General features: G+C 66.7%; 94 protein-coding genes and 2 tRNA genes (2 of these 96 only partly in view). 53 read left to right on the top strand and 43 right to left on the bottom strand.

Translation table 11 applies throughout. The features are described from left to right. From ACORJG_RS04050 to ACORJG_RS04020, 7 genes are all read left to right on the top strand, one after another. A protein-coding gene (locus ACORJG_RS04050; RefSeq protein ID WP_427791830.1) for a MucR family transcriptional regulator crosses the window boundary here: on the top strand, positions 1 to 133 show its final stretch. Its footprint begins 308 nt before the window's first position; 133 of the gene's 441 nt are visible here — the last part of the coding sequence; the start codon falls outside the window, past its left edge; it ends in the stop codon at positions 131 to 133. A gap of 99 nt (positions 134 to 232) precedes the next feature. Beyond that, entirely contained in the window at positions 233 to 541 is a 309-nt protein-coding gene (locus tag ACORJG_RS04045; protein WP_427791828.1) for a conjugal transfer protein TraD, read from the top strand. Beyond that, positions 528 to 818 (top strand): conjugal transfer protein TraD, encoded by a 291-nt coding sequence (locus ACORJG_RS04040; RefSeq protein WP_427791826.1) that lies wholly within the window; start codon positions 528 to 530, stop codon positions 816 to 818. Before ACORJG_RS04045 ends, ACORJG_RS04040 begins: the two co-directional genes overlap by 14 nt. Continuing rightward, positions 812 to 1,813: a HEPN domain-containing protein gene (locus ACORJG_RS04035; protein WP_427791825.1), complete on the top strand. Its 1,002-nt coding sequence runs from the start codon at positions 812 to 814 to the stop codon at positions 1,811 to 1,813. Before ACORJG_RS04040 ends, ACORJG_RS04035 begins: the two co-directional genes overlap by 7 nt. 199 nt (positions 1,814 to 2,012) lie before the next feature. Next, positions 2,013 to 2,588: an ATP-binding protein gene (locus ACORJG_RS04030; RefSeq protein ID WP_346522180.1), complete on the top strand. Its 576-nt coding sequence runs from the start codon at positions 2,013 to 2,015 to the stop codon at positions 2,586 to 2,588. Then, positions 2,585 to 3,508 (top strand): bis-aminopropyl spermidine synthase family protein, encoded by a 924-nt coding sequence (locus ACORJG_RS04025; RefSeq protein WP_427791823.1) that lies wholly within the window; start codon positions 2,585 to 2,587, stop codon positions 3,506 to 3,508. Before ACORJG_RS04030 ends, ACORJG_RS04025 begins: the two co-directional genes overlap by 4 nt. Next, positions 3,495 to 4,079, top strand: a complete 585-nt coding sequence (locus ACORJG_RS04020; RefSeq protein WP_427791821.1) for a hypothetical protein — start codon at positions 3,495 to 3,497, stop codon at positions 4,077 to 4,079. The genes ACORJG_RS04025 and ACORJG_RS04020 overlap by 14 nt, the downstream gene beginning before the upstream one ends. Positions 4,080 to 4,081: 2 nt before the next feature. On the opposite strand, the gene ACORJG_RS04015 is transcribed toward ACORJG_RS04020, so the two are convergent. The 5 genes from ACORJG_RS04015 to ACORJG_RS03995 form a co-directional block, all read right to left on the bottom strand. After that, positions 4,082 to 4,768, bottom strand: coding sequence for a hypothetical protein (locus ACORJG_RS04015; RefSeq protein WP_427791820.1), 687 nt, complete (start codon positions 4,766 to 4,768; stop codon positions 4,082 to 4,084). Further along, the gene (locus ACORJG_RS04010; protein WP_427792960.1) at positions 4,761 to 5,423 is read right to left on the bottom strand and encodes an ImmA/IrrE family metallo-endopeptidase; all 663 of its coding nucleotides are present in this window, start codon (positions 5,421 to 5,423) and stop codon (positions 4,761 to 4,763) included. Before ACORJG_RS04010 ends, ACORJG_RS04015 begins: the two co-directional genes overlap by 8 nt. 377 nt (positions 5,424 to 5,800) lie before the next feature. After that, the gene (locus tag ACORJG_RS04005) at positions 5,801 to 6,571 is read right to left on the bottom strand and encodes a hypothetical protein (protein ID WP_427791818.1); all 771 of its coding nucleotides are present in this window, start codon (positions 6,569 to 6,571) and stop codon (positions 5,801 to 5,803) included. A 322-nt stretch (positions 6,572 to 6,893) separates the two neighbouring features. Beyond that, on the bottom strand, positions 6,894 to 8,090 hold the full coding sequence (locus ACORJG_RS04000) for a tyrosine-type recombinase/integrase (RefSeq protein WP_354087684.1): 1,197 nt from the start codon (positions 8,088 to 8,090) through the stop codon (positions 6,894 to 6,896). Between the two features lie 289 nt (positions 8,091 to 8,379). Beyond that, the gene (locus tag ACORJG_RS03995; protein WP_427791816.1) at positions 8,380 to 9,672 is read right to left on the bottom strand and encodes a dipeptidase; all 1,293 of its coding nucleotides are present in this window, start codon (positions 9,670 to 9,672) and stop codon (positions 8,380 to 8,382) included. Positions 9,673 to 9,917: 245 nt separating this feature from the next. Between ACORJG_RS03995 and hemF the strand changes: the two genes are divergently transcribed. Beyond that, on the top strand, positions 9,918 to 10,772 hold the full coding sequence (gene hemF, locus ACORJG_RS03990; RefSeq protein ID WP_427792958.1) for an oxygen-dependent coproporphyrinogen oxidase: 855 nt from the start codon (positions 9,918 to 9,920) through the stop codon (positions 10,770 to 10,772). 10 nt (positions 10,773 to 10,782) lie between these two features. On the opposite strand, the gene ACORJG_RS03985 is transcribed toward hemF, so the two are convergent. Together ACORJG_RS03985 and ACORJG_RS03980 are read right to left on the bottom strand one after the other, a co-directional pair. Next, positions 10,783 to 13,293: an ATP-binding protein gene (locus ACORJG_RS03985; RefSeq protein WP_427791814.1), complete on the bottom strand. Its 2,511-nt coding sequence runs from the start codon at positions 13,291 to 13,293 to the stop codon at positions 10,783 to 10,785. Positions 13,294 to 13,340: 47 nt separating this feature from the next. Further along, positions 13,341 to 14,054, bottom strand: coding sequence for a glutamine amidotransferase-related protein (locus tag ACORJG_RS03980; protein WP_427791812.1), 714 nt, complete (start codon positions 14,052 to 14,054; stop codon positions 13,341 to 13,343). A gap of 89 nt (positions 14,055 to 14,143) precedes the next feature. Here ACORJG_RS03980 and ACORJG_RS03975 point away from each other — a divergent pair, with 89 nt between their 5' ends. After that, complete coding sequence (locus ACORJG_RS03975; protein ID WP_427791810.1) at positions 14,144 to 14,479, top strand: antibiotic biosynthesis monooxygenase family protein; 336 nt, start codon at positions 14,144 to 14,146, stop codon at positions 14,477 to 14,479. Here ACORJG_RS03975 and rlmJ read toward each other — a convergent pair. Next, complete coding sequence (gene rlmJ / locus ACORJG_RS03970) at positions 14,476 to 15,297, bottom strand: 23S rRNA (adenine(2030)-N(6))-methyltransferase RlmJ (protein ID WP_427791808.1); 822 nt, start codon at positions 15,295 to 15,297, stop codon at positions 14,476 to 14,478. The two genes, ACORJG_RS03975 and rlmJ, sit on opposite strands and share 4 nt — an antisense overlap. 75 nt (positions 15,298 to 15,372) lie before the next feature. Here rlmJ and ACORJG_RS03965 point away from each other — a divergent pair, with 75 nt between their 5' ends. Further along, the gene (locus tag ACORJG_RS03965; RefSeq protein WP_427791806.1) at positions 15,373 to 15,720 is read left to right on the top strand and encodes a hypothetical protein; all 348 of its coding nucleotides are present in this window, start codon (positions 15,373 to 15,375) and stop codon (positions 15,718 to 15,720) included. 7 nt (positions 15,721 to 15,727) lie between these two features. On the opposite strand, the gene tdh is transcribed toward ACORJG_RS03965, so the two are convergent. Genes tdh through ACORJG_RS03950 form a run of 3 tightly spaced genes read right to left on the bottom strand, consistent with a single transcriptional unit; the run spans position 15,728 to position 19,206 of the window. After that, positions 15,728 to 17,077 (bottom strand): L-threonine 3-dehydrogenase, encoded by a 1,350-nt coding sequence (gene tdh, locus ACORJG_RS03960; RefSeq protein ID WP_427791804.1) that lies wholly within the window; start codon positions 17,075 to 17,077, stop codon positions 15,728 to 15,730. Between the two features lie 11 nt (positions 17,078 to 17,088). Continuing rightward, positions 17,089 to 18,279, bottom strand: coding sequence for a glycine C-acetyltransferase (locus tag ACORJG_RS03955; protein ID WP_427792957.1), 1,191 nt, complete (start codon positions 18,277 to 18,279; stop codon positions 17,089 to 17,091). A gap of 51 nt (positions 18,280 to 18,330) precedes the next feature. Then, a complete protein-coding gene (locus tag ACORJG_RS03950) occupies positions 18,331 to 19,206 on the bottom strand; it encodes a DUF4232 domain-containing protein (RefSeq protein WP_427791803.1) in 876 nt (291 codons plus the stop codon). A 137-nt stretch (positions 19,207 to 19,343) separates the two neighbouring features. Between ACORJG_RS03950 and ACORJG_RS03945 the strand changes: the two genes are divergently transcribed. Further along, positions 19,344 to 21,470 carry a TonB-dependent receptor domain-containing protein gene (locus ACORJG_RS03945; protein ID WP_427791801.1) on the top strand — a complete coding sequence of 709 codons (2,127 nt, stop codon included), beginning with the start codon at positions 19,344 to 19,346 and terminating at the stop codon, positions 21,468 to 21,470. 236 nt (positions 21,471 to 21,706) lie between these two features. Continuing rightward, on the top strand, positions 21,707 to 24,445 hold the full coding sequence (locus tag ACORJG_RS03940; RefSeq protein ID WP_427791799.1) for a TonB-dependent receptor: 2,739 nt from the start codon (positions 21,707 to 21,709) through the stop codon (positions 24,443 to 24,445). 196 nt (positions 24,446 to 24,641) lie between these two features. On the opposite strand, the gene mce is transcribed toward ACORJG_RS03940, so the two are convergent. From mce to ACORJG_RS03915, 5 genes are all read right to left on the bottom strand, one after another. Further along, the gene (gene mce / locus ACORJG_RS03935; protein WP_427791797.1) at positions 24,642 to 25,064 is read right to left on the bottom strand and encodes a methylmalonyl-CoA epimerase; all 423 of its coding nucleotides are present in this window, start codon (positions 25,062 to 25,064) and stop codon (positions 24,642 to 24,644) included. Then, on the bottom strand, positions 25,061 to 27,232 hold the full coding sequence (gene scpA / locus ACORJG_RS03930; protein ID WP_427791795.1) for a methylmalonyl-CoA mutase: 2,172 nt from the start codon (positions 27,230 to 27,232) through the stop codon (positions 25,061 to 25,063). The genes mce and scpA overlap by 4 nt, the downstream gene beginning before the upstream one ends. After that, positions 27,229 to 28,602, bottom strand: coding sequence for a methylmalonyl-CoA mutase family protein (locus ACORJG_RS03925; protein WP_427791793.1), 1,374 nt, complete (start codon positions 28,600 to 28,602; stop codon positions 27,229 to 27,231). The genes scpA and ACORJG_RS03925 overlap by 4 nt, the downstream gene beginning before the upstream one ends. Positions 28,603 to 28,783: 181 nt before the next feature. Beyond that, the gene (locus ACORJG_RS03920) at positions 28,784 to 30,760 is read right to left on the bottom strand and encodes an acetyl-CoA carboxylase biotin carboxylase subunit (protein ID WP_427791791.1); all 1,977 of its coding nucleotides are present in this window, start codon (positions 30,758 to 30,760) and stop codon (positions 28,784 to 28,786) included. A gap of 9 nt (positions 30,761 to 30,769) precedes the next feature. After that, entirely contained in the window at positions 30,770 to 32,305 is a 1,536-nt protein-coding gene (locus ACORJG_RS03915) for an acyl-CoA carboxylase subunit beta (RefSeq protein ID WP_024353138.1), read from the bottom strand. A 155-nt stretch (positions 32,306 to 32,460) separates the two neighbouring features. On the opposite strand from ACORJG_RS03915, the gene ACORJG_RS03910 reads away from it, so the two are divergent. Next, positions 32,461 to 33,873, top strand: coding sequence for a short-chain fatty acyl-CoA regulator family protein (locus ACORJG_RS03910; protein ID WP_427791789.1), 1,413 nt, complete (start codon positions 32,461 to 32,463; stop codon positions 33,871 to 33,873). Positions 33,874 to 34,007: 134 nt separating this feature from the next. On the opposite strand, the gene ACORJG_RS03905 is transcribed toward ACORJG_RS03910, so the two are convergent. Then, complete coding sequence (locus ACORJG_RS03905; protein ID WP_427791787.1) at positions 34,008 to 35,510, bottom strand: CoA-acylating methylmalonate-semialdehyde dehydrogenase; 1,503 nt, start codon at positions 35,508 to 35,510, stop codon at positions 34,008 to 34,010. 104 nt (positions 35,511 to 35,614) lie between these two features. On the opposite strand from ACORJG_RS03905, the gene ACORJG_RS03900 reads away from it, so the two are divergent. The 4 genes from ACORJG_RS03900 (at position 35,615) to ACORJG_RS03885 (ending at position 41,000) form a co-directional block, all read left to right on the top strand. Next, positions 35,615 to 36,511 carry a LysR family transcriptional regulator gene (locus ACORJG_RS03900; RefSeq protein WP_427791785.1) on the top strand — a complete coding sequence of 299 codons (897 nt, stop codon included), beginning with the start codon at positions 35,615 to 35,617 and terminating at the stop codon, positions 36,509 to 36,511. 84 nt (positions 36,512 to 36,595) lie between these two features. Continuing rightward, on the top strand, positions 36,596 to 37,306 hold the full coding sequence (locus tag ACORJG_RS03895) for a response regulator transcription factor (RefSeq protein WP_427791783.1): 711 nt from the start codon (positions 36,596 to 36,598) through the stop codon (positions 37,304 to 37,306). Between the two features lie 20 nt (positions 37,307 to 37,326). Next, entirely contained in the window at positions 37,327 to 38,691 is a 1,365-nt protein-coding gene (locus tag ACORJG_RS03890) for a FecR domain-containing protein (protein WP_427791781.1), read from the top strand. Positions 38,692 to 38,693: 2 nt separating this feature from the next. Beyond that, the gene (locus ACORJG_RS03885; protein ID WP_427791779.1) at positions 38,694 to 41,000 is read left to right on the top strand and encodes a CHASE2 domain-containing protein; all 2,307 of its coding nucleotides are present in this window, start codon (positions 38,694 to 38,696) and stop codon (positions 40,998 to 41,000) included. A 19-nt stretch (positions 41,001 to 41,019) separates the two neighbouring features. On the opposite strand, the gene ACORJG_RS03880 is transcribed toward ACORJG_RS03885, so the two are convergent. The 14 genes from ACORJG_RS03880 to ACORJG_RS03815 all read right to left on the bottom strand — a co-directional run bounded on the left by ACORJG_RS03880 (position 41,020) and on the right by ACORJG_RS03815 (position 56,486). Beyond that, positions 41,020 to 41,418, bottom strand: a complete 399-nt coding sequence (locus ACORJG_RS03880) for a hypothetical protein (protein ID WP_427791777.1) — start codon at positions 41,416 to 41,418, stop codon at positions 41,020 to 41,022. A 208-nt stretch (positions 41,419 to 41,626) separates the two neighbouring features. Further along, entirely contained in the window at positions 41,627 to 42,094 is a 468-nt protein-coding gene (gspM, locus tag ACORJG_RS03875; RefSeq protein WP_427791775.1) for a type II secretion system protein GspM, read from the bottom strand. Next, positions 42,091 to 43,194: a type II secretion system protein GspL gene (gene gspL / locus ACORJG_RS03870; protein WP_427791773.1), complete on the bottom strand. Its 1,104-nt coding sequence runs from the start codon at positions 43,192 to 43,194 to the stop codon at positions 42,091 to 42,093. Before gspL ends, gspM begins: the two co-directional genes overlap by 4 nt. Before the next feature lie 10 nt (positions 43,195 to 43,204). After that, on the bottom strand, positions 43,205 to 44,161 hold the full coding sequence (gene gspK, locus ACORJG_RS03865) for a type II secretion system minor pseudopilin GspK (RefSeq protein WP_427791771.1): 957 nt from the start codon (positions 44,159 to 44,161) through the stop codon (positions 43,205 to 43,207). 26 nt (positions 44,162 to 44,187) lie between these two features. After that, positions 44,188 to 44,820: a type II secretion system minor pseudopilin GspJ gene (gspJ, locus tag ACORJG_RS03860; protein ID WP_427791769.1), complete on the bottom strand. Its 633-nt coding sequence runs from the start codon at positions 44,818 to 44,820 to the stop codon at positions 44,188 to 44,190. Between the two features lie 56 nt (positions 44,821 to 44,876). Next, positions 44,877 to 45,242 carry a type II secretion system minor pseudopilin GspI gene (gspI, locus tag ACORJG_RS03855; protein WP_427791767.1) on the bottom strand — a complete coding sequence of 122 codons (366 nt, stop codon included), beginning with the start codon at positions 45,240 to 45,242 and terminating at the stop codon, positions 44,877 to 44,879. Then, entirely contained in the window at positions 45,235 to 45,714 is a 480-nt protein-coding gene (locus ACORJG_RS03850) for a GspH/FimT family pseudopilin (protein WP_427791765.1), read from the bottom strand. Before ACORJG_RS03850 ends, gspI begins: the two co-directional genes overlap by 8 nt. 31 nt (positions 45,715 to 45,745) lie before the next feature. After that, positions 45,746 to 46,225 (bottom strand): type II secretion system major pseudopilin GspG, encoded by a 480-nt coding sequence (gene gspG, locus ACORJG_RS03845; RefSeq protein ID WP_427792955.1) that lies wholly within the window; start codon positions 46,223 to 46,225, stop codon positions 45,746 to 45,748. Between the two features lie 50 nt (positions 46,226 to 46,275). Then, positions 46,276 to 47,490, bottom strand: coding sequence for a type II secretion system inner membrane protein GspF (gene gspF / locus ACORJG_RS03840; protein ID WP_427791763.1), 1,215 nt, complete (start codon positions 47,488 to 47,490; stop codon positions 46,276 to 46,278). After that, positions 47,490 to 48,983 (bottom strand): type II secretion system ATPase GspE, encoded by a 1,494-nt coding sequence (gene gspE / locus ACORJG_RS03835; protein WP_427791761.1) that lies wholly within the window; start codon positions 48,981 to 48,983, stop codon positions 47,490 to 47,492. The genes gspF and gspE overlap by 1 nt, the downstream gene beginning before the upstream one ends. Beyond that, positions 48,980 to 51,100 carry a type II secretion system secretin GspD gene (gspD, locus tag ACORJG_RS03830; protein ID WP_427791759.1) on the bottom strand — a complete coding sequence of 707 codons (2,121 nt, stop codon included), beginning with the start codon at positions 51,098 to 51,100 and terminating at the stop codon, positions 48,980 to 48,982. Before gspD ends, gspE begins: the two co-directional genes overlap by 4 nt. After that, on the bottom strand, positions 51,097 to 51,936 hold the full coding sequence (locus ACORJG_RS03825; RefSeq protein ID WP_427791757.1) for a type II secretion system protein N: 840 nt from the start codon (positions 51,934 to 51,936) through the stop codon (positions 51,097 to 51,099). Before ACORJG_RS03825 ends, gspD begins: the two co-directional genes overlap by 4 nt. 216 nt (positions 51,937 to 52,152) lie before the next feature. Continuing rightward, entirely contained in the window at positions 52,153 to 54,882 is a 2,730-nt protein-coding gene (locus ACORJG_RS03820; RefSeq protein ID WP_427791755.1) for a TonB-dependent receptor domain-containing protein, read from the bottom strand. 89 nt (positions 54,883 to 54,971) lie between these two features. Continuing rightward, positions 54,972 to 56,486: a hypothetical protein gene (locus ACORJG_RS03815; RefSeq protein WP_427791753.1), complete on the bottom strand. Its 1,515-nt coding sequence runs from the start codon at positions 56,484 to 56,486 to the stop codon at positions 54,972 to 54,974. A gap of 310 nt (positions 56,487 to 56,796) precedes the next feature. Here ACORJG_RS03815 and ACORJG_RS03810 point away from each other — a divergent pair, with 310 nt between their 5' ends. From ACORJG_RS03810 to ACORJG_RS03740, 15 genes are all read left to right on the top strand, one after another. Then, positions 56,797 to 58,221: an amino acid permease gene (locus tag ACORJG_RS03810; protein WP_427791751.1), complete on the top strand. Its 1,425-nt coding sequence runs from the start codon at positions 56,797 to 56,799 to the stop codon at positions 58,219 to 58,221. A 96-nt stretch (positions 58,222 to 58,317) separates the two neighbouring features. After that, positions 58,318 to 58,391: transfer RNA gene (locus tag ACORJG_RS03805), tRNA-Cys, on the top strand. A 211-nt stretch (positions 58,392 to 58,602) separates the two neighbouring features. Beyond that, positions 58,603 to 60,048, top strand: coding sequence for an aldehyde dehydrogenase family protein (locus ACORJG_RS03800; RefSeq protein ID WP_427791749.1), 1,446 nt, complete (start codon positions 58,603 to 58,605; stop codon positions 60,046 to 60,048). Between the two features lie 17 nt (positions 60,049 to 60,065). Then, positions 60,066 to 60,830, top strand: coding sequence for a glucose 1-dehydrogenase (locus tag ACORJG_RS03795; RefSeq protein WP_427791748.1), 765 nt, complete (start codon positions 60,066 to 60,068; stop codon positions 60,828 to 60,830). Then, positions 60,814 to 61,932 (top strand): 3-isopropylmalate dehydrogenase, encoded by a 1,119-nt coding sequence (leuB, locus tag ACORJG_RS03790; RefSeq protein WP_427791747.1) that lies wholly within the window; start codon positions 60,814 to 60,816, stop codon positions 61,930 to 61,932. Before ACORJG_RS03795 ends, leuB begins: the two co-directional genes overlap by 17 nt. A 10-nt stretch (positions 61,933 to 61,942) precedes the next feature. Then, positions 61,943 to 63,229: an acetylornithine deacetylase/succinyl-diaminopimelate desuccinylase family protein gene (locus ACORJG_RS03785; protein ID WP_427791746.1), complete on the top strand. Its 1,287-nt coding sequence runs from the start codon at positions 61,943 to 61,945 to the stop codon at positions 63,227 to 63,229. A gap of 4 nt (positions 63,230 to 63,233) precedes the next feature. Next, on the top strand, positions 63,234 to 63,800 hold the full coding sequence (locus tag ACORJG_RS03780; protein ID WP_087140249.1) for a cupin domain-containing protein: 567 nt from the start codon (positions 63,234 to 63,236) through the stop codon (positions 63,798 to 63,800). A gap of 485 nt (positions 63,801 to 64,285) precedes the next feature. Next, on the top strand, positions 64,286 to 65,617 hold the full coding sequence (locus ACORJG_RS03775; RefSeq protein ID WP_427791744.1) for an aspartate aminotransferase family protein: 1,332 nt from the start codon (positions 64,286 to 64,288) through the stop codon (positions 65,615 to 65,617). A gap of 27 nt (positions 65,618 to 65,644) precedes the next feature. Then, positions 65,645 to 67,888 carry a TonB-dependent receptor gene (locus tag ACORJG_RS03770; protein WP_427791743.1) on the top strand — a complete coding sequence of 748 codons (2,244 nt, stop codon included), beginning with the start codon at positions 65,645 to 65,647 and terminating at the stop codon, positions 67,886 to 67,888. Between the two features lie 66 nt (positions 67,889 to 67,954). After that, positions 67,955 to 69,535 carry an alkaline phosphatase D family protein gene (locus tag ACORJG_RS03765; RefSeq protein ID WP_427791741.1) on the top strand — a complete coding sequence of 527 codons (1,581 nt, stop codon included), beginning with the start codon at positions 67,955 to 67,957 and terminating at the stop codon, positions 69,533 to 69,535. 23 nt (positions 69,536 to 69,558) lie between these two features. Beyond that, positions 69,559 to 70,404: an acid phosphatase gene (locus ACORJG_RS03760; RefSeq protein ID WP_427791739.1), complete on the top strand. Its 846-nt coding sequence runs from the start codon at positions 69,559 to 69,561 to the stop codon at positions 70,402 to 70,404. A gap of 86 nt (positions 70,405 to 70,490) precedes the next feature. Beyond that, positions 70,491 to 73,112 (top strand): ABC transporter substrate-binding protein, encoded by a 2,622-nt coding sequence (locus ACORJG_RS03755; protein WP_427791737.1) that lies wholly within the window; start codon positions 70,491 to 70,493, stop codon positions 73,110 to 73,112. Beyond that, a complete protein-coding gene (locus tag ACORJG_RS03750; protein ID WP_427791735.1) occupies positions 73,109 to 73,963 on the top strand; it encodes an ABC transporter permease in 855 nt (284 codons plus the stop codon). The genes ACORJG_RS03755 and ACORJG_RS03750 overlap by 4 nt, the downstream gene beginning before the upstream one ends. A gap of 2 nt (positions 73,964 to 73,965) precedes the next feature. Continuing rightward, positions 73,966 to 75,582 carry an ABC transporter ATP-binding protein gene (locus ACORJG_RS03745; protein WP_427791733.1) on the top strand — a complete coding sequence of 539 codons (1,617 nt, stop codon included), beginning with the start codon at positions 73,966 to 73,968 and terminating at the stop codon, positions 75,580 to 75,582. After that, positions 75,579 to 76,700: a P1 family peptidase gene (locus tag ACORJG_RS03740; protein WP_427791731.1), complete on the top strand. Its 1,122-nt coding sequence runs from the start codon at positions 75,579 to 75,581 to the stop codon at positions 76,698 to 76,700. The genes ACORJG_RS03745 and ACORJG_RS03740 overlap by 4 nt, the downstream gene beginning before the upstream one ends. A gap of 158 nt (positions 76,701 to 76,858) precedes the next feature. On the opposite strand, the gene ACORJG_RS03735 is transcribed toward ACORJG_RS03740, so the two are convergent. After that, a complete protein-coding gene (locus ACORJG_RS03735) occupies positions 76,859 to 79,324 on the bottom strand; it encodes a zinc-dependent metalloprotease (RefSeq protein ID WP_427791730.1) in 2,466 nt (821 codons plus the stop codon). A gap of 69 nt (positions 79,325 to 79,393) precedes the next feature. Further along, on the bottom strand, positions 79,394 to 81,124 hold the full coding sequence (gene ggt, locus ACORJG_RS03730; RefSeq protein ID WP_427791728.1) for a gamma-glutamyltransferase: 1,731 nt from the start codon (positions 81,122 to 81,124) through the stop codon (positions 79,394 to 79,396). A gap of 378 nt (positions 81,125 to 81,502) precedes the next feature. On the opposite strand from ggt, the gene ACORJG_RS03725 reads away from it, so the two are divergent. Together ACORJG_RS03725 and ACORJG_RS03720 are read left to right on the top strand one after the other, a co-directional pair. Continuing rightward, complete coding sequence (locus tag ACORJG_RS03725) at positions 81,503 to 84,571, top strand: TonB-dependent receptor plug domain-containing protein (protein ID WP_427791726.1); 3,069 nt, start codon at positions 81,503 to 81,505, stop codon at positions 84,569 to 84,571. Positions 84,572 to 84,654: 83 nt separating this feature from the next. Continuing rightward, positions 84,655 to 86,130: an amidohydrolase gene (locus tag ACORJG_RS03720; protein ID WP_427791724.1), complete on the top strand. Its 1,476-nt coding sequence runs from the start codon at positions 84,655 to 84,657 to the stop codon at positions 86,128 to 86,130. Positions 86,131 to 86,282: 152 nt separating this feature from the next. Here ACORJG_RS03720 and ACORJG_RS03715 read toward each other — a convergent pair whose 3' ends face one another. Together ACORJG_RS03715 and ACORJG_RS03710 are read right to left on the bottom strand one after the other, a co-directional pair. Then, on the bottom strand, positions 86,283 to 86,615 hold the full coding sequence (locus tag ACORJG_RS03715) for a chorismate mutase (RefSeq protein WP_427791722.1): 333 nt from the start codon (positions 86,613 to 86,615) through the stop codon (positions 86,283 to 86,285). A 4-nt stretch (positions 86,616 to 86,619) separates the two neighbouring features. Further along, complete coding sequence (locus tag ACORJG_RS03710; protein WP_427791720.1) at positions 86,620 to 87,435, bottom strand: ferredoxin--NADP reductase; 816 nt, start codon at positions 87,433 to 87,435, stop codon at positions 86,620 to 86,622. 287 nt (positions 87,436 to 87,722) lie between these two features. On the opposite strand from ACORJG_RS03710, the gene ACORJG_RS03705 reads away from it, so the two are divergent. Continuing rightward, positions 87,723 to 90,017 carry a S9 family peptidase gene (locus ACORJG_RS03705; RefSeq protein ID WP_427791718.1) on the top strand — a complete coding sequence of 765 codons (2,295 nt, stop codon included), beginning with the start codon at positions 87,723 to 87,725 and terminating at the stop codon, positions 90,015 to 90,017. A gap of 51 nt (positions 90,018 to 90,068) precedes the next feature. Beyond that, on the top strand, positions 90,069 to 90,482 hold the full coding sequence (locus ACORJG_RS03700; RefSeq protein WP_427791716.1) for a low affinity iron permease family protein: 414 nt from the start codon (positions 90,069 to 90,071) through the stop codon (positions 90,480 to 90,482). 89 nt (positions 90,483 to 90,571) lie between these two features. Here the strand turns inward: ACORJG_RS03700 and ACORJG_RS03695 are convergent, their stop codons facing one another. Both ACORJG_RS03695 and ACORJG_RS03690 read right to left on the bottom strand, forming a co-directional pair. After that, positions 90,572 to 90,925: an Hpt domain-containing protein gene (locus ACORJG_RS03695; protein ID WP_427791714.1), complete on the bottom strand. Its 354-nt coding sequence runs from the start codon at positions 90,923 to 90,925 to the stop codon at positions 90,572 to 90,574. Beyond that, positions 90,926 to 92,341: an amino acid permease gene (locus tag ACORJG_RS03690; RefSeq protein ID WP_346532160.1), complete on the bottom strand. Its 1,416-nt coding sequence runs from the start codon at positions 92,339 to 92,341 to the stop codon at positions 90,926 to 90,928. 197 nt (positions 92,342 to 92,538) lie between these two features. On the opposite strand from ACORJG_RS03690, the gene ACORJG_RS03685 reads away from it, so the two are divergent. The 6 genes from ACORJG_RS03685 (at position 92,539) to ACORJG_RS03660 (ending at position 98,042) form a co-directional block, all read left to right on the top strand. Continuing rightward, positions 92,539 to 92,614: transfer RNA gene (locus tag ACORJG_RS03685), tRNA-Lys, on the top strand. A gap of 422 nt (positions 92,615 to 93,036) precedes the next feature. Next, the gene (locus ACORJG_RS03680; RefSeq protein ID WP_427791712.1) at positions 93,037 to 93,972 is read left to right on the top strand and encodes an ABC transporter permease; all 936 of its coding nucleotides are present in this window, start codon (positions 93,037 to 93,039) and stop codon (positions 93,970 to 93,972) included. After that, on the top strand, positions 93,969 to 94,787 hold the full coding sequence (locus ACORJG_RS03675) for an ABC transporter permease (protein WP_427791710.1): 819 nt from the start codon (positions 93,969 to 93,971) through the stop codon (positions 94,785 to 94,787). Before ACORJG_RS03680 ends, ACORJG_RS03675 begins: the two co-directional genes overlap by 4 nt. Then, positions 94,784 to 95,593 (top strand): ABC transporter ATP-binding protein, encoded by an 810-nt coding sequence (locus tag ACORJG_RS03670; protein ID WP_427791708.1) that lies wholly within the window; start codon positions 94,784 to 94,786, stop codon positions 95,591 to 95,593. The genes ACORJG_RS03675 and ACORJG_RS03670 overlap by 4 nt, the downstream gene beginning before the upstream one ends. After that, the gene (locus tag ACORJG_RS03665; RefSeq protein WP_427791706.1) at positions 95,590 to 96,483 is read left to right on the top strand and encodes an ABC transporter ATP-binding protein; all 894 of its coding nucleotides are present in this window, start codon (positions 95,590 to 95,592) and stop codon (positions 96,481 to 96,483) included. Before ACORJG_RS03670 ends, ACORJG_RS03665 begins: the two co-directional genes overlap by 4 nt. Continuing rightward, a complete protein-coding gene (locus ACORJG_RS03660) occupies positions 96,480 to 98,042 on the top strand; it encodes an ABC transporter substrate-binding protein (protein ID WP_427791704.1) in 1,563 nt (520 codons plus the stop codon). Before ACORJG_RS03665 ends, ACORJG_RS03660 begins: the two co-directional genes overlap by 4 nt. Positions 98,043 to 98,117: 75 nt before the next feature. Here ACORJG_RS03660 and ACORJG_RS03655 read toward each other — a convergent pair whose 3' ends face one another. The 5 genes from ACORJG_RS03655 to ACORJG_RS03635 all read right to left on the bottom strand — a co-directional run bounded on the left by ACORJG_RS03655 (position 98,118) and on the right by ACORJG_RS03635 (position 101,459). Next, complete coding sequence (locus ACORJG_RS03655; RefSeq protein WP_427791702.1) at positions 98,118 to 98,657, bottom strand: TetR/AcrR family transcriptional regulator; 540 nt, start codon at positions 98,655 to 98,657, stop codon at positions 98,118 to 98,120. 245 nt (positions 98,658 to 98,902) lie between these two features. After that, positions 98,903 to 99,430 (bottom strand): hypothetical protein, encoded by a 528-nt coding sequence (locus ACORJG_RS03650; protein ID WP_427791700.1) that lies wholly within the window; start codon positions 99,428 to 99,430, stop codon positions 98,903 to 98,905. 35 nt (positions 99,431 to 99,465) lie between these two features. Continuing rightward, positions 99,466 to 100,056: a hypothetical protein gene (locus tag ACORJG_RS03645; protein WP_427791699.1), complete on the bottom strand. Its 591-nt coding sequence runs from the start codon at positions 100,054 to 100,056 to the stop codon at positions 99,466 to 99,468. Positions 100,057 to 100,106: 50 nt separating this feature from the next. Further along, positions 100,107 to 100,610, bottom strand: a complete 504-nt coding sequence (locus tag ACORJG_RS03640) for a hypothetical protein (RefSeq protein WP_427791697.1) — start codon at positions 100,608 to 100,610, stop codon at positions 100,107 to 100,109. A 45-nt stretch (positions 100,611 to 100,655) separates the two neighbouring features. Beyond that, positions 100,656 to 101,459 (bottom strand): hypothetical protein, encoded by an 804-nt coding sequence (locus tag ACORJG_RS03635; protein ID WP_427791696.1) that lies wholly within the window; start codon positions 101,457 to 101,459, stop codon positions 100,656 to 100,658. Between the two features lie 314 nt (positions 101,460 to 101,773). Here ACORJG_RS03635 and ACORJG_RS03630 point away from each other — a divergent pair, with 314 nt between their 5' ends. Genes ACORJG_RS03630 through ACORJG_RS03605 form a run of 6 tightly spaced genes read left to right on the top strand, consistent with a single transcriptional unit; the run spans position 101,774 to position 107,751 of the window. Continuing rightward, positions 101,774 to 102,400 carry a DUF4129 domain-containing protein gene (locus ACORJG_RS03630; protein WP_427791694.1) on the top strand — a complete coding sequence of 209 codons (627 nt, stop codon included), beginning with the start codon at positions 101,774 to 101,776 and terminating at the stop codon, positions 102,398 to 102,400. Next, positions 102,397 to 103,623: a DUF4350 domain-containing protein gene (locus tag ACORJG_RS03625; RefSeq protein WP_427791692.1), complete on the top strand. Its 1,227-nt coding sequence runs from the start codon at positions 102,397 to 102,399 to the stop codon at positions 103,621 to 103,623. Before ACORJG_RS03630 ends, ACORJG_RS03625 begins: the two co-directional genes overlap by 4 nt. After that, entirely contained in the window at positions 103,610 to 104,566 is a 957-nt protein-coding gene (locus ACORJG_RS03620) for an AAA family ATPase (protein WP_427791690.1), read from the top strand. Before ACORJG_RS03625 ends, ACORJG_RS03620 begins: the two co-directional genes overlap by 14 nt. Continuing rightward, a complete protein-coding gene (locus ACORJG_RS03615) occupies positions 104,563 to 105,879 on the top strand; it encodes a DUF58 domain-containing protein (protein WP_427791688.1) in 1,317 nt (438 codons plus the stop codon). The genes ACORJG_RS03620 and ACORJG_RS03615 overlap by 4 nt, the downstream gene beginning before the upstream one ends. Further along, positions 105,876 to 106,880, top strand: coding sequence for a stage II sporulation protein M (locus ACORJG_RS03610; protein WP_427791686.1), 1,005 nt, complete (start codon positions 105,876 to 105,878; stop codon positions 106,878 to 106,880). Before ACORJG_RS03615 ends, ACORJG_RS03610 begins: the two co-directional genes overlap by 4 nt. Next, positions 106,870 to 107,751, top strand: coding sequence for an RDD family protein (locus ACORJG_RS03605; RefSeq protein ID WP_427791684.1), 882 nt, complete (start codon positions 106,870 to 106,872; stop codon positions 107,749 to 107,751). Before ACORJG_RS03610 ends, ACORJG_RS03605 begins: the two co-directional genes overlap by 11 nt. 23 nt (positions 107,752 to 107,774) lie before the next feature. On the opposite strand, the gene ACORJG_RS03600 is transcribed toward ACORJG_RS03605, so the two are convergent. Further along, the gene (locus ACORJG_RS03600; protein ID WP_427791682.1) at positions 107,775 to 108,707 is read right to left on the bottom strand and encodes a hypothetical protein; all 933 of its coding nucleotides are present in this window, start codon (positions 108,705 to 108,707) and stop codon (positions 107,775 to 107,777) included. A gap of 277 nt (positions 108,708 to 108,984) precedes the next feature. On the opposite strand from ACORJG_RS03600, the gene ACORJG_RS03595 reads away from it, so the two are divergent. The 5 genes from ACORJG_RS03595 to ACORJG_RS03575 all read left to right on the top strand — a co-directional run. Then, on the top strand, positions 108,985 to 109,476 hold the full coding sequence (locus tag ACORJG_RS03595; protein WP_427791681.1) for an RNA polymerase sigma factor: 492 nt from the start codon (positions 108,985 to 108,987) through the stop codon (positions 109,474 to 109,476). A 101-nt stretch (positions 109,477 to 109,577) separates the two neighbouring features. Continuing rightward, positions 109,578 to 110,504: a FecR family protein gene (locus ACORJG_RS03590; RefSeq protein WP_427791679.1), complete on the top strand. Its 927-nt coding sequence runs from the start codon at positions 109,578 to 109,580 to the stop codon at positions 110,502 to 110,504. Positions 110,505 to 110,701: 197 nt separating this feature from the next. Continuing rightward, on the top strand, positions 110,702 to 114,205 hold the full coding sequence (locus ACORJG_RS03585) for a TonB-dependent receptor domain-containing protein (RefSeq protein ID WP_427791677.1): 3,504 nt from the start codon (positions 110,702 to 110,704) through the stop codon (positions 114,203 to 114,205). A gap of 10 nt (positions 114,206 to 114,215) precedes the next feature. Continuing rightward, a complete protein-coding gene (locus tag ACORJG_RS03580; RefSeq protein WP_427791675.1) occupies positions 114,216 to 114,818 on the top strand; it encodes a biliverdin-producing heme oxygenase in 603 nt (200 codons plus the stop codon). Further along, positions 114,815 to 115,343, top strand: the 5' portion of a protein-coding gene (locus ACORJG_RS03575) for an energy transducer TonB (RefSeq protein WP_427791673.1). 215 nt of this gene lie beyond the right edge of the window; 529 of the gene's 744 nt are visible here — the first part of the coding sequence; it begins with the start codon at positions 114,815 to 114,817; its stop codon lies off the right edge, out of view. Before ACORJG_RS03580 ends, ACORJG_RS03575 begins: the two co-directional genes overlap by 4 nt.

The following is a 115,343-nucleotide window of genomic DNA, read 5'->3' as shown; positions in this document are numbered from 1 at the left end:
GGGCCTGCCGAAGGACTATCCGATGGTGGCGCCGAACTACGCGGCTGCGCGGTCGGAACTGGCCAAGTCGATGGGCCTCGGCCAGGGCGGTCGCAAGCCCGCCAAGCGCGGCCGCAAACCGGCGACCAAGTAGGCCGCTTACGCCCGCGCACCACCGCAGACTTACGGGGGCGCGCGCAAGGCAGGACCGAAGCATGATGGCGGCTCTTCGAAGGAAGAGAGAGCCGTCATCATGCGAAAGCCCAGGGACATCGACGCCGAACTCGTGGCGCTGGCGGAACGCGCGGCGGCGCTGAAGGCGCGCCGGGTCAGCCAACTCGGCGAACTCGTCATCGCCAGCGGCGCCGACGCCCTGGGCGCCGACATCCTGATGGGCGCACTGAGCGCCGCATCTGCCGAGAAGAACGACCAGACCCGAAGCCAATGGCGTCTGCGGGGCGAGGCCTTCTTTCGTGGCGAACGGACGCGCGCCGCTTCGGCGGGCGCTTCGCGCCACGACCCTAAGGCTGGCTCAGCTTCCAGCCCTGATGCGCCGGACTGAAGCCATGCAGCGGCGAGCCGAACACCAGGAACGTCAAGATGCGCGGCGCGCCCGGACCCGCCACCTGATTGAACTGGGCGGTCTGGTGCAGAAGGCAGGCCTCATTGAACTGACCGGCGACGACCGCAACGCCATCCTCGGCGGCCTGCTTGTCGTCGCCGCCATGCTGCATTCTGATCGGCGCGACGAGGCTATGGCGGTTCTGGCGCACCGGGGACGGCGTGCCTTCAGGGGTGACAAGGAGTCCCCCAGCGGCGATGCTCCAGCCCCATGGTGATCCGTCGCGAATACCACAGAGCCGGCCGCGAGGAGCTTCGCCTTGCGAAGCGCGGCGGTAACGGCAAGACTCGTCGGATGAAGACGAGTCTAGATCATCTGCCGCTCGGCAAGCGCCGCGAACTGGAGCACGTGCTCGGCGTCATCAAGGACGAGTTCCACAAGGCCATCGCCAACCGACGCGCCGAGGGCGTGAAGGACGGCCAGATACTCAAGGTCATCCTCTACGGCTCATACGCGCGGGGTGACTGGGTCGAAGATCCGGTTGGCCGCTACTTCTCCGACTTCGATCTGCTTGTCGTCGTCAGCGATGAGAAGCTGACCGATGTGCTGGAGTTCTGGGAGGGTGCCGAGAAGCGTCTGCGGCGGGACCTCGCCTCGGGCGCCAATCTTCGCACCCCAGCGGACCTGATCATTCATTCACTCGACGACGTGAACGACCAACTGGTGCAGGGCCGGTACTTCTTCGCGGACATCGTGCGCGAGGGCGTGGTGCTGTTCGAGGCGCCGGACCATCCATTTGTTGATCCGCAACCTCTTCCAAGCGATGCGGCGGTGAAAGAGGCCGAGAAATACTACGCCGAGTATATGGGGTCAGCGAGCCGCTTCATCACGCACGCTCGCCTAGACATTGAGAACGAATGGAACAGCCTAGCGGCCTTCCATCTCCATCAGGCTGCGGAGAACTTCTACAACGCCGTCTTGCTCGTCGCGACGCTGTACACGCCGAAGTCCCACAATCTGGTCCGGCTGCGAAATGCAGCCGAGCCAATCGATGCGCGGTTGGCGGAGGTATGGCCGACGGAGACGAAGTTCCAGAAGCGGTGCTTTGAGCTCCTGCGCGCGGCCTATGTAAAGGCGCGGTACTCTGAGCATTATCGGGTGGCTGCCGAGGAGCTTGCCTGGATGCTCGAGCGACTGAAAGTGCTCGAGAACATGGTGGAGACGATCTGCCGCGATCGATTGAATGGCTTGAGCACCGCCAGGAAAGGCTGAAATGCGACAGAAGCTGACATCGGCGAACGGGCTGATGCGCGGCCAGTTTCCGCATGGCGTACCAACCGCGTGATGCTTGTTAAGCCAGATTTTCTTTGTGGTGCCACGCGCCGCAGGCTGGGCGCTCGCGCTTAGCGTGCAAAACGCCTTGACATGTAACGATGTTTGGTAAGACTTCTCCAAAGTACAGGGGGGGAGCGTGCCAAAAGTTATCTATCTCACAGGCGCTCCGGCGTCTGGAAAAAGCTCAACGTCGCGCCTGCTAAACGAGCAACTGCCCTCCCTGCTGATTTGGGAATACGGGAAGCGGCTCACGCAGCATTGCAGGACGAAGTACGGCGCAGCCGATCACGAAGACCTCCGGGCACGTTCCAGCGCCATTGTGACGCCTGAGGATATTGTTGAGGTGGATCGGGCATTGCTGGAGTTCGTATCCACGAACCGCGACTCGCATCCGATCCTTATTGATAGTCACCCGGTAACGAAGGAAGATTTTGGATTCCGGATTACTGCCTTTTCCGCGTCACAGCTGTCCGCACTTGATCCAAGTGAAATTTGGGTCACTTTCGTAAGTCCCGAAGAGACGTGCAATCGTATTGCCGCAGACAATGGGGGACGCCCAGCAGTAACCGAGGAGGAGGCGCGCATGCACACGGGGTTGCAAGCTTCGATAGCTGCAATCTACGGCGTGACTGCTCCTTGTCCCGTCTACCTCTTCGATACTGGTCGAGACCAGCAGGCGCTGGTTAAGCGCCTCGTGGGGCGTTTGTCATGAGCTTTGCCAGCTGGGTATCGCGCTTGAGCCTTATGAAGCGCCAAAAGAGCCGTCCAGTCGTTGGGACGGCTGTTCCACCCTCTGAGCGTCGTCGGATTGATCTGCGTCAGGCCATAAATGCGGTATCGGATGTAGTCCAGAATCGACCGCGCCCATTGAGGGTGTTCGATCAGATCCACATGAAAACCGGAGACATGGTACTTCAAAGCGAGATGATCGCCGATTGGGCCGACGGGAAACGCCTGGCCTTCATCGGCGATGGTGATGCGATTAGCGTTTGCGTGGCCTATTTGAAGGCGCGAGGGGTCCTAAACTTCGGGCCGTCGCACATCACCGTCTTCGACTTCGATGAGCGCACAGTGGAGGCTGTCAAGAATTTCGCTGACCGCGAAGGCATCACCAACCTTGATGCTCAGCTCTACAACGTGCTGGACGCCCTAGAGCCAACAAATCCCTTTGATTGCTTTTACACAAACCCGCCTTGGGGGGCGTCAAACGCGGGCCGGAGCGTCAATGTATTTATCCAACGCGGCATGGAAGTCACGAAGCACGCGGGTGAAGGTGTAATCGTAATCGCCGACGACGACGCGCTGGAGTGGCCAAAACACGTTCTGGCTGGAGTGCAGAGCTTCGCGTCATCGCATGGATTCTACGTCTCTAGGATGCAGAGAAAGCTTCACGAGTATCATCTCGATGATGCACCGGACCTAAAGTCATGCAATCTCTACGTGTCAGCGCTTCCGGGAAATCCGTCTCCAGGCAATAGCCAAGCTATTGTTGATGGCGACCGGCTCGCAAATTTCTACGGACTAGATCAGCCCCCCACCGTTCGTTATGTCCGCGCTAAGAGAAGATTAGATTACGGCGTGGCGCACGAGGATGAATACAGCCTGGAGTACCTCGAAAATGCTCGCAAATGACATCGTCCGCCCCGGTGCTGGGCTCCTCTTCATGAAGATCGGCACTCACGCTAGCGAAGATTTAGACAAAATAATCGCGCGCAAGCGGTCGGAGATTGCTAATACTGGATTTGGTATGTGGGGATATGGTGGGAACACCTGCCACCCAGCATCTATGGTGCAGCCGTTCGCCCGAAGCTTTGCAGAGCGAGGTCAGCCGATTCACTTAGTGATGGAGCAAATGCAGTCCAATCACTTTGGATCTGGCGTTGCTGCGGAGTACTCCGTAGATGGCCAGAGCTGGTCAGAAATACCGGATACTATTGAAGTCCGTGGTTCAAAGTATGCACTTCTAATTGAGGACCTGCATGCAGACAGCATGAACCTACCCTTGGATCAGACTCGCGTGCCTGTCGGCCCTAGTACGGGTCGATTAGGTAGCCTTTACATAAAGGGGCGCGTTGACAAAGCCTGCCTTGAGGTAACGGATGCTCCAGAGCTACCCAATGATCGTGAGCCCAAGATTATAGAGATCGGACTGGTGGCGAAACTGAAAGATCCGTATGCTGTATTCCTTCGTGGGGAGCGATAAATTCATCCCGGTGCGGTCGTGTCGGTCGCATCGCTGATCTTTGGGTACTTAGTGCTGTGGCGCAGAACTCCTGGGGCCTCTCCATCTAGGTGCCGGATGTAGCTGGAAAGCGCTTCGGCCACGTTGAAGTCGACAGAAGAGCATTGGCTACAGCCAAAGCAAATCGTAATTGCCTGATCTACGGATGGTTCTTTGCATACTGCGCCTCGTATCTGATCGAGCGTGCAAGCGGCAATCATCCATCCAAAGAGCTGCTCCAGGCAGGCAACGCGATTGGAAGAAGCTTCGATAGCAACGATAGCCATTGCTTTGATGGCGCGCTTGTCTCCAGTGATAAGGAGTTCGTGCCCACGATGCGCCATTATAGCCAAAAGCTGGCTTTCTCCGCTATCAAGCTCAAGCCCTTGCATGGTTGCTTTCGCTTCCAGTGCAGCCGCCGCCTCCAATTCATTGTCACTCGGTTCTATTAGAGAAATCGAAGACAGGAGGTATTCTACGGCCCGCCTCGCGCGATCCCGATCGACGATCTTAGATGTACGATCAACGCGGTTGCGGATGACATATTTTCCAACCCCAAGCATTGAGGTTGATGACGCACCCGATCTGGTAGTTGCGAAAAACTCATCAACCAATGAGTAGCAAGATATTTTCAATGCCACATCATTATCCAAGAGAACCAAATCAGACATCCGAAATTGCCATGATTTTTCTTAGATAACATTGGGAATCAATGCTCAACTCACCCCATTCGAGTTCAGAGTTTGCTATGCCATTAACCTCCGGCCACGCTGGTATTGACCTCGAGTATATGAAGTTAAGAGCGGAGGTCGCGACGGCCCATAATCCGGTTTGGTATCCGACGCAAAGCGCCATAGTTCCAGGTTCAATGCGGTATTGAGCCGCTGCGCGCATAACGGCATTTGCTAGTGTTGGCGCGTTAAATTCTTTAAGGTTAGTCTTGATCTCGCGGTCCGCTCCCCCCGTCAGCAAGGTAAGGGCGAATTGATCGGCCTCTTTCTCTTGGTCATCGTCGCTGCTAGTCGATGCTGGGTCTTCTACGTCGACTAGAGCGGGCGCCCCCTTAAGATGATCAAGCATCACGTGGCCAAGCTCATGCGCGAGCGTAAATGCGACTGGGGCAGGATACTGGGCGTCGCGGCCGAGCAAAATCGCAAATCTGTCGTCAACGCTGACGACCATCGCGTGCATGGATTTGGCCTCCATAGGGAACACTCGGAGGTATATTACCGGTATACCCAAGGCCCAACACGCAGAGATTAGAGACTCCAAGTCTACGAACGCATTCGATGAAAGTATAGAGTCGCGTAGCTTATCGGCAGACACGTTGCGTATACCCGATCTCGGCGTGGCCCGTAATAGCAATCGACCGATTGATACGCCAAATGATGTTAGCGCAGATTTTTGGTGTTCGCTCGCAGCTGAGAGGTGTTTGAATTTGGCTTCGTCATTCCATATAAATTCAACGCGCTCGCCCAGCAGGGGGCGCGGGTCCAAGCCGAGGCGGCGAGCGAGCGCAAACCGCAACTCCGCGCGGCCAGAAGGCGATTTATCGGCGTCCTCTGTCCACCAAGATGGCCAAGCGGCTTCGATGGCGGCGCGGCTAAAGCCTGCCTTCCGCAGTCGATCTATGAGCTTCGCGTTTTCGTCGGCCACAGCATTCTTGTCCCCCTATGCTAGAATAGCATAGCATGGAGCGGTTGCTACAATAGCCGATCACTTGCTTCGGGCGATGCCTCGCGCTGGCTGTCGCGTCGAATCTTTTTGACAACCCTACACCATTCGGTGGGGTCAACTTCATCGACCGTCCCGAGCATTGAAAGCCTGGTTGAATCAAGGAGATCGGGATCGGTGAGACGGACCCAATAGCTTCCTGTTAGGCAGGCCACCATGTTGGCGGCATAGTCGGACGTTTCCTGCTCGACGGCGACGCGCCGCAACAATGCAGTGACCTGTGAAGCTCCCACACGCCCCCCCGCACTGCTTGCATTGCGGTATGCTTCGGGATCGAATGGTTTGTCGTGCCGAAGTTCCAGCGGCTTATCTGATCGGCATATCAGTGAGTAGTGAGAACGTTTGGGGCCAGTCCCGCTATCCGCCCGGCTCGTAATGAGGGCGTGTGCAGGCAATGGGCGGATCATGCCAAATGCGTCAATATACTGCCGCCAAACAAACGTCCGGGCGGGTGCGATATCGCTCGCTTTAGGCCGCGACTTCATGATCGAGAATATGGCAGGCACCTGCACCGCTGCGCGTGCCAATGCGTTCGTCGCCAGGGCTGGCGGATTTCCGACACCCCAAAAGAAGACGCCGTCGCCAGCCTGCCGCTCAACCTCTTTGCGCTTGATGATCGCGGCAAGTGCCTGCCCTGCTTCTGCCTGCATACGGGACCAGCAGACATAGCCATCTGCGCTGAAGTTCAGAGGCTGGCTCGGGCCCGAAAATTTGGGCTCCAGACGGGCAATTATGTTCATGGTGCGGGCCTCATCCCAACCCTCTCGCACCTGAGGCGCAGCCCCTCAATGGGAACGCCTCAACGGGCAAGATTAAGCGTGGAGAAGAGTGTGAACGACTCGTTGGGCAGCCTGTAGACTGCCTGTGGAGAAGATGCGTAATTTGGCCTGTATTGTTGCGCCACTGATCCCTGAGAGTGTGGCAGGCGCTCCCGTCATTTCCGGACGTAGCCGCAGCTACGGTGGGTTAGAAGTAATAACCGCACCTCAAACGAGCATGCGGCGGGGCCCCAAGAAATCCAAGGGCAGCTTCCCGGTCGGCTGTCAATGTTAGGTCCTCGAGCTAGATAGCCTCCCAACCCGGCAATCCCTGCAAGATGCGAGCGGCATTCTTCACCGGATTGATGTGGCCGTAGTGGTCCTCGATCATCTTCACTGACGTGCCCATCTGCTTTGACAGGAAATAGACATCCACGCCCTCCGTTAGCCGGAAGGTCGCGTAGGTGTGGCGGAAGCAATAGGTGGACCGGGGGGAGCCTGAGGCGCTGAGAAGCAGGCCTGCTTCTCTAAGGAGCGCTTCAATCTGATCCGCATAGAGAGTGGCTGCGGGATCACCCTTGCCGTTGACGAAGACGGCGCCCTCGGGCGCCGTCTCATTGGTTGTCAGGGAGCGAACTCGCTCCAGATAGTCAGCAACATTCCCTGCCGCGACCAGCTGGCGCGACTTGTCCTTCCCCCGCACTTGCAGAACGACCATGCGTCGGCCGTCTGCGTCGGTTCGGATCGCCACGTCCCTCCAGCGGAGGTTCTTGGCTTCGGCCGGACGCATGCCTGTGTTGCACATGATCAAAATGAAGTTGTAGGCGAGTTGTCGGTGCCATTCGAATTTCCTGGTTCTGGCGCGCTTGATCCAGCCACGCGCGAAGGTGTGGAGCTTGCGATACTCCTCAGGCGTGAACTCCTCCCGGCGCACCTTCGCTAGGGGCAACTTGCCCTTGTAGATATGGCTCTCCGGCACGAAGCGCTTGCCGACCGCGAAGGCGATGACGGAACGAAAGATAGACATCTCATAGCGGATGGTGGCGTCCGACACCGGCCGTCCGCCGCGACCCAGCCCATTCTGTCGGCGCCAGAGGGGATAGCCCAGGAAGTCGTCGTGCGAGACGTGGGCAATCTGCTTGGCACCCACGTAACGATTGATCTGGGCGCGAATGATGGACTCGACCACCTCCCAGCGATGGTGAGTGATCTCACCGGCCTCTGAGCGAGCCTGCTGATGGTCAGCGTACATCTTCGCGATCTGGGCGAAGGTCCGGTTGAACACCGGGACATCATGCTTCACGCGAAAGCGCAGGTCCGCGTCGGCGTCGAAGGCCGCCTCCTTGGCCGTGGTCACATCGGCGGTGCGGAGCGAGACCGTCTTGTACCGGTCGGAGCCCGGCACCTTGATGCGGCAGTACCAGTTGCGGTGCTGAACGTCCGCGCGGCGGAAGAGGATGAGGCCAGGCTTCAGCTCCTGGGGGTCTATCAAAAAGGCCATCGGGGCGGCTCCCTGTGCAGGGTCTGTGTCGCCTCAGGGCCTAAGTCCTTGACTCTCCATTGGCTGGATAGGCCTTGAGCAGGCCTTGAGCGTGGACAAATCTGAAGAGAAACAAACCCGTAACATCACCCCTTCTCCCCTTGTGGGAGAAGGCGGGCCCGAAGGGCTCGGATGAGGGGTGTCGGCGGGCGGATTGAATATGATGGCTGGGAGCGAGTTTCCTCGCACCCCTCATCCGTCCGGCTCCGCCGTCCACCTTCTCCCACAAGGGGAGAAGGATTTTATTGGCTTATTCCGGCGCGCCGTCGTCCTGCAGTTTGGCCAGGCTGGGCCGCTCGCCGCGCTTGGATTCCGCTACACGCTCAACCGCCCGCATGACGCGCAGCAGGTTTTCGCCGGAGATCTTGCGGATGTCGGCCTCGCTCCAGCCGCGGCGCATCAGTTCAGCCAGCAGGCGCGGATAGCCGTCCACGCCCTCCAGACCCTCCGGCAGCTTGTCCACGCCGTCGTAGTCTCCGCCCAGTCCGATGTGGTCGATGCCGGCCACATTACGGACGTGCTGGATATGGGCGATGACGTCCTCCATCGTCGCCACCGGCGCCGGATTCGCCGCAACCCAGGCGTCCGTGCCCGCCTTGACCGCAGCCGGATCGCCGGGGTTCATCGCGGTGAGACGCGTGACCTCGGCCGCACGTCCTGCGCCCCAGGCCCGCACGGCCTCGCTGATGAAGCCCGGCACGAAGGTCACCATGACGATGCCGCCGTTGCCCACCATCTGGCGCAGCACCGCATCGGGCACATTGCGCGGATGCGCCGTCACCGCCCGCGCCGAGGAGTGAGAAAAGATCACCGGCGCCGACGACACGCGGATGGCGTCGACCATGGTGTCCTCGGACACGTGGCTCAGGTCCACCATCATGCCCAGGCGGTTCATCTCGCGGACGACTTCTTCGCCAAAGGCGTTCAGGCCGTTCCACTTGGGCGCATCCGTGCCGCTGTCCGCCCAGGTCGTGCTCTTGGAGTGGGTCAGCGTCATGTAGCGCGCCCCCGAATCATAGAACTCGCGCAGCAGGCCAAGAGAGTCGTCGATCGAATAGCCGCCCTCCATGCCGATCAGGCTGGCGATCTTGCCCGCCCGGTGAATGCGGATCAGGTCGTCGGCGGTTGTCGCCAGTTCAAAGGTGTCGGGGTGGGCGGCGACGATACGTTTGACCGTGTCGATCTGCTCGAACGTGGCCTTGGCGGCGTCGACCGGCGCCAGGCTGGCCGGGACGAAGACCGACCAGAACTGGCCGCCCACGCCCCCGGCGCGCAGACGCGGAATATCGGTATGGAGACGCGTCGAGGTTGAAAGATTTTGTGTCAGATCAACGCCATAAGGATCGTTTCCAAAGCCCTGACGCAAGGCCCACGGGAGGTCGTTGTGGCCATCGACCAGCGGCGTGCGCTTCAGAATCTGCATCACGCGCGCCTGATCCGCCTGAGACGACTGGCTCTGTGCGGATTGGGCCGAGGCGGGTGCGGCCAGAACGGCGATGGATGCGGCGGCCAGTAGGCCTGCGCGCAGGGCGGTTCGGATCATGATTTTCCCCTCTCAAGACACAAGGACCGCACAGCCGCCCCACGGCGCCGCTTTGCGGACGCGCCACGCTGGCACAGCCCGGCCGAAGAGGGAACCATCCGCCTGCGGCTGTCGCCTGAGTGATCTGGATCAAGGCCCCCTCGCCTCGCCTGCGGCATCAGGCTCGCATCCGCGCACCCCGCCGGACTGTTCAGAAAGGCCGCGTCATGGTTGAAGCCCTCATGATCCAAGCTGACCCCGCCCTGATGATTGAGCGCCGCGAGCGCGCCCGCGTCTGGTTCGAGACCCTGCGCGACAAGATCCACGCCGGTTTCGAGGCGCTGGAAGACGCCGCCCCCGCCGAACTGTTCACCGGAGCGCCCGGCCGCTTTGTCCGCACGCCGTGGGACCGCAAGGAGGGCGGCGGCGGCGTCATGGGCATGATGAGCGGCCGCCTGTTTGAAAAGGTCGGCGTTCACTGCTCGACCGTCCACGGCGCCTTCCCCGCCGACTACGCCAAAAACGTGCCCGGCGCCGAGGAAGACCCGCGCTTCTACGCCACCGGCATCAGCCTGATCTGCCACCCGGTCAGCCCGCGCGTGCCTGCCGTGCACATGAACACCCGCCTGATCTCGACGACCAAGACCTGGTTCGGCGGCGGCGGCGACCTGACGCCCGTGCTGGACGTGGACCGTCGCGACGACCACCCTGACACCGTGGATTTCCACGCCGCCATGCAAGGCGCCTGCGACGCCTTCGATCCAGCCTGGCACGCCAAATATAAACAGTGGTGCGACGAGTATTTCTTCCTGCCCCACCGCAATGAACCGCGCGGCACCGGCGGCATCTTCTACGACCATCACGACAGCGGCGACTGGGAGCGGGACTTCGCCTTCACCCAGGCCGTCGGCGAGGCCTTCCTCAAGGTCTATTGCGACATCGTCGCCCGCCGGATGCACGAGCCGTGGACCGAGGCCGAGCGTGAAGAGCAGCTGATCCGTCGCGGCCGCTACGTCGAGTTCAACCTGCTCTACGACCGCGGCACCATGTTCGGGCTGAAGACCGGCGGCAACGTCGAATCGATCCTCAGCTCCATGCCGCCCGTGGTGAAGTGGCCGTAAAGGCCCGCGATCAGGCCGAAGCCTGATTCTCCACCTTATCCTGAGCTTGGGCCAGCGCCTCGACCACGGCCTGCGTCAGACTCGTCACGCTGAGCGGCTTGGTCAGATGTCCGTCGGCGCCCGCCCTGCGGCTGGCCTCGACGTGTTCGCTCATGGCGTTGGCCGTCAGCATCAGGATCGGCGTCCGCGCGGCGCCCGTCCTTTGTTCATGGGCGCGGATTTCCATTGTCGCCGTCAGTCCATCCATGACCGGCATCTGCATATCCATCAGCACCAGATCGAAGCCGCCCGCGCGGAAGGCGGCCACAGCCTGCGCTCCGTCATCCACCGTCGTCAGTTCGACACCCAGCGGTTCCAGCATGACCTCGACTACCTTGCGGTTGACCGGATGGTCGTCGGCCAGCAGCACGCGCAGCGCCGCCGCATGATCCGCCCGCACGACCGGCGCAGCCAGCGCGCCCGCCTCAACGTCGTCATCGTCTCGCTCCACCGCCGGAAGGCTCAGGTCGAACCAGAAGCGCGCCCCGCCCTCCGGCGGCGAGACGCAGTCCAGTTCGCCGCCCATCAGCCGCACCAGATCATCTGAAATGGCCAGCCCCAGCCCGCTGCCGCCGAACCGGCGGGTGATGGAGCCGTCCTCCTGCTGGAAACGATGGAAGATGCGCGCCTTGAATCCGGCGTCGAAGCCGATGCCCGTGTCGGCCACGGTAAAGCGGATCTGATCCCCTTCACGTCGCGCGACAGAGAGCGTCACCGTCCCCTCCTGCGTGAACTTCAGCGCATTACTGACCAGATTGGTCAGCACCTGGCGCAGCCGCACGGCGTCGCCGACCACACGACGCGGCAGGGTCGGATCGAGGTCCAGCCGCAGTTCCAGCCCCTTGTCCATCACCAGCGGCGCCCACAGCGCCGAAACGTCACGGACGGCCGCCTCCAGATCAAAGGGCGCCGGGTCAATCGCCACCTGTCCCGACTCGATGCGCGACACATCCAGTATGTCCGACAGCAGACGCTCCAGCGTGACGCCTGACGAACGGATGATGTCGACCAGTTCGCGGTCCCGTTCCGGCAGGTCGCGCGACGCCAGCGTCTCGGCCATGGCCACCACGCCGTTCAGGGGCGTGCGGATTTCATGACTCATATTGGCCAGGAACTCGCTCTTGGCGCGGTTGGCCGCCTCGGCGTGAAGCTGGGCCTTCTTCAGCCGCACCGACTGTCTGCGCTGCCAGAACAGGACGACCAACGCCGACATCCCGAACACCAGACTGATGCCCAGTATCCAGTTCTGGCCCCGGATCACGGCGTGCTGAAGGTGGGTGTTGGAACGCGCCGTCTCCAGCTGGTGGCGTCGCTCGGCCAGTTGTTGCTGCATGTCGCCCGTCACCTGGTGGATGCCCGCACTGAACCGCCGCGCCAGGCTCAGGTCACGTTCGCGCTGATATTCGCGCAAAACTTCAAAGGCTTCGTTCGGCTTCTTCGAAGCGAACAGCAGCTCGGCCTCCAACAGCCGCTCCATCGGATCGACCGCTCCGCCCGGAGCCAGTTGGCGCACCCGCTCCAGATCACGGCGCGCGCCCGCCAGATCGCCCAGCCGCGCCCGCGCCACGCCCCGCACCGGCAGGATATCCAACGCCAGAAACGCCTTGCCGTCGATCAGAGCCTCATGATCCTTCAGACAGTCCAGCACGCCGCGCGGATCACGACGCGCCTCGGCCACGAAGGCGCACAGGGCGGCGTCATAGGCGCTGAGGCTGTCCATCTGCGCCCGCTGGCTCAGGCGGTGGTGTGCGGCGTAGAAAAGCTCGGCGTTCGGCACATCGCCGACCTGCACCGCCATCCGCGCCAGATTATAGAGGCTGTCGAAATCGGGACGCGGATAGTCGGGATTGGAATCGTCGATCTCGAACCGACGGAATGCTGCGGCGGCGCCCGCGACGTCGCTCAGCTTCATCAACCCCATGCCGGTCACTTCCCACACCCCGGCGCGGGCCGTAGAGGCATAGGGATCGTGGGCCGGGATTTCCGCCTCGGCCGTCGTCAGCAGGCGCAGGCCCTCGCCGATCCGGTCCTGATCCATCAGGGCCAGCGCGCTCAGTCGCGCCGCGTGCGCCATGACGAACCAGTCGCGCGTCGTGCGCGCGGTGTGGACCATCTCGTCCTCTACCGACAGGTCGCCCTGATCGTAGAGGATGGTCAGGGCGTTCAAGCGCGCGATGCTCTGGTAGCGGTCGTCGTTCTGCGCCCTGGCCTGCGCGGCCAGTCGGTCGTTCCACAGCGCGGCCTGCTCGAAATCACCCTGGTTCAGCGTCGTCCAGGCGACATGATAAAGCCGGTTCAACCCCTCGCGATCGCGCCGTTTCAAGGCGTCGAGACCGAAGGCCTCCAGAGCCGCAAAATCGGTCGCCGCAGCCCTCTTCTCGACCGCCTGCGCCAGTTCCGCCGCAGATACCGATTTCGCCATGGCGGGCGCGGCCGTCGCCAGAACAGCAAGCGCGACCAGTGGCGCACTAAAAAAGGTCATGAGACGTTGGGGAGACATCCCGACCACCCTAGGCGGACGGAAGTTGCCTAAGACTTAGCGCCGTTCGATGAAACGCCGAGATAGTTGCGTATCCATTCCGCCAGCACCGCCCGGTCATTCGCCTGCCCCAGCGTCGCATGGGCCTGATCGACCAGGGCGTCGTCGATGCGGCCCCGGCGTCCTTCGGTCAAGGTGGCGGCGAAGGCCGGGTCGAACTCGGGATGGCACTGGAAGCTGATGGCCTCCTGCCCCCAGGCCAGTCCGGCATAGGGCGTGAAGTCGCTGGCGATCAGCACCCGCGCGTCGGCGGGCGCGGCCACGACCTGATCCTGATGCGACACCGGAATGGCGATGGAGGCGGCCCCCGGCGTCATCCAGTCCTCAGCGCTCAGGACGTCATAGCGATGCAGGCCGACGCCCCAACCCTTGTCCGACGTTTCGACCCGACCGCCGAAGGCGTGGGCCAGGATCTGATGGCCGAAGCACACGCCGACCAGCCGCGTCTTGCCGCGCGCGCCCCGCAGCCACGCCGCCAGCGGTTCGATCCACGGCAGGTCTTCATAGACCCCCGCCGCCGATCCGGTGACGATCGTCCCGGCGAAGGCCGACGGGTCCTGCGGCAGTTCGCCTGCCTGGACGTCAAAGCGATGGGTCGTCGCCCCCTCGCCCAGCATGGCGCGGAACTGGCTGGTGTAGTCGCCGAACGTCTCGGCCAGAGCGGCGGGCGGACGCCCGGTTTCGAGAATGGCTATGGCGGTCATGAATATTCCACTGGGTCGGCGGGGATGCAGAAAGCCTCAACCGCTGGATTGCTGTAGAAGACGGCGCAAAGCAATGAGACGAACCGCCCATGACCGCCTCCATCGACGTTCAGGCCGCCGCCCCTGCGGATGATCCGATCGTCCTGATCAACGTCTTCAAATGCAATGCGGCGCAGTTGGACTCCCTGATGGAGCGTCTGGGCGATCTGGTGCAGATCCAGACCGCCCTGCCCGGCTTCGTCTCGGCCACCCTGCATCGCGGACTGAACGGTCGTGTGGCGGCCAATCACGCCGTCTGGGCCGGCGCCGCCCACTGGAAGGCCATGACGCGCCACCCGCAGGTCGTCGCAGCCATGGAGCCCATTCTGGCCATCGCCACCTTTGAGCCCCACCTCTATGAACCGGGCGAGGTCATCCAGCCCTAACCCGCGCGCCAGATCTCGGCCCGACCGCCTGCATCGCCCAGCGTCTGCACCGTCCAGCCGCAGATTTCCGCCGCCGCTGCATCAGCGCCCGACGGCGCGTTGACGATCGTCATGGCGCAGCCGTTCATCTTCATCGGATTGTTCAGCGGACGCAGCCGCGCCTCGGCCACCAGCACCCGCGACAGCCCCGCCTGCTCCAGTCGCCGGATGAAGCCGTCGAACGTCTCCAGATCCTTCAGCGGTGTCCAGATCGCCACACAGGCCGCCCGGTCGGCGCCCAGCACCGCCGCCGCCGTTTCAGCCGAGCGGACATAGTCGTCGGGCCGCTCGAACGGCGGATCGATCAGCACCAGCGGCGCTTTCAGCCCCCGCGCCGCGCGCGCCGCCTCCTCATAGCCGTCGCCCGCCTGTCCCGTCGCATTCGACCACGGCGCCAGCGCCTCCTGCAGCAAGGCCTGAACCGGCGGGTTCAGCTCAAATCCGCGATAGGAATCCTCAGCCCGCAAGGCCCGCGCCGTCAGCACCGGCGAGCCGGGATAGAAGCGCGCGCCGCCCTGCGGATTCAGCGCGGCGACCTCGGCCGCCAGCGCCTCGATCAGCGGCGGCCGCGCCTCGGCGGTCATTAACCGCGCCACTCCGGCCTCGGCCTCGCGCGAGCGGACCGCATCGCCCGACAGGTCATAGAGACCCGCCCCTGCATGGGTGTCCAGCACGTTCACAGGTCCGCGCGCCTGCCGCTCCTTCAACAGCCACAGCACAAGGGCGTGCTTGACCAGATCGGCGAAGTTTCCGGCGTGAAAGCTATGACGATAATTCATGGCCGCTCGTCCCCCGCCCCCGTCATCAGGTCAAGTCGTATAAGAGGGGACGACGCCCCGGCTTCAGGATACGCCATGCTGATCGACCATCCCGTTCTCTCCGACGATGACCGCACGCCCTCTCCGGCCATCGCCGAAACGGCGCAGCACGGTCTGGCCCTGCGCCAACAGCACGGACGCGGCGGCACCGAGGTCGGGGTGCGCCGCGCCGAACAGCTGATGGCGCGCGCCCCGCTCAGCGACCGCGACATCAAGTCGATGTACAGCTATTTCGCCCGTCACGATGTGGACAGGCACGGCCGCCATTGGGCCGATCCCATCAAGCCGTCGGCCGGCTATATCGCCTGGCGTCTGTGGGGCGGGGACGAGGCGCGCGACTGGATCAACAGCCTGCGCGCCCGCCTTCGCGAAGTCGGGATTTAGCGCTCGATCAGTCGGCCCAGTTCAGGACCACCTTGCCCGACTTGCCCGACCTCATCGCCTCAAAGCCCGCCTCGAAGTCCTGATAGGGCATCTGGTGGGTGATCAGCGGCGACAGATCCAGACCGGCCTTCAGCAGGCCCAGCATCTTGCGCCAGGTCGTGAACATCTCGCGCCCATAGACGCCCTTGATGGTCAGGGCCTTCAGGATGATCGCGCCCCAGTCCGTCTCCATCGGCTTGGAGGGAATGCCCAGCATGGCCATGCCGCCGCCCATGATCAGGGTGTCGACGCACTGTTTGAAGGCGATCGGCGAGCCTGACATCTCCAGCGCCACGTCAAAGCCGACCTTCAGACCCAGCTCGTGCATGACGTCGCGCAAGTCTTCCTTGGTCGTGTTCACCGCGCGGATGCCGGGCGCAACCTTTTGCGCAAGTTCCAAGCGGAAGTCGTTGATATCCGTGAGGACCACAGTGCGCGCGCCCGCATGACGCGCCACGGCGGCGGCCATCATGCCAATGGGGCCTGCGCCGGTGACGATGACGTCCTCGCCCAACAGATCGAACTGCTGCGCCGTGTGCACGGCGTTGCCGAACGGATCGAGGATCGAGCCGATCTCATACGGCACCTCGTCCGGCAGCTCGATGACGTTGAAGGCCGGGGCCACGACGTATTCGGCGAATGCGCCCTGACGGTTCACGCCGATGCCGCGTGTGTCGGGGTCCAGATGGAAGTGACCGGCGCGGGCCGCTTCGGAGTTCAGGTCGATGACGTGGCCCTCGGCCGAGACGCGCTGGCCGACCTTCAGGCGGCGATCCACGTCCTTACCGATGGCGACGATCTCGCCCGCGAACTCATGCCCGGTGATCATCGGCACGGGCACGTTCTTCTGGGACCACTCGTCCCAGTTCCAGATGTGGATGTCTGTGCCGCAGACGGCGGTGCGATGCACCTTGATCAGCACGTCCTCATCACCCGCGACGGGAATGGGCGCGTCGATCAGCTCCAGCCCCTCGGCCGGCTTCGTCTTGGCCAGAGCCTTCATCATGTCCGCCATCAGCCTACTCCCTGAACTCTGTTGTCGCGCCCTTGCACAGGCGCAGTTTGAAGCCTGATTTCGGCGCTTCCTCGGCATCGCGCAAGACGCCGACGAAATGCCGAAGTCCGCCCCCATCGCCTCGGCCGAAGCCTCCGCATGGATCCAGCGGATCGTCAGCGGTCCCGGCAGAGCCGCCAGCACCAGATCGAACAGTGCGTCGAGATTGCGCCCGAACCAGTCAGGCACGCCCTCGATCCGCTCGATCTGCGCATAAAAGTCGTCACGGCTGCAGATACGGCGACCGTCCAGCACGACCTCCATGCCCGCCTCCGTCAGATAACACCCAGCTCCTTGCCCGCCTGGGTGAAGGCGGCGACGGCGGCGTCGATCTGCTCGAAGGTGTGGGCCGCCGACATCTGGGTGCGGATGCGGGCCTGGCCGCGCGGCACCACCGGGAAGGAGAAGCCGATGACATAGACCCCCAGCTCCAGCAGGCGCGCCGCCATGTCCTGGGCCAGCTTGGCGTCGCCCAGCATGACCGGGATGATCGGGTGCTCGCCCGGCAGCAGGTCGAAGCCCGCCGCCGCCATGGCCGAACGGAAACGCGCCGCGTTGGCGAACAGCTGGGCGCGCAGCTTCTCGCCCTCATCCCCCGCAGCGATGCGGATGGCCTCCAGCGACGACCCGCAAACGGACGGCGCCAGAGCATTCGAGAACAGATAGGGCCGCGCCCGCTGCTTCAGCAGCTCGACGACATTCCTGCGGGCGCAGATGAAGCCGCCCATCGCCCCGCCCAGCGCCTTGCCGAAGGTGCCGGTGACGAAGTCCACCTCGACGCCGCAATGGGCGAACGAGCCCTTGCCCCTGTCGCCCAGGAAGCCGGTCGCGTGGCAGTCGTCGACCATGATCAGGGCCTGATACTGGTCGGCCAGGGCGCGGATCTGGTCGATCTTGCCGATGTAGCCGTCCATCGAGAAGGCGCCGTCGGTGGCGATGATGATGTTGCGTGCGCCAGCAGCGCGCGCCTCCTTCAGCTTGGCCTCCAGATCAGCCATGTCCGAGTTGGCGAAGCGATAACGCTGGGCCTTCGACAGACGCACGCCGTCGATGATGGAGGCATGGTTCAGGCTGTCCGAGACGATAGCGTCCTCGGCCCCGAACAGCGGCTCGAAGATGCCGCCGTTGGCGTCGAAGGCGGCGGCGAACAGGATAGCGTCCTCAAAGCCGAGGTAGTCGGCGATGGCGCGCTCCAGCTCCTTGTGGATTTCCAGCGTGCCGCAGATGAAGCGGACCGAGGCCGTGCCCGCGCCCCACTTCTCCTGCGCCTTGATTCCGGCCTGGGCGACGCGCTCGTCGCCCGCCAGGCCCAGATAGTTGTTGGCGCAGAAGTTCAGCACGTCGCGACCGTTGACGGAGATCACCGGCCCCTGGCGCGAGGCGATGACGCGCTCGGGCTTGGTCAGCCCCTGGGCGTCGATGTCGGCCAGTTCGGCATTGATGCGATCGTAGAAAGCCAGATTCATATCTTGGGTCATGCCTGCTCCGCTACGCTGAATTCGGGCTGGTTTGAAGCCCTACTGACCCGCCCTCGCCGTCGCACCGTCCGAGGCGTCTGCGACCGGCCGAATAGGGCTGACGTCGACCTTTCCGCCGCAGGGGGTGAAGGTCAGCGACAGGGCGACCGCCCCAGTCGCGCCGGGGGCCGTGACGCGCACCGTCTTGGCTGAGGGGCAACCCGTGTCATTTTCATCATCCTGTGGGATGACCGACCATGCGAGGTCGAAATAGGCGTTCTGTTGCGGACGCAGTTCAACCGGCGTCGGCGCCTGCCCCTGCGCGAAATAATTGCCCGGCGTGTTCTTTGAGCGCACTGCAGTCAGCGCCTGTCCGTCGTCGTCCAGAAGCGCCACCTGCGGATAGCCCGTCATGGTGCACGCGGCCGCACCTGCATTGCGCAGCGCCAGCGTCGTCAGGCGATGGCCCATGCCCGCATCCCCGCCCACGACCGTCAGTCGCAGATCAGAAGAGGCGCACGGCGCGCCCGCAGGCGGCGGTGCGGCGGCGGCGACCGGACGGCTGCAGCGTTCGAGCACGGTCGGCGCCTTGCCTGGCGCCGCCGTTCCGTCGCCGATGCGGCTCAGGACGCCGCCTTCCTGCTCGCCGCGCCCAGCGACGTGCCATTCCAGCCCCTCGCCCTTGTAGCGGGCGCCGCTGGCCGCGACGGCGCTGGTCAGCAGATAGTCCTTGCCCTCATAGCGCACCCGCGCCGTCTGATCGTCAGGGTAAGACACGGCGATCGTCCGGCCGCTCTCGCAGGCATAGCCCACGGCGACCGCGTTCTGGGCCTCAGGCGCCTCGATCGGCGAGGTCGGCTCCGGCGCCTTATCCCGCGAACACGCCGCGACCGTCAGGGCCAGACAGGTGGTGAGGACAGTTGCGGATCGGTTCATGAGGCCCTCTGGATTCGCGATGCTGTTACGTCTTCGCAAGATAGGCAAAAGCGCCTCCGAGGGAAATCGCAAGAAGCAGTTGCGGCCTGATACACTATAACATATCAAAACCTCGCAAATGTATCGGGGTGCGTGACATGCGATTTCAGACCTTTCTGCTGACTGCCGTGGGGGCGGCGGCGCTGACCAGCCTGGGCGTCGCTGCGCCCGCCATGGCCGCGGATATTGCGGCGGACATCACTCAACGCCAGTCTCAGGGCCAGTCGCCGGGCGATCCGCACGATCACACGCCCCGCGACGCCTATGAGGTGGACGAAGTCGTCGTGCGCGCCCTGCCGCTGGGCCGAGCAGGCGATGATGTCGGCAGCCACGTCGCCCTGCTCAGCGGCGATGATCTGGTGCACCGGCGCCAGTCGACGCTGGGAGACACCCTCAGCAGCATTCCCGGCGTCAACTCCGACACCTTCGGCGGCGGCGCCAGCCGCCCGGTCGTGCGCGGTCAGGCCTCGCCCCGCGTCAAGGTTCTGAGCGAAGGCGCCGGGCTGATGGACGCCTCGGAAGTGTCGCCCGACCACGCCGTTTCCGGCGAGCCGATGCTGCTGGAAGGCATCGAGATCCTGCGCGGCCCGGCCGCCCTGCTCTATGGCGGCGGCGCCATCGGCGGCGCGGTCAACCTGCTGGACAAGAAGATCCCGACCCGCATCCCCGCCAACGGCGGCGAGGGGGTGGCCGAATACCGTCGCGGCTCGGTCGACAACGAAGAAGCGGGCGTCGTCGGCATGACGGTCGGCGGCGGCAATCTGGCCTTCCGCGTCGAGGCGGCCGCCCGCCGCAGCGACGACTACAAGGTGCCCGACTGGGACGGCGGGCGCCTGAACGGCTCTTATAACGACACCTCGACGGCGACGCTGGGCGCCTCATGGATCGGCTCGCGCGGCTATCTGGGCGCGGCCTATACCGAGCAGACCAGCCGCTATGGGCTGGCGGGCCATACCCACGAATACGAGGGCTGCCACCCGCACGGCGAACAACTGCACTGCGGCGCCCACGGCCATGACGACGGACACGACCACGATCACGGGCATGACCACGATCACGACCATGAGCATGACGCTCCCGAAGTCCGCCTGAAGAGCCGCCGGGTCGATGTGCGCGGCGAACTGCGCGACCCGCTGCCCGGCATCGAGAACGTGCGCCTGCGCGCCGGCTACACCGACTATCGTCACGACGAGCTGGATGACGGCCAGATCTCCACCACCTTCACCAACAGGGGCTACGACGGCCGCCTCGAAGCCCAGCACCGCGAGATCGCGGGCCTGCGCGGCGTCGTCGGCCTGCAGCTGAGCAAGAGCGACTTCGCCGCCACCGGCGTCGAGAGCTTCCTGGCCCCCAGCACGACCAAGAACACCGGCCTGTTCGTGATGGAAGAATACGAGATCGGCCTGTGGCACCTGGAAGGCGCCCTGCGTCAGGAATGGCAGGAGGCCTCGGCCCTCGGCCTGGCCGATGTGGAGCACAAGCCCTTCTCGATCTCGGGCGCGGCGGTGTGGCACTTCACTCCCGGCTGGACCGGCGCCCTGTCGCTGTCGCGTTCGCAGCGCGCGCCCTCGGCTCAGGAATTGTATGCCGACGGCGTCCACCTGGCGACCAACACCTATGAGGTCGGCGACGTCGGCCTGAACGTCGAAACCGCCAACTCGATCGAACTGACCCTGCGCAAGACGGAAGGCGCCCTGACCGGTTCGGTCAGCGCCTATCACTATGTCTATGACGATTACATCTTCGCCCGGACGCTGGATCAACACGAAGACTTCCGTCTGATCCGCTACAGCCAGGCCGACGCGACCTTCACCGGCCTTGAGGGCGAACTGACGCAACAGTTCACCTCGTGGCTGTCGGGCACGGTCTTCGGCGACTATGTGCGCGGCGAGCTGAAGGGCGACGGCGGCAACCTGCCCCGCATCCCGGCAGCGCGGGCGGGCGCCCGGCTGGAAGCCTTCCACGGCCCGTGGTCCGGGGATGTCGAATACGCCCACACCTTCAAACAGTCCGACATCGCCGCGTTTGAAACAAAGACAGCGGGTTATGACATGGTCAACGCCACAGTCTCCTATGATGTCGATCTGGGACCGGTGCGCTCGCAGATCTTCGTGCGCGGGACCAATCTGCTGGACGAGAAGGCGTTCAACCACGCCTCCTTCCTGGCCGAGACGGCGCCTCTGCGCGGGCGTAACCTGACGGTGGGCGTGCGCGCCCGCTTCTAAGGTTTCTTCGCCGTTGCGAAAAAAGGAGGGGCGGGATCCGACGGATTCCGTCCCTTCCTTCGTTGTAGTCTTGTCGGTTCGGACAGGACTAAGCCCCTTATTACAGGAGTTTAATCCAAGGGAATGAAAGCGTCTCTTTTCGGCGCACATCGTTCTTTATCCGGGTCGATGCGATCGACGGGACAGGGCGTCGGTCGCGAACGTGCGTCTTTCCGTTTTCGTCCCCAGGACCCGTCATGTCGCCAGTCGCCTTGCTGTTCGCCCTCGCCTCCCTGTCCGCGCCTGCGGAAGCGGCGCCCCAAACCACGCCGACTCAGACCGCCAGTCCGGTCCCTCAGGCGGAGATTGACGAGGATTCGATCGACCTCGGCACGCTGGAGGCCGTGACCACCAGCCGCCGCGGCGCGGCCCTGGGCGACTATGAGCCCGAGTTCACCCTCGATGAGGAACAGATCAAGGCCTATGGGGCCAGCAGCATCGAAGAGCTGATGACCCTGCTGGAGCCGATGACGCGCAGTTCGCGCGGCGGCTCTCCGGTCTTTCTGGTCAACGGTCGGCGCATCTCGGGCTTCCGTGAGATTCACGGCATCCCGCCCGAGGCCATCGAGCGCACTGAAATCCTGCCCGAAGAGACCGCCCTCTCCTATGGCTACACCGCCGATCAGCGGGTGGTGAACTTCGTGCTGAAGGCGGACTTCCGCTCGCTGACCACCCAGGTCAGCGTCCGCCGTCCCGATCAGGGCGGCCGCACCTCCAGCCAGATCGACAACAACATCCTGCGCATCGCCGGCAAGCAACGCTGGACGATGGATCTGAAATACCAGCACGACAGCCCCCTGTTCGAGACCGAGCGCAACATCGACCGCAGCACGGCGGGCGGCCTGCCCTATGACCTGATGGGCAACATCACCGCGCCCGGCGGCGGCGAGATCGACCCCGCCCTGTCCGCCCTGCTGGGTCAACCGACAGACATCGCCTCGGTCGGCGCGGGCGCGGCGGGCGGCGCGGCTCTGTCCGACTTTGGTCCGGGCGCGCGCACCGGCGACCTGACCGCCTATCGCACCCTGTCGCCCAAGCGTGAGAACCCCTCCATCTCCGGCTCGATCGTGCGCGATCTGAACCAGACGATGTCCCTGACCCTCAGCGGCGAGCTGAAGGACACCACCAGCTTCTCCTATCTGGGCCTGCCGGGCGTCAGCCTGAACGTCCCGTCCAACAGCCCCTATTCCCCCTTCGCCGACGAAGTGCTGCTGCACCGCTATGTCGACGCGCCCGGCGCCCTATCGCGCAAGACCGACACCCTGTCGGGCCAGCTGGGTTTCCTGGTCGACGGCTATCTGGGCGACTGGCGCTGGACCGTCAGCGGCGGCTACGACCGCACCGAAACCGACACCAAGACGGGACGCGGACTGAACTTCTCGTCGCTTCAAGCCGGGGTGACGGCCGGAACCATCGACCCCTTCGGCGATCTGGGCGCCCTGCCCGCCAATCCGATCGACACGGCGCGCTCCATCTCCAGCAAGACGAACGTCGAGGGCGTCATCAACGGCAAGCCGTGGGAAGGTCCCGCCGGCCCGCTGTCCTCGACCTTCAAGGTCGGCTTCGACACCCAGTCGCTGGATTCCGAGACGCTGCGCTTCTCTGAACTGACACAGACCAGCACCCTGACCGAACGCTCCCTGTCGCGCGACCGGACCAGCGCCTCGGGCAACTTCAACCTGCCCATCGCCAGCCGCGACCGCGAGGTTCTAGGCGTGCTGGGCGACCTGTCGGCCAATCTGAACCTGGCCTACGAAGACCTGTCCGACTTCGGCGGGCTGTCGGCCTATACGGTCGGGCTGAACTGGTCGCCGCTGGAGAAGATCAATTTCACCGCCAGCTGGGCCGACGAGCAGAAGGCCCCGTCGATGTCGCAGTTGAACGACCCGACGCTGTCGACGCCGAACGTGCCCGTCTACGATTTCGCCACCGGCCAGTCGGTCAACATCGTCCGCATCGAAGGCGGCAACCCCAACCTGTCCGAAGAGACGAAGCGGGTCCTGAAACTGGGCTTCAACCTGACGCCGATGAAGGACCATGATCTGCGGCTGACGGCCGGCTACACCCGCACCGAAACGGAAGGCTCCATCGCCTCCTTCCCGACGATCACTCCGGAACTGGAAGCCGCCCTGCCGGACCGTTTCGTGCGCGATCTGGACGGCAATCTGCTGTCGATCGACGCCCGCCCGCTGAACTTCCAGAAGACCCAGCAGCAGGAAATCCGCTGGGGCCTGAACTTCTCGACCGCCTTCGGCAAGCCCGATCCCGTCGCCATGGAACGTATGAACGCACGCAGCGGCGGCGGCCCGCGCGGACCCGGCGGCCCCGGCGGCGCGCCCGTCATGACACGGACAGAAGGCGGCCCGCCGCCCGGCGGCCACGGCGCAGGCGGCCCTCCTTCCGGCGGCGGCCCCCGTATGCGCAGCAGCGGCGGCGGGATGCAGCCCGGTCAGGGACGCTTCAACGTCTCGCTGTATCACACCTATCGCATTCAGGATGAGATCACGATCCGCGACGGCCTGCCGGTGCTCGACCTGCTGGACGGCGCCGCCATCGGCGCGCGCGGCGGCCAGTCCCGCAACGAAGTCCAGTTGCAGATGGGCGCCTTCAAGAGCGGCATGGGCGGCTTCCTGAACGCCACGTGGAAGGAATCCACCCGCATCAACGGCGGCTCCGCGCCTGCGGACAATCTGACCTTCTCGGACCTGACGACGGTGAACCTGAACCTGTTCGCCGACCTGTCATCGCGTGAGAGCCTTGTCTCGCGCTATCCGTGGCTGAAGGGCTCGCGCGTCAGCTTCGGCGTCGAGAACATCTTCGACCAGCGTCTGGAAGTGAAGAACGGGCTGGGCGAGACGCCGCTGTCCTATCAGCCCGACTACCTCGACCCGCTGGGCCGGACGTTCCGGATCAGCCTGCGCAAGATCTTGTACTGAGCCGGACACCCCCGCCGTCATCCTCGGACTTGATCCGAGGATCGAGAAGACCGGCGCGCTCTTCCTGTCCGCCGTCACGCAGACGGATGGCCCGATCCTCGGATCAAGTCCGAGGATGACGGCAGAAAAGACATCAAGAAAAAGGCCCGGTCTCGCGACCGGGCCTTTTGTCTGCATCGGTTTACAAAACCGGAGTTCAGTGCGCCTCTTTCGGCGTCTCCATCAGTTCGATCAGCACCCCGCCCATCTCCTTGGGATGCAGAAACACCACGGGCGTGCCGTGCGCGCCGATACGGGGCTCGCCCGCGCCCAGGATGGTCACGCCCTTGGCGCGCATTTCGGCGATGGCGGCGTGGATATCGGCCACCTCAAAGCAGACGTGGTGCTGTCCGCCCTTGGGGTTCTTGGCCAGGAAGCCGGTGATCGGGCTGGTCTCGTCGAACGGCTCGATCAGTTCGATCTGGGCCGTCGGCGTGTCGATGAAGCAGACCTTCACCCCCTGCGCGGGCAGGTCGAACGGCTCGCCGATCTTCGTCGCGCCCAACACGTCGCGATACAGTTTGATCGACTCGGCGATAGAGGGCGTGGCGACACCGACGTGGTTCAGGTTGCCGATCACTTCTTCGTCTCCCCCATGTTCTGGACTGGCGCAGGCTGGGCATAGCCCAGACGCTGGTTCAGCTTTTCGATCAAATCCACAGCCGTGTCGGCGATGACCGAGCCGGGCGGATAGACCGCCGCCGCGCCCATATCGAGCAGGGGCTGCACATCCGCAGGCGGAATGACGCCGCCGACCACGATCATGATGTCCTCACGCCCCAGCCTGGCCAGTTCGGCCTTCAGTTCGGGCACAAGCGTCAGGTGCCCGGCCGCCAGCGACGAGGCGCCGACCGCATGGACGTTCTTCTCGACCGCATCCTTGGCCGCCTCGGCAGGCGTCTGGAACAAGGCCCCGGCCGTCACATCGAAGCCGATGTCGCCATAGCCGGTGGCGACGACCTTCTGGCCCCGGTCGTGGCCATCCTGACCCAGTTTGGCGATCAGGATGCGCGGCGGGCCGCCGTCGTTCTCGACGAAGGCGGCGACCATTTCGCGGGCGCGGGCGACCTTGGGATCGTTCCCGGCCTCTTTCGCATAGACGCCCGAGACCGTCTTGACCGTCGCGATGTGGCGGCCGAAGGCGGCCTCCAGCGCGTCAGAGATTTCGCCGACGGTGGCCTTGGCGCGGGCGGCCCGCACCGCCAGCTCCATCAGGTTTTCATTGCCGCGCGCCCCCTCGGTCAGGGCGTTCAGAGCGGCCTGTGTCGCCGCCTCGTCGCGCTCGGCCTTCAGGCGTTGCAGCTTCTCGATCTGGCGGGCGCGCACCTCGGCGTTGTCGACCTTCAGCATTGGAATGTCGTCGACCACGGGGTTCAGATATTTGTTCACGCCCACGACCGTCTGCTGGCCCGTGTCGATGCGGGCCTGGGTCTTGGCGGCGGACTCTTCGATCCGCAGCTTGGGGATGCCCGCCTCAATGGCCTTGGCCATGCCGCCGTAAGCCTCGACCTCCTCCATCAGGGCGCGGGCCTTGGTCGCCAGCTCCTGGGTCAGACGCTCGACGTAGAAGCTGCCGCCCCACGGGTCGATGACGCGCGTCAGGCCCGTCTCGGCCTGCGCCAGAATCTGGGTGTTACGCGCGATCCGGGCCGAGAAGTCGGTCGGCAGAGCCAGGGCCTCGTCCAGCGCATTGGTGTGCAGGCTCTGCGTCTGGCCGCCCGCCGCCGCCATGCACTCGACCATGGTGCGCGGCACATTGTTGAACACGTCCTGCGCCGCCAGCGACCAGCCCGAGGTCTGGCAGTGGGTCCGCAAAGACAGCGACTTGGGATTGACGCCCCCTTCGCGCTTGACCGCCTCGGCCCACAACAGGCGGCCGGCGCGCATCTTGGCCACCTCCATGAAGTAGTTCATGCCGATGGCCCAGAAGAAGCTCAGGCGCGGCGCGAAACGGTCGATCTCCATGCCCGCCGCCTTGCCCGCGCGCAGGTATTCGATCCCGTCCGACAGGGTGTAGGCCAGCTCGATGTCCGCCGACGCCCCCGCCTCCTGCATGTGATAGCCGGAGATGGAGATGGAGTTGAACTTGGGCGTTTCCTTCGCCGTCCACTCGAAGATATCGGCGATGATCCGCATCGAGGGCGCGGGCGGATAGATGTAGGTGTTGCGGACCATGAACTCCTTCAGAATGTCGTTCTGAATGGTCCCGGTCAGCTTGGCGTGGTCGACGCCCTGCTCCTCGCCCGCCACGACGTAAAGGGCCAGGATCGGCAGCACCGCCCCGTTCATGGTCATGGAGACCGACATCTGGTCCAGCGGAATGCCGTCGAACAGGGTCCGCATGTCCAGAATGCTGTCGATGGCCACACCCGCCATGCCGACGTCGCCCTTCACCCGCGGATGGTCCGAGTCATAGCCCCGGTGGGTGGCCAGATCGAAGGCGACCGACAGGCCCTTCTGACCGGCGGCCAGGTTGCGGCGATAGAAGGCGTTGGACTCTTCAGCGGTCGAGAAGCCCGCATACTGGCGGATCGTCCACGGCGCGCCCGCATACATGGTCGGATACGGCCCGCGCACAAAGGGGGCGAAGCCCGGCAGGCCGTGGATGAAGTCCAGCCCGTCCAGCGCATCCGGCCCATAGGCGGTCTCGACCGTCAGCCCCTCGGGCGTGGTCCATGCCGCGCGGTCCGGCCCGGCGCCGGTCGCGCCCAGATCGAGGGCGACCTTGGAGAAGTCAGGGAAACTCATTGAGCGGCCTCCTCGAAGGCGGCGGCGAAGCGGACAGGCGCGAGAGCCTCGAACGTTCCGATGGCGGCCGCGACAGGCGCGGGCGTCACCGGCGCGGAACGCACGTCCGGGTCGACGAATTTGGTGACGCCGACGATCTGGGCGGCGCCGTCCTTGATGGTTTTTTCGGCCATGTCGCGGGCGCGGGCGATGCGGGGCTGGATCACCCCGCCCTCCAGACAGGCGATCACGCCGCCTTCGGCCTCATAGATCTGGAACTCGGCCCAGGCGGCCTCCGCCAGTTCGCGGGTGCGCGCGTCCAGATACCAGGAGCCGCTGGCCGGATCATCGACACGGCCCAGATTGGACTCTTCCATCAGGATCAGCTGGGTATTGCGCGCCTGACGCCTGGCGAAGTCGTCCGGCAGGCCAGCCGCGCGGGTGAAGCCGTCCAGCACCACGGCATCAGCCCCGCCCACGGCCCCGGCGAATCCGGCCGCCGTCAGACGCAGCATGTTCGGCCACGGATCGCGCGCCGACAGCATCCGCCGCGACGAGCGCGCCTCGATGATCGCCGGAACCTCGACGCCGAACGCCTTTGAAACGCTGGCCCAGATCAGGCGCAGGGCGCGGATCTTGGCCAGTGAGTCGAAATAGGCCTGGTCCACGGCGACGCCCAGAACCACGCCCTTCAGCGCCGCTTCGGCCGACAGACCTGCTTCAACGGCCGCCTTCACATAGGCCACAGCCGACGACGCAGCGAAGGCCAGTTCCTGCGCGATGGAGCCGCCCGCCTCGTGGGCTGCGCGACCCGCCGCCATGAACAGCGTCGCCTCGGGATAGGTCGCGGCGTGGGTCGCCGCCGCCTTGGCCGTCTCGGCCATGACGGCCGCGAAATCGCCCGGCGCCCCGCCCGCCTCGCCATAGGCCGAGATCGGATCGAGGTGGAAGGCCAGCTTGGCGCGGGGCGAACCCTTGGCGACCGCCGACAGGGCCTCGGCCGCCTTCACCCCCTCAAACCCGGCGTCCAGCGCCACCGGCGCCAGCTCCAGCGCCACCGCGTCCAGCGCACGCGCCAGTCGGCCCGCGTCCGCCGTCACCGGCCCGGCGATCAGGACGGACGCCGCCCCGTTCTCCAGATCGGTCAGGACGGCGCGATTCAGGCCTTCCGCGTCCTCGCCCTCGTTCAGCGCCCGCACGTCCCAGGCCCGGCCTTCGGAATCCGAGGGCCGGGGCGCGAACACCGGCTCCCCGCCGTTCGCCGCCCCATACAGCGGTTTCGTCGCCAACTGGTCCGCATCCAGATGGATGAGGCTCTCCAGCGGACGCTCCTTCAGCGCCTTGATTGCGGCGTCGCGCCACTCCAGCGGGGTGGGATTGGGGAAGGTCATGCCGCTGCTCCGTTTCGTTCCGCGCCGCTCGCCGCCTCCCCCCAAGCCGTCATCCTCGGGCTTGACCCGAGAATCCAGTGCGGCGGCGCGCTCTTCCTTGCCGATGTCGCGCGCGCGGACGGCTTGATCCTCGGGTCAAGCCCGAGGATGACGGCGGAAGGGAACGAACCGGCAGCAGGCATCACTCGAACTCCACCAGCACGTCGTCGGCGGCGACCGGGTCGCCGGCCTTGGCCTTGACCGCCTTCACCTTGCCGTCGCGCTCGGCCTTGAGGATGTTCTGCATCTTCATGGCTTCGATGATGGCGACGGTCTCGCCGGACTTGACCTCCTGGCCCTCGACCACGGGGATATCGACCACCAGACCCGGCATCGGCGACAGCACCAGCTTGGAGGTGTCCGCCGCCTGTTTCTCGGGCAGCAGGGCGTAGAGGTGCGCCACGTCGGGGCGCAGCACGCGCACCCGCGCCCGCGCCGCGCGGTGGCGGATGTCGAAGCCGTCGGCGGCGCGCTTCACCTCGGCGGTGAAGGCGTCCTCGTCCAGCGCCGCCTTGAACAGCGACAAGCCCGGACGCCAGTCGATCTCGGACAGGGAGACTTCCTCGCCGTCGATGGCGACGATCAGGTCTTCGGCCTCGTCATAGCCGACCTCGACCTCATAGGCCGTCTTGTCGACCAGCACGGTCCAGTCGGTGCGCTCGCTGGGATCGCCGTCCTGTTCGGCGATGACCTCGTTCATGGCGACGGCCGAGGCGATCAGGATCTTCACCTGCTCGGGGCTCGGCGCCAGGCCGTGGAAGCCGTCGGGGAACTCGTCCTTGATATAGCTGGTCGACAGCTGGCCGGACTGGAAGCGTTCCTGATCCATGACCGCCGCCAGGAAGGGCACATTGTGGCCCAGTCCCGCCAGATGCGTGTCCTCCAACGCGCGGGCCATGCCGCGCACGGCGTCGTCGCGCGTCTCGCCCCAGGCGCACAGCTTGGCGATCATGGGGTCGTAGAACATGCTGATCTCGTCGCCCTCACGGACACCCGAGTCATTGCGGACCGTATAGTCGCCCTGATCGCCCTCTTCCGGCTGCTCATAGCGCACCAGACGACCGATCGACGGCAGGAAGCCGCGATAAGGGTCTTCGGCGTAGATGCGGCTTTCGATGGCCCAGCCGTTGATCGACAGGTCGTCCTGTTTGAGGTTCAGTTGCTCGCCCCAGGCCGAGCGGATCATCTGTTCGACCAGATCGACGCCGGTGATCAGCTCCGTCACCGGATGCTCGACCTGCAGACGGGTGTTCATCTCCAGGAAGAAGAAGCTCTTGTCCTGACCGGCGACGAACTCGACCGTGCCTGCCGAGTCATAGTTCACCGCCTTGGCCAGGGCGACGGCCTGCGCCCCCATGGCGGCGCGGGTCGCCTCGTCCAGCAGGGGCGACGGCGCCTCCTCGATGACTTTCTGGTTGCGGCGCTGGATCGAGCATTCGCGTTCGAACAGGTGGATGACGTTGCCGTGCTTGTCGCCCAGCACCTGAATTTCGATGTGGCGCGGATCGACGATGAACTTCTCGAGGAAGACGCGGTCGTCGCCGAAGGCGTTCAGCGCCTCGGCCTTCACGGCGGCGAAGCCCTCGGCCATGTCGTCGTCCGAATGGGCGACGCGGATGCCCTTGCCCCCGCCCCCGGCGCTGGCCTTGATCATGACCGGATAGCCGATCTCGCGCGCGATCTTCACCGCCTCGTCCGGCGTTTCGATCAGGCCCATGTGGCCCGGCACGGTCGAGACACCCGCTTCAGCCGCGAACTTCTTGGACGTGATCTTGTCGCCCATGGCGTCGATCGCCTCGGGGTTCGGACCGATGAAGGCGATGCCCTCAGCCTTCAGCCGCCGCGCAAACCCGGCGTTTTCCGACAGGAAGCCGAAGCCGGGGTGCACGGCCTGCGCCCCCGTCTGCTTCACGGCGTCCACGATCTTGTCCTGGATCAGATAGGACTGGGCGGCGGGCGACGGGCCGATGTGAACCGTCTCATCCGCCATCTCGCAGGCCAGCGACCCGGCGTCGGCGTCGGAATAGACGACCACCGTCTTGATGCCCATGCGACGGCAGGTCTTGATGACGCGAACAGCAATCTCGCCGCGGTTGGCGATCAGAATTTTATCGAACATTTCTGGGCCTTACAGCGGGATGTTGTCGTGCTTCTTCCAGGGATTTTCCTGGGTCTTGTTCTTCAGCGTCTTCAGCGCCTTGATCAGGCGTCGGCGCGTGCCGTGGGGCATGATGACGTCGTCGATGTAGCCGAGCCCGGCCGCCACGAAGGGATTGGCGAAGCGTTCCTTGTATTCGGCCTCGCGCGCCGCCAGGGCCTCGGGGTCGCCGGCCTCCTTGCGGAAGATGATCTCGACCGCGCCCTTGGCGCCCATGACCGCGATCTCGGCGGTGGGCCAGGCGTAGTTGACGTCGCCGCGCAGGTGTTTGGAGCTCATGACGTCATAGGCGCCGCCATAGGCCTTGCGCGTGATGACCGTCAGCTTCGGCACGGTCGCCTCGGCATAGGCGAACAGCAGCTTGGCGCCGTGCTTGATCAGGGCGCCGTACTCCTGCTTGGTCCCCGGCATGAAGCCCGGCACGTCGACAAACGTGACGAGCGGGATGTGGAAGGCGTCGCAGAAGCGCACGAAGCGCGCGGCCTTGCGGCTGCTGTCGATGTCCAGCACCCCCGCCAGCGTCTGGGGCTGGTTGCCGACAATGCCGACCGGCTGGCCGTCCAGACGGCCGAAGCCGCAGATGATGTTCTTGGCGAAGTCGGCGCCGATCTCGAAGAAGTCGGCCTCGTCGACCGTCTTCAGGATCAGCTCCTTCATGTCATAGGGCTGGTTCGGATTGGCCGGGACCAGAGTGTCCAGCGAGGCCTCATCGCGATCCGGTTCGTCATAGGTTTCGCGGACCGGCGGCGTCTCGCGGTTCGACAGCGGCAGGAAGCCGATCAGGCGGCGCACCTCCGACAGAGCCTCCAGATCGTTCTCGAAGGCGCCATCGGCGACGCCCGACTTGCCCGCATGAACGCGGGCGCCGCCCAGGTCTTCGTGGCTGACGACCTCGTTGGTGACGGTCTTCACCACGTCGGGACCGGTCACATACATATAGGAGGTGTCCTTCACCATGAAGATGAAGTCGGTGATTGCGGGCGAATAGACGTCGCCGCCCGCGCACGGCCCCATGATGACCGAAATCTGCGGGATGACGCCCGAGGCCAGGGTGTTCTGCAGGAAGATGTCGGCGTAACCCGCCAGCGATTCCACGCCTTCCTGAATGCGTGCGCCGCCCGCGTCGAACAGGCCGATGATCGGCGCGCCCGCGGTCAGGGCCATCTTCTGGATCTTGACGATCTTGGCCGCGTGGGCGCCCGACAGCGAGCCGCCAAACACCGTGAAGTCTTTCGAGAAGACATAGACCAGACGGCCGTTGATCGTGCCGCGTCCGGTGACGACGCCGTCGCCGGGGATGCGCTGATCCTGCATCCCGAAGTCGTGGCTGCGGTGCTCCACGAACATATCGGTCTCTTCGAAGGAGCCTTCGTCCAGCAGCACGCCGATGCGTTCACGGGCGGTCAGCTTGCCCTTGGCGTGCTGGCTGGCGATGCGCTTCTCGCCCCCGCCCAGTTTGGCGGCGGCGCGACGGCGCTCGAGTTCCTCGAGGATGGCCTGGCTCATGGTTGGAGCGACTCCCTGACTTCGTTCAGGGTCCAACAAGCCGCTTGGTTGCAAAAAGGCAATCGCAACTTTGCAAAAGGTGCGTAAGTGCGTAAGCCTGCCAAGGCGGACGGACGTTTTTGCAAAGTTGCAACGCCCGCAAGACGGCGCGGATCATGGCTGAAAAACTCTATCTCGGGACCAAGGTCCGCAAGCTGCGCGAGACGCGCGGCTGGACGCTGGAACAGTGCGCCGGACGGCTGGCGCTGTCGCCCTCCTATCTGTCGCAGATCGAGACGAACCAGCGCCCGGCCACGGCGCGGGTGCTGATCGCCCTGACGCGCGCCTTCGACGTGGACGCCAGCCTGTTCGATCTGGACGGCGACGCCCGCCTGATCGCCGACCTGCGCGAGGCGACCACCGACGTCGCGGGCCACGCCGAGGCGCCGACGGCGGGCGAGCTGAAGCAGGCGGCCATGAACGCGCCCCGGCTGGCGCGACAGTTTCTGGCCCTGCACCAGGACTATCGCCGTCTGGACGAGCGGCTGAAGACGCTGAACGAGACGCTGGGCCGCGACGAACACGCCGCCGACGCCGCCCCCGCCCTGCCCTATGAGGCGGTGCGCGACTTCTTCCACTATCGCGACAACTACATCGATGCGCTGGATCGCGCGGCCGAGGATCTGGCCACACGACTGAACCTCGGCGACGGCGTCCATCCGGAGCGTGAGCTTGAGGCCGCCCTCAACGACCTGTGCGGCGTGCGCGTCGCCACGGGACAGGGGCGCGGCGCCATGCGGCGTTTCGATCCGGGCGCGCGCATCCTCTATGTCGACGCCAGCCTGCCGGGCGCCACCCGCGCCTTCCAGATGGCGCACCAGCTGGTTCGCTTGCGGTTCGAGGATCTGATCGAGCACGAACTGGACCGCGCCGCCTTCGACATTCCCGCCGCGCGCGACGTATGCCGGGTCGGTCTGGCCAACTATGCGGCGGGGGCGCTGCTGCTGCCCTATCGCGCCTTTCTGGAGGCGGCGCGGGAGCTGCGGCACGACGTCGACCGCCTGCGCAACCGCTTCCACGTCAGCTTCGAACAGGCCTGTCACCGGCTGAGCACGCTACAGAGGCCCGGCTGGCGCGGCGTCCCCTTCTACTTCGCGCGGGTGGACATGGCGGGGAACATCACCAAGCGGCACAGCGCCACGCGCTTCCAGTTCGCCCGTTTCGGCGGCGCCTGCCCGCTGTGGAACGTCCATGAGGCGTTCAGCGCCCCGGACCGCATTCTGGTCAATCTGTCGGAAATGCCGGACGGCGCCCGCTACGTCTGCCTCGCCAAGAGCGTGTCCAAGCCGGGCGGATCGTTTCTGGAGCCGGATCGGCGCTACGCCCTGGGGCTGGGATGCGAGATCGAGCACGCGGCGCAACTGGTCTATGCCGACGGGCTGGACCTGAACGGCCCGCCGACGCGCATGGGGGTCAACTGCCGCATCTGCGAGCGGACCGACTGCACCCAGCGGGCCTTCCCGCCGATCGACCGGACGCTGGCCGTGCCGGAGAATGAGCGGGGGGTGATCCCCTATACGCTCAGCTGATTTCTCCTCCCCATTTTATGGGGAGGTGGATCGGCGGCGAACGCCGCCGAGACGGAGGGGCTGCTTGGCCTCCCGGCAGCAGGCCCCTCCACCACTTTGTGGTCCCCCTCCCCACTGCGTGGGGAGGAAAGGCGTCAGCCCATCGTCGGGATGACGAAGCTGGAGTCCGCGTGCTCCAGATCGCTATCCGGCCAGCGGGCCGTCACGGTCTTGGTCTTGGTCCAGAAGCGGACGCCTTCCATGCCGTGCTGATTGATGTCGCCGAAGGCCGAGCGCTTCCAGCCGCCGAACGAGTGATAGGCCACCGGCACCGGGATCGGCACGTTGATGCCGACCATGCCGACGTTGACGCGGGCGGCGAAGTCGCGAGCCGCGCGGCCGTTCTGGGTGAAGATGGCGACGCCGTTGCCGTACTGGTGCTTGCTCGGCAGGCTCAGCGCCTCCTCGAAGCTGGCGGCGCGCATGATCTGCAGCACCGGGCCGAAGATCTCTTCCTTGTAGGATTCCATCTCCGGCTTGACGTGGTCGAACAGCGACGGGCCGATGAAGAAGCCCTTCTCGTGGCCCTGAAGGCTGAATTCGCGGCCGTCGACGACCAGTTCAGCGCCTTCTTCCACGCCCTTGTTGATCCACCCCAGAACCTTGTCCTTATGGGTCTGGGTGACGACGGGACCGTAGTGGGCCTCGGCGTCGGTCGAGACGCCGACGCGCAGGTTCGGGATTTCCGAGACCAGTCGCTCGCGCAGTTCATCGGCGGTGCGCTGACCGACCGGCACCACGACCGGCAGGGCCATGCAGCGTTCGCCGGCCGAGCCGTAGGCCGCGCCGGTCAGATCCTTGATGACCTGGTCCATGTCGGCGTCGGGCAGGACGATGCCGTGGTTCTTGGCGCCGCCCATGGCCTGAACGCGCTTGCCATGGGCCGCGCCCTTCTGGAACACATAGTGGGCGATGTCGGACGAGCCGACGAAGCTGACGGCATGGATCAGCGGGTGTTCGAGGATGGCGTCGACCGCTGCCTTGTCGCCGTGGACGACGTTCAGCACGCCCTTGGGCGCGCCCGCCTCCATCATCAGTTCGCCCAGACGCACCGGCAGGGACGGATCACGCTCTGACGGCTTCAGGATGAAGGTGTTGCCCGCGGCGATGGCCACGCCGAACATCCACATCGGGATCATGCCGGGGAAGTTGAACGGAGTGATGCCCGCGACCACGCCCAGCGGCTGGCGCATGGAATAGACGTCGATGCCCGGACCGGCGCCATAGGTGTATTCGCCCTTCGAGGCGTGCGGGATGCCGCAGGCGAACTCGATCACTTCCAGACCGCGCTGGATGTCGCCCTTGGAGTCGGCGATGACCTTGCCGTGCTCGCTGGACAGCAGTTCGGCCAGTTCGTTCATGTTCGCCTCGACCAGGCGCTTGAACTCGAACATGACGCGGGCGCGGCGCTGCGGGTTGGTCGAGGACCAGCCCTCAAAAGCAGCCTGCGCCGACTGGACCGCGCGATCCAGTTCCGACGGCGTCGCCAGCTGGACGCGGGCCTGAACCTCGCCGGTGTTGGGATTGAAGACGTCGCCGAAGCGGCCCGACGCCCCATCAAAAGCCGCACCGTCGATGAAGTGGCGAATATCGCGCATTGAACGTCTCTCCCGATGATTATGGTTTTTCGTAAGCCTGCCCTAGCAGAGCGGATCGGTCAGGCCCATTGCAATCTTGCAGGTGATGATGTGCATATCTGCATATGTTCGACTGGGATGATCTGAGGGTGTTTCTGGCCGCCGCCCGCGCCGGGTCGCTGGCCACGGCGGCGCAGCGGCTGGGCGTGGACGCGGCCACCGTAGGGCGGCGCGTCGCGCGGCTGGAGACAGCGCTGAAATCAACCCTGCTGGTCCGCTCGGCCGCCGGGCTTCACCTGACGGCCACCGGCGCCCAACTGCTGGAGCGGGCGCTGGACGCCGAAAGCGCGATGGAGGCCGCCGGGCGCGTCACCCAGCCCGACCTGATCGCGGGCGCCGTACGGATCAGCGCCTCGGAAGGCTTCGGCGGCGCCGTGCTGGCGCCCGCCCTGCCCGGCCTGCTGGCGGCGCACCCGGGCCTGAACGTCGAACTGGCGGCCAGTTCCGGCTTCCTTTCGCCCAGCCGCCGCGAGGTGGACATGGCCATCACCCTCAGCCCCGCCGACAGCCCGCGCCTGATCGTCGAGCCGCTGACGACCTATCAGCTGGGGCTCTACGCCTCTCCCGAACATCTGAAGCGACACGGCGCCCCAGCCAGCATCGACGATCTGAGCCGTTTCGACATGGTCGGCTATGTCGACGACCTGATCTATGCGCCGGAGCTGCGCTATCTGGAGGAGATCCGGCCCAATCTGCGGCCGCGACTAGCGTCCTCGTCCATCCGCGCCCAGCGGGACATGGTGGCGGCGGGCGGCGGCATCGGCGTCCTGCCCTGCTTCCTGGCTGAGGGGCTGACGCGCATTCTGGCCGATCAGGTGCTGATCGAACGACGCTTCTGGCTCAGCACTCACCGAGAGGTCCACGGCGCCGCCCGGCTGAAGACCGTGCGCCGCTGGATCAAGTCGTTATGTCGGCATCAGGCAGACAAACTTGCACTCAATTCGCGAAACGCCGATTGGTGACTATATTTTACATTTTACAATGCTCTAAAACCAGCGTTCCAACGCTATGGGTTCCCGCGTTCTCGTCGGAGTTCCACCACAGCCATGAAGATAGCGATATTAGACGACGATCCGGTCCAGCTGGAGTTCGTCTCTGAAGTCATTCAGGACGCCGGATATCGCGCCATTCTGTTTTCGCGGGGGCAGGCGTTGATCTCGGCCCTGCGCAAGGACACCTTCGACATGCTGATCGTCGACTGGAACCTGCCGGACCGTTCGGGTCTGGAGGTTCTGGCCTGGGCGCGCACCAATCTGAAGCCCGCCCCGCCCATGCTGCTGGTCACCAGCCGCGCCGAGGATGAAGACGTCGTCGCCGGGCTGGACGCCGGGGCCGACGATTATCTGCCCAAGCCGCTGTCCAAGCCGGTTCTGGCGGCGCGCATCAACGCCCTGATCCGCCGCGCCTACGCACAGCCGACCACGCCGGGGATTGAGGTGTATGACGGCGTGTCCTTCCACGAATCCGCCGGGTCCGTGACCCGCGACGGCAAGGCGATCGCCCTGACGGCCAAGGAATACGCCCTGGCCCTGCTGCTGTTCCGCAACCTGCACCGGGCGCTGTCGCGCACCTATATTCTGGAGACGGTGTGGGGCAATGAGCCGGACCTGAACAGCCGCTCGCTGGACATGCACATCTCGCGTATCCGCAACAAGCTGGAGCTGCGGCCCGAGCGAGGCTTCCGCCTGACCCCCATTTACAGCTACGGATACCGTCTTGAGCGCGTCGCAGCGGCCGAATCCGGCCCGGACGCCTGAATGACGGTGCAGGTGGCGCAATGAAGACGGATTGGTCAGCGGCCCTGGCGGTGGCGGCGATGCTGGCGGCGGGAAGCGTCTCGGCTCAGACTTCCGCCGCTCCGACGGCGCCGCGCCCTGCAACGTCATCCGCCGCGGTCGAGACCCTCGACTATGTCGTGCGCCCCGGCGACACCCTGATCGACCTGGCGACCGCCTATATGAACCGGCCGCTGGATTACCGTCGTGTCCAGCGCGAGAACCGCGTGGCCGACCCGCGCCGCCTGTCCATCGGCCGCACCCTGACCTTCCCGGTCGAGCTGTTGCGCGCCGATCCTGACGAAGCCCGCATCGCCGGCTTCCGCGGCGCCGCGACCCTGAACCAGGACGGTCGCTCGGCCGCTCCCGCTGCTGGTCAGACCGTGCGCGAAGGCGCCGTCCTCAGCACCGGCGCCAACGCCTTCGTCCGTCTGGCCCTGTCCGACGGCAGCCATGTCGTCGTGCCGTCCAACAGCCGCGTGCGCGTCAGCCGCCTGCGCCGCTACGCCATCAACGGCGCTGTCGACCACGCCATGACGGTCGAGGCGGGCCGCGCCGAGTCCCGCGTGTCGCCGCGCAGCCGCCCCGGCGGCTTCGCCATCCGCACGCCCGTATCCGTTTCGGCGGTGCGCGGCACCGACTTCCGCGTCTCCTTCGATGACGCCGCCGAACGTTCGACTACGGAAGTTCTGGAGGGCGTCGTCGCCATCGCCTCCGGCGACGCCGAGGCCCTGGCCCAGGTCGATCAGGGCGTCAGCGCCGTCGCGGGCGCCGTTCGCCTGCTGCCCCTGCTGCCCGCCCCCGCCCTGACCCGGCCGGATGCGCCGCAGACAAAGGCTCAGGTCGCCTTCGACATCGAGCCCCTGCCCGGCGCCGAACGTTATCGCGGCCGCGTCGCCCGCGACGCCGGAATGATCGAAGCCTTCGCCGAGGCCGACAGCGCGCCCGGCGGTCCGCTGGTCTTCGGCGAGATGGAGGAAGGCGCCTGGTTCCTTCGCCTGACCGCCCTGTCGCCCGAAGGACTGGAAGGCAAGGCAACCACCTACAGCTTCATTCGCGCCCGCAACGGCGTCGGCGGTCTGGCCTCGACGCTGGATCAGCGCGACCACCGCCGCTTCTACCGTTTCCGCTGGGAATCCGAAGGCGTCGGCGACGCCGCCTTCCGCTTCCAGCTGTGGCGCGAGGCCGAAAACGGAACCGCTGACGGCCCCATGGTCGTCGACCAGCCCGGCCTGACCGAAGAAGCCTTCACCCTCAGCGACCTGCCGCCCGGCGTTTACAGCTGGCGGGTTCAGGGCGCGCGCCACCGCTTCGGCCGTCTGCTGGAAGCCTGGTCCGAGCCGCAGCAGTTGCGCATCGGGCGATAGCCATGTCGAGGCCCGACGGGCGGACACAGCGCTGGACAGCCGGGCTCGGCGCCCGCCTGACCGGCCGCCGCGTTCTGATCGAATGGGGGCTAGTCGCCCTGCTGGCCGGACTGCTGGTCGGCTGGATGGCGCTGACGCCCGTGGCGAACCGTGCAGACCACCTGATCTATGACGTCCTGATGCGGGCCAAGGCGGGACCGGCCGATGACGGCGTCGTCATCATCGCCATTGACGACCGCAGCCTTGAACAGCTTGGACAATGGCCCTGGCCGCGTGACCTGCACGCCCGGTTGATCGACCGCCTGACGCAGGCTAGCGCCGGGCCAGTCGCCTATGATGTCCTTTTCACCGAGGCGACGCCGCTGGATGACGTTCTGGCCGTCGCCCTGTCGCGCAACGGTCAGGTGCGCCTGCCTGTCGTGCTGGACGCCCCCGGCCTGAACGGCGCCGCCTATCGCGAGGACGCCCCGGCGCCGATTCTGACCGAAGCCGCAGCAGGACTGGGCCACGTCAATCTGACCATCGATGACGACGGCGCCGTGCGTCGCCTGCCGCTCTATCTTCAGGCCGGACAGCAGAGCTGGCCCCACCTGATCCTGCCGCTGGCCCAGACACGGGTCGCCATGCCTGCCCCGCCCGCCCCCGCTGCGTCCGACAACGGCGACGAACTGATCGCCGCCTCACCCGAGGCCGTGACCTATCGCGGCCCGCCCGGCGCCTTTCGCACCCTGTCCTTTGTCGACGTGTTGAGCGGCGAAACGCCCGCCGCCTTCCTGAAAGACAAGCTGGTTCTGGTCGGGGCGACGGCGCCGGGTCTGGGCGACCGCTACGCCACCCCGGCCGCCCTGAACGGCGACCTGCGTCCCGGCGTAGAGGTTCAGGCCGCCCTGCTCCAGACCCTGATCGAAGGCGGCGGCCCGCGCAGCCTGTCGGCCGGCTGGATCCTCGGCCTGTCCCTTGCCCCGCTGGCCCTGTTGATTGCGGGCTTTCTGGCCCTGCGCCCGACGGTCAACATGGCGCTGGGCGGCGTGCTGATCGCCGTGACCCTGATCGGGACCGCCATCGCCTTTCTGGCGTTCGGCCTGTGGTTTCCGCCGTCAGCCGCCGTCGCCGGTCTGGCCCTGGCCTATCCGCTGTGGAGCTGGCGCCGACTGGCCGCCGCCTCGGCCTATATGCAGAGCGAGGTCGACGCCTTCGAGCGTGACGGCGTGCGTTTGACTGGCCGCGCCCGAGGCGGCGACGTCGTGGCTCGTCAGGTCGAGGCCCTGCGCGCCGCCGTGCGTCAGGTGCGCGACCTTGAACGCTTCATCTCCGACGCTCTGCGCGGCCTGCCGGACGCCACCGTGGTCGCCAACCCCTACGCCCGCATCATCCTGTCCAACGACAGGGCCGAGGCCCTGTTCGGCAAGCGATTGCAAGACGACGCCGACCTGCCCCTGCTGTTCCAGTCGCTGGGCGAGCCCGCCTGGCGGCGCTTCCTCGACCCGGACGGCGATCCCGGAGAGATCACCACGCCCGATGGCCGCGTGCTGAAGGCGGCGGCCTCCGTCCTGACCGACTCCGACGGCCAGCCCGCCGGCCACATCGTCCGCTTCGCCGACATGACCCGTTTCCGCGCCGCCGAGCGCCAGCGCGCCGAGGCACTGCAACTGCTCAGCCACGACATGCGCGCCCCGCAGGTGTCGATCCTGACGCTGCTGGACGGACCTTCGACCCGCCTGGACCATACCGCCCAGCGCCGTATCGCCGACTATGCCCGCCAGACCCTCGATCTGGCCGAAGGCTACGTCCAGTTGGCCCGCGCCGAGAGCCAGCCCTACCGCTCCGAAATCCTCGACCTGGGCCAGGTCGCCATGGACGCCGCCGACATCCTGTGGCCTCAAGCCTCGAAGAAAGGCGTCCGCATCCATACCCCTGATGGCGAAGAAGAATTCCTGGTCCAGGGCGACCCCGCCCTGCTGCGCCGCCTGACCACCAACCTGCTCGACAACGCCCTGAAATACGGCCCCGAAGGCGGCGCCATCCACGTCACCCTGACCGGCAGCGAGCAAGACGGCAGCCCGACCTGCATTCTGCGCGTCAGCGATCAGGGCCCCGGCCTGTCCGAAGAGGCCGCACGTCGCCTGTTCCAGCCCTTCGGCCACGGCGGCGCCGATCACCGCGGCGCAGGCCTCGGCCTCGCCTTCGTCCGCACCGTCGCCGAACGCCACGGCGGCGCCATCCGCCACGAAGAGGGCTCGCCCGGCGCCACCTTCATCCTGATCCTGCCGCGCATTGTGGAGGCGAGTGAAAACTCCAACTCGACATAGACCCACACTGAAGCTCGGCTTAATCGTCCAGTTGCAGGCTGGCTGTCGCTGCCTCAGCCAACAGACTCTGCGCGCTGTCAGCTTGTCGGCGCGTCAGCAGGGCGCTCGCTGAGGCGCGATAGACGTTCGTCTGATCTCCCGGCCCGGTCAGAATCACGCTCAGACGGTGCAGGTCGCGGCCTCGGCTCCACCATTGAGGCAGACGCGGAGCCTCTGTCCACTCGCCCTGGCGGGCATCGGCGTCAGTAAAGACGCCGGTTTTCTGAGGGCGCACGGCATAGGCGGTTTCCACCCGCCAGGCTGCCCCGCTGTCTGCTTCACGCCAGCCACGAGCGGCCAGAGCCTGACGAACCGCCTGGGCCGCCGCCAGATCAGACTCGCTCGCCCCCTCAGCAGGCGCCAGATGATAGAGAGTCACGCCATCAGGCACAGTTGACGATAAATGCGTCTCAACGACAGGCGCAGTCGCACAACCCGCCATAACGGCCGCACCGATCAAAGGAAGGGCCCAACGCAAACTCATGGCTGCGATACCTGCCCCGAAGCGGACCATATGTCCACAACGGAGGATATTGAGACGCTGGGAAAAGCATGAGCTCCCTATCCGCGAGACTGGATCGCCGAGTCTAGCCGCCTGATATCACGGCCCCGGTGACGCCCAGCGTCCCGTCGGTGCTCTTGACCACGCCCAGTTCCTCAATACGGACCCCGCCCTGCTCCAGCGCCGCCAGCCAGCCGAAAGCCTGCGCCGTCGTCACGCGCTCGAGCCGGAAGCCCAACCGCCCGCCTTCGGACATGCCCAGAACCGGCTCCACGCCTGCGCTTATGGCCGTTGATGCGACCAGAGCCTGAAGGTCGGCAGCCTCTGTCGGCGCCGCGCCGCTCTGGACCACTGCCGTCTCAATCTGCACCAGTTGGCGTTCGGCATAGACGCGGGCGCGCGCCTGGTCGTCCTTCCAGCCGTCGAGAGGCCGCACCACGCCCAGCCAGCCGACAACGCTCAACACCAATGCGCCCATGAGGCCCAACATCCGTCGCTCACGCAGCGTCCGGCCGTCCCACCAGAGGATGATCGAAGAAAACGGAGCCTTCATCGGGCGCCTCCGATCTTAAGGGTGCTAAGCATGCGCCCGCCTTCCTCAGCCGAGGCTTCATCGACCACCGCCAGACCGGCCTCGGACAGACCGGCGCGCACCGCGTCCAGATCATTGAAGTTCGCGTGCGTCAGGCCGACACGCAGCCCTTCGCCGCCCAGCGCCGCATCGTCCAGTTCAGCGCCCGGCAAACGCTCGACGGCGGCGAAGACGGCGGCCAAGGCGCGTGCGGTTCCGCCCGGCGGCGGCCCGGCGTCGAGGCGGCGCAGGGCTTCGGGCGCCGCATCCTTCGTCGGCGCCAGTTCGGGATAGAGTTTCACCGCCGCGGCCCTCGCATCCGCTCCGGCGCGGTCCGCCGCCGCCCGGTCACGCAGCCCTTCCGCCGCCATCAGGATCAGAGGCGAGATCAACAAGGCCGCCGCCAGACCGGCCGCCAGCCGCCATCCCCTGGCCGCCTGCCCCCGCTCACGCCGGTCATGGACCTGCAGCAGGTCGACCGGCGCCGCCAAGGCTCCCGCCGCAAGCGCCGCGTCCAGCGCCTCGCCCTCCAGCCAGTCCAAAGCGCGTCCGGCCGCGATCGCCTCCGCCAGATCGGGTTGCACCGTCACGGCGAAGGCCGGCCCGCGCAGAGCCACATCAGCGCCGACCTGCGCAGCGGTCAGCGTCTGCGCATCCAACGGTGCGGGCAGACACAGATTATCCGGAACGACAACGTCCGGCCGGATGTCGAACGTCTCCATCCAGCGCAACCACGCCTGCAGCAGCTTGGCCGACACCGCCGCCATCAGGCGCGGGCCCCCGCCAACCGGCGCCGCGCCCAGCGCCACGTCCAGCCCGTCCACCTCGTCAGCCGCCTGATCACGCAACGCCCAGCGCGCGGCGGCTCTGACCTGCGCCATATTGCCCGGCGGCAGGTCCAGCCAGCGCGTCATGACGTCGGCGCCCGGCGCCACGGCGATGGTTCGCATCGGCGGCGGGGCCTCGGCCTGATGCGGGTCCAGTTCGCCGCGCCCGACGACGCGGCCTTCGCGATCAACCAGCAGGAAACGCGCGGGCAAGGTCGCGTTGGTCGGGATGAACAGGATGCGGGCGTGGCTCATTCTTCCATGCTCATTCTTCAGGCGTCCAGCGACGGATGACGGTGCGCGCCACGCCATCGGGCGCGACGTGGATCAGGGCGGTGCGGACGGCGCGGGCGTCGCCGTGTTCGATCTCAACCCGCAAGTCGAAGTAGCGGGTGGCCAGGGTAACTTGGCCCTTGGTCTCTTCATCGACGACCACGCCCGACAGGGCGGGCTGCGCCCAGAAGGCGTCGGGGCTGGTCCACCCCGCCGCCGGGCGCGCAACGATGGCCGCCTTGGCCGCATTCAGCCCCACCAAGCCCCGACTGATGGCGACCAGCAGCACAGCGTCCTGCGGCTCCAGCGTATTCACATTCAGGGGCGACAGCCGCGCCTCCGGCAAGGCGCACAGATAGGGCCTCAGACGGCGATAGAGTTCGTCGTCCACTCCCGCCACAGCGCGCAGCTCGCTGATCTCAGCCAGCATGACCCCGCCGGTGCGATACGGCGTCGGGCGGCTGGCGTAGGCGGCGTCTTCCGCCCCCTGTGGCGAGACCTCGTCGTCGCCGTCCATCCAGTCGGTCAGGGCCGCCGCGACCGCCGCCATACGCCCGCGCGGCAGGCCGAGCGCCTCGCCGAGCGCGATAAACTGCACCGCGCCTTCGGGCCGGGCGATCAGATCCTCGCCCTGCCCCAGCACCAGACTGTTCAGGTTGAAGCACGACTGGCCGTCGCGGATCACCGCCCGTCCCTCGCCTTCCTCCAGCGGCAGGGCGAAGACGCGGCCGTTCCACTGGGGCTGAAGCGGCGTACGCGCGGGATCGGCGCGGACCAGATCAGACAGCCGCCGCCGCGCCAGCGCCTCCGCCCCCGCCGCATAGGCTTGCGCCTGCGCCTGGCTCTCGGCGTTGGTGGTGCGGCGCACGGAAAAGCGCACATCGTCCAGCAGCACCACGCACAGCGCCGCCATCACCGCCACCAGCAGCAGGACGGTCAGCAGGGCCATGCCCCGACGATCGCGCGCGCCCGCCTTCATGCGGCGGCGACCAGAAACAGTTGCTCGACCGGGCCGAAGCCGTCCAGCGTCAGCGTCACCCGCACGGCGTCCGGCAGGGGCCGGTCGCTGCTGGCGGAGAAGGCGGGCGCCTCGGACCCGTTCTGGATGAAGGCGATGTGCGCCTCCTTCACCCCGCGATACAGCACCTGCGGCGGCCCGGCCCGGGCCCCGTCCAGATAAGGGGCCACGCGGCGTTCCAGTCGATCCTCGACCAGCCGGTATTCGACACGCTGTAAGGAGGCGCGCGGCGCGCTGTCCGGGTTGCTCCACCCACTGCGGGCCAGCACCAGCAGCAGATCGCCCGGCTGTTGCGGCCCCATAATCGCCTGCGGCGCCGGCCGCCCCGTCGGCCCGCGCACCCGCCGCGCCGTCGCCTGCGCCAGATCAGCGCGCAACAGCGCCCGCGTGCGTTGCAGCGCCGCCACCCGGTCCGCGTTCGCCTTCACCGCGAACCGCGCCTCGATCGACTGGCCCAGCACCAGCGCGCCCGCCCCCGCCAGCAAGGCGAAGATCAACAGAGCGATCATCACCTCAACCAGTGTAAATCCGGCTCTTTTTCTTCCGCTATTGCTCGCCGCACGGCGGCTCGCTGCTTGAGCAAATACCAAGACGCTATTGCTCGCCGCGCGGCGGCTCGCTGCTTGAGCGGATCGGCGATCTTTCCTCATGCGCCCGCCGCCCGGAACAGCACGCGCTCGGCAGCCTGTTCCTCATCGGCGAAGACGCGCACGTCGATGCGACCGACGCCCGGCATATCCGTCGCGCTGACCACCCGCACCCAGCGCCACTCGCGCCCGCCCAGCGAGGCCTGACCGCCCGAACTGCCGCTGGGCAGATCGCGCGCGATCATCGCCTCGGCGGCCACATTGTCGGCGACGATGCCGCCCAGCGTCCGCGTCTCGACCCGCGCCGCCGAGCGCGTGCTCTCGCCCGACAGGTTCAGCAGCGCCATCGCCGCCAGACCGAACACGGCCAGCGCCACCAGACACTCGATCAGGGTGAAGCCCGCGCGGGACGAACCCTCACTCATGGATCGTCACCTCGCCCGCCCCGTCGATGGCGACGGTGACGGAGCGGCCCTCTCGCTCCAGCCGAACACTGGCGGCGTCGGCGCCGCCGGTGGGATCGAACACGGCGCGGGCGGCTCCGGCTCCGGCGACGGCGGCCCCCTCGCCCCACGCCTTCGGCGCCAGAACGCCCGTCAACGGCGTCCAGACGGCGCCGTCGAAGCTCTCAAAACCATAGCCCGCCGCATCGGCGCGCAGGGCCACAGGGCGGTTGGTCATCACGGCCTCTTCACGCGCCAGCGTGAGACGAGCGGCGAGCCGCTCTGCCTCGACCGCCAGCGTCGGCCGCGGGTCCGGTATGGACAGCATCACCGCCCCTGCCGCCACGCCGATGATGGCGATGACGACCATTAATTCGACAAGGGTAAACCCTTGTCGTGCGCTACCGCTCGCCGCGCGGCTGCTCGCTTCTTCAGCGCGTTTGGACGTTTCCACGGCTGCCGAGCGAGCAAAACGAGGGTGCGTCTCAGCCCTGCCAGTTGCCGATGTCGGCGTCATTCCCCTCGCCCCCTTCCTGGCCGTCGGCGCCGAAGGACCAGATGTCGAACTGGCCGCCATGGGCGCTGCGGCGGCGGTACTGGTAGGGATTGCCCCACGGGTCTTCCGGCAGGCGGCGGACATAGCCGCCCTGGCGATAGCGTTCCGGCCGCGCCAGATCGGCGGGCGGCGCGGTCAGGGCTTTCAGCCCCTGCTGGTCCGTCGGAAAGGTCAGGTTGTCGAGACGATAGGTCTCCACCGCCTGCTCCAGCACCGAGATGTCGGCCCGCGCCTTGCCGACCATCGCCTTGTCCTGGCTGGGCAGAACATTGATCGCCACCACCGTCGCCAACAGGCCGATGATGACGATCACGACCATTAACTCGACAAGGGTAAACCCTTGTCGTGCGCTACCGCTCGCCGCGCAGCGGCTCGCTGCTTGAGCGCGTTGGACGCGCGCCTTGGCGATGTAGCGCAAGCGTCGGGCGCAGGTCTTGAGAACGGACATCAATGCCTCTCTCACCCCAGAGCCAGGGTGTTGATCTGAAGGATGGGAAGCAGGATCGACAGCACGATCACGGCGACGATCCCGCCCATGACCACGATGATCGCCGGCTCCAGCAGGCTGAGCATCACGGCGGTGAAGTTGGAGAATTCGCGCTCCAGATAGTCGGCCGCGCGCTCCAGCATAGGCTCCAGCCGACCGCTGCTTTCGCCGGATGCGGTCATGTAGACGAGGATGGGCGGGAAGACCTCGGCGCGGCGCATGGCAGCCGACAGGCCTCCGCCTTCGCGCACGGCCTCGGCCATCTGTTCGGTGGCGCGGCGCAGGGCGCGGTTGGAGACGGTGCGGGCGGTGATGGTCAGCCCCTCCAGCACCGGCAGGCCCGCCGCGATCATGGTCGACAGGGTGCGGGCCATTCGCGCCCCGTGCAGGTCGCGCGTCAGACGCCCGACCAGCGGCAGCCTTAGAACCCACTCATCCAGCTTCAGCCGCACCGCCTCGCGACGCCGCGCGATCAACCCTGCGGCGACCACGGCGGCGAGGACCAACGCCATCAGCCAGCCCCAGTCCCGCATCAGGTCCGACAGGCCGATGACCAGCCGCGTCAGCAGCGGCAGGGTCTGGCCCATGCTGTCGAACTGATCGACTACCTTGGGCACGATATAGGTCATCATGGCGACGATGACGCCCAGCGCCACCACCGCCAGCACGCACGGATAGACCAGCGCCGTCAGCACCTTGCCGCGGACGACCTCGTCCCGCTCCAGTCCGTCGGCCAGGCGTTCGAGGATGGGCTGAAGCGCGCCCGACTGTTCGCCCGCCGCCGTCATGGCGCGATACAGCGGCGGAAAGGCCGCGCCCTGCTGGCCCATGGCGTCGGACAGGCGCCGCCCCTCGATCACCCCGGCATGGACGCCTTCCAGCACGCGGCGCACGTTCGGCCGCTCGGCCTGAAGCATCAGGTTGCGCAGCGCCTCCTCCAGCGGAGAGACGGAGACCAGCGTCGCCAGTTGCCGCGTCGTCAGCGCCAGCGCCTTGGGCGACAGCCGCCCGACCTTGCCCGCCTTCACCGAGGCCGCGACTGCGCCCGAACGACCAGGCGACAGTTGCAACGGCGCCAGCTGACGCTTCGCCAGAACCTTGCGCGCAGCGGCCTCATCGGCGGCGGTCACAGAGCCGCTGACCGTCCGCCCGACCGCATCGGCTGCGATATAGTCAAAGGCCGCCATCAGGCCGCAACCTCTTCGGCAGCGGTTTCCTGACGCGCCACGCGCAGGGCCTCCTCGACGGAGGTGACGCCTTCCAGCACCAGCGCCCGCGCCCGGTCGGCCAGGGTCCCGCCGCGCGCGAAGGCGGCGTCGAACACCGCGTCCTCGTCGGCGCCCGAGGCGATCAGGCGACGCACCTTCTCGTCCACCGTCAGCGTTTCATAAAGGCCGATGCGCCCGACATAGCCGGTCGAGCCGCAGTCGGCGCAGCCGTGCGGCCGCCAGACGCGCGCGCCTTCCTCAGCCCCGATCAGCCGCGCCGTCGCCCTGTCCGCCGTCTCCTCGATCCGGCAATGCGGGCACAGGCGGCGCACCAGCCGCTGGGCCACCACCAGCCGCAGGGTCGAGGCCAGCAGGAAGGGCTCGACCCCCATGTCGCGCAGGCGCGTCACCGCCCCGGCCGCGTCATTGGTGTGGACCGTCGACAGCACCAGGTGGCCGGTCAGCGATGCCTGAACGGCGATGGCCGCCGTCTCCGTGTCGCGGATTTCGCCGACCATCACCACGTCCGGATCCTGACGCAGGATGGCGCGCAGACCGGCGGCGAAGGTCATGCCGACCTTGGGGTTCACCTGCGTCTGGCCCACGCCCTCGATGGCGTATTCGACCGGGTCTTCGACCGTCAGGATGTTGCGCGAGCCGTCGTTCAGCAGCGACAGCCCGGCATAGAGGCTGGTCGTCTTGCCCGAACCGGTCGGCCCGGTGACGAGGATGATGCCGTTCGGCTCGGCCAGCGCATGACGGAAGGCCTCCAGCGCCGCCGGGTCCATGCCCAGCCGATCCAGCGTCATCCCGGCCTGATCCTTGTCCAGAATCCGCAGCACCACCCGCTCGCCCGCCCGCGACGGCAGGGTCGAGACGCGCACGTCCAGCGACTTGCCGCCCAGCGTCAGCGGGATGCGTCCGTCCTGCGGCTTGCGCTTCTCGGCGATGTCCAGCCGCGCCATGACCTTGATGCGCGACACCAGCAGCGGCGCCACGCGCGGGTTCAGGCTCAGCGCCTCGCGCAGCACCCCGTCCACCCGCATCCGCACCAGCAGGCGCGTCTCGTAGCTTTCCAGATGCACGTCCGAGGCGCCGATGCGGGCGGCCTCGGCGATGACGCCGTTGATCAGGCGGATGACCGGCGCGTCGTCCGTGGCGTCCAGCAGGTCCGCCGCCGCCGGAATGTCGTCCACCAGACTGTCCAACCCGACCGGCAGGGACAGGTCGTCGCCGTCGGCGGCCGTTAGTTGCTCGCCCGCATAGACCTCCGACAGCTTGCGATCGAAGGCGGCGGCGCTGAGCGGCGTCGCCTTCAGCGGGCGGCCCAGCGCACGGCGCGCCTCGACCAGAGCCAGAGGTTCGGCGCCCTCGCGCACGCCCACCGCCATCACCTCGCCCGCCGCCAGCAGCAGGACGCCGTGGGTCTTGGCGAAGCCGTAGGGCAGGCGCGGGTCGACGACGGTGATCACCGGGCGGCCCCCGCTGCCGGCGGCAGCGGCCGCGCCGCGACCGGCGCGACAGGGGCGATGACCAGCGGCTCTCCGGCCACGGGGACGGCGGGCGGCTGGGCCTGCATATAGTCGCGCAGCAGGGCGTCGAGGCTCGGCTCGCGGTCGGGATGAACGCGCTGCTGCTCGCCGCGCATATAGCCCCAGCGATCCGCCGCCAGACCCTGCGCATCCGCCGTGGTGCGCAATATGGTCGGGCGCAGGAAGACCATCAGATTGGTCCGCCCCCGCTCACGGCTGGTCGAGCGGAACAGGACGCCGACGCCCGGAATGTCGCCCAGCCCCGGCACCCTGCTGGTCTCCAGCCGGTCGTTCTGATCCAGCAGGCCGCCCGCGACGGCGATGTCGCCGTCATCGACCACCAGCGTCGTCTCCAGTTCGCGCTTGTCCAGGATCAGGTCGCTGGCGCCGCTGGTCAGCAGGCCGTTGATGCTCGACACCTCCTGCCGCAGCGTCAGGGTGATGGAGCCGCCCGCATTGATCTGGGGCCGCACCGTCAGGCGCACCCCGATGTCCTTGCGCTGGGTCGTGGTGAAGGGGTTGGAGTTGCCGTCCAGAATGGCCCGACCGGTGGTGATCGGCACCTCCTGCCCCACCAGGAAGGTGGCCTCTTCGTTGTCCAGCGTCATGATCGACGGGGTCTGCAGCAGGTTGGAGCCCGCATCCGTCTTGGCCGCATTGATGATGAAGCCGAACAGGCCGTCGCCCCACTTGCCGCCCGCCCCGCCGACGAAGCCATTGGCGCCCAGCAGGCTGTTCAGAGCCAGGTTCTGCAACCGCTCGCGCATGGGGTCGTCCTTGTCCAGCTGCCCCGCCGCCGCCCCGCCTGCGATGGGAACCAGCGGCGTCGCGCGCGTGGAATAGTTGGTCAGGCCGACGCCGTTTTCGCCCGCCATCAGCCACTGAACGCCCAGATCGCGCACGGCCTTGTCGCTCAGTTCGACGACGATGGCCTCGATCAGCACCTGCTGGCGGCGCACGTCCAGTTGGCGGATCACCTCGGTCAGGGTGCGTTGCAGGTCCGCCGGGCCGGAGATGACGAGGGCGTTGGCGCCGGGGAAGCGGGCGATGGTGGCGCGCTGGCCCGTGGCGGTCACTGTGGTCGAGCCGATCGGCCCGCTGTCGCCCTCGTCCGCCGTGGTCAGGCCGCCCTGCCCCATGCCCCCGCCAGTCTGGTTCGCCCCGGCGCGGGCCGTGCGAAGACGGGGCGACGACGCAGCCGCCGCATCCGCAGGCTGGCCCACGATCTGTTGCAGGACCGGCAGCAACTGCTCGGCGTTGGCATGCTCCAGAAAGACGACGTTGACGTCCTGACTGGCCCGCGCCCGACCATCCAGGTCGGCGATCAGGCCGCGCACCCGCGACAGCGCCTGACCGTCGCCGCGCAGCACCAGCGCATTGGAGCTTTCCACTGGCGTAATCGTCACCAGACCCGGCCCGCCGGGGCCGCCCGTCACCTGTTGCAGCACGCCTGCGATCTCGCGCGCCGAGGCGTTCTCCAGCGCCACGACCTCATAAGCGGAACGGTCCACGTCGATGCGGCCGACCAGCGTCCGGATGCGCGACAGATTGTCGGCGAAGTCGGCCACCACCACGCTGTTGGCGCCGGGATTGGCCAGCACCTGCCCCTGCGCCCCGACCAGAGGTCGGATCGTTTCGGCGGCCGAGGCGGCGTCGATATGGCGAAGGGTGAAGACCTCGGTCGAGAACCGCTCGGCCCCGACGGTGGCCGGGCCCTGCGCCGCGCCCTGCGCCGGGCTGATGCGATAGGCGCCCGACGACGTCGGCGTCACCACCAGACCATTGGCCCGCAGCGTCGACAGGAAGACCTCGAACAGCTGGGCGCGAGTCAGGGGGCGCGGGCTGGACACCGTCACCGTGCCCGTCACCGCCGGATCGACGATGAAGGTGCGCCCGGTCGTGCGCGCCACATCCTGCACGAAGGCGCGGATGTCGGCGTTCTGGACGTTCAGCGTCTGGCGCGCCTCCTGCGCGATCACCGGCGCGGCGGCCAGCGGCTGGACCGCCAGAACAGCGGCCAGAACGCCGGTGAACAGAGAGCGGCTGCGAGCCTTCATGGGCGCGTCCTTAAGGTGGTGGAGCGGACCTGACCGTCGCGCTCGAACTGGATCTGGGCCGAGGGGGCGTCGGCCAGTTGCCCACGCAGGGCGGCGAGCGCCTGCGGGCTGTTCAGGGCCGTGCCGTTGACCGACAGGATGACGTCGCCGGAGCGCAGGCCGGCGTTGCGCAGTTCGCCCCCGTCGCCCGAGGCGGAAACGGTCAGGCCGTTGACGCCCAGCCCCTGAATGCGCGGCCGCAATCCCGCCTGTGCGATCAGGCGCTGCGGATCGACCACCGCCCCTTCGGTGGAGGCCGGTTCAGGCGCGGGCGCCGCGGGCTGGGTCGGCGTCACGGGCGCTGTCGGCGTCATATCGGGAAAGTCGAGGCGGAACGCTGCGCCGCCGCGCGACAGCATGACGTGGTCGGGCGCGACCGAGGTCAGGGTCAGCCCCGGCTCCAGTTCCTCACCCGCGGCGACCGAAACCTGGCGTCCATCCGACAGGCCGATGATGGCCGATCCGCCGCCCGCGCCGTCCGCGCGCACGCCGAACAGGGTCAATCCGCCGCTGTCCGACGACGCAGCCTCGGTCCCGCCCCCGCCGTTACGGAAGAAGGCGTCGAAGCGCGTCAGCACGCCCATGTCGACATCGGGCAAGGGCCTGGCCTGCACCGTCTGCGGCGTCGATTCCACGAACAGCCAGACCAGTCTTCCTGCTTGAATTATCAGCAGAACCGCCAGTCCAGCCTCAATGATGCGCCGCAGCGGAGGTCGACGAATTCCGCGCAGGGACAGGCTGATCCTGCCCGGCGAAACGGCGCTCGATTTGCGAAGGCCAGCGAACAAGGAAGACATCCCCAACGGCCTTTCGCGGCCGCAGACCCTCCCTAGTCGGATGCTCCGTACCCGGCTCGCTCCGAACCATGACAGGGCCAAGAAGTTGTCACGACAACTGCGGCGTATTCGGAGTGAATGACGCGCAACCGTCACCCTCCCCCATCAGGAGAGGAAGCAAGAAAAAGCCGGGAGGCCGCATGACCTCCCGGCTCGAATGTCCGACGCGTCCGTGTCCTAGAAACGGGCGGTCAGGCTGACCGAGGCGCTCTGGCCCAGATCGTATTTGTTGATGCGGATCTTGTTGCCCTTCTCCTGGTATTCCTCGAACCCGGTTCCCAGCAGGTTGCGCAGCTCCAGGGCGAAGCCCAGATCGCGGCCCTTCACGGTGAAGTCCTTGCGATAGACGAAGTCGAGGAAGGCGCCCGGCTCCTGCATATAGTCCGGCTCGCGCGCCGCATTCAGGCCCGCGCCGCGCGCCGTGATCCGCTCCGACACATAGTTCAGGATCAGCGTCGCCTGCGACCGCGCCGTGTCGTCTTCCCAACCCAGTTGCAGGTTGGCGACGTGTTCGGACTGGCCTTGCAGACGGCTGCCGTCCTGCAGGAAGGCGCGGGCCGGTTGCGGGGCGCCGGCGCCGCTCAGGGTGATGACGGTGTCGTTCTCACCCACCGAAATCTCGGAGTCCGACCAGGTGTAGTTGGCCTGCACCAGCCAGCGCTTGTTGGCGATGAAGGCGCCCTGATCGGCGAACTCGAAATACTTCTTCACCTCGGCCTCGACGCCCATGACGGTCGCTTCGGGCGCGTTCAGGAAGGACTGCTGGCGCTGGTTGCCGACGTCGACGATCATCGCCTCGACCGGCTTGTCCAGGTTCTTGTAGAAGACGCCCGCCGTGACGAACTGCTGGCGGCCGAAATACCATTCCCAGCGCGCGTCCAGGTTCAGGATTTCGGTGTCCGTCAGATAGGGGTTGCCGATGAAGATGCGGTCGCTTTCCGGGTCCGTATAGGCCTGGGGCGCCAGTTCGCGGAACTGCGGACGGCCGATCGTCTTGGAGGCGCTGAAGCGCAGTTGCTGGTCTTCAGCAAAGTTCCAGGTCGCCGTGAACGACGGCAGCCAATACTGCTCCTTGATCTCGGTCTCTTCATAGGACGAGGTCCCGCCGAACAGATCGCGCGGCGTCACGCTCTGCTGTCCGTCCTCAAAGCGGACGCCAAAGGTGGTGCGCACGGTCGGCACGAACTCGGCGTCGACCATGGCGTAGACGGCGTTGACCTTCATCTGCGCGTCATAGGCGTTGGCGCCGTTCGACCCGGCGATCTCGCGCAGCTGCAACGTCCACGGATTGATGTTGTAGTCCGAGAACAGATAGTCGATCCGCGCCCGGCGCTGGCTGTCGGTCAGGCCGTTGACGGCCTCGAACTGCAGGTCGTGACGCTCGGCCGAACGGGTGTTGTCCAGCGTCGAGGCGCCGATGCTGATGGTCGCCTCACGCCCCGCCGCCATCGGCAGGCTGTAGGCCAGGTCCGCGCCGCCGGACCACACCTTGTCGTCCAGTTCGCTGAACGAAATCTGATTGCCCTGAACGTTGTGGATCAGCCGCCCCTGCCCGTCGACGCCGTACTGGAAGCGCGATTCATAGGGGGCGTCGCGCGACGTCTTGGCGTAGGCCGCGCGCCAGTCCAGCTTCCACGCGCCGTCGACGCCGAAGTAGTGCTCGCCCGCCAGCTGGCTGCTGAACAGCTGGCGCACGAACCATTCCGTGTAGTCGTTGCGGATGATGCTGTCGCCCGCGTCGAAATCCGGGCCGCTGGAGATGCGGGCGCGCTTGGTCGTGGTGCGGACATAGAGGTTCGTCCACTTCACCTCATGATCGCCACGGGTCAGCGACAGCCCGCCCAGCAGGTTCAGGCGCACGTCGTTCTGGTTTGACTCCACATCCTTGGGCGAGATGGGCTTCAGGATATCGCCCTCGAACTGGGCCTTTTCCTGAATGGCCTGACGCGCGCGCCACGAATTGTCGTAACCGGCCACGGCGATGACGCCCAGATCGCCGATCCCGGTCGGGGTGCGGAAGCCGCCCGCCAGCTCCAGACTGCCGTCGACCGGCGTCTGCTGGCGCTGCATCAGGCGCAGCGGGGCATTGACCAGCGACCGGCCCATCGCCTGAAGCGCTTCGGGCGAGAAGTTGGCGCTGTTGATCTGCTGGCCCATGCGGAAGGCCTGGGCGATGCGACCAGGGGTCTTGCGCGTCTCGTCGTCAAAGCCGGTCCAGTCGGTGTCCGAGCCATAATAGACCAGGTTGTCACGGGCGGTCGTCTTGGTGTTGCCGCCGATGCCCGCCTTGAATGTCAGGAACGGCTCGGCCGGGGCGTCCACGGTGCGCAGGTCAATGATCCCGCCGCCGAACTCGCCCGGATAGTTGGGGGAATAGGACTTCTGAACCGTCACGCCCGCCAGAATGCTGGAGGGGAACAGGTCCAGCGGCACTACGCGTTGCAGCGGCTCGGGGCTGGGCAGGGGCGAGCCGTTCAGCAGAGCCGAAGAATAGCGCTCGCCCAGACCGCGCACATAGACGAAGCGCCCGTCGACGATCGACAGGCCGGTCACGCGGGTCAGGGCGGCGGCGGCGGTGGAATCGCCGGTGCGTTGCAGGTCTTCTGTCGTCAGGAAAGCAGCCACCTCGGCGCTCTGACGGTTCGGCTCAGGGATGTTGCGGCCCAGCACGACAATGTCGCCCAGCTGAGTGGCCGGGGTCTGCGACACCTGATCCGGGCTGGTCGGATCGGCAGGCAGGTCGTTGCTCAGGGCCACGGCAGCGACAGGGGCGGCGACGGGGGCGACGACGGGGGCGACGACGGGGGCGGACGCCTGGGCGAGCGCGAGGCTGGGCGCGCCGAAAGCGGCCACAAGGGCGCTGCTGGCCAGCAGCAGCCCGTTACGGGTCAGGGTCTTGGTCTTCATGTTCGGCTGCCTTGCGTAGGTCGAGTGAGGCTGGACGCTCAAAGGGTCAGCGGCGGCCCCTTCGGACCGCCGCCTCGCCACAGGGTTCATCAGCACTTCAGGTTGGCCGTCAGGCCGCAGGTCCAGCCCTGCCACCACGTGTCAGAGGCGTTCTTCACGGCGCCGATGTAGTCGGTGTCGACGAAGAAGGAATGGAGGCTGGAAGCCTTCACCGGCGTCACGGCGGTCTCATTGGCGCCGTTGATGAAGGTCAGGGTCTGGTTCGTGATGGTGATCCCGGCCGTCGGGGCGGTCAGGGTCGAGGTCCCCTTGGCCGTGTTGTTCGAGCCAGCCGTAAAGATCGGCTCCGAGCGGGCGGCGCCGCTGGCGCGGTAGGAGATGCCGCAGGACATGAAGACCGAGTTGAACACCGGGTTCACGCTGGCCGTATCGGCATCGGCGATGTCCAGGCAGCCGGCGCTCGAACCGGAAACGCTGGTGAAGACCGAGTTGACGACGGTCGCCTTCGTGCCCGTGTCGAAGTGGGCGACGGTGTGGGCGTCGGTCGGCGAGTTGCGGCCCACCAGCGTCCAGTTGGCGATCTTGGGCTGCGAGTTATAGCGCTGGGCCAGCGGCGTGGCGGCCGGGGCGGCCGAGAACTCGAACCCGGCCGAGCGGCTGGTCGCGTTCGGGGCGCGCTGGGTCACGATGCCGAACTGGGCGCCGCCGCGCCAGCCGGTGTCGGTGTCGAAGCCGTCGTCATCGGCGCCGTTGATGACGATGTGTTTCAGATTGACGTTGCCGCCGAAGATTTCGATGCCGTCGTCCGACGAGTTGTAGGACTGGACGTATTCGATGACGGTGCCCGCGCCGACGCCCGCCAGGGTCAGGGCCTGCAGCTCGTTGCCGGTCGAGATTTCAAAGCCCGAATAGCGGATCTGGACGTAACGCATACGACCCGAGTTATCGTTGGCGTCGCCGCCGCCGTAGAAGGCGTTGGTGCCCTCGACCTGGCCGGTGCAGGTGATCGGGGCGGTCAGCTGACAGTTGGCCTGCGGCGCACGGCCGGCGATGACGACGCCGCCCCACTGGCCGTGCGAATTCTCATTGGTCGAGCCTTCGACGTTCTGGCGGCTGGTGAAGATGATCGGCTTGGCGGCCGTGCCTTCGGCATAAATCTGCGAGCCGCGGTTGATCAGCAGGTAGTCGCCGCCTCCCGAGGCGAAGATGGTCACGCCCGGCTCGATCGTCAGCACGCCCTGCGTACCCGTAGAAGAGGCCGCATCCACGCCGCGATCCACGCCCACCGCCGTGCGGCCCGAGATCGAATAGATGGTGCCCGCGCGCAGCGGCACCGTCAGGCCGCCGTTGATCTGTTGCGGCAGCTGGCAGTTACGCAGCGTCCCGTTGGCCATGGTGCCGACGTTGGCGAAGCCGGCCGGGCAGTCGGCGGCCGCCTGGCCGTTGCCGCTATTGCCATTTCCATTGCCGTTGCCATTGCCGTTTCCGTTGCCGTTCCCGAAGTCGCCTTCGCCCGGCGAGGCCACCTCGGCCGAACCGCCGCAGGCCGCCAGGGCCAGCGCGCTGGCCGCCACTGCGAGCAGGGTCTTGAAGCTGCTGTTCATCGTCATTCCACCGGTCTGGTCAAAGGATGCGACAGCGGGCGGCCGATCCTGTCCCGGACGGCCTCTCCTCCCCCTGCCTCCAGCGGATGGATAGCGACTGCTGTTACGGAAGCTTGCGCGTTTCAGTGAAGGATCAACGTACGTTCCTTGCAGATTCATCGCCGTTTCGGTGACGAACGATCCGCTATCGGAACGCCTTTCAGATCCGGTTCGACAAAAGGGGCGCTTGTGTCCACGCCGCGTCTGTCGCAACAGGGCGCGCCGGGCCTTTGGGTCGGCTCAATTCCATCAGTAACGAACTGGATTACCCATGGCGGGCTGGAACGTGCGCAAGCGCATCACTGTCGACGCTCAGGAGCGCAGTCTGGCCCGCAGCCTCAGCTGGCCGCACCTCGTGGCCATGGGCGTGGGCGCCATCGTCGGCACCGGCATCCTGACCCTGATCGGCATCGGCGCGGACAAGGCCGGACCGGCCGTCCTGCTGTCCTTCCTGATCGCGGGCTTCGTCTGCGCCTGCGCCGCCCTGGCCTATGCCGAGATGGCCTCGACCATCCCCGCCTCGGGCAGCGCCTATACCTACAACTACGTCGTCATCGGCGAGGTCGTCGCCTGGGTCATCGGCTGGAGCCTGATCCTGGAATACAGCCTGGTGGTCAGCGCCGTGGCCGTCAGCTGGTCCGGTTATGCGGCGCCCCTGCTGCACGACTGGCTGGGCCTGCCCATGGCCCTGATGCAGGGACCGCACGCGGGCGGCGTCGCCAACGTGCCCGCCCTGTTCATCATCCTAGTCATCGCCGGAATGCTGATCATCGGCACCCGCAAGAGCGCCACGCTGAACCTGGCGCTGGTGGTCGTGAAGCTGTCGGCCCTGGTGCTGTTCGTCTGGTTCGCCCTGCCCCATTTCAACGCCGCCAATCTGGAGCCGTTCAGCCCCTTCGGCTTCGGCCGCACCATGGGCGAGGACGGAGTCGAGCGCGGCATCATGGCCGCCGCCGCCATCATCTTCTCGGCCTTCTACGGCTTCGACGCCATCGCCACGGCGGCCGAGGAAACCCGCAATCCCAAGCGCGATCTGGCCATCGGCATCGTCGGCTCCATGCTGGCCTGCGCGGCCATCTACACCGTCATCGCCACGGCGGCCCTGGGCGCCACCTCCTTCACCCTGTTCGCCAACAGCCCCGAGCCGCTGGCCCTGATCCTGCGCGAGATCGGCCAGCCCGGCGCCGCCCACTTCCTGGCCGTGACGGCGGTGCTGACCCTGCCGACCGTCATCCTGGCCTTCTTCTATGGCCAGAGCCGCATCTTCTTCGTCATGGCGCGCGACGGCCTGCTGCCGCGCGGCCTGTCGCAGCTGTCGGCCAAGGGCGCGCCCCTGCGCATCACCCTGTTCACCGCCGCCGTGGTGGGGACCATCTCCCTGTTCTTCCCGCTGGACGAGATCGTCGCCCTGGCCAACGCCGGGACCCTGGTGGCCTTCAGCTCGGTGGCGCTGTGCATGTTGATCCTGCGCCGCCGCTCGCCTGATCTGCCGCGCGGGTTCCGCACGCCGCTGGCCTGGGTCATCGGCCCGATCGCCATCGCCGGCTGCCTGTATCTGCTGGCTAGCCTGCCGCAGAAGACCCAGATGTGGTTCCTGATCTGGAACGTGATCGGCGTCGGCGCCTATCTGCTCTACGGCCGTCGCTTCAGCGTCGCCCGTCGCGAGGCCGAACAGGCGGAACAGGCCGCCGACTGACCAAGCCCGGGGGCGCTGCGACCGGCGCCCCCGCTAATCCGCAACCGGCCCAGGCGGCCCCCGGCGCCGCCTGCTATCCAGACGCCTCGCCCCGATGGCCGGATGGCGGAGCGGTTACGCGGCGGAGTGCATATCCGTCCAGCCTGGTTCGATTCCAGGTCCGGCCTCCATCGGGGCGCCCTGCCGTTCAGGAGCCGCCGCATCAAAAGCAGCCCGCGCCTGCTTATCCCAGCGTCAAATGCTCATTTTATTGAGCATCCCGAACGTAAAATCAGTGGCTTAGACAAAAACCATAAAGGGCTTGGCGCCTGATCCGTTATCGTGCCCACTATCCTGGACGGCGAACCAGAGGGGGATCGCCTTCGCAGTGAGCATGAGATTATGGTCGCGCCCTTCTCCACGGATAAGGTCTTCATCGACGGCGTCTGGCGCCCCGCAGGGGGTGAGGCGACCCTGCCGATCGAGAACCCGTCGACGGGCCAGGTCATGGGCGCCCTGGCCGCCGGAACCGCTGCCGACGTGGACGCCGCCGTCCGCGCCGCGCGCGCCGCCTTCGACGGAGACTGGTGCCGCATGACGGCGGTCGAGCGCGGGCGCATTCTGGCCCGCATGGGACGCGAGGTCGAAGCCCGCATCGACCTGCTGGCCGAGCTTGAGGCGCTGGACGTCGGCAAGCCGCTGAAGCAGGCCCGCAACGACGTGATCGCCCTGGCCCGCTATCTCGAATTCTATGCAGGTGCAGCCGACAAGCTGCACGGCGAAACCATTCCCTTCCAGGACGGCTACACCGTCTACACCCTGCGCGAGCCGCACGGGGTGACGGGCCACATCATCCCGTGGAACTATCCGATGCAGATCATCGGCCGCTCGGTCGTGGCCGCCCTGTGCGTCGGCAACGCCGTGGTGCTGAAGCCCGCAGAGCAGGCGTCGCTGACCGCGCTGGCCTTCGCCCACATCGCCGCCGACTGCGGCCTGCCTGCTGGAGCGCTGAACGTCGTGACCGGCGCGGGCGCCGAGGCGGGCGCGGCGCTGGCCGCCCATCCGGGGATCAACCACCTGTCCTTTACCGGCTCAACCGGGGTCGGCGTGGCCATCCAGCAGGCGGCGGCGGTCAACGCCGTGCCGGTGACGCTGGAGCTGGGCGGCAAGTCGCCCCAGCTGGTGTTCAACGATGCCGATCTGGACAAGGCCCTGCCCTTCCTGGTCAACGCAGGCGTCCAGAACGCAGGCCAGACCTGTTCGGCCGGATCGCGCGTCCTGGTCCAGCGCGGCGTCTATGACGAGGTCGTGCGCCGCATGGCCGAGCGCTTCGCGGCCCTGACTGTCGGTCCCGCGATGGACGACCGCGACGTCGGCCCGCTGGTGTCGAAGAAGCAGCAGGCCATGGTCGAAGGCTTCATCGACAAGGGCCGCGCCGACGGCCTGATCGTCGCGCAGGCGACGCTGACCGACCTGCCGTCCGGCGGCGCCTATGTCGCCCCGACCCTGTTCGCAAACGTCGCGCCCGACCATCCGCTGGCGCAGCAGGAAATCTTCGGCCCCGCCGTCGTCGTCATTCCGTTCGACACGGAAGACGACGCCGTCGCCATCGCCAACGGCACCGATTACGGCCTGGTCGCGGGCGTCTGGACCGCCGACGGCGGCCGACAGATGCGCCTGGCGAAACGGCTGCGGGCCGGACAGGTCTTCATCAACAACTACGGCGCGGCGGGCGGGGTTGAACTGCCCTTCGGCGGCGTCGGCAGGTCGGGCCACGGTCGCGAGAAGGGGTTCGAGGCGCTCTATGCCTTCACCACCCTGAAGACCGTCGCGGCCCATCACGGATAGCGCAAGGGAGTAGCGTCTTGGGGGAGAACAGATCGAAGCGGCTGGAGGGCAAGCGAGCGATCGTCACGGGCGGAGCCTCCGGCTTCGGCGCCGGAATCGCGCGCCGCTTCGCCGAGGAAGGCGCCCGCGTCATCGTCGCCGACCTGAACGGCGACGCCGCGCGCACGCTGGCCGCTGAATTGGGCGACGCCGATCTGGGCGTGAAGGTCGACGTGTCCAGCGCCGCCGACGTCGCTGCTCTGGCTGAGACCGCGAACCGCCTGCTGGGTGGCGTCGACATCGTGGTCAACAACGCGGGCGTCGGCCACACGCCCCAGCCCCTGGACGAACTGTCGGACGAAGCGTTCGACCGCATCGCCAACGTCAACATGCGCGCCATCTATCTGATGTCGAAGGCGTTTATTCCGGCGATGAAGGCGCAAGGGTCCGGCGCCATCCTGAACATCGCCTCGACCGGCGGCGTCAGCCCCCGCCCGAACCTGACCTGGTACAACGCCTCCAAGGGCTGGGTCATCACAGCGACGCGGGCCATGGCGGTCGAGCTGGCGCCCTTCCAGGTGCGGGTGAACGCGCTGAACCCGGTGGCGGGCGACACCCCCCTGCTGAAGACCTTCATGGGCGCCGACACGCCCGAGGTGCGAGCCAAGTTCCTGTCCTCCATCCCCATCGGCCGCTTCTCGACGCCCGAGGACATGGGCGCCGCCGCCGCCTTCCTCTGCTCCGACGACGCCTCGATGATCACCGGCGTGGCCATGGAGGTCGACGGTGGCCGCTGCATCTGATCGCGCGTTCAAGCTTCTGGTTCTGCCGGGCGACGGCATCGGGCCGGAGATCGTCCGCGAGACCCTGCGCGTCGTCGACTGGGCCCGGAACACCGGGCTGCGCATTGAACTGAGCGAAGCCCTCGCGGGCGGCGCCAGCATCGACGCCGTGGGCGCGCCCATCGCCGAGGACGTGGTCGATCAGGCGCTGGCCTCTGACGCCGTCCTGTTCGGCGCCGTCGGCGGGCCGAAGTGGGACCACCTGCCCCGCGCCCAGCGGCCCGAGATGGGCATTCTGCGGCTGCGTCAGGCGCTGGACCTCTACGCCAACCTGCGCCCCGCCGTCTGTTTCGACGAACTGCTGGACGCCTCGGCGCTGAAGCCCGAGGTGATCCAGGGCCTCGACATCCTGATCGTGCGCGAGGCGACGGCGGGCGTCTATTTCAGCCTGCCCCGCGCCAATGAAGTGGACGCAGACGGCCAGCGCCGCGCCTATGACACCCAGGCCTATACCGAGGCCGAGATCGCCCGCGTCTGCCGCACGGCGTTTGAACTGGCCCGCACGCGCAAGCGACGCGTCTGCTCCGTGGACAAGGCCAATGTCATGGAGACGGGCGCCCTGTGGCGAGCCGTCGCCACCGAAGTCGCCGCCGACTATCCCGACGTAGAGCTGTCGCACATGTATGCCGACAACTGCGCCATGCAGTTGGTCCGGCGCCCGGATCAGTTCGACGTCATCGTCACCGACAACCTGTTCGGCGACATCCTGTCCGACGCGGCGGCGGCCCTGACCGGGTCGCTGGGCCTGCTGCCCTCCGCCTCCCTGTCCGGTCTTGAACAAGGCGGGCGCAGCCGGGGCCTGTATGAGCCGATCCACGGTTCGGCACCCGATATCGCTGGCCAAGGCGTCGCCAACCCCATCGCGACCATCCTGTCCTTCGCCCTGTGCCTGCGCTGGTCATTCGACCGCGTCGATCTGGCCGACCGGCTTGAGCGCGCCGTGCGACAGGTCGTGTCCAGCGGCGTGCGCACCCCCGACATCGCGGAAGCCGGGGTCGCCCCCGTCTCCACCCTTCAGATGACTGACGCGGTTCTGGCCGCGCTGGACGCACAGTTCGCGTGAGGATCGACCCATGAGCGCCCCCACCCTGCAGACCGTCATGGACCTGATCGACGGTCGCACCGACGAACTGGTCGCCCTGACGCAGGACCTGATCCGCTTTCCCACCATCAACCCGCCGGGCGAGGCCTATCGCCCCTGCGCCGAGTACATCGGCGAGCGGCTGAAGACGCGCGGCTTCACCGTCGAATATGTGCGCGGCGAAGGCTCGCCGGGCGACAGCGATCAATACCCGCGCACCAACGTCATCGCCCGCTGGACCGGCAGCGAGCCCGGCCCCTGCGTCCACTTCAACAGCCACATCGACGTGGTCGAGGTCGGCGCCGGCTGGACCGTCGATCCCTTCGGCGGAGAGGTGAAGGACGGCAAAGTCTACGGCCGAGGCGCCTGCGACATGAAAGGCGGACTGGCCTCCTCCATCATCGCGGTCGAGGCCCTGATCGATTCCGGCCTGCCCCTGCCCGGCGCGCTCGAAATATCCGGCACGGTGGACGAGGAATCCGGCGGCTACGGCGGCGTCGCCTATCTGGCCGAGCGCGGCTGGTTCTCGGAGCCTCGCGTCAACCACGTCATCATCCCCGAGCCGCTGAACGTGGACCGCGTCTGCATCGGCCACCGCGGCGTCTGGTGGGCCGAGATCGAGACCAAGGGCCGCATCGCCCACGGCTCCATGCCCTTCCTGGGCGACTCCGCCATCCGTCACATGGGCGCGGTGATGGAAGAGTTTGAGAGCAAGCTCTACCCCGCCATGGCCGCCCGCCATTCCGATATGCCCGTCGTGCCCGAGGGCGCGCGTCAGTCGACCATGAACATCAACTCGATCCACGGCGGCCAGGCCGAGGGCTTCGACGGCTTGCCCGCGCCCTGCGTCGCCGATTCCAGCCGCATGGTCATCGACCGTCGCTTCCTGATCGAGGAGACGCTGGAAGATGTGAAGGGCGAGGTGAAGGCCATCCTCGACGGTCTGGCGGCCCAGCGCCACGGCTTCCGCTATGAGATGCGCGACCTGTTCCAGGTGGCGCCCAGCATGGCCGACCGCGACGGCCCGGTGGCCAGCACGACGGCCGCCGCCATCGAGACGGTGCTGGGCAAGAAGGCCCAGTTCGTCTGTTCGCCCGGCACCTATGACCAGAAGCACATCGACCGCATCGGCAAGCTGAAGGACTGTATCGCCTACGGCCCCGGCGTGCTGGATCTGGCGCACCAGCCTGACGAATGGGTCGGCATCGACGACATGACCAACTCGGCCAAGGTCATGGCGCGGGCGGCCTATGACCTGCTGACCCGCAAGCGGAGCTGACGAAATGGCGCGCGGCGATATGGAAGAAGAAAACATCATCGGCCCTCGCCTGCGCGCCCTTCGGGACCGCCTCGGCCTGTCGCAACGCGCCCTGGCGCGCAAGGCCGGGGTGCCGTCCAGCACCGTCAGCCTGGTCGAAAGCGGTCGCACCAGCCCGTCCGTCGGCTCGCTGAAACGACTGCTGGACGCGGCCGGCATATCGCTGGGCGACTTCTTCAGCTCCGAGTTCGAGACCCCGACCAAATACTTCTATCGTCACGACGAACTGACCGACATCTCGCGCGGCGAAGTCTCCTATCGTCAGCTGGGGTCCAGTCAGGATTCCAGCCTTCAGATCCTGTACGAGACCTATCAGCCCGGCTCGGACAGCGGCCGGGTCATGCTGTCTCACGAAGGCGAAGAAGGCGGCATGATCATCTCGGGCCGTCTTGAAGTCACCGTCGACGGCCAGTCACGGGTGCTGAAGGCGGGCGAAGGCTATCTGTTTCCCAGCGTCCTGCAGCACCGCTTCCGCAACATCGGCGACGTGCCCTGCGTGGTCATCAGCGCCTGCACCCCGCCCACCTTCTGACAGGGCTGTTGCGAACGATCAGTATTCCGATCATTGGAATATTTTCCCTATATTCGACAGATATATAGGCCAACAAAGAAACAGCCTTGCTCAAATTCACCTTCAGGCGGCTACTGATCGCTGAGGGAAGAGGGTTTTCGCGGCCGATCGCTGCAACTGCGTATAGATGCTGCATTGCACAAAGCATCGACTGCGGAGATAGTTCGGCGACCGGGCTGTCCCGGTCGCGACGGCCTTAATGGGGAGGAGATGACGGCAATGTATTGGCAAATGATCGCCACCTTCAACCCGGCAGGGTTCCCATTGCCATCGGCCGTCACGGAACAGCATGTTCAGGCAGTCTCAACCTCAATCGCTCGGCGCGCTCACAATATTGATCGACCAAGTAAAATATCTTTAAATTACAATTATATAGCGGGTAAAAATAACAGTCTTCCCTTTCGCTGCGGTTCAGCCGCTACTGGCGTAAGACAGAGGATGACCGCATGACCGCTGCAAACGCCGGCAAGGCCGCAAACGACCTTGATCCTTTCTGGATGCCGTTCACGGCGAACCGCGCCTTCAAGGCGCAGCCTCGCCTGTTCGCCTCGGCCAGGGACATGCACTATTTCACCCCGGACGGTCGGGCGGTGCTGGACGGGACCGCCGGTCTGTGGTGCGTCAACGCCGGTCACGCCCGCCAGCCGATCGTCGAGGCGATCCAGCGTCAGGCCGAGATTCTCGACTACGCCCCGACCTTCCAGCTGGGCCATCCGCTGGTGTTCGAACTGGCGTCACATCTGGGGATGATGCTGCCCGGCGACCTGAACCACGTCTTCTTCGCCGGTTCGGGGTCAGAGGCGGTCGACAGCGCCCTGAAGATCGCGCTGGCCTATCAATCGGCCAGAGGGTTCGAGAACCGCACCCGCCTGATCGGTCGCCAGAAGGGGTATCACGGCGTCGGCTTCGGCGGCATTTCCGTGGGCGGGCTGGAGAACAACAAGCGCGGCTTCCCGACCCTGCCCAACGTCGACCATCTGTCGCACACGCTGAACCTGGACGAGGCCGCCTTCACGCGCGGTCGGCCGGTCTGGGGCCTGCATCTGGCCGATGAGCTGGAGGCCCTGATCGAGACGCACGGCGCCGAGACCATCGCCGCCGTCATCGTCGAGCCGATGTCCGGCTCGGCCGGGGTGATCGTCCCGCCGGTCGGCTATCTGGAGCGTCTGCGCGAGATCACGGCACAGCACGGCATCCTGCTGATCTTCGACGAGGTCATCACCGGCTTCGGCCGTCTGGGCGCCCTGACGGCGGCTGAGGCGTTGGGCGTCACGCCCGATCTGATGACCTGCGCCAAGGGCCTGACCAACGGCGCCGTGCCCATGGGCGCCGTGGGCGTCAGCAGCGGCGTCTATCAGGCGGTGGTCGAGGGCGCGGCCGGGCCGGGCATCGAGTTCTTCCACGGCTATACCTATTCCGGCCACCCGCTGGCGGCGGCGGCGGGTCTGGCCACGCTGGACGTCTATGAGAGCGAAGGCCTGTTCCAGCGCGCGGCCGAGCTGACGCCCTACTGGCAGGACGCTGTGCACAGTCTGAGGGGGCTGCGCCACGTCATCGACATCCGCGACATGGGCCTGGTCGCGGGCATCGAGCTGGAGCCGCGCCCCGGCGCGCCGGGCGCCCGCGCGACCGAGGTCTTCCATCAGGCGTTCGACGAAGGACTGCTGATCCGGGTGACGACGGATGTCATCGCCCTGTCGCCGCCGCTGATTATCAGCCGGGAACAGATCGACGAACTGATCGGCCGCCTGTCAGGGATCATAGAAAAAACACCCTGATCAGGGGTGTCGAGGAGGGGGAATAAAATGAGAAAATACATCCTGGCGTCATCGGTCAGCCTGCTGACCCTGGCCGCCTTTTCCAGCGCAAATGCTCAAAGCGAGGCCCGTTCGGGGGATCAGGCCACGCGCGTCGACGAGATCATCGTCACCGCCCAGCGCCGCGAGCAGGCCAGCCAGGACGTGGGCGTCTCGCTCAGCGTCATCGGCGGCGAGCAGTTGGATGAAAAAGGCATTTCGGTCGTCAATGACCTGGAAAACGCCGTGCCCAACATGGAGGTCGACAGCCAGTTCGGCGGCGGCCAGCCCCAGTTCCGCATCCGCGGTATCGGCGCGCGCGAATACTCGTCGAACAACGCCTCGACCGTCGGCATCTATGTCGATGAAGTGGCCCACCCCTATACGGTGACGACCCAGGGCGCGATGTTCGACATCGCCCGTCTGGAAGTCCTGCGCGGTCCGCAGGGCACCCTGTACGGCCGCAACACCACCGGCGGCGCCGTCAACATCATCACCAACGCCCCGACCGCAGACTTCCGCGCCGGTTTCAACGCCGAATACGGTTCCTACGACCATCTGAAGGTCGAGGGCTATGTCTCCGGCCAGATCGCACCGAACCTGCTGGGCCGTCTGGCCGCCGTCACCGAACAGGGCGGCGCCTGGCAATACCACCGCGATACCGGCGAAAAGCTGGGCGACCTCGACAAGACCGCCATCCGCGGCCGCCTGACCTGGGACGCCAGCGACAGGGTCAGCGTCGATCTGAGCGCCACCTATTCAGTCGACAAATCCGACGGCCGCGGCTTCCGCCTGCTTGGCCCATACAAGGTCGCCGACGGCAGCGTGACCTATCCAAAGGATACCGCCTGGCGCATCACGGGCTGGGGCATTTCGCAACGTCTGGCTGAAGCCGCCGGCGTCTCGACCAACGCCAAGCCGTTCCGCGACAATGACGGCTTTGACGTCAGCGCCAAGGTGAAGGCCGATCTGGGCTGGGCCGACCTGACCTCCATCACCGCCTATCAGACCTTCTCGCGCAAGGAATACAACGACTGGGACGGCACGCGCTTCCACGAGTCCGATGTCTATTTCTACAATGACATCGATGTCTTCGCGCAGGAATTCCGCCTGAGTTCGACCAGCGACGGCCCCCTGCAATGGATGGTGGGCGCCCACTATGCGGATGAAACCATCAAGGGCGGCTTCTTCACCGAGTTCCGGGGATCGACAGCGCCGGACTACCTCTCCAGCTTCATCAATACATCCTACGATCAGAACGTTACCGCCTCCGGGATCTTCACCCACAACTCCTATCAGGTGAACGAACGTCTCAACCTGATCCTAGGCCTGCGGTGGGAGAAGGAAGACCGCGACCTGACCAGCTTCGGCACGGAGATCGCCCCCGCCCCGCCGCCTGCGCCGCGCACCTTCGACACGACGATGGAGGAAGTGACCGGTCGCCTCGGGCTGGAATATAAGCTGACCGATGACGCCCTGTTCTACGCCAGCGTGGCGCGAGGGGTGAAATCCGGCGGCTTCACCACCTACAACTCGACCAAGTCGGAAGCCACCGAGCCGTTCAAGCCTGAAACCGTCATCGCCTATGAGGCGGGCATCAAGTCTGACCTGTTCGACCGTCGCCTGCGCCTGAACGGCGCCCTGTTTTACTACGACTACAGGGATCAACAGGTTCAGGGGCTGGAGTATGATCGCGACGCCGGTCGCCTCGGCAAGATCACCAATGTGCCCAAGTCGCACATCATGGGTGGTGAAATCGAAGCGATCTGGATGCCGATCAATGGCCTGACCATCACTCAGAACATCGGCTACAAGACCGGCGAATACGACGAATACTTCGCCATCGACGGCCCCGCCACCGACGCCGCCAACAACAATCAGGCGCCGTGGGACATCATCATCACCGGCGACAAGTCCGGCGAACGCCTGTCCTTCCCCAAGATGAACTATGGCGGCTCGGTCTCCTATGACTGGGAAACCTCGGGGTGGGAGCTGCGCGCCGAGACCAACTACAACTATCGGGACGAGCTGTATTCGGTCAGCTCCTCGTCGATCATCGACGCCTACTGGCTATGGAACGCCAACTTCAGCGTCAGCCCGGCGGGCGCGAACTGGCGGGCGGGGCTGTGGGTGCGGAACATGTTCAACACCTACTACGAAGAGACGCGCAACGGGTTCAACGGTTCGGCCCGTCCGACCACCTCGCCCAGCCAGGGCCGCACCTTCGGCGTGCGGCTGTCGATGGACTTCTGAGGCTTCTCCCCGAGCAGGGCGGGCCGGTTCCGGCCGGTCCGTCCTGCGTCTTTTGCTGATGGTATGATGGCTTATTCCGCTTCCCGCCTTGATCGCCGCGCCCTGCTGACGGGTCTGGTCGTCGCGCCAGCCGTGCTGAGTTTCGGCCGCGCGCAGGCGGGCGGCGCCTATCTGTTTCCGCTGGGCGTCGCCAGCGGCGATCCCGCGCCGGACGGCTTCGTCATCTGGACCCGGCTGGCCGCCGACCCTCTGGCCGCCGACGGTCTGGGCGGGCTCGACGCCGCCATTTCCGTGCGCTGGGAAGTCGCCGCCGACGACCAGTTCCGCCGCATCGTCGCCTCCGGCAGCGTGACCGCCGCCCGCGACGTCGCCCACAGCCTGCACGTCGAGGTCGCGGGCCTGACGCCGGGCCGTCCCTACTGGTACCGCTTCACCGCACAGGGCCAGCAGAGCCCGACCGGCCGCGCCCTGACCACGCCCGCCCCCAACGCCGCCGCCGACCGCCTGCGTCTGGCCGTCGCGTCCTGTTCGCACTGGGAGCGCGGCTATTTCAGCGCCTATGGCCACATGGCCGATGAGGCGCCGGACATGACCCTGTTCCTGGGCGACTACATCTATGAATACACCCTGCTGCCGGACCGCGCGGCCGAGGTGGTGCGCCCCTATAATCTGGAAGAGGCGACCACGCTGGCGGGTTATCGCAACCGCTACGCCCTGCACAAGACGGACGCCAACCTGCAACGTCTGCACGCCATCGCCCCCTGCGTCGCCATCTGGGACGACCATGAGGTTCAGGACGACTATTCCGGGGTCTGGTCCAAGATTTCAGGCGTCGCGCCCAATGACTTCCTGCAACGTCGCGCCGCTGCCTATCAGGCCTTCTACGAGGCCATGCCGATCCGCCGCACGCGCCTGAACGCCAGCCTGCAGATGCCGATCTATCGCCGCATCCGCTATGGCGCACTGGCTGAGTTCTTCATGCTGGACGGGCGGCAATACCGCTCGAAACAGCCATGCAGCGACGGCGAAAACGGCGGCAAGGGCCAGATCGTTTCCGACGCGACCTGCACCGACCGGCTGGACCCGTCACGCACCTTCCTCGGCTTTGATCAGGAGCGCTGGCTGTATGACGGCCTGGCCCGCGCCGATGCGCGCTGGAACATTCTGGGCCAGAATCTGGTGATGGCGGGTCTGCGTCTGGCCCGCAGTCCGGCCGAGGAGAACCGCTACTGGACCGACACCTGGGACGGCTTCCCCGCCGCGCGCGACCGGCTGACCTCGGCCCTGTCGGAACTGAAGCCGTCCAACCCCGTCGTCCTCAGCGGCGACTACCATTCCTTCTGGACGAACGACGTGAAGCTGGACAGCCGCGACCCGTCATCGGCCACCGTGGCGACCGAGTTCGTCGGCACCTCCATCACCTCGACCGGCCCCAGCTACGACGGGCTGATGGCCGTCATGCCCAATAACCCGCAGGTGAAATTCTTCGACAGCCGCCCGCGCGGCTATATGTCGATCGACGTGCGCCCCGACCGCATGGATACGCGCTATCAGGTCATCAGCGATGTGCGCGATCCGAAGGCCAGCCTGTCGACCCTGAAATCCTGGACCGTTGAATCGGGCCGCCCCGGCGCCGTCGCCGCATGATCCCTTCTACCCGGAGTTTTTCCATGACCACCCCGCACCGCTCTTCTTCCCTCATCGCGATGAGCCTGGCTCTCGCGCTCGGCGGAGCGTTGAGCGGATGCGCCGGGGCCGTGTCGACACAGACGGCGGCGCCTGCGCCCGTGACCTTCTGGGAAGGCTTCCACGACCATCCGCATGGCTATCTGACGGCTGAGAACACCCCCAACGCCGCCAACTTCCTGCCGCCGCCGCCCGAGGAAGGCTCGCTGCGCGAACAGGCCGACATCGCCGCCTACCGCGCCATGCGGGCGCTGGAAGGCTCCGAACGCTGGGCCATCGCCCGCGCCGACAATGAGATCGAGACGCCCGGCGCGCCGCGCGCCTTCGACTGCGCCCTCGGTTTCAAGTTCGAGCCGGAACAGATGCCGACGCTCACCCTGCTGATGGGCAAGATGCTGGGCGATCTGGAGATGATTCAGACCCCGGCCAAGAAGGGCTATTTCCGCAAGCGCCCCTTCGTAGTCGAGCCCCTGCCGACCTGTATCGCGCCCGAGACCTGGCTGGCGGCCAGCGGCTCCTATCCGTCGGGCCACTCGGCGCTGGGCTGGGCCTGGTCGCTGGTGCTGGCTGAACTGGCGCCCGACCGCGCCGACGCCATCCTGCGGCGTGGACTGGCCTATGGCGAAAGCCGCGCGGTGTGCGGCGTCCACTATGTCAGCGACGTCGAGGCGGGCCGTATCGTCGGCGCGACCATCGTCACCCGGCTGAAGGCCGACCCGGCGTTCCAGGCCGACTTCGCCCGCGCCAAGCAAGAGTTCGATGCAGCCCGCGCAGCTGCGACCGAAAGCACCGCCGCCTGCCCCGCCTCTCTGGCGCGCCAGCCGTGGTGAGGCGCGCTTAATCCATGGCGAGAGTGCAAATCCATGACGTAGGCTGACGCAGATCGGCCACGTCGCAAGGGGGAGATCGAGGGAAGGTGACGAAGACAGGGGCGACACGCGTCGCGACAGCATCCCGACGGCGCAGCCGGAACGGCGGACTCCGGTTCAGCCTGATCACGCTCGCGCTGTCGCTGGCCCTGTGCGTCGTCTGGGGCCTGACGGCGCCGCAGGTTCAAGCACAAGCGCCTCGCGACCGCCTGATCCTCGGCCTGCCGCTGGAGCCGCCGAACCTCGATCCGACCTCGGGCGCGGCGGCGGCGGTGGATGAAGTCGTCTACGCCAACGTCTTCGAAGGCCTGACCCGGCTGACCCAGAACGGCGCCGTCGCCCCGTCGTTGGCCGAGTCGTGGGAGGCTGCCCCCGACGGCCTCACCTGGACCTTCCATCTGCGGCGCGGCGTGACCTTCTCCGACGGCTCGCCGTTCGACGCCGCCGTCGCCAAATTCTCTCTCGACCGCATCACCGCCGAGGGCTCGACCAACGCCCAGAAGGCCCTGTTCGAGCCCATCCGCAATGTCGAGGTCATCGACCCGGCCACCATCCGCATCCACCTGTCGCGGCCTATGGCCACCCTGCCCTATGTCCTGGCCTGGGGCGACGCGGTGATGGTGTCGCCCAACACCGCCGCGACAAACGCCGTCACGCCGGTCGGCACCGGCCCGTTCAAGCTGCAGAGCTGGCAGCGCGGAAGCCAGCTGACCCTGATCCGCCGCGACGGCTACTGGGGCCCGGACCCGCGCCTGAACACCGTCGTCTTCCGCTTCATCAGCGACCCGACCGCCGCCTTCGCCGCCGTCAGCGCCGGCGACGTGGACGCCTTCCCCAACTATCCCGCGCCCGAGAACGTCGCCCAGTTCCAGCGCGACCCGCGCTTCCGCGTCGTCGTCGGCGCCTCCGAAGGCAAGGTCATTCTGGGCATCAACAACACCAAGGCGCCGTTCAACGACGTGCGGGTGCGCCGCGCCCTGTCCTACGCCATCGACCGCAACGCCCTGATTCAAGGAGCCATGTTCGGCTTCGGCCAGCCGATCGGCAGCCACTATTCGCGTCAGGCGGCGGGCTATGTCGACCTGACCGGCCTGTCCCCCCATGATCCGACCAGGGCGCGCGCCCTGCTGGCCGAGGCAGGCTATCCCAACGGCATCGACGTGACCCTGCGCCTGCCGCCCCGCCCCTACGCCCGGCGCAGCGGCGAGGTGCTGATCTCGCAACTGGCCGAAGCAGGCATCCGCGCCAAGATCGAGAATCTGGAGTGGGCCCAGTGGCTGGATCAGGTGTTCAAGCGCCGCCAATTCGACCTGACCATCGTCGAACACGTCGAGCCGATGGACTACGACATCTATGGCCGCAAGGACTACTATTTCGGCTACGACAGCCCCGCCTTCGACGCCCTTCTGGCCGAAGTGAACGCCGCCCCGGACGAGCCGACGCGCAACCGCCTGCTGGGCGACCTGCAACGCCGCATCGCCGATGACGCGGTCAACGGCTTCCTGTTCCAGTCCTCGCGTATCGGCGTGTGGAAGGCGGACCTGAACGGCCTGTGGATCAACGGCCCCATCGCCGCCAACGATGTCACCGGCGCCTACTGGACCGGGGCGGGCGCAGCGGGCGCCGCGACCGCCGAGCGCACCGACGGCGGCTTGCCCTGGGGCTGGATGTCCTTGGTCGCGGGCGTCGGTCTGCTCGCCTTCGTCGCCTGGCGCTTCGGCGCCGCCTGGCTGCTGAAGAAGCTGGGCGGCCACGCCCTGACTCTGTTGGCGGCGACCGTGGTCATCTTCCTGCTGCTGCAGGTCGTGCCGGGCGATCCGGCCAGCTATATGATGGGACTGAACGCCAGCCCGGAATCCATCGCCGCCCTGCGCCAGCAGATGGGCCTCGAAGGCTCGGGCCTTGAGCGCTACTTCGCCTGGCTCGGCGACCTGCTGACCGGAAAGTTCGGCACCAGCTACACCTATCAGGTGCCGGTCGGCGGCCTGATCGCGGAACGTCTGGCCGTGTCCGCGCCGCTGGCCCTGATGGCCACCGTCCTGTCGTTGCTGGTCGCCCTGCCCATCGGCGTCACCGCCGCCAGCCGCAGGGGAACCGCCGTCGACACCGGCCTGATCGGCGTCACGCAGGTCGGCGTCGCCCTGCCCAACTTCTGGATCGCCATGCTGCTGATCCTGCTGTTCTCAGTGAACCTGGGCTGGTTTTCGGCGGGCGGCTTCCCAGGCTGGAGCGCCGGTTTCTGGCCCGCCTTCAAGGCCCTGATCCTGCCCGCCGCAGCGCTGGCCGCGCCGCAGGCCGCCATCCTGGCCCGGGTGCTGAGAACCGCCCTGCTCGACACCATGAACGAGGACTATGTCCGCACCGCCCGCGCCAAGGGTCTGTCGGTCAATCAGGCCCTGTGGCGGCACGCCCTGAGGAACGCCTGGATCCCGGTCCTGACCATTCTGGGCCTTCAGTTCCCCTTCCTTCTGGCGGGCGGCATCATCATCGAGAACGTCTTCTCCCTGCCCGGCCTCGGCCGACTGGTCTTCCAGGCCATCACCCAGCGCGACCTGATCGTGGTGCAGAGCGTGGTGGTGGTGCTGGTCTTCGCCGTGGTCCTGGTCAGCTTCCTGATCGACCTGGCCTATCTGTTCGCTGATCCGCGCCTGAGGGGACGCCGCGCATGACCGACGCCCCTACCGTCATCACCACCAAGCCCCGAGTGCGCTGGCCCCTGTCCCTGATCGTCGGCGCCACGCTGACCGCCGTCGTGCTGGCGACCGCCCTGCTCGCCCTCGTCTGGACGCCCTATGATGTCGAGGCGGTGGACATCGCCGCCAAGCTGACCGCCCCGTCGACCGCCCACTGGATGGGCACGGACCACTTCGGCCGCGACGTGCTGTCGATGATCATGGCGGGAGCGCAGAACTCCCTCGTCGTGGCTTTCGTCGCCGTCGGCATCGGCGTCGCAATCGGCACGCCCCTAGGCCTGACAGCCGCCGCGCGCGGCGGCTGGATCGACGAACTGGTCATGCGCGGCAACGACCTGATCTTCGCCTTCCCCGCCCTGCTGCTGGCCGTGATGATCACCGCCGTCATGGGGCCGGGGGCGATCAACGCCGTCATCGCCATCGGCGTCTTCAACATCCCCGTCTTCACCCGCGTCGCGCGTGGCGCCGCCCAAGGCCTGTGGACCCGCGAGTACGTCCTGGCCGCCCGCACGGCGGGCAAGTCTAGGACCCTGATCTCGCTCCAGCACATCCTGCCCAATCTGATGAGCCTGCTGGTCGTGCAGGCCGCGATCCAGTTCGCCGTCGGCATCGTCGCCGAGGCGGGCCTGTCCTACGTCGGCCTGGGCGCCCAGCCGCCCGCGCCCAGCTGGGGCCGGATGCTGGCCGAGGCCCAGACCATGATCGGTTTCGCGCCGTGGCTGGCCATCATGCCGGGGCTGGCCATCTTCGTGACCGTGCTGGGCCTCAGCCTGACCGGCGACGGCCTGCGCGACCTGTTCGACCCGCGCGTGCGGCGGGAGCGTTGACCATGACCGTCCTCGATATCCGCGACCTTAGCCTGTCGATCGGCCAGACCCCGATCCTGAAAAACGTCAGCCTGTCCGTCGCCCCCGGCGAAATCCTCGGCCTCGTCGGCGAGAGCGGTTCGGGCAAGTCCATGACCTCGCTGGCCGTGCTGGGCCTGACGCCGCCGCGCGCGATCATGACGGGCGAGATCCGCCTGAACGGCCAGGTCGTCTCGAACGCCCCCGACGCCGTGATGCAGCAGGTGCGCGGCCGCGACGTGGGCATCATCTTCCAGGAGCCGATGACGGCCCTGAACCCCGTCATGACAATCGGCGATCAGGTCGCCGAGACGGTGCGCCTGCACAAGAAGACCTCGCGCAGGGAGGCCCTCGCCGTAGCTCGTTCCGTGCTGAATCGGGTCGACCTGCCCGCCGAACGCTTCCCCCTGAGCCGCTATCCGCATGAGCTGTCCGGCGGCCAGAGGCAGCGCGTCGCCATCGCCATCGCCATCGCCCTGACGCCGAAACTGCTGTTCGCGGACGAGGCCACGACGGCGCTGGACGTGACGACGCAGGCTCAGGTTCTGGACCTGCTGAAGCGGCTGGTGCGCGAGGACGGCATGGGCCTGATCCTCATTACCCACGACCTCGCCGTGGTAGCGGAAACCGCCGACCGGCTGGCGGTCATGAAGGACGGCGAACTGGTCGAGGAAGCGCCCGTCGACCGTATCCGCACCGGCATGGCTCACGCCTATTCCCAGCGCCTGCTGGCCAACGCTGTCCACGCCCCGACGCGCCGCAGCCGCCCTCAGGCCGACGCCGCCCCCGTGCTTCAGGTCGAGTATCTCGTGCGCGAGTACGGCGGCGCGCCTGCCCTGTTCGGCAAGTCCAAAGCCTTCCGCGCCGTCGATCAGGTCAGTCTGTCGATCCAGCCGGGCGAGAGCGTCGGACTGGTCGGCGAAAGCGGCTGCGGCAAGTCCACCCTGCTGCGCGCCATCCTCGCGCTGGAAACGCCGCAGGCGGGCCGCGTCCGGGTCAAGGGCCGCGACATCACCGCCGCGCGCGGCGCCGCCCTGAAGTCCATCCGCCGCGACATTCAGGTGGTGTTCCAGGACCCCTACGGCAGCTTCGATCCGCGCTGGAAGGTCAGCGATCTGGTCGCCGAGAACTTCCACCTTCTGGACACCAAGCCCTCCCCGGCCGAGGCCCGTCGTCGCGTCGATGAAATGCTGGAGCGCGTCGGCCTGGCAAGCAACGCCGCCGACCGCTATCCGCACGAGTTCTCGGGCGGCCAGCGTCAGCGCATCGCCATCGCCCGCGCCCTGATCACCGAACCGTCGGTCATCTGTCTGGACGAGGCGGTCTCGGCGCTGGACGTGTCCGTGCGGGCGCAGGTGCTGGACCTGCTGGCCGACCTGTCGGATCGCCTCGGCCTGTCCTATCTGTTCGTCACCCACGACCTCAGCGTCGTGCGCACGGTGACGGATCGCCTGCTGGTCATGCAGGCCGGAAAGATTGTCGAACAGGGCGAGACGGCCGCCGTCTTCGCCGCGCCTTCGCACCCCTATACGCAGAAACTTCTGGCGGCGACGCCGGATCTGGTTCGCAATAAAGCGCTGGAAAAGGAAACCGCCGGATGAACCGCAGAACCGTCCTCGGCTCGGCCCTGATCGGCGCCGCAGCCACCGCAGCAGGAGCCGCCAGCGCCAAACCGGCGGCCCAGTCCGCCGCGCGCGCCTCGGGTCGCACCGGCCGCCTGAACCTGATCACCGACGTCGAGGGCCTCAAGGTGGGTCAGGCGCATGACGCAGGCGTCCGCACCGGCGTCACCGTCATTCTGGCTGAAAAGCCCGCCACGGCCGCCGTGGACGTGCGCGGCGGGGGCCCCGCCGGGCGCGAGACCGACGTGCTGCGCCCCGAAAACCTGGTGCAGGAGGTGGACGCCATCATCCTGTCGGGCGGGTCGGTCTATGGCCTGGGCTCGGCCGACAGCGTCGCCGCCTGGATGGGGATGCGCGGGCGCGGCTACGGCATGGGCGGGGCGCCGGGCGTGCCCCCCTCGCCCATCATCCCGACCGCCTGCCTCTATGACCTGGCCAACGGCGGGAACAAGCAGTGGGAGATGGAACCGCCCTATCGCCGCCTGTCGGTTCAGGCGCTGGAAGCCGCGGGCGACCGCTTCGACCTCGGCACGGCGGGCGCGGGCTATGGCGCCGAAGCGGGCGCCCTGAAGGGCGGGATCGGCTCGGCCTCGGCCGTCATGGCCTCGGGCTGGACGGTCGGCGCTATCGTGGCCGTCAACAGCGTCGGCTCGGTCATCGCGCCGGGCGGCAAGAGCTTCTGGGCCGCCCCCTATGAGATCGGCGACGAGTTCGGCGGCCTCGGCTCATCGGGCCTGCACGCGTCGGCCGAAGACTGGGGCGCATCCAAGTTCCGGCCCCAACCGCGCGAGAACACCACCATCGCCTGCATCGCCACCGACGTGGCCCTGACCCGAGTGGAGCTTCAGCGCGTGGCCATCATGGCCCAAGACGGCATGGCCCGCGCCATCCGCCCCGCCCACGCGCCCTTCGACGGCGACACCCTGTTCAGCCTGTCCACCGGCAAGAAGATCATCGAAGACCCCGCCGCCCGTCAGGTCGCCGTGGCGCAACTGGGCAACGTCGCCGCCGATGTGCTGGCCCGCGCAGTGGCGCGCGGCGTCTATCACGCCACCAACTATGAAGGCGTCACCGGCAAGACCTGGCGGGAGATGTAACTCGCGCATCCTTCTCCCCCGCCGGGGGAGAAGGTGGGCGCCGGAGGCGCTCGGATGAGGGGGACGCTTCAAAGCTCTCAAGGACCGCCCTTGCGGACACAGCCCCTCATCCGTCATGCTTCGCCTGACACCTTCTTCCCCAGTGGGGAGAAGAGCCTTTAGATCGGCGCCCCCGGAGGAACCGCCTGCGCCACCGGCAAGGTCGCGCTCAGCGCCTTCAGCCCCTCGACCGGCCCGGTCAGAGCCTCCGCCAGATAGGCGCACTGCGCCGTCTCCAGCCGGTCGCCGCGACAGCGCTTCAACTGCTCGCCGAACCGCCGCGCGCTGTCGCGCACCGCGCCTTGCGCCGTCGAGGACAGATCCTTGCCCTGAATCAGCGCGGCCAGATGGGCCGCATAGCGCGCGCGCGCCACGCGGCGCAGTTCGGCCTGACGCGGGTTCAGCGCCGCGCCCGGACCAACGGCGACGGCCACCCGATCCAGCGTCTCGACCAGACCCAGTTGCCCCGGATCACGACGCTCCTGCTCGACCAGACGGTTCAGCCGCTCCGGCGCCAACAGGGTCTCGAACACCACCTCGGCCGCCGAGGCCGCCGCCGAAGACGGATCGAACACGGCGTCCGTCCTGCTCTCGAACAGTTCGATCTGCATCTGGCGATCCGGCGTGCCCGACTGCACCGACGACAGCAGGTCGATGACCCGGTCCGGCATGTCCAGCACCTCGGGCGACAGCGCCTGCATCAGGGCCTCCAGCGCGCCGCGCTGGCGGTCGGCAGGGATGGCGTCGGCGCGTTCATGCCCGTCGCCCTTGACCGCATAGGCATAGTCGACGCCGCCGACCAGACGCCCCACCGCCGTCGTCTGATAGCGGTGATACAGATAGATGGGCACGATCACGCGGCGCAGGTCCGCCGCCGCCGCTCCGTCCGGCAGATTGTCCAGCCCGAAACGCGACAGGGCGATGCGGCGCACGGCCAGCGTATTGGCGAACTCGGCCGTCGGATCCTCGCCGTTGTCCCACATGGCGCCATAGGCCTGAAGACTGCCCAGCGGCCGGGTGTCGTTATCCGACACATAGCGATAGCCCTTGGCCTGCGCCTGCGCCGCCAGCGCCATGCGACGCGCTTGCGGGTCCTGCCCCGGGGCATCGCCATACAGCCAGTCGACGACAAAGCGGTCCCAGGCGCCGACGCCTGTCGTATAGGCCTGGCTGAAGTCCAGCCGGTCGCCATCGGCGATGACCCAAGGCGCCGGATAATCCATCACCGAGGCGCGCCCCTCATAGGTCGAGGCGGCGAAGTTGTGCGCGATGCCCAGGGCGTGGCCGATCTCGTGCGCCGACAGGTGGCGCAGGCGGTGATAGGCCAGACGGTCCGGGTCGTCCTCGGCGCCCGTTCCGGCGCGGGCAGCGCCGACCAGCCCCTCGATGATCATCTTGTCCTGACGGTCGCGCAGCGAGCCCAGTTGCACCACGCCGCGCACGATCTCGCCAGTGCGCGGGTCGTTGACGCTGGTGCCGGTCGACCAGCCGCGCGTCTCGCGGTGGACCCATGAGATGATGTTGTAGCGGGCGTCCATCGGATGGGCGCCCTCTGGCAGAAGTTCGACGCGGAAGGCGTTCAGATAGCCCGCCTGTTCAAAGGCCTGCGCCCACCAGTTGCCGCCCTCGATCAGGGCCTCGCGGATGGCGGGCGGGGCGGCACGGTCGACGTAAAAGACGATCGGCTTCTTCACCGGCGAACGGGCGGCCGAAGGATCGGTCTTCTCCAGCCGGAAGCGGCGGGCCAGACGGCTGACCACCGGCGTATCCAGATCGGCGGCGAAATCGACCGACAGCACCTGAGCCGACACGCCTGAACGCGGATCGAACGGCACAGGCTGGAACGCCTCGTCCGGCAGGCGGATGAACGAGTGACGGACCGCCAGCGTGATGGAGCGCGAATCCGGCGAGACGCGCGACAGGTCGCCGCCCGGATCATCGCTGGTGAAGGTCTGGACCGTCTGCAGTTCGATGTTGTCGGGGAAGACCAGCGTCTGGTCCAGGTCAACATAGCCCAGCGCGGGCGCTGGCTTGAAGGCGCCCAGCTTGGCCCGCTTCAGCCGACCGGCGACATTGACCGCGTCGCGCTCGATAAAGCCGGACAGGTCCACCGTGACCGATCCGTCGGCGTGCGTCTCGATCGCCTCGCCCGACCAGACGACGGAGGGCGCGAAGGAGGCGGCGACCGCATTCACCTGATCGGCGTCGGCGTCCACGGCGCGGAAACGGGTGTTCTCGAACCGGGCGAAGACGCGGTTTCCCACCTTGTGGAAGGCGACGATCTGGGTCTGGCCCAGACCCGAGCGGTCCAGCCCGGCGCCGTCCAGCCCCAGGCCCGCCGACAGGCCCGGCTGATACAGGTATCGACCGACGACGCCCTGCGCGTCCGGCGCGGGCAGGCGCGCCAGCACCCGCCCCTTTTCACGATCCAGCCGGACGCCGAACAGGCCGTCCTGCCATCCAGCCGTAGCCGACTGCGGCGCGGCGGCGACGGCGGCCTGCGCCGCGCCCCCGCCGATCATGCCCGTTCCTGCACCAGTCAACACCAGGCCGGCGGCCCCCGCCAACAGCACCTTGCGCAACATCGGCTCCCCCCGATTGATTTATATCCGGACGTTCAGACCACTGAACGCCCGGAACGGCAAGCGCCGAGCTTAACGGACGCCCAGCGCCAGAGCATCCGGCCGACGGGTGTCGGCGGCGCCCATGAAGCGATCGCCCTCGACCAGAATGGACTGGGTGCTGCCCATGGTCATGGACGGACGCACCGTATGCCCGCGCTCGCGCAGAAGACGCTCCACGTCGGGCGAGAAGCCGCCTTCCAGCTCCAGCGCGCTGTCGCCTGCGCCCTGATTCAGGCGCGGACGCATGGCGGCCTCGGCCACGTTCAGCTGGTGGTCGATGACGTTGGAGACCAGTTGCACCATCGTCGCGATGATATAGCCGCCGCCCGGCGTGCCGGTGACCAGCCAGGGCTTGTCATCCTTGAACACGATCATCGGCGTGATGGTCGAGCCCAGACGCTTGCCCGGCGCGGGCGAGTTCGGCTGGCCTTCGGTGCCCCAGTAGAAGTTGTCCAGGTGGTTGTTCAGCAGGATGCCCGTCCCCACCGGCGCCACGTGGGCGCCGTAGGAGTTCGACAGCGTATAGGTGTTCGACACCGCATTGCCGAAGGCGTCGGCCACCGAATAGTGCGTCGTGTCCTTGCTCTCGAACGGATAGGGGTTGCCCTCGGGGATGTCTTCGGCCTTCAGGGTCTTGTCGAGCGAGATCAGCTTGACCCGCTCGGCCGCGAATTCCTTGCTGGCCAGACCATGGGCCGGGGTCGTCCACTGCGGGGCGCCGCCGATCAGGTTGCGGTCCGACGAGGTGATCTTCATCGCTTCCGAGATCAGGTGCAGGCTGTCGACGCTGCCCCACCCCATGGCGCGCAGGTCGAAATGCTCCAGCAGGTTCAGCGCCTCGGCGACGCTGACGCCCGAGGCCGTCGGCGGCATGAAGGAGATGCGGTGGCCGCGATAGCTGCCCCAGATCGGCTCTGACACATCAGCGCGATAGGCCGCCATGTCTTCCATGGTGATGGCGCCGCCGCCGGCCTGAATGCCCGCCACGATCTGACGCGCCAGTTCGCCCTTGTAGAACTCGTCCGCCCCGCCGCGCGCCAGCTTGCGCAGGCTCTCGGCCAATAGCGGCTGACGGAAGACCTCGCCCGCGCGATAGGCCGTGCCGTCCGCCTTCAGATAGGCTTCGCGCGCGCCGGGATCGGTCGCCAGAACGCGGGCGCGGCCGCCCGTCGCATCGGCTTCACCATCCGACAGCACATAGCCTTCCTCGGCCAGCGCGATCGCCGGGGCGACCAGATCGGCCCAAGACATGGAGCCGAAGCGCTGGTGCGCCTCCCACATCCCCATGACGGTGCCCGGAACCGCCACATTCTTGAAGCCCGAGGGCTTGCTGCGGTCGAACTTGCCGTCCGGCCCCAGCAGGAAGTCCGGCGTCGCCGCCGCCGGAGCCGTACCGTAATAGTTGATGGCGATGTCCTGAGCCGGACGCTCCGCCGTCGCCGCCATGTGGACGACCATATAGCCCGAGCCGCCGATGTTGCCCGCGCGCGGCAGGGTCACCGCCTCGGCGAAGGCCACGGCGATGGCCGAATCGACCGCATTGCCGCCCTGTTTCAGAATATCGACGCCGACGCGGGTCGCCGGGTCGCTCTGGCTGACCACCATGCCGCCGCGGCCCATGACCGGGCTGTGAATCTGGCCGTAGTTGACGATGTCGCCGCCGCTTCCGGCGCCCGGATGCACCTGCGCCACGGCCGGCGCGCCCAGCAACAGGGCCATCGCCGCCAAAGCTGTCGCAGACTTCATGTTACGAATACGCATGCTTACGCCCCGCCTCTTTTTCCTGGTCGCCAGCCGGTCTAACCGGCAAAATAACTGAGACTTTCTTCATATTTAAGCCCCAGGCGAAGACTTGCATGAAACAGCGCATTAAGGCGCGTTTATGGCGAACATTCGTTTAAAAAACCCCGATATTCGCAAATTTTTGTCCAGCCAAGGTTGACGGCCCCGACTATGGCAGCTTCAAGTCCGCGCTGAGGCGGACCATCCGAAACAAGCTGGCGTAGCGATTCCTGACCTTCAGGAAGAGCATCGCGACCAGGGGGACGCGCTTCAAACATCATTGGTCAAGCCAGGCGGAAGCGTCGCTCATCCGAGTGAACGACCTGGCGAAAAAACGACATGGGGATGACAGTCAGTATGCGTTCCATTTTTGCCAGGCACGGCGTGAAAGCCGTCATGCTGGCCAGTACGGCGCTGTTCGGCGCCTCGGCCGCCATCGCTCAGGATATTCCCGCCGATGAACCCACACAGGTCGACGAAATCGTCGTCGTCGGGTCGCAGATCAAGGGCGCCAAGGTCACGGCCGCCCTGCCCGTCACCATGGTCGGCGAGGAACTGATCCAGTCCACCGCCGCCACCTCGGGCGACGAACTGCTGCGCTCCATCCCGCAGATGGGCGATGTGGCGTTCAACTCCTCCTATCTGCCGAACAGCTCGAACTCGGCGCGCGGCGACACCGGCTCGGTGAACCTGCGCAACCTGGGCATCGGCAACACCCTAGTGCTGCTGAACGGCCGCCGCGTCGTGGGTCACCCGACCTCGCAGGCGAACGAGCACCTGGTGCCGGTCCTGACCTACAACACCAACGCCATTCCGGTGTCGGGCCTGAAGCGCATGGAAGTCCTGCGTGACGGCGCCGCCGCCATCTACGGCGCCGACGCCGTGGCCGGCGTGGTCAACACCGTCCTGCGCGACGACATGAACAACTGGACTGTCTCGGCCCAATACGGCGCCGCCGAAGGCACCGACATGTGGGAGTCGAACTTCTCGCTGTATGGCGGCAAGGACATCTTCGACGGTCGCGGGAACATCTCGATGTTCTTCAACTACGACCACCGCGCCGAACTCTCGACGCTGGACCAGGACTACACCGCCTCGTCGGACAAGCGCGCCCTGTTCGCCGGCACCGGCTACGAGAACGTCGCCAGCCTGGATGGCCGTTCGTCGCTTTCGCCATGGGGCAGCTTCAAAGTCCTGACGCCGGGCGTTCGCCTGCCGGGCGCCGCCAAGGACCTGACCGATTTCAGCATCCAGCCGCAGAGCTTCCAAAAGAACTGCGCCATCAACATGGGCGATGACCTGTGCCTGCGTTCGGGCACGGCCGTCGACCGCCAACTGTATGCTGACACCGCCGCGCAGGACCTGACGGTCATGCCGGAGGTCGACCGCTTCAACCTGTTCCTGACCGGCCGTTTCCAGATCAACGACAACGTCGAAGCCTTCGGCGAACTGGGCGGCTACCACGCCAAGACCTCAGCGCGTCAGGCGTCGATCGGCAGCCTGTCCTCGATCCTGCTGACGGTTCCGAAGTCAAACTACTACAACCCGTTCGGACCGATCACCTTCGCAGACGGCACGCTGAATCCGAACCGCCTGCCGGGCGTCACCGCCCCGGCTGACGGCGCCGACCTGCAACTGCGCAACTACCGCTTCGACGACATGGGTCCGATCCAGGTCGACGTCACCAACAAGCAGTATCGCGTGCTGGGCGGCCTGCGCGGCGACTGGAACGGCTGGAACTGGGAAACCGCCCTGCTGTACTCCGAAGCCAGCGCCGAGGACCTGAGCGACAACATCGAGACCAGCGCCCTGTTCCGTCAGATGTCGCTGTCGACGCCGGACGCCTACAACCCCTTCGCGGGCAGCAACCTGGCCAACCCCTCGGTGGGCGGCACGGGCGCCAACAAGGCGGCGCTGGACGCGATCCGCACCAAGATGCGCCGCTACACGGAAACCAGCCTGGCCCTGTGGGACTTCAAGGTTTCGCGCGCTGATCTCTTCGCCCTGCCTGCCGGTCACGTGGGCATGGCCGCCGGCGTCGAAGCCCGCCACGAAACCCAGCTGGACGATCGTGACAGCCGCATCGACGGCACGGTCACCTTCACCGACCCGGTGACGGGCGCAGTCTACAGCGACCTGGTCAACTCGTCGCCGAACCCGGACACCGAGGGCAAGCGCGACGTCTACTCGGCCTACCTCGAGTTCGCCCTGCCGCTGGTTTCGCCGGAGATGAACATCCCGTTCGTCCACAATCTGGAAGCCCAGATCGCCGGCCGCTACGAACACTATTCGGACTTCGGCGACATCGCCAAGCCCAAGGTCGCCGTGGCCTGGGACGTGGCCGACGGCCTGCGCTTCCGCGGTTCGTGGGCTCAGGGCTTCCGCGCCCCGAACCTGGAACAGGTCAACGCCAGCCTGGTGACGCGCAACAACAGCAGCACCGACTGGATCTTCTGTGAAGCGCTGCGTCGCAACGGCAATATCACCAATATGAACGAGTGCGTCGGCGCCCAGGGCTCGTTCAACAACGCCCGCATCCGCCGCAACGTCGCCGAACAGCGCGCCGGCAACCCGGACCTGAAGGCGGAAGAGTCCGAAACCCTGTCGTTCGGCGTCGTGGTCCAGCCGGACTTCACGCCTGCGAACCTGGGCGACTTCACCCTGACCATCGACTGGTGGAACGTGAAGCAGGAAGGCATGGTCGGCGTCTTCCGCGGCCAGAACGCCCTGACGCTGGACTACCTGCTGCGCCAGCAGGGCAGCTACAACCCGAACGTGGTCCGTGCTGAGGCTTCTGCCCAGGACAAGGCCCTGTTCGCGGCGGCCGGTCTCGATGCAGCGGGCGAAATCCTCTACGTCATGGACCGCTACGACAACCTGCAGCCGCAGGAAGTCCAGGGCATCGACCTGGGCCTGATGTGGAGCCTGCGCGGCACCAAGTTCGGCGACTTCAACGCCAACTTCAACGTCTCGCACCTGCTGAAGTACTATCTGGATCCGTCGCCGCAGGTGAAGGAACTGATGGACGCCCAGGCCAAGGGCGATATCGACCCGTTCATCTCCTTCTCCGGCTCGGCCGGCGACCTGATCCGCGACGGCGGCCGTCCGGAATGGAAGTGGTCGGCTTCGGCGACCTGGCGCTACGACAACGTCTCGGTGGGAGCCTACACCTCCTATACGGGCAGCGTTTATCAGGACACGCTCAAGAACAACCTGGGCGAAGCCTGGACGGTCGACTCCCTGCTCACCGCCAACCTGTACGGCGAGTATGAGTTCGACGAAGGCCTGCTGCACGGCACGGCCGTCCGCATCGGCGTGCGCAACATCACCGACGAAAAGCCGCCGCTGGCTTCGGACGGCTATCTGGGCACGGTTCACCAGCCCTACGGCCGTTACTGGTACGCCAACATCCGCAAGACCTTCTAAGAACGATCTTGCAAACCTGACGGGGCGGGGGATCGATATCCCCCGCCCTTTTCATTTGAGACAACAGTCAGACGGAACCCTCCATGAAACCTGTGTCCCCGAAATCCCCCTCCCTGCGCGCCCTTGCCGTCGCTGCGGCCCTGACGGCCTTTGCCCCCGTCGCCACCTCAGCCGCCGCCGCCGAACTATCGGCCCAGGCCAGACAGCAGATCACCGCCACAGTCGACAGCAACCAGAACGCGCTCGACCACGCCGCGATGGAAATCTGGAAGTTCGCCGAGCTGGGCTATCAGGAGACCCAAAGCTCGGCCCTGCTGCAGGGCCAGCTGCGCGACGCCGGCTTCACCGTGACGCCGGGCATCGCGGGCGAGCCGACCGCCTTCCTGGCCAGCTTCAAGAACGGCGCAGGCCCTGTCATCGCCGTCCTGGCCGAATACGACGCCCTGCCCGGCCTGTCGCAGACTCTCAGCCCGGTCCAGGAATCAGCGGGCGGCAACGCCGGCCACGGCTGCGGCCACAACCTGTTCGGCGCCGCCTCGGTCCACGCCGCCATCGCGGTCAAGGCCTGGATGGAAGCCAACAACATCAAGGGCGAACTGCGCGTCTACGGCACCCCGGCCGAAGAAGGCGGCTCGGGGAAGGTCTACATGGTCCGCGACGGCCTGTTCGACGACGTCGACGTGTCGTTGCACTGGCACCCGGGCAATGTGAACTCGGCCAGCCAGGGCGAGACCATGGCCAATGTCTCGGGCAAGTTCCGCTTCTACGGCACGGCGTCGCACGCCGCCGCCGCCCCGGACAAGGGCCGCTCGGCGCTCGATGCGGTCGAGTCCATGAACTACATGGTCAACATGATGCGCGAGCACATCCCTGACCGCACCCGCATCCACTACGCCATCACCGACGGCGGCAAGGCGCCCAACGTGGTCCCGGCCTATGCCGAGAGCTACTACTACGTCCGTCACAACGACCCTGAAATCGTCCGCGACGTGCTGGAGCGCGTGAAGCTGGCGGCCGAAGGCGCGGCCATGGGCACCGGAACCCGCGTCGAGTTCGAGGCCATCGGCGGCGTCTACTCCATGCTGCCGAACGAAGCCCTGATGCACGTCATGGACCGCAACCTGCGCCATGTCGGCGCCATCACCTGGACGCCCGAGGAAACCGCCCTGGGCGCCGAGATCCAGAAGACGCTGAAGAACGCCCCGCCTCTGTCGACGGTCGGCGAGATCCAGCCCGCCATCATCGGCGGCGACTTCGGCGGCTCGACCGACGTATCGGACGTGTCGTGGGTGACGCCCACGGTCGGCCTGTCGACGGCGACCTTCGTGCCCGGTTCGGCAGGCCACAGCTGGCAGAACGTGGTGGCCGCCGGCACGTCCATCGGCCTGAAGGGCGCCCATGTGGCGGCCAAGACCCTGGCCCTGACAACCGCCGAGCTGTTCCAGAGCCCGGACACCATCGCCGCCGCCAAGGCCGAGTTCGAGCAACGCCGCGGCCCGAATTTCCAGTACCGCGCCCTGCTGGGCGACCGCGCTCCGGCGCTGAACTACCGCGACTAAGGCCAACACGACGCCGCCTTCCCCCCGTGTGGGAGAAGCCGGATGGATGAGGGGGCGCCGGACGATGTGTCCCGCGCCCCTTTTTCATGGCGCGTCAACACCCCTCATCCGGCCCTGACGGGCCACCTTCTCCCGCAAGGGGAGAAGGAAGATCAGCCGCGCGTCTGGTCCCAGGTTGCGAACTCGTGGGCGATGCAGCGGTCGATCAGCAGGCGCCAGACCGGCTCGGCGATGTCGGGCGACAGGCCGGCGGGCTCGGCGGCCTTCAGCACCTTGGCCACCACGTCGTCGATGCGGGCCTGATCGAAGACGGCGTCGCGGTTCGGCTTGATACGGGCGGCGGCGTCCATGTAGCGCTGACGCTCGGCCAACAGGGTGACGAGCGCCCGGTCCAGCGCATCCACGCCCTGACGCACGTCAGCCATCGAGGCGCAGTTTTCGGGGGCCTTGCGTTCGTCAATGGCGACGGTGCGGGGAGAGGTCATCAGGTCAGCCGACAAAGGCGCGCTCCAGAACATAGTCGCCGGGTTCGGCGTTCGAGCCTTCTTTCAGGCCGTAGGATTCCAGCAGTTCGCCGGTCTCCTTGATCATGGCCATCGAGCCGCACAGCATGACGCGGTCGCTGTTGGGCGAAAAGCCGATGGGCAGTTGCAGGTCGGCGAAGACGTCGCCCGACTTGATGCGGTCGGTGATGCGGCCCGGCGTCTCGAAGCGCTCGCGGGTCACGGTGGGATAATAGGTCAGCTGGGCCTTGGCTTCGTCGCCGATCAGCGGGTCGTCGTGAATCTCGTGGCTGAAGAAGTCGCGGTAGGCCAGGTCCGAGACGTTGCGCACCGTGTGGCAGACGATGACCTGCTTGAAGCGTGAATAGGTCTCGGGATCGCGCGCGACCGACAACCAGGGCGCCAGGCCCGTGCCGGTGCCGATCAGCCACAGACGTTCGCCGCCGGTCAGGGCGTCCAGAACCAGGGTGCCGGTCGGCTTCTTGCCCATCAGCACGCTGTCGCCCGCGACGATCTTCTGCAGGCGCGAGGTCAGGGGGCCGTCCTCGACCTTGATCGAGAAGAACTCCAGTTCCTCGGCCCAGAAGGGGCTGGCGATGGAATAGGCGCGCAGAATGGGCTTGCCGCCGTCTTCGCCCGGCAGGCCGATCATGACGAACTCGCCTGAGCGGAAGCGGAAATCCTCGGGCCGCTTCACGCCGAAACTGAACAGCTGATCGTTCCAGTGGCGGACCCACAGGACTTCGAGTTCGTGGAAAGGACTGGCCTTGACGGGCGGGGCTGAGGGGGAGGCGTCAGACATGGCGACTACCTAGGCCGTCAGGGGCGGTTGCGAAAGGGTGGTGCGGCATCCTTCTGTCGCTTGAGGAAGAAGGCGCTCAAATAGCCGGTCAAGAGGGATAAAGACCCTTCTCCCCTTGTGGGCGAAGGAAGGAAAAAGAGAGTCCAATTCGTCTGAATTGTCTGAAATCCGCTGTGCTTCTTTTTTGGGCGTGATGCAGTCTGACACAGGTTGAAAGGCAGGCTGGCCGATTATGTCGGGACGAATTGCGGATGACGGCGGAAGATTCCGGTTCTAGCTTCACCGCCATGCGCACTTTTCTTCTCGCCTCGACGATCCTGATGGCTGCGACCCCGGTGTTCGCACAATCCTCGCCCCAAGCCGCAAAGCCCCCCGCTACGCCGCCCGCCGCCACGGCGCCCGCGGCCTCGATCCTGACGGTCGAGCGGGTCTTCGCCAATCCGTCCCTGGCCGGGCCGGTGGCCAAGGGGGTCAGCCTGTCGCCCGACGGCGAGCTGGTCGCCTTCCTGCGCTCGCGCGAGGACGACGTGGACGTGCTGGACCTGTGGGCAGCCCCGGTGAAGGGGGGCGAGCCGTTCAAGCTGATCGACGCCCGCGCCCTGGTCCCCGACGCCGGCGAACTGTCCGAGGCCGAGAAGGCGCGGCGCGAGCGGATGCGGATTTCCCAGCGCGGCGTGGTCGAATATTCGTGGGACGAACAGGGCCGTTATATCCTGGCTCCGCTGGAAGGCGACGTCTTCCTGGCCAACCGCGCCGATGGCTCGGTGCGGCGCCTGACCGAAACGGCGGCGGACGAAATCGACGCCAAGGTCTCGCCCAAGGGATCGTTCGTCAGCTTCGTGCGCGACCAGAACCTGTTCGTGCTCAATTTGGAGACGGGCGCCGAACAGGCCATCACCACCGACGGCAAGGACCTGATCACCTGGGGCGCCGCTGAGTTCATCGCCCAGGAAGAACTGGACCGCGACACCGGCTATTGGTGGAGCCCGGACGAGCGTTACATCGCCCTGCAACGCACGGACGAGAGCCCCGTGGACGTGATCCCGCGTCTGGACATCACCGGCGGCGGCGCCTCGGTGGCCCAGCAGCGCTACCCCCGCGCCGGACGGCCCAACGCGGTGGTCGAGCTGTATGTTCAGGACGTGCAGGGCGGCCAGAGGGTCAAGGTCGATCTGGGCGCCGATACGGACATCTATCTGGGGCGGGTGAACTGGGCGGCGGATGGCTCGGTCGCCTATGTCCAGCGCCTGTCGCGCGATCAGAAGCGGCTGGACCTGCTCAGCGTCGATCCGGCCACGGGCGCCAGCCGGGTGATCGCCAGCCAGACCTCGAACGCCTGGGTCAACGTCACCCACGACTTCAAGGCGCTGAAGGACGGCAACTTCATCTGGTCGAGTGAAGAGAGCGGGTGGCGTCACCTGTATCTCTACAACAAGGACGGGCGTCAGCTGCGGGCCGTCACGCGCGGCGACTATCCGGTGAAGTCGCTGGACGGCGTCAATCAGGAGACGGGCGAGGTCTTCTTCACCGCCTCCATGCGCGACGGCCGGGAATATCCGATCGAGCAGCAGTTGTTCCGCGCCAGCTACAAACGGACGCTGAACCCGATCGAAGTCACGCCGCGCGGCGGCTGGTGGAGCGCCTCGGTCAACAACACCGGCACGGCCTATGTCGGCAACTATACCGACGTGAACACCCCGGCGCAGTCGGCGCTCTATTCGATCAACGGCCAGCGCGTGCGCTGGATCGAGGAAAATAAGCTCCAGCCCGGCCACCCCTTCTGGCCCTATGCCGAGCGCCAGCAGAAGCCGACCTTCGGCACGCTGCAGAGCCACGGCGAGACCCTGGTCTGGCAGATGACCACGCCGCCGGGCTTTGATCCGTCGAAGCAGTATCCGGTCGTCATGCAGGTCTATGGCGGCCCGTCGGCGGGCGGGGTGAAGAACGCCTGGCAGGGGGCGACGAACCAGTTGCTCACCGAAGCGGGCTATATCGTCTTCCGTCTGGACAACCGGGGCGAAGGCGACCGCTCGGCCGCCTTCAAACAGGCCCTCTATCTGAAGATGGGCCAGCCCGAGATTGAGGATCAGGTCATCGGCGCCGACTATCTGCGCTCGCTGCCCTACGTCGACGACAGCCGCATCGCCATGATGGGCTGGTCCTACGGCGGGTTCATGAGCCTGATGGCGCTGACGGAGCCCAAGATGGCGCTGGCGGCGGCGCTGGCGGGGGCGCCGCCGACGGAGTGGAGCCTGTACGACACGGCCTATACCGAGCGCTATATGTCGACGCCGCAGGGCAATGTGGAGGGCTACGCCGCTTCGGACGTGCTGGGGCGTCTCGACAACCTGACGGGCCGCCTGCTGTTGATGCACGGCATGGCCGACGACAACGTGATCTTCGAGAACACCACGCGGGTGCTGAACGCGCTGCAGGAAAAGAGCATTCCGTTCGAGACCATGCTCTATCCGGGCCAGCGCCACGGCATCCGGGGCAATGATCGTCAGCTGCACCAGTGGCGGACCTACCTCGACTTCCTGGACCGCACGATCGGGACGCGGGCGGCGCAGAAGGCGGACTGAGGCCGTTTCTGACCTGGCGGAACCCGGCCCAGCGGCCGCCGTTCCGCCGGAATGGAAAAGCTGTTCAACCATCTGGCCAATGCGACCGCCAAACTGGCGGGACGGCCGTGGACCTTCATCATCTGCGTGGCGGTGGTCCTGGTCTGGGCGGTGACGGGGCCGGTGTTCGGGTTCAATGAGACGTGGCAGCTGGTGATCAACACCGGCACGACCATCGTCACCTTCCTGATGGTGTTTCTGATCCAGAGCACCCAGAACCGCGACGCAGCCGCCATGCACGCCAAGATGGACGAGCTGATCTATGCGGTGAGGAAGGCCGATTCTCGCTTCATCGGCATCGAGCACCTGACCGACAAGGAACTGGCGGCCATCCTGCAGGAGGTCGAGCGACGCGGCCGCGACATCCACGCCGGCCAGCCCGCACGACCGGTCAGAAGCCGCCCGGCCTCACGCGCAGAGACGTGACCGCAGTTCCATGGAAAAAGGGGCCGCCGAGCGCATCGCCCGGCGGCCCCTGATCTGTTTGAATTCTGCTGCAAGACAGGAGGTCGGTCTCAGCCCTTCAGGCTCTTCAGCGCCAGTTCGTGACGATAGGCCGCGACGTCGGCCAACGCCGCATCCAGTGCTGTGCGGACCCGCTCCAGCCCGGCGGGCGCAGCCGCCTGTTCGCCGAACTCGACCTCTTCGCAGACCTGGGCCAGGGCCTTTGCCCCGATGCCCGCCCCGGCGCCGCGGATGGTGTGGACGGCGTCGCGCCAACCCTCGCTGGACGCATCCAGCATGGCCGACCACATGCGGGCCTGTTCGGCGAACAGGCCCAGCACTTCGTCCGTCACGTCATCCATGCCCGCCGTCATGGCTTCGAGGACGGTGAAATCCACCGCCCCCGACAGGTCGCGTCTGGCCATTCAGCCTTCGGCCTCTTCGCCCTTGGCCAGACGCGAGTTGCGCGACGACCAGATCAGATAGACGGCCAGACCGAACAGGTTCCACAGCAGGAAGTAGAACTGGGTCGAGCTCTTCAGGCTGAAGAAGAAGACGATGCAGCCGACGATGGCGATGCCGCCGACCAGCCACCACAGCGGCGCCTTGAACTTGCGCTCGCGGTTCGGCTCGCGCACGCGCAGCACGATCAGGCTGACGCCCACGGCCATGAAGGCCATCAGGGTGCCGGCGTTAGCCAGCGAAGCCAGTTCGTCCAGACGCATGATGCCCGCCAGGAAGGCCACGACGATGGCGGTGAACACCGTCACCACAGCCGGAACGCCGCGCTTGGAGATCTTGGCCAGGCGGTTGGGCAGCAGGCCGTCGCGCGACATGCCCAGGAAGATGCGGCTCTGGCCGAACAGGAAGGCCAGCAGCACGGTCGGCAGGGCGATCACGGCGGCGGCGGCGATCCACTGAGCGGCGACGCCCTGGCCCAGACCGCGCATGATGTGCGCCAGCGGCTCAGGGCTGTCGGCGAAGCTGGACACCGGCGCAGCGCCGATCGCAGCGGCGGCGACGGCGATGTACAGCACGGTGCAGACCACCATCGAGCCGACGATGCCTATGGCCAGATCGCGCTCGGGCTTCTTGGTTTCTTCGGCCGCCGTGGCGATGGCGTCAAAGCCGTAGAAGGCGAAGAAGATGATGGCCGCAGCCGCCATCACCCCCGTCTGCACGAAGGGCGCTCCGAAGCCGTTGGGCATGAAGGGCGTGAAGTTGGCCGTATCGAAGTGCGGCATGGCGATGGCCACGAACACCACCAGGGCGGCGATCTTCACGAACACCAGCACCGCGTTCAGCGTGGCGCTTTCCTTGGTGCCCAGCAGCAACAGGCCGGTCACCACGGCGATGATGAAGATGGCCGGCAGGTTGATCAGCCCGCCCTCGACGTGCGGCCCCACGGTCAGGGCGAACGGCAGGTCGATGCCCAGTCCCGCCAGGAACGGCACGGCATAGCCGGACCAGCCGACGGCGACCGTCGACACGACCAGCGAATATTCCAGGATCAGGCTCCAGCCCACGACCCAGGCGAAAATCTCGCCCAGCGCGGCGTAGGAATAGGTATAGGCGCTGCCCGATGCGGGCATAATCGTCGAAAGTTCGGCGTAGGCCAAAGCGGCGCAAGCGCACACCAGACCGGCGAGTGCGAAGCTGATCAGCACCGCCGGACCCGCCAGGCCCGCCCCGACTCCGATCAGCGTCAGGATGCCGGTGCCGACGATGGCGCCGACGCCCAGCGCCATAAGGTGCGGCCACCCAAGGGTTTTTTTAAGCCCCGGCCCCGAATTCGGTGCCAGCATCACGTCGATCGAACGTCGACGATTCCAGAACGCCATAATCGTTTACTCCCCCTGCCGCACTTGCATTGGCGGCTGAATCAAGGCGCGACCTTAGCGCGCCATGCAATGATGATAAAAGATGCAATTCACGCTTGCGCCCGGCCCCAGTCCTGAGTAATAGGAGCGCCCTTCGCCGAGGCAAACACCGCCGACGCAAGGGACCGGCGCCACACCAAGGGCGCAGACGACGGTACGGGTGATTAGCTCAGTTGGTAGAGCAGCTGACTCTTAATCAGCGGGTCCACAGTTCGAACCTGTGATCACCCACCATCGTCCTTTCAACGGTCCGTGAGCCGTTTGCATCTGAAAATCAGTACGTGACTTGCTGCGGCTGCTCGCAGGCATCGCAGATCTTTGCGCCCCATCGCCGGAACGGGCGCAGTCGACCCACGGCTTAAGGGCGGAAAACGTCTCAGCGAGAGACAGTCCGCACGCCCCGTGAACCCGCCGTCCTGCCAATGCCGAGTGTTGTCGGAGCGTATCAGCTTTTCCCGCCACCCGATCGCCCGCCCGTGCGCAGTTTCTGAAGCAACGACTGGCGACGCCGTTCCAGTGCGTCGTTGACAGGGGCTGCGCTTGCCTCCAAGGATGATGTCTTAACTTAGATACGACTAGTCGGCGCGGATCGTTCAGAACATGTCCAAAACCCATTCGGCCCGCATGGACGAACTTGCTGAAGGCCGTCGCTCCTGATGTCTTCTTCCCGTCTCCTGGGCGGCGTGAGGGACTTCGCCCTCGTCCTGATCGCAGCCATGACCGTGCTGTTCTTTCTGCTGCGACTGACGGGCGATCCGGCGCTGGTGATCGCGGGCGAAGGCGCGTCGCCGGCTCAGGTCGAGGCGGTGCGGGTCGAATACGGCTTCGATAAAAGCATGATCGTCCAGTACGGCCACGCCATGCTGCGGCTGCTCCACGGCGACTTCGGCCGGTCGCTGGCGGACGGCGCCCCGGCGCTGGAGAAGGTGCTGGCCTCCCTGCCCGCCACCCTGTTCCTGGCCGCAATGGCGCTGGGCCTGAATCTTCTGATCTCCCTGCCGCTGGGCGCCTGGCTGGGCCAGAAGCGGACGGGGGCGGCGCGTCGCATGACGCGCGGCGCGCTGACTGTCATGCAGGGCTTCCCCGGCTTCGTCATCGCCCTGTTGCTCATCAACCTGTTCGCCGCCGGTCTGGAGTGGCTGCCGTCGATTGGTTACGGCGGACCGGAGACATGGGTGCTGCCTGTGATCTCGGTCGTCTCCTTCCTGGCGCCCAAGCTGATCCGCGTGGTCGAAGCCAATACCCACGCCGCCCTGGCCGCAGACTTCGTGCGCACCGCCCGTTCAACCGGAGCGTCCGGGAATGAAATTCTGTGGCGGCATGTCCTGCCCAACGCCCTGCTGGGAGCGGTCGCTCTGATCAGCGCCGAACTGGCCTTCATGCTGACAGGCCTGGTGGTCATCGAGACCATCTTCGCGTGGCCGGGAATCGGCTGGCTGCTGGTGCAGTCGACACTGAACCTTGACTTTCCCGTAGTGCAGGCGGTGGTCTTCGTCATGGTGGTCAGCGTCTTCCTGAGCAACGCCGTCACCGAAGCTGTTCAGGCCCTTCTGGATCCACGCATCGGCGACAGGACGAGGGCTGCATCATGAGCCGCGCCAGATTCGGCCCGCTGTCGCCCGCCCTTGTCGCCGTCGGCGCGGTCGGCCTTGGCTGCATCGCCGTCATGGTGTTCGGCGACCGGCTTTCCGGTCATGACCATCGCGTGATCGACCTGTCGATGCGTCTGGCCGCCCCCCTTGCGCCGGGCCATCTGCTGGGCACGGACGAACTGGGTCGCGACGTCCTGGCGCGCCTTCTGAACGGAATGCGCTGGTCAGTCGGATCAGCCTTCTGCGCCACCCTGATCGCCTTCTGCATCGGCGCGACCTTCGGCCTGGCGGCGGCGCACAGGGGCGCATGGCTGGGTGGCGCGCTCAGGCTGCTGACCACCTTCACGCAGTCCTTTCCCTCGTTCGTCATGGCGGTGACCGTGATCGCCCTGCTGGGCGACAGCGGATTCTGGGCGGTGACGCTGACCCTGGGCCTGGTGACCTGGCCGGTGTTCTCGCGGGTGGTCTATGCCGAGGCCGCCAGCCTGTTCCAGCGCGAGTATGTCCAGGCCGCAGAGATGACGGGAATGAGCGTCGTGCGTCTCTATACCCGGCACCTCCTGCCCGCGCTCGTGCCGACGCTGTCCGTGCTGGTGGTTTTCCACTTCGCCGAGATGATCGTGGCCGAAAGCGCCCTGTCCTTCCTGGGCATCGGCGCGCCGCTGGGCGCGGCGACCTGGGGCGCCATGCTGGGCGAGGGACGCGCCTACATGCTGCAGGCGCCGTGGCTGACGCTGGGCCCGGCCTTCGCCATGGTCATCATCATCGTCGCCGCCCACAGCCTGGGCCAGCATCTGCGGAACCTGGCCCGATGAACGTCGCCGAGATGAACATAACGCCCGGAACCGTGCTGGATATCCGCCGCCTGAGGCTTGAGAGCGTGGCAGACGGACGCGTGCTGATCCCCAACCTGGACCTCATCATCCGGCGCGGGGAAATCGTCGGCCTGGTCGGCCAGTCCGGGTCCGGAAAGACCCTGACCTGTTTCGCCGTCGGCGGACTGACGCCGCCGGGGGTGCGCGTCGCGGGCGGAGAAATCCATCTGGAAGGCCGCCGCATCGACAACCTCGACGAAGCCGGATGGCGCGCCGTGCGCGGCGGGCGGATCGGCATGGTGTTCCAGGACCCGCTGTCCTCGTTCAATCCGGTGAAGACGGTCGGCTCCATCCTGGTCGAGTCGGCCCGACGTCATCGCGGACTGGACAAGGCCGCTGCCAGGGCCCTGGCCATCGAGACCCTGCGGGCCATGCGCCTGCCCGGCGCCGAGGCCTGCATCGACGCGTGGCCGCACCAGTTGTCGGGCGGCCAGCGTCAGCGCGCCATGATCGGCCTGGCCCTGATCAACCAACCGGCCCTGATCCTTGCGGATGAACCGACCACGGCCCTGGACCCCACGGTGCAGTTGCAGATTCTGGCGCTGTTGCGACGTCAGGCCCGGCAGGCGGCGGCTCTTATGATCACCCATGACATAGCCGCCGCCGCCGCCGTTTGCGACCGCATCGCCGTCATGCTGGAAGGCGACATCGTCGAGGAAGGGCCGACAGAACAGGTCTTGTATCAGCCCGAACACCCCTTCACCCGCAGCCTGCGGGACGCCGCCCATCTGGGGAGACGGCCATGACCGCACCGCTGCTGTCGATCCGGAATCTGGGCGTCGCCTATGGAAACGGGCGTGATCGCCGGTTTGTCCTGCGCGGCGCTGGTTTCGACCTGGCGCCCGGCCAGGTCATGGCCATCGTGGGCGAGTCAGGCTCAGGCAAGTCGACGCTGGTGCGCGCCGTCGCCGGTCTGGCCGATCCCGCAGAAGGGGAAATCCTGTTCGCCGGCGCGCCGCTGCCCCCGCTGGGCAAGCGCACCCGCGCCATGTTGCACGGCGTCCAGATGGTGTTCCAGGATCCCGGCGCCAGCCTGAATCCGCGTCAGTCGATCCGCTCCGTGCTGGAAGAACCGCTGATCGTCATGCGTAGGCTGGGCCGCGCCGCACGACGCCGTCGCGTCACGGAACTGATGGACCTCGTTCACCTGGACCATAGACTGCTGGACCTGCGTCCCGCCGCCCTTTCCGGCGGTCAGAAGCAGCGCGTCGCCATCGCCCGAGCCCTGTCGATGGAGCCGCGCCTGCTGATCGCCGACGAAGCGCTGTCAGCCCTGGATTTCGCCAATCAGGACAAGATCTCCGCCCTGCTGCTGGAACTGAAAGAGCGGCTGAACCTGGCCATGCTGTTCGTCTCGCACGACATGCGCAGCGTGCGCCGGATGGCCGATCAGGTCTGCGTCATCTGCGATGGCGAAGTGGTGGAACAGGGCCCTGTCGCCCACGTCCTGTATCATCCGCAAAGCGACTATACTCGACTGCTTCTGGCCGCAGCCCTGAACCCGGCGGCGGCCCTGGCAGACCCGCGCCTGAGCGCAGCTCTGGAAGCAGGCGGACCGGTCAGCGGCGACGCCCTGGTCGGCGTCATGGACATCATCGGCGCCAACGCCCGCATGCAGGAACAGCCAGGCTCATGACGCTGAACCGAATTCGCCGCTTCTTCATCGCCGGCCTGTGCGCAGCGCTGGTCGCCGCATGCGGTCAGGATGCGGGCCAGAACGGAGGCAGGAACGGAGGCCAGAAAACGCCTTCGCGTGACGGTCAGGTGCTGCGTGTGGCCGCAGGCAGCCTGCCGCCCAGCCTTGGCAATCCGTTTCGCGGCAACGGCCGCCCCGGATCACTGCTCTGGCTGGCCATCTACGACGGCCTGACCGCCATAGACGACGAAGGCCAGTTGGGGCCTGGCCTGGCCACGGAGTGGACGCTGGTCGAACCCACCGTATGGCGTTTCCGGCTGCGCGAAGGCGTGCGCTATTCCAATGGCCGGCCGTTTGACGCCGCATCGGCCGCCGGCGTATTCGACTTCCTGCACTCCGAACAGGGAAAACGCACCCTGATCGGATCCGAGGCTCGCGGCATTGTCAGCGCGCGCGCCACCGGCCCGCTGGAGCTTGAAATCCGCACCGAACGGCCCGACCCCGTCCTGCCCCGACGACTGGCCGCCTTCATGATGGTCGAGCCTGCAGCCCTGGCCGAGATGGGCATGGACGCCTATGCCCGTAACCCCATAGGCACCGGCGCCTTCATCATGACCGGCTGGGACCAGCGCACCCGCCGCCTGACCCTGGCCCGAAACCCGGAATCATGGCGGCCGTCAGGCATAGAAGGTGTCGTCTTCTATGAACTGCCCAGCGCAGCGGGCCGCACCCAGGCCCTTCTATCCGGCGATGTCGACCTGTCCCTCGTCGATCTGGAGGAAACGGAGCGGCTGGAGCGCAACGGCTTCCACGTCATCCACACGCCCTCGATGCAGGTGAAGGCCTATTCCTTCCGCAACGTGGGCGGCGACCCGTCCTCGCCGCTGCGGGACGTCCGTGTCCGCCAGGCGCTGAACTATGCGGTGGACAAGGACGCCATTTCATCCCTGCTGCCGAAAGGCGCCCGACCCTCTGGCCAACCCGCCCCCAGAGGTGCCTTTGGCCATGACCCGTCGATCGCGCCCTATCCGCATGATCCCGCCAGGGCCCGGCGCCTGCTGGCCGAAGCCGGCTATCCGAACGGATTCCGGCTGACGATGGAGGTCATGACCGATGCTGCGCCCGGCGACGATCTGATGTCGCAGGCCGTCGCCGAATACTGGCGCGCCATCGGCGTCGAAACCCGGCTGAAAGTCATGACCATGCCCGACTTCCTGATGAAGTATCAGACCAACAGTTGGGCCGGAGAAGCCCTGGCCCTGTCATGGAACAGTTTCCAGTACTACGACGTCACGCGCTCCATGGAGGACTTTTCGTGCCTGCGGCCGACCCCTTTCTTCTGCGATCCGGCCATTACGGAGAAGCTGAAGGTTGCGCGCGAGATCATGAATGACGGCGAACGGCTCAAGGCCTATCAGGAACTGGGACGGATGTACCGGGACGCCGCGCCTTCCCTCTTCCTGATCGAACACCAGGACCTGTTCGCCTACGCCCCGCGCGTCGGCGGCGTGAAAATCCGTCACCGCGTGCCGGTATATGAAGAGATGACCCTGCGCTGATCCTCAAGGCCCGGTAAGACGATTGATCTGCCGGCGCGTCGCCTCCCCCTGTCTGCAGACGCTCCGGACCGGACTTCAGGAAACGACCGTGGATGCGCCTGCGTGCCTCAGGCTTTCGCGTACACGCTCCAGCGCCAGTTCCACCGGCTCTCCGACATTCATCAGGTCGAAGCTGCCGTTCAGGTCAAAGACACAGTGACCGTGAACCACCGCAATCAGCGAACGGGCCAGTCGCGGCGCATCGGCGGCGGCGCCCTCAGGCAGAATGGCCGCCACCTCGTCTGCTATGATCCCGGTCAGTTCGCCGCGTTGCCGGTTCTGGATATCGGTCAGGGCGACATCCGGCGGCAGATGATGCTCATAGATGGCGCGCCAACTGTTCGTGTGGGCGCGGGCGAAGCCGAAATAGGCCTCGACCAGACAGCGGATCCTGTCGCCGTCGCATCCGTCCAGCGCCTGACGCACCTCCTGGGCCCAAAGCCGGAACGTCCGGGTGTTGATGGCGATCAGGAGCTGATCCAGCGTGCCGAAAACATTGTACAGGGTGCCGATGGAATAGCCGATGCGCTTGGCCACCTCGCGCGCCGAGAAGCGCGCGAATCCGACTTCGGCCATGTGTCTGTGGCCCTCGATCACAAAAAGCCGCTCAAGTTCCGGCCGTGTATGATCCGATCGCCTGCCCATTATGCCAGCATAGCAGAGGCTGGACTGTTTGCGGAAGGACGGCGCCGCCGCGCCCTTTCCTGATGGATCGACGATCATTTGAGATCATGGCCAGACTGGAACGGACCGCTCCTGCAATGGCCGGCGCGTATGTCCAGGCCTGACGCCTGCCTGAGCCCTCAGAGGTTAAAATGCGTTCAGGGCAGCGTCCGCGGGCTGGCCAGAACGCCGGGACTGATGAATTGCGGCCGGCCGGTCCAGGTCAAAAGCTTAACCAGCGTCCCGCCCGGAGCGGCGAAGGCTTCACAGGCGGCGGCATCGGGAATTCCCGGGTCGGCAGCGACCAGGGCCCCCTGCCGCAGACCTTCATTGTAAAGGGCGAATTGCTCGCGCTGTGCGGCCGTCAGAAGGGCCCGGTAGGAATCCGCCTCCTGTCCTGCGTTGGCCACGATCAGGGCGGCGTCTTCATCTGACAGCCGGCGACACAGGACGCCGATCCTTACCAGGCGCTCGATCCGGACGGCCAGGCCCGCATGGGCCCGCGTCAGATCATAAAGGGCCCTGGCGTTTGCAGGATCGGCTGCAGCCCACGCCTGCAGGGCCTCACGGGTTTCGGCGTCTTCTCCGGCCCCCTCGGGCTGGGCCGCCAGGGCGCCGCCCGCTGCGGTTGCGATGGTCAGAACAGGCGCCAGCGCCAGGCCGCACAGAAACCGGCCCAGCGCCATCAAAGGCTCATACCTGTGCAGTCGCGACACGCCTGTCAGCCCGGTATCGGGCCGATCGGCCAGTTCGACAGCGATTCCATGTCGCCCTCTTCAGACGGACAGGGCTGATAGAGGGTGAAGACCAGGTCCCCCTCAAGATACCAGTCGGCGCCCTGCTTGTCCTTGACGACGCCGTCCGAGTGGCAGACGGCCGCCTTGCTGCCGTCCGGCACGATCAGGATGGCCCAGTTGGTCACGCCCGCGCCCGCCGGGTCATAGCCGTGCAGCAACAACCGACCGCGCGTGGGCGTCACCACCCCCACGACATTACCGTCGAAGAAGATCGACTTCTGGATATCCCGATCCACGCCCGAAGCCTCGACGGCGGCGCGCACCGCCGGGTGCCGGAAGAAGCTCACGCCCCGGACAGGATCGGTCGGATGCTTGCCCACATAGGCGGACAGGGGCGGCGCGGCGTCCCCGGGCGCCGTCAGGACGACCTCCGCCACGGGTGCAGGTGCAGGTGCAGGCAGCGCCTCCGTCGGGGCGGCCTTACCCGCGTCGGCATCTCCAGCCGGGGAGCATGCGGCCAGCGCAGCCGCGATCATGAGAGAACCGACAGCCGTCAATCCGTTTTTTGGAAACATGGAGCATTCCTTGAACAAAAAAGATCCGGAGGGTCATTGCGACCCGGGCGTCACTGATCGGCGGCGCGCAATTCAATCGTCAGGGGCTGTTCAACTGTCCCTTCGCCGAAGATGTTGACGACCATCGCCTGCCCGCCCCATGTCGACAGCAGTCCGCCCTGCATGGAATAGCCGCCTTCCAGTTCCTCTTCGGACAGGGTGAAGCGCGTGCAGGCCGCCCGTCCCAATCCGTCGGCGAAAGCCTGATCGATGCTGCCGCGCCAGCCCGGCAGCCCGCTGGCGTCGGTCAGTTCGATCCGTTTGCCGACAATCCGCCCGTCACGACGCCAACTGTAGCTGACGCCGTCCGGAGCCTGGGCTGTGCAGCCGGTGCGTCCGCAATGCAAGGCGCCGACCGGAGCGCCCGACCTGAGCGCCTGCTGCTGCGCCGCCGTCAGGACCTGCCCGATCGACAGCGTCCCCCGGTCAAGGGAAACACAACCGTCCTGGGCCATCGCCGCCGTCGCCGCGCCCAGAAGAACAGCCGCAGTCGCGCCCGTCAGGAAAATACGCATCCAGACCTCCCCGGTCCCTGTCGCCGCCCTGGCGGCGCGTGTCATTCAGCAGGCAGGAACCCGGCTCTTTCCGTCCAGCCTGTACCGGCCGTCGGGTCCACGCCTGTAGGTTTCCGTAAAATCGGAAGATCCACTGTAGGAAACGGTGAAGCTGCGTCCTTTTTCCGCGGCGGAGATGACGCCTTCGACGCCCGTGTCGCCGTCCTCAGCGTCGGCGTCGGAGAAATAGATCTGAAGACTGGCGATCTCCACCGGCCCCTCGGGTGTCAACTCCGTCAGCACGGCCTGGCCGCAGGCCCTGCCCTGCCACACGCCGCCCGCTTCGGTATAGAGAACGGGATGTTCGCCCATCGCCGTTGTCCAGCCCCAGCGCAGGGCCGGATTGCCGACTACACCCGCCGCGCCGACATCCAGCCACTCGCCTTGAAGGCTGTATGGGTAGCGCGGCTCGCCCGCGTCATGTCCCAGATAGTGAACGGCGTTCATGCCGCTGCAGGCCTGGCCGGTGCAGTCATTGGCCCCTGTGCTGACCAGAGCGACGCGGGTGTCGGACAGCGGAATGAAAGTCAGGGGCACGAAGGTGTAAAGGTCATCGCCGATCTGACGCGCCGCCTCATTACGCGCCGCACCGGGGAAGGCGACCCCGAATGCGGCGGGGGTTCCCGCAGGCACGCTGTCGCGATCCACATCCCGAATGTCGATCAGGGAGCGCCCGGCCGGCGACCGGCCGGCCTGCCCCGTAGCCGCCTTCCCCGTAGCCGCCTGCGCCGGAAGCACCGCCAGAGCGGCGCCGATTGCAACGCCCAGCGCGGCAAGAACCGGAAGGGCGGTCCTGTTGAATGAAGGCATGGCGACGCTCGCATTTCTGGACGCGGAAAATAGAAAACCGATGCGCCCGCACCCGACAGGCATCAAGACGCCGAATAAAATAGACACTGTTCATTAAGTCTGGCAACCCGCTTTTTCATGAATGCGCCGCCATGAAAACGGTTCGCCGGAATTGTGAAATACCGCACGACGAATGACAGCCGTCGCTCTCGAAGCCTTCGGCTTGGGCCGCCCGGTCGCCGGAAGGTTGAAAACACGCGGGAGGCCTACCGCCCCCGGTTGACTTGCGCCTGAGCGCCTCTAAGGCTGTAGACACAGGATCAAGGGGCGTTCGCATGCGAGACGAAGCTTCGGCTTCCGGCGACAGGGTCGCCGAGGCTCACGCCGCCCTGCTGAAAGACGTCTCGCTGCAATTCGACCGCACGGGCTTCACCCCGCCGCAGACGCCCGGATGGCTGCACTGGCTGGGCGGGGCGCTGAAAGCACTGGAGCCGCTGCTGAAAGCAGTGTTCTGGATCGGGCTGGCCTTGCTGGCCGCGCTGATCCTCTATGCCATCGTACGCGAGATCATGCGCATACGCGCGCCGCGCGCCAAACCCCTCCCGCCTGTGGTCATGGACAATGAGGCGTGGCGGCCCGACGCCCGGGCGGCGCAGGATCTGCTGGCGGAAGCCGACGCCCTGGCTGCACGCGGACATTACGCCGACGCCGCCCACCTGCTGCTGTTGCGCAGCGTGCAGGACATCGAAAAGCGTCAGCCGCGCGCCCTGTGCGCCTCGCTCACCTCGCGCGAGATCACCCGCCTGAAGGCGCTGCCGGAAGCCGCCCGCCCCGCCTTTGAACAGATCGGTCGCGTGGTCGAGCGCAGCCTTTTCGGCGGCGCGGACGTCGACGCCCGGGAATTCTCTGAATGCCGCCAGGCCTATGAGGCCTTCGCCCTGCCCGAAGGCTGGCGCGGATGAGCCGATCCTCCGGCGCCGTCGGCCGCGCGTTTTCTCCCGTCATCATGATCGCGGTCCTGCTGGTCAGCGTCGTCGCCCTCGCCGGTCTGGGCGTGCTGTCAGCCTGGGCGCCGGAGTTGAAGTCGGGTGATGACGGGCAGGGCCACGCCCTGTCGCGCGCCGCCATCGGGTTCGGCGCGGCGCCGGTGCTGCTTCGCAACCTCGGCGTCCCGGTGAGCATGAGCCGAGGCCATCTGACGCCTGCATCCGATGAAAGCCTGTTGGTGTTGACGCCGCCGCCCGGCGCTCGTCCCGAGCCGATCGAGGACATCAACCACGCCGGAGCGACCCTCCTGGTCCTGCCGAAATGGAGCACAGCGCCGGACCCGGATCATCCCGGCTGGGTGCGCACCCTCGGCGTTTTGCCCGCCGATGCCGCCCTGTCGTCGCTGAGCGAACACCTGCGACTGGGCGCCGATCTGAACACGCGCGACGGCAGGACCGCTGTGCAGTTGAAACGACCCGACGGTTCCATTTTCGGCGCCCCCGTCCAGGTGGATGCGCTTCGCACGTTTTCGGGTCCCGACTGGGTTCCTGTCGTAACGGATGATCTGGGCCGTCCGGTGCTGGCCATGCACGCCAAGACCCGCCTCTATGTGCTGGCCGACCCCGACCTGCTCAGCACCCACGGCCTGAAAACACTGAACGGGGCCCGCACGGCCGTCGCCCTGCTGGATTTCGTTCGAGCGAAGGACGCGCCGGTCATCTTCGACCTGACCCTGCACGGCATGCAGCGCACGCGCAGTCTGTTGCGGCTGATGCTGGAGCCGCCGTTGCTGGGCATGACGCTGGTGCTGGCGGCGCTGGCGGTCTTCACAGGCTATCAGGCCGTGGTCCGCTTCGGCCCCGCGCGCGAGACCGGCCGCGTCATCGCCCTGGGCAAGCGCGGACTGGCGGACAATACGGCCGGGCTGGTGCGGTTGGCCCGGCGCGAGCATCACATGGCCGCGCCCTACGCCCTTCTGACACGGGCCGCCGTCGTCCGCGCCATCGGCGCCCCGCGCCGCCTCAGCGACGCCGAACTGGACGCCTTCCTGGACCGTGTGGGCCAGGCTCAGGGCGCGCAGACCTCCTATTCCGCCCTGGCCGATCAAGCCCGGGCCGCCAAAACCCCCGGCGACCTGATGCAGGTCGCCGCCGCCCTCCATCGCTGGAACCAGGAGCTGACCCGTGGACGTCAATGAGGTGAAGACGATCGCCGAGCGCATCCGCGCCGAGATCGCCAGGGCCGTAGTGGGCCAGGACGGCGCAGTCGACCTGTTGCTGACGGCCCTGTTCGCCGGCGGGCACGTCCTGCTGGAAGGCCCGCCCGGCACGGCCAAGACCCTGCTGGCCCACAGCTTCGCCCGCGCGGTCGGGCTGGACTACGGCCGCATCCAGTTCACGCCGGACCTGATGCCGGGCGATATCCTGGGGTCCAACCTGTTCAACTTCCAGACCTCCAGCTTCACCCTGACGCGCGGGCCGATCTTCTGCGAACTGCTGCTGGCGGACGAGATCAACCGCACGCCGCCCAAGACCCAGGCCGCCCTGCTCGAAGCCATGCAGGAGCGCAACATCACCATCGACGGTCAGGCCCATGCGCTCAGCCCGCGCTTCACCGTCGTCGCCACCCAGAACCCGATCGAGCAGCAGGGCACCTACCCCCTGCCTGAAGCGCAACTGGACCGCTTCCTGTTCAAGCACGTCCTCGACTATCCCGATCTGGAGCAGGAGCGCGCGATCATCGCCGCCCACGGATCGCGCACCGGGCAGATGGATCCCGTGGCCCTCGGTGTGGAAACGGTGGCGGAAAGCGACGCCATCACCGCCGCCGTCGCCGCCGTGGCCCAGGTGCGGCTGACGGACGAGGTGGTGGGCTATATCGCCAACCTGGTGCGGGCCACCCGCGATTCCGCCGATGTCGAGACAGGCGCCTCGCCGCGCGCGGGCGCCATGCTGGCCGTCGCCGCCCGCGCCCGCGCCGCACTGGACGGACGCGACTATGTCATTCCCGATGATGTGAAGACGCTGGCGATTCCTGCTCTGCGCCATCGTCTGGTGCTGTCGCCCGCCGCAGAGATCGAAGGCCGCCGTGTCGAGCAGGTGCTGGCGGGTCTGGTGGATCAGGTGGCGGCGCCCCGGTGATCTATCCCAGCCGACGCGCGGTGATCGTTCTGGCGGCGGGAGCGCCCGTCGCGCTGCTGGCGGGCGTGCTGACGCCGGTCGGCTGGCTGGCCGGTCCGGTATGGATCGCGGGCGTCGTCCTGCTGTTCGCGCTGGACGCCGTGCTGGGCGGATCGCGCACTGGCCTCAACCTCGATGCGCCTGAACCGGTGCGCGCCGCCGTCGGGCGACCAGGCCTGATCGGACTGACGGTGCGGTTCGACGCCTCCGGCCGCACGCCTCAGGACGTTGAAGCCGCCGTGTCAGGAGAGGCGAAACTGGGCCTCAACGACGAACCACGCGGCGCCGGGGTGCATGATCGGACCGCCGCCCTCGCCTTCCCCTTCACGCCAGACCGGCGTGGCGAGGCGAAGGTGAACGATCTATGGGTGCGCTGGCGCGGGCCGATGGGTCTGTGCTGGAAGCAGAAGACCTTCAGCCTGAACCTGGCCGCTCCGGTGCTGACGGACCTGCATTGGGTGCGCGATCAGGCGGTGCGCCTGTTCGCCCGCGACGCCCTGTTCGGCTCCAAGGCCCAGATCGATATCGGAGAGGGCGCTGAGTTTCAGGCCCTGCGCGACTATCAGCCCGGCATGGACCGGCGCGCCATCGACTGGAAGCAGTCGGCCCGCCACGCCGCCCTGCTGGCCAAGGAGTTCCGCACCGAGCGCAACCACAACGTCATCATGGCTCTCGACTGCGGACGCGCCGCCTGCGAGCCAGTCGGAGGAATGCCGCGCGTGGACCGCTTCATCCATGCGGCCCTGCTGCTGTCCTACGCCTGCCTGCGCTCGGGCGACCGGGCGGGCCTGTTCGCCTTCGATTCCCGGCCGCGCCTGACGACCGGCGCCGTGGGCGGCATGAACGCCTTCCGCACCCTGCAGACGGTCGCAGGACGCATCGACTATTCCACGAATGAGACGAATTACACCCTGGCCCTGGCCACACTATCGGGACAACTTCAGCGCCGCTCCCTGATCGTGGTCTTCACCGACTTCACCGATTCCACAGCCGCCGAACTGATGATCGAGTCTCTGGGCCGACTGCTGAAGCGCCACCTTGTGCTGTTCGTGGTCCTGCGTGACGAAGAGCTTGAGGGCCTGACCGCCGCCGCCCCTGAAACGCCTGAAGACGTGTCGCGCGCCGTCGTCGCCGCCAGCCTGCTGCGCGAGCGCGAGACGGTCATCGCCCGCCTGCGCCGCATGGGCGCCCACATCGTCGACGCCCCCGCCGATCAGGTCGGACCTGAAGCGGTCAACGCCTATCTGGACCTGAAGCGGAGGGACCTGCTGTGACCGACGCCCCCCTGCTGAAAAGCCAGCGTTTCCGTCAGGCGCGCGAGGACGACTGGCGCCGTCTCGAACGGTTGATGGACAAGGCTGAAAAGGGTTCGGCGTCCAAACTGACCGATGCAGAAATCCTGGCCGTCCCGGTGCTGTATCGCTCAACCCTGTCCGCCCTGTCGGTGGCGCGCGAGACGTCGCTGGACCAAGGGCTGGTCGACTATCTGGAGACGCTGTCGGCGCGAGCCTATTTCTTCGTCTATGGTTCACGCGCGACGCTTCGCGACCGACTGAAAATCTTCTTCCGGCAGGACTGGCCCGCCGCCGTGCGCGGCCTGTGGCGCGAGACGCTGATATCGACAGCCCTGATGCTGCTGGGCGCCGTGGTCGGGGGATGGCTGGTCATGCACGACCCCGAATGGTTCCACGCCTTCGTGCCCGCCGATCTGGCCGGCGGACGCGATCCGGGCGCATCCACCGCCTCTCTGCGCGACGCTCTTGAGGGCGCCGACGGCGCAGGCGGCCTGTCGGTCTTCGCCGCCTTCCTGTTCACTCACAACGCCCAGGTGGCGCTGCTGGCCTTTGCGCTGGGTTTCGTCCTGTGCCTGCCGACCGGGCTGCTGATCCTCTATAACGGCGCGACGCTGGGGGCCTTCCTCGCCCTGTACGCCAGCCGCGGCCTGGGGCTTGAACTGGGCGGCTGGCTGCTGATCCACGGCGTGACAGAGCTGTTCGCCGTCATTCTGGCGGGCGCCGCCGGACTCAGAATCGGATGGGCCGTCGCCTTCCCCGGCCGCGCCCACCGGCTTGATGCTGCGGTTCAGGCCGGACGCCGCGCAGGCGTCGTCATGGGCGGCGTCATCGTCATGCTGCTGCTGGCGGGCCTGCTGGAAGGTTTCGGTCGCCAATTGATCGCCGACACCGGGCTGCGTTACGCCGTGGCCGCCGTCACGGCCCTGATCTGGGGCCTCTATTTCTACGCCCCACGGCGGGAGGTCGCCCGTGACCGCTGACGCCGCCCGCGCCAACCGCAGCGAACGCCCCTTCGTCACGCCCGAGGGCGTCGATCTGAAGCTGAACATCGGCGACGCAGGCCAAAGGGCCGCAGCCTTCCTGCTGGACGCCGCCATCATCATGGGCGTGCTGCTGGCCTTCTCCCTGATCCTGATCTTCACCGGCGTCGGCGCCCTCAGCGCGGCGGGCATGGCAGGCGCCGAGATGATGGCCGTGCTGTGGCTGGCGGTCTTCTTCCTGTTGAGGAATTTCTACTTCACCGCTTTCGAGCTGTCAGCCGCCGCCGCTACGCCGGGCAAGCGGTTGATGGGGCTGCGCGTAGCGTCACGCGACGGCGGACGGCTGAGGGCGGAATCGGTCTTCGCCCGCAACGCCATGCGCGAACTGGAGGTCTTCATGCCCCTGTCGCTGCTCGGCGCACGGGCGGGCCAGGGCGGCGTGGACAGCTGGATGTATCTGCTGGGTTTCATCTGGGCGGCGATCTTCGTCTTCTTCCCTCTGTTCAACCGGGACCGGCTGAGGCTGGGCGATCTGGTCGGCGGGACCTGGGTGGTGCGCACGCCCCGGCACAAGCTGACCCGCGACATGGCCGATGAAGGCGCGCAGCGGATGGCCAGCCACGACTTCACCCTGGCGCAACTGGACGCCTATGGCGCCAAGGAGCTTCATGTTCTGGAATCCGTCCTGCGGACCGGAGAACGCAAGACGATGCGCGCCGTGGCCGAGCGCATCGCCGCCAAGATCAACTGGTCACGTGACCCGCATCAGACTGACCGCGACTTTCTCAGCGCCTATTACGCCGCCGTGCGCGCGCGGCTGGAGCAGAAGCTGCTGATGGGCGTGCGCCGCCGCGACAAGCACGACATCTGACGGCGCAGCGACCGCGCCTCTGCTCAGTCGAAGATCGCGGCCAGAGCCTCCGGCCCCGCCCCTTCCTTGACCGTGCGCAGTTCATAATAGAGCGCCCCCACCCCGGCCGAGGCGACCACGCCCGACAGAACATTGATAATCACGCTGGAGACGACATTGACCCACGTGATCGCGCTGCCTTCCATAAAGCTGCCGCCGGTCGCCAGACTGATCCCGCCGACGGCCGCGCCGATGATCCACGACAGGATCACATAGATGACCATCAGGCCGAACACATGCCAGCGATAGCCCCGGGTCAGATCCCGACTGCGCTGCAGGCTTTCGAACACGCCCCTTTTCTCGATAACCACGGCGGGAGCGGCGACGGACCACATAATAGCGACGATGATCCCCGGCACGATAAGCAACAGGAACGCCAGACTGGTCCCGATACCGGCGACAATACTCAGCCCCAGCAGCGGCAGGAACATCCTGACAGCCGTCTCCATCGCTTCGCCAGGCGTCATCGCCTTGCCGTTGAAGCTGTTGACCGCCGTCTTGACCACCATGCCCTGCAGCATGAAGGTCCCCACCAGGTAGAAGAGAAGACCGGCGAAAAAGAGCAGAATGCTCGACACAGCAGAAGTCTCGACCATGCTGGCCTGCCCGAAACCCATCACCAGGCTGGGCACGCCCACCAGTAGGGTCGAGGCGCCGAAGAAGATGGCGGCATTAGCGCGAATGGCCGTAAAAGTTCTCTGGATCACACGGCCCAGATCAAAGGCGCCGCCGCCGCTGGCTGGCGCCGCCGGCGACACTGTCGGACCTGTCGTTCCTCGCAGCACGAAGATTTCCGTCGCCTGACCATCCTGCGGCACGAAATCAACCTTGTCGCCGCGCGCCAAAGGCAATGGCGTCCGCACCTCTGATACGTTGAAAACGTAACGATCAGCGTCATCGCTCAGAACAACGCCCATGCCAGTCGCCTGGTCATATGTCAGAATTTCACCGCGCAAAGCTGATCCCCCTGTTGCCGCTGCTTCCATTTAACGGCGCCATGCCGACTTAGCCATTTATTACTGGCTCAATACAGAACTTACTGCCTGCATAGCAGCGGCGCTCTCGAGATGTTCGGTCGCAAACGCTCCTTGTCGGCTGCTGCAGATACCGCTCGCTAGATAATAATGATTCTCATATAAAGCGCAGCCCTGCCCTCATTGTCTTGTCCGCGTGCCGCCTCCGTCTTCTCGATCCTTGGAACTGTATCAAACGCACAGGCAGGCGCTGATCGACTATGCCTGCGGGATCATCGACGACCGCGCCTGCGCCGAGGATCTGGTTCAGGACGCCTGGATCCGGGTGGAGGCGGTTGAGCGCCTGCGCCCCCTGACCGAGCCGGTCGGGTATCTGTATCGCACCGTGCGCAATCTGGCGCTGGACGTCTATCGCGCGCGCAGGCGCACGGGGCGAAGTTCGGTCGAGGCCCTGATGGATCAGGGCGTTCATCCGGCCGACGACGCGCCCTCGCCCGAGGCGGCGGCGATGGCGCGCTCGGACATGCAGCGCCTGCTGCAGGTGCTGGACGAACTGCCGCCCCGGACCCGGCGCGCCGTCATCCTTTATAAGGTCGAAGGCTTGAAGCTGCGCGATGTGGCCGCGCGGCTGAATATATCCGTCTCGCTGGCGCAGACCCTGGTCGTCGACGGCGTCGAACACTGCGCCTCGCGCCTGTCGCGGAGCCGTTGAGCCATGCCGATGTCGTCGATTTCTGGAAAAACACGCCGCTCGCTCGTTACACGGGCGACGGCTGCGGCCGATCCGAAGCTTGTTCGTGCAGGGAGGCGGACATGACGACGCCGACCGAGCCCGTTTCCGAAACGCCTCTGCGTCAGGCGGTGCAGTGGTCCGTCCGCCTGAATGAAGCGCCCGGCGACGACGGCCTGCGTCTGGCCTTCGAGCGCTGGCTGGACCAGTCGCCCGCCCATGCCGTGGCCTGGGCCGATGCGGGCCATGTTTCGCAGCTTCTGGGGCGGCTGCCTGTCTCGGCGGCGGCGCCCGGACGCAGGCCCGGCGCCCGCATCGCGGCGATCAGCGGCATGGCCGCAGCCCTGCTGGCGCTGGCCGTCATGGCGCCGTCCACGGCGACGCGCTGGGGCGCCGATTACATCACCGGGGCCGGACAGGAAGACAGCGTCACACTGGCCGACGGCAGCGTCGTGCGGCTGGCCCCGCGCAGCGCCATCAAGGTCAGGCTGGACGGCGACCGACGCGACGTGCGCCTGCTGGAAGGCGAGGCCTATTTCGAGGTCGCGCCGGACGCCGACCGCCCCTTCCATGTCGACAGCGGAGAAACGCGCGTCACCGTTCTGGGCACCGGTTTCGACGTCCGCAGGGGAGAGACCGGCGCCGATGTGGCCGTCCGCCACGGACGGGTGCGCGTTCAGCGCCCCGGCGCAGCGCCGATCGTGCTGACGGATGGCGACTGGTCGCGCGCGCGTCGCGGGGGCGAAGAAACCGGCTCCGGCTCGCCTCAGGTCGTCGGCGCCTGGGGGCGCGACCGCCTGACCGCCGTGGATCACCCGGTATCAGAGATGCTGCATGACGCCCGCCGCCACCATACGGGCGCGATCCTGCTGACCAACCGGCGTCTGGCGGAACGCACCGTCACAGGGGTCTATGACATGACCGATCCGGCCGCGGGTCTGGCCGTGATGGTTCAGCCCCTGGGCGGCAGGGTGCGTCGGATCACGCCGTGGCTGATCCTCGTATCCTGATTTCAGGATACTGATTTAAAACACCTAATTCATATGACGGCGTATTTTCCGGTTTATTTCTGGAAAACGCCCCTGCCCGCTCGTTGAGACCCGCAACAGGCATTTGCGAATGATTTGCACATGCCGTTCAGCAGCAGTGGAGTTTCTCAGTGGCTATGGGGCGGAATGCGCGCAATCAGGCGCGCCGGACGGCAGCGATGTCTTTCCTGATGGCGACCGCGGCGTTGACGCCGCTGGCCCTTGCGGCGCCCGCCATGGCCCAGACGACGCAGCAGGCTGCGCGCGTCTATGAGATCCCCGCCCAGCCTCTGTCCGACGCCCTGGTCGTCTTCGCCTCGCAGTCGGGCCTGCAGGTCGCGACCGACGGCGCCGCCCTGCGCGGAGTGCGCAGCCCCGGCGTCCGAGGCGCGCTGACGCCGCGTCAGGCGCTGGACCGCCTGCTGGCCGGAAGCGGCTTCACCTATCGGCTGAACGGCTCGGTCGTCACGCTGGAGCGCGCGCCGCAGGCCGCGCCGGGCGCGATCCAGCTGGGCGCCGTGCGGGTGGAAGGCGCGGGCGCGCCCGCCGCCAGCGGTTCAGGCAACGGCTCGGCCGCCGGATGGGACGGCACGGCCGGTTCGGTCTATGTCACGCCCGGCTCGGTCAGCGTCATCTCGCGCCAGACGCTGGAAGCCTATCCCGGTTCGTCGCCCGCCGATGTTCTGAAGGGCGAAAGCGGCCTGATGTCAGCCGAGGCCCGCAACAGCGGCGGTCTGGACGTCAACATCCGCGGTCTTCAGGGTCAGGGGCGCATCGCCGTCACCGTCGACGGCGCCATGAACGGCACCAGCGTCTATCGGGGCTATCAGGGCGTCAGCAACCGCAACTTCATCGACCCGGACTTCATCAGCTCCATCGCCGTGCAGAAGGGCCCGTCGATGACCGGCGGGATGCCCAGCGGCATCGGCGGCTCGCTGTCCATGACCACCCTGTCGCCCGACGACATCATCGTCGAGGGCGAAACGACGGGCATGAGGCTGAAGCTGTCCCTGTCGGACAACAGCTCGGCCCCGCGCGGGTCCGAAAGCCGCAGTCTGCTGGAGCAGAAGTGGAGTTCCGGCGATCCGCTGGCCATCACCCATCCGGTGAACCGGCCCAATCCGCTGAACCCCGGCGGCGGGTCGGGCAGTCTGGTCTGGGCGCGCAAGGGCGAACGGGTGGACCTGCTGGCGGGCTACGCCTTCCGCCAGTCGGGCAATTACCATGCGGGCGCCCACGGTCGCGGCGCGCCGAAGCGCGCCAGCACGCTCTCGCCCTATTGCGCCAGCGGTGCGCCGGGCAGCGAGCGCCTGCAACATCTGTGCGCCAACGCCGCCGGTTTCTATGAGGGACACGGCATGACCGCCTTCGTCGGCGGTGAGGCGGTGCTGAACACCTCGACCGACACGGAGTCCTGGCTGTTCAAGGCCATCATCCGCCCGGCGCCGGACCACACGCTGGAACTGGGCTACGGCGGCTATCGCAGCGATTTCGGCGAGAACTATCCGTCCGAAGTCTCCCAGACGCTGAGCGTCGTCAAACAGCACTGGCCCCTGTCCAATACGGCGCTGGACCGCTTCACCGCGCGGCACCGCTGGAACCCTGAAAACGACCTGATCGACCTTAAGAGCAACGTCTGGCTGTCGCAGCTGAACGAGACCTCGGCCTCGCTGGCGCAGACCGATCCGTCGTCGCGCGACTTCGACAGCTGGGGTCTGGACATCACCAACAGCTCGCGCCTGTCGACGCCGCTGGGCTGGCTGAACGCCGATTACGGCGCCGCCTATCTGCATGAGAAGGCCGGCCCGTCCGACGGCTGGGTCACCGGCGGCGCCATTCCGCCTGCGCGCGAAGGGGTGCGCGACGAATACACCCTCTTCGCCCAGGCCTCGCTGGAGCCGACCGCGTGGCTGCGTCTGGACGGCGGCCTGCGCTATCAGAGCTATGATCTGGAAGACCGTCAGTCGGGCACCATCTACAACTCGCAGAAGCTGAACCGCAGCGAGGACGCCTTCGGCTTCTCGCTGGGCGCCACGGCCATGCCGATGGACGGGCTGCAGTTGTTCGCCACCTATAAGCAGGCCGCGCGCCTGCCGTCGCTGATGGAGGCGACCAGCGGCTTCTTCATGATGGCCAACCCCGACCTGCACAAGGAAGAGGCCCACAACTGGGAGATCGGCGCCAACTATCTGCGCACCGACCTGTTCGCCGCCGATGACGAACTGGGGCTGAAGCTGGTCTGGTTCGACAACAGCATCGAGGACTACATCGCGCGCCGCTACGTCCGCAAAGTCTTCCAGACCCAGATGTACAACATCGACCGGGCCGAGTTCCGTGGTCTGGAGGCCAACGCCAGCTATCGTCGCGGCGCCACGACCATCGACGCCGGGGTCACCTGGTATGACCACATCGCCTTCTGCCGCCCGAACGAGGGTTGCATCGCCAGTTCGCTGGCTTCGGACTACGGCACCAACTACATTCCGCCGAAGTGGGCGGCGAACCTGAGCGTCAACCGCAACTTCATGAACGACCGGCTGAATCTGGGCGGGCGCCTGGTCTATCGCGACGAGCGGGCCGTGACGTTCGAGCCGACCGAGAGCGGTCTGGCGCCCCTGATCGCCGCCATTCCGTGGAGTTCCTATGTCACCGCAGACGTGACCGGCCGCTATCGCTTCAGCCCGGCGCTGTCGCTGGACTTCAGCATCGAGAACCTGACCGACCAGATGTATGTCGAGCCGCTGAGCCTGGGCATCGTGCCCGCGCCCGGCCGCACCATCCGCATCGGCCTGACCAGCCAGCTGGGCGCAGGCTCCGGCGCCTGGCCGGGCAATTGGTTCAACGGCGCAGACGAAGACACCACCGACTGGACCGGCTTCTACGTCGGCGGCGCCTATGGCTATGGCTTTGGTCAGGAGGACGGTGACATCCACGACCTGAGCGGCGCAAAGGCCGACGGCGGCCGCGTGGACCAGACCTACAAGGGCGTCTCGCCCGGCGTCCATGCCGGTTACAACTGGCAGTTGCCCAATAATCTGGTGCTGGGTCTGGAAGGCGACATCGCCCGCAGCAGCATGGCCGGATGGTCCGGCGTCCTGGTCACCGGCGACGACAGCAACGCCCAGTCCATGCGTCGCGCAGGCCGTCTGGATTCCTCGGTCGAATACGACTGGGACTGGACCGCCGCCGTGCGCGGCAGGGTCGGCTACGCCTTCGGACGCACCCTGGTCTACGGCACGGGCGGCGCGGCCTTCCTGCGCGAAACCCAGACCCGTATGCAGTACCGCTCGGACACGCCCAGCAACCGGGGCAACTCCCATGCGAACGACATGGTCTTCTTCTTCAAGGAAAAGGCCAGCGTGGACCGCACCGGCTGGACGCTGGGCTTCGGGGTCGAGCGCGATCTGGGCCAGGGCTGGTCGATGCGGACGGACTACGCCTATTCCAACTTCGGGTCGCAGGACTTCACCTTTGAACAGGCTCGCGCGGGCGGCGGCCGCAGCACCTCGGTCAGCGAGCTGATGTGGGACCCTGTCACCGGCATGCCGATGCGCGATCCCGTCACCGGCCGCTTCATCTTCAAGGTCACGGAAACGACGGGTTCGACCGAAATCATCAATGGCCGCAAGGCGCGCACCGACGCCGATCTGCACACTCTGCGCATCGGCTTCAGCTATCGCTTCTAAGGAACCGTTCATGACCGAAACCAGCCGCGCCAAACGCCTGAAAAGCGCCAGCCATCAGGTTCACGACAGTCTCGACAAGGCCATCATGGCGGCCGAGCCCTTCGCCGACCGCCAGCGCTACATCCGCTTCCTGCAGGTGCAGCACGCCTTTCACCGCGACATCGCCGCCCTTTATGATGCGGCGGACCTGATCGCTCTGATCCCCGACCTGCCCCGCCGTCGTCGCGAGGCGGATGTGCGGGCCGATCTGGCGGATCTGGGCGCAGTCCCGCTCGAGACGGACAGGCCGCCGCATTTCCGGCCTGAACAGGCGGTCGACATCCCGACCGCCCTGGGCTGGCTCTATGTGGCCGAAGGATCGAACCTGGGCGCCGCCTTCCTGTTGAAGGCGGCGGCGGCGCTGGAGCTGTCGGAAGACTTCGGCGCCCGCCATCTGGCGGCGGCGCCGGAGGGCCGCGCCAACGCCTGGCGCGCCTTCACCGCCCGCCTGGACGCCCCCGCCTTCTCCGCTCAGGACGAGGAGAGGCTGAACGAGGGCGCCAGAGAAGCCTTCCGGCGTGTGCGCGGCCTTGTCGACCGCGCCTTCTATACAGACGATCCCGCTGCGGCATGACCATGGCGCTCGATCAGAGAGCCGCCCTGACCTCGACCCCCGCCCCGCACGGGCGGGCGTCGGGGCAGGCGATGCGGCGCAAGACACTGGCGACGACGGCGGCGCTGATCCTGCACGCGGCGCCCCTGCTGCTTCTGTTACGTCCGATGACGCTTCCGGCTCCGCCGGTAGAATATGACGCCATGACGGTCGAACTGATCCGCATGGATGCAGCGCCGCCCCGACCGCCCTCCGAGCGCACGCCCGGAAAGGAACAGGTCCGCAGCGCCCAGTCGCAGACGCGCCCGCCGGACATCGTCCGCCGCGTGGCGATCGCCGAAGCCGCAGAGTCGCTACCCGCGCCAACGCCCCTGCCTGTTCAGGTCGCAGCCCCGTCGCCCCAGCCGCCGGCCCCCGCGACCACCGCCCCCCCCGCGCAGGTCGCGCCCGCCGCCGCTCAGGCCTCCAGCGCCCCGCGCGAATGGCGCGCGCGCCTGCTGGCCCACCTCGACCAGAACAAACGCTATCCCGCCATCGCCGAGCGCC

The organism is Brevundimonas diminuta, assembly GCF_050310045.1.
In the GTDB taxonomy this organism is placed as follows: Bacteria; Pseudomonadota; Alphaproteobacteria; order Caulobacterales; family Caulobacteraceae; genus Brevundimonas; species Brevundimonas diminuta_F.
The sequence above is the reverse complement of the archived record's forward strand: the minus strand, read 5'-3'. Positions and strand labels throughout refer to the sequence as shown.

Coding starts and splice junctions, on each gene's coding strand:
- ACORJG_RS03760 (WP_427791739.1), top strand. CDS start 69,559: ATGACCACCCCGCACCGCTCTTCTTCCCTCATCGCGATGAGCCTGGCT.
- tdh (WP_427791804.1), bottom strand. CDS start 17,077: ATGGAGGTCGTGCTGGACGGTCGCCGTATCTGCAGCCGTGACGACTTT.
- ACORJG_RS03660 (WP_427791704.1), top strand. CDS start 96,480: ATGACGCTGAACCGAATTCGCCGCTTCTTCATCGCCGGCCTGTGCGCA.
- ACORJG_RS03950 (WP_427791803.1), bottom strand. CDS start 19,206: ATGAACCGATCCGCAACTGTCCTCACCACCTGTCTGGCCCTGACGGTC.
- ACORJG_RS04025 (WP_427791823.1), top strand. CDS start 2,585: ATGAGCTTTGCCAGCTGGGTATCGCGCTTGAGCCTTATGAAGCGCCAA.
- ACORJG_RS03750 (WP_427791735.1), top strand. CDS start 73,109: ATGACCGACGCCCCTACCGTCATCACCACCAAGCCCCGAGTGCGCTGG.
- ACORJG_RS03655 (WP_427791702.1), bottom strand. CDS start 98,657: ATGGCCGAAGTCGGATTCGCGCGCTTCTCGGCGCGCGAGGTGGCCAAG.
- ACORJG_RS03800 (WP_427791749.1), top strand. CDS start 58,603: ATGGTCGCGCCCTTCTCCACGGATAAGGTCTTCATCGACGGCGTCTGG.
- ACORJG_RS03995 (WP_427791816.1), bottom strand. CDS start 9,672: ATGATCCGAACCGCCCTGCGCGCAGGCCTACTGGCCGCCGCATCCATC.
- ACORJG_RS03980 (WP_427791812.1), bottom strand. CDS start 14,054: ATGACCGCCATAGCCATTCTCGAAACCGGGCGTCCGCCCGCCGCTCTG.
- ACORJG_RS03820 (WP_427791755.1), bottom strand. CDS start 54,882: ATGAAGACCAAGACCCTGACCCGTAACGGGCTGCTGCTGGCCAGCAGC.
- ACORJG_RS03985 (WP_427791814.1), bottom strand. CDS start 13,293: ATGACCTTTTTTAGTGCGCCACTGGTCGCGCTTGCTGTTCTGGCGACG.
- ACORJG_RS03965 (WP_427791806.1), top strand. CDS start 15,373: ATGCTGATCGACCATCCCGTTCTCTCCGACGATGACCGCACGCCCTCT.
- ACORJG_RS04015 (WP_427791820.1), bottom strand. CDS start 4,768: ATGTCTGATTTGGTTCTCTTGGATAATGATGTGGCATTGAAAATATCT.
- ACORJG_RS03670 (WP_427791708.1), top strand. CDS start 94,784: ATGAACGTCGCCGAGATGAACATAACGCCCGGAACCGTGCTGGATATC.
- ACORJG_RS03590 (WP_427791679.1), top strand. CDS start 109,578: ATGACGACGCCGACCGAGCCCGTTTCCGAAACGCCTCTGCGTCAGGCG.
- gspF (WP_427791763.1), bottom strand. CDS start 47,490: ATGGCGGCCTTTGACTATATCGCAGCCGATGCGGTCGGGCGGACGGTC.
- ACORJG_RS03895 (WP_427791783.1), top strand. CDS start 36,596: ATGAAGATAGCGATATTAGACGACGATCCGGTCCAGCTGGAGTTCGTC.
- ACORJG_RS03815 (WP_427791753.1), bottom strand. CDS start 56,486: ATGAACAGCAGCTTCAAGACCCTGCTCGCAGTGGCGGCCAGCGCGCTG.
- ACORJG_RS03770 (WP_427791743.1), top strand. CDS start 65,645: ATGAGAAAATACATCCTGGCGTCATCGGTCAGCCTGCTGACCCTGGCC.
- ACORJG_RS03920 (WP_427791791.1), bottom strand. CDS start 30,760: ATGTTCGATAAAATTCTGATCGCCAACCGCGGCGAGATTGCTGTTCGC.
- ACORJG_RS03915 (WP_024353138.1), bottom strand. CDS start 32,305: ATGAGCCAGGCCATCCTCGAGGAACTCGAGCGCCGTCGCGCCGCCGCC.
- ACORJG_RS03975 (WP_427791810.1), top strand. CDS start 14,144: ATGACCGCCTCCATCGACGTTCAGGCCGCCGCCCCTGCGGATGATCCG.
- ACORJG_RS03780 (WP_087140249.1), top strand. CDS start 63,234: ATGGCGCGCGGCGATATGGAAGAAGAAAACATCATCGGCCCTCGCCTG.
- ACORJG_RS03745 (WP_427791733.1), top strand. CDS start 73,966: ATGACCGTCCTCGATATCCGCGACCTTAGCCTGTCGATCGGCCAGACC.
- gspK (WP_427791771.1), bottom strand. CDS start 44,161: ATGGCCCTGCTGACCGTCCTGCTGCTGGTGGCGGTGATGGCGGCGCTG.
- ACORJG_RS03825 (WP_427791757.1), bottom strand. CDS start 51,936: ATGTCTTCCTTGTTCGCTGGCCTTCGCAAATCGAGCGCCGTTTCGCCG.
- ACORJG_RS03635 (WP_427791696.1), bottom strand. CDS start 101,459: ATGCCTTCATTCAACAGGACCGCCCTTCCGGTTCTTGCCGCGCTGGGC.
- ggt (WP_427791728.1), bottom strand. CDS start 81,124: ATGCGTATTCGTAACATGAAGTCTGCGACAGCTTTGGCGGCGATGGCC.
- rlmJ (WP_427791808.1), bottom strand. CDS start 15,297: ATGAATTATCGTCATAGCTTTCACGCCGGAAACTTCGCCGATCTGGTC.
- ACORJG_RS03735 (WP_427791730.1), bottom strand. CDS start 79,324: ATGTTGCGCAAGGTGCTGTTGGCGGGGGCCGCCGGCCTGGTGTTGACT.
- ACORJG_RS03890 (WP_427791781.1), top strand. CDS start 37,327: ATGAAGACGGATTGGTCAGCGGCCCTGGCGGTGGCGGCGATGCTGGCG.
- ACORJG_RS03905 (WP_427791787.1), bottom strand. CDS start 35,510: ATGCGCGATATTCGCCACTTCATCGACGGTGCGGCTTTTGATGGGGCG.
- ACORJG_RS03645 (WP_427791699.1), bottom strand. CDS start 100,056: ATGTTTCCAAAAAACGGATTGACGGCTGTCGGTTCTCTCATGATCGCG.
- ACORJG_RS03940 (WP_427791799.1), top strand. CDS start 21,707: ATGTCGCCAGTCGCCTTGCTGTTCGCCCTCGCCTCCCTGTCCGCGCCT.
- ACORJG_RS03925 (WP_427791793.1), bottom strand. CDS start 28,602: ATGACCTTCCCCAATCCCACCCCGCTGGAGTGGCGCGACGCCGCAATC.
- ACORJG_RS03650 (WP_427791700.1), bottom strand. CDS start 99,430: ATGGCGCTGGGCCGGTTTCTGTGCGGCCTGGCGCTGGCGCCTGTTCTG.
- ACORJG_RS04000 (WP_354087684.1), bottom strand. CDS start 8,090: ATGGCCTTTTTGATAGACCCCCAGGAGCTGAAGCCTGGCCTCATCCTC.
- gspL (WP_427791773.1), bottom strand. CDS start 43,194: ATGAGCCACGCCCGCATCCTGTTCATCCCGACCAACGCGACCTTGCCC.
- scpA (WP_427791795.1), bottom strand. CDS start 27,232: ATGAGTTTCCCTGACTTCTCCAAGGTCGCCCTCGATCTGGGCGCGACC.
- ACORJG_RS04005 (WP_427791818.1), bottom strand. CDS start 6,571: ATGAACATAATTGCCCGTCTGGAGCCCAAATTTTCGGGCCCGAGCCAG.
- ACORJG_RS03785 (WP_427791746.1), top strand. CDS start 61,943: ATGAGCGCCCCCACCCTGCAGACCGTCATGGACCTGATCGACGGTCGC.
- ACORJG_RS03625 (WP_427791692.1), top strand. CDS start 102,397: ATGAGCCGATCCTCCGGCGCCGTCGGCCGCGCGTTTTCTCCCGTCATC.
- ACORJG_RS03945 (WP_427791801.1), top strand. CDS start 19,344: ATGCGATTTCAGACCTTTCTGCTGACTGCCGTGGGGGCGGCGGCGCTG.
- ACORJG_RS03900 (WP_427791785.1), top strand. CDS start 35,615: ATGTTCGACTGGGATGATCTGAGGGTGTTTCTGGCCGCCGCCCGCGCC.
- ACORJG_RS03885 (WP_427791779.1), top strand. CDS start 38,694: ATGTCGAGGCCCGACGGGCGGACACAGCGCTGGACAGCCGGGCTCGGC.
- ACORJG_RS03630 (WP_427791694.1), top strand. CDS start 101,774: ATGCGAGACGAAGCTTCGGCTTCCGGCGACAGGGTCGCCGAGGCTCAC.
- ACORJG_RS03910 (WP_427791789.1), top strand. CDS start 32,461: ATGGCTGAAAAACTCTATCTCGGGACCAAGGTCCGCAAGCTGCGCGAG.
- ACORJG_RS04020 (WP_427791821.1), top strand. CDS start 3,495: ATGCTCGCAAATGACATCGTCCGCCCCGGTGCTGGGCTCCTCTTCATG.
- ACORJG_RS03700 (WP_427791716.1), top strand. CDS start 90,069: ATGGAAAAGCTGTTCAACCATCTGGCCAATGCGACCGCCAAACTGGCG.
- ACORJG_RS03690 (WP_346532160.1), bottom strand. CDS start 92,341: ATGGCGTTCTGGAATCGTCGACGTTCGATCGACGTGATGCTGGCACCG.
- ACORJG_RS03765 (WP_427791741.1), top strand. CDS start 67,955: ATGGCTTATTCCGCTTCCCGCCTTGATCGCCGCGCCCTGCTGACGGGT.
- ACORJG_RS03810 (WP_427791751.1), top strand. CDS start 56,797: ATGGCGGGCTGGAACGTGCGCAAGCGCATCACTGTCGACGCTCAGGAG.
- ACORJG_RS03675 (WP_427791710.1), top strand. CDS start 93,969: ATGAGCCGCGCCAGATTCGGCCCGCTGTCGCCCGCCCTTGTCGCCGTC.
- ACORJG_RS03600 (WP_427791682.1), bottom strand. CDS start 108,707: ATGGGCGTTGTTCTGAGCGATGACGCTGATCGTTACGTTTTCAACGTA.
- gspM (WP_427791775.1), bottom strand. CDS start 42,094: ATGAAGGCTCCGTTTTCTTCGATCATCCTCTGGTGGGACGGCCGGACG.
- ACORJG_RS03640 (WP_427791697.1), bottom strand. CDS start 100,610: ATGCGTATTTTCCTGACGGGCGCGACTGCGGCTGTTCTTCTGGGCGCG.
- gspD (WP_427791759.1), bottom strand. CDS start 51,100: ATGAAGGCTCGCAGCCGCTCTCTGTTCACCGGCGTTCTGGCCGCTGTT.
- ACORJG_RS03705 (WP_427791718.1), top strand. CDS start 87,723: ATGCGCACTTTTCTTCTCGCCTCGACGATCCTGATGGCTGCGACCCCG.
- ACORJG_RS04045 (WP_427791828.1), top strand. CDS start 233: ATGCGAAAGCCCAGGGACATCGACGCCGAACTCGTGGCGCTGGCGGAA.
- ACORJG_RS03580 (WP_427791675.1), top strand. CDS start 114,216: ATGACCGAAACCAGCCGCGCCAAACGCCTGAAAAGCGCCAGCCATCAG.
- ACORJG_RS03740 (WP_427791731.1), top strand. CDS start 75,579: ATGAACCGCAGAACCGTCCTCGGCTCGGCCCTGATCGGCGCCGCAGCC.
- ACORJG_RS03710 (WP_427791720.1), bottom strand. CDS start 87,435: ATGTCTGACGCCTCCCCCTCAGCCCCGCCCGTCAAGGCCAGTCCTTTC.
- ACORJG_RS03715 (WP_427791722.1), bottom strand. CDS start 86,615: ATGACCTCTCCCCGCACCGTCGCCATTGACGAACGCAAGGCCCCCGAA.
- ACORJG_RS03665 (WP_427791706.1), top strand. CDS start 95,590: ATGACCGCACCGCTGCTGTCGATCCGGAATCTGGGCGTCGCCTATGGA.
- ACORJG_RS03585 (WP_427791677.1), top strand. CDS start 110,702: ATGTCTTTCCTGATGGCGACCGCGGCGTTGACGCCGCTGGCCCTTGCG.
- ACORJG_RS03955 (WP_427792957.1), bottom strand. CDS start 18,279: ATGAATCTGGCTTTCTACGATCGCATCAATGCCGAACTGGCCGACATC.
- ACORJG_RS03775 (WP_427791744.1), top strand. CDS start 64,286: ATGACCGCTGCAAACGCCGGCAAGGCCGCAAACGACCTTGATCCTTTC.
- ACORJG_RS03680 (WP_427791712.1), top strand. CDS start 93,037: ATGTCTTCTTCCCGTCTCCTGGGCGGCGTGAGGGACTTCGCCCTCGTC.
- ACORJG_RS04040 (WP_427791826.1), top strand. CDS start 528: ATGCGCCGGACTGAAGCCATGCAGCGGCGAGCCGAACACCAGGAACGT.
- gspI (WP_427791767.1), bottom strand. CDS start 45,242: ATGAGTGAGGGTTCGTCCCGCGCGGGCTTCACCCTGATCGAGTGTCTG.
- ACORJG_RS03720 (WP_427791724.1), top strand. CDS start 84,655: ATGAAACCTGTGTCCCCGAAATCCCCCTCCCTGCGCGCCCTTGCCGTC.
- ACORJG_RS04035 (WP_427791825.1), top strand. CDS start 812: ATGGTGATCCGTCGCGAATACCACAGAGCCGGCCGCGAGGAGCTTCGC.
- hemF (WP_427792958.1), top strand. CDS start 9,918: ATGATTGAGCGCCGCGAGCGCGCCCGCGTCTGGTTCGAGACCCTGCGC.
- ACORJG_RS03725 (WP_427791726.1), top strand. CDS start 81,503: ATGCGTTCCATTTTTGCCAGGCACGGCGTGAAAGCCGTCATGCTGGCC.
- ACORJG_RS03695 (WP_427791714.1), bottom strand. CDS start 90,925: ATGGCCAGACGCGACCTGTCGGGGGCGGTGGATTTCACCGTCCTCGAA.